The sequence below is a fragment of the Actinospica sp. genome (assembly GCF_035552695.1).
GTDB lineage: Bacteria > Actinomycetota > Actinomycetes > Streptomycetales > Catenulisporaceae > Actinospica.
In genome coordinates this window covers 1-112,855 of record NZ_DASZKT010000258.1, presented here as the reverse complement: position 1 = coordinate 112,855, position 112,855 = coordinate 1, and the positions used below count along the sequence as shown (strand labels likewise).

Annotated in this window: 112 protein-coding genes (1 of these 112 cut by a window edge); 67 read left to right on the top strand and 45 right to left on the bottom strand. The window is 70.3% G+C overall.

What is annotated here, in order from left to right; translation table 11 throughout:
- The 9 genes from rapZ to VG296_RS29310 form a co-directional block, all read left to right on the top strand.
- Positions 1–823, top strand: the 3' portion of a protein-coding gene (rapZ, locus tag VG296_RS29350; protein WP_325571667.1) for an RNase adapter RapZ. The gene continues 68 nt to the left of window position 1, outside the view; the window shows 823 of its 891 coding nt (coding positions 69–891); its start codon lies beyond the left edge, outside the window; its stop codon occupies positions 821–823.
- Complete coding sequence (locus VG296_RS29345; RefSeq protein ID WP_325571665.1) at positions 820–1,842, top strand: uridine diphosphate-N-acetylglucosamine-binding protein YvcK; 1,023 nt, start codon at positions 820–822, stop codon at positions 1,840–1,842. The genes rapZ and VG296_RS29345 overlap by 4 nt, the downstream gene beginning before the upstream one ends.
- A 157-nt stretch (positions 1,843–1,999) precedes the next feature.
- On the top strand, positions 2,000–2,998 hold the full coding sequence (gene whiA / locus VG296_RS29340) for a DNA-binding protein WhiA (RefSeq protein WP_325571663.1): 999 nt from the start codon (positions 2,000–2,002) through the stop codon (positions 2,996–2,998).
- Between the two features lie 226 nt (positions 2,999–3,224).
- A complete protein-coding gene (gap, locus tag VG296_RS29335; RefSeq protein ID WP_325571660.1) occupies positions 3,225–4,250 on the top strand; it encodes a type I glyceraldehyde-3-phosphate dehydrogenase in 1,026 nt (341 codons plus the stop codon).
- Between the two features lie 99 nt (positions 4,251–4,349).
- On the top strand, positions 4,350–5,546 hold the full coding sequence (locus VG296_RS29330) for a phosphoglycerate kinase (protein WP_349259738.1): 1,197 nt from the start codon (positions 4,350–4,352) through the stop codon (positions 5,544–5,546).
- 66 nt (positions 5,547–5,612) lie between these two features.
- Positions 5,613–6,404: a triose-phosphate isomerase gene (gene tpiA, locus VG296_RS29325; protein WP_325571656.1), complete on the top strand. Its 792-nt coding sequence runs from the start codon at positions 5,613–5,615 to the stop codon at positions 6,402–6,404.
- Between the two features lie 104 nt (positions 6,405–6,508).
- Positions 6,509–6,736, top strand: a complete 228-nt coding sequence (secG, locus tag VG296_RS29320) for a preprotein translocase subunit SecG (protein WP_325571654.1) — start codon at positions 6,509–6,511, stop codon at positions 6,734–6,736.
- 148 nt (positions 6,737–6,884) lie between these two features.
- Entirely contained in the window at positions 6,885–7,220 is a 336-nt protein-coding gene (locus VG296_RS29315) for an RNA polymerase-binding protein RbpA (protein ID WP_325571652.1), read from the top strand.
- Positions 7,221–7,275: 55 nt separating this feature from the next.
- Complete coding sequence (locus VG296_RS29310) at positions 7,276–8,418, top strand: DUF2332 domain-containing protein (RefSeq protein WP_325571650.1); 1,143 nt, start codon at positions 7,276–7,278, stop codon at positions 8,416–8,418.
- Between the two features lie 16 nt (positions 8,419–8,434).
- Here the strand turns inward: VG296_RS29310 and VG296_RS29305 are convergent, their stop codons facing one another.
- From VG296_RS29305 to tkt, 8 genes are all read right to left on the bottom strand, one after another.
- Positions 8,435–9,529 (bottom strand): HoxN/HupN/NixA family nickel/cobalt transporter, encoded by a 1,095-nt coding sequence (locus VG296_RS29305; protein WP_325571648.1) that lies wholly within the window; start codon positions 9,527–9,529, stop codon positions 8,435–8,437.
- Positions 9,530–9,740: 211 nt separating this feature from the next.
- Positions 9,741–10,043: a hypothetical protein gene (locus VG296_RS29300; RefSeq protein ID WP_325571646.1), complete on the bottom strand. Its 303-nt coding sequence runs from the start codon at positions 10,041–10,043 to the stop codon at positions 9,741–9,743.
- Positions 10,044–10,307, bottom strand: a complete 264-nt coding sequence (locus VG296_RS29295) for a type II toxin-antitoxin system Phd/YefM family antitoxin (RefSeq protein ID WP_325571644.1) — start codon at positions 10,305–10,307, stop codon at positions 10,044–10,046.
- Between the two features lie 87 nt (positions 10,308–10,394).
- Positions 10,395–11,162 carry a 6-phosphogluconolactonase gene (gene pgl / locus VG296_RS29290; protein ID WP_325571642.1) on the bottom strand — a complete coding sequence of 256 codons (768 nt, stop codon included), beginning with the start codon at positions 11,160–11,162 and terminating at the stop codon, positions 10,395–10,397.
- A complete protein-coding gene (gene opcA, locus VG296_RS29285; RefSeq protein ID WP_325571640.1) occupies positions 11,159–12,184 on the bottom strand; it encodes a glucose-6-phosphate dehydrogenase assembly protein OpcA in 1,026 nt (341 codons plus the stop codon). The genes pgl and opcA overlap by 4 nt, the downstream gene beginning before the upstream one ends.
- A complete protein-coding gene (zwf, locus tag VG296_RS29280) occupies positions 12,181–13,740 on the bottom strand; it encodes a glucose-6-phosphate dehydrogenase (RefSeq protein WP_349259745.1) in 1,560 nt (519 codons plus the stop codon). Before zwf ends, opcA begins: the two co-directional genes overlap by 4 nt.
- A gap of 41 nt (positions 13,741–13,781) precedes the next feature.
- Positions 13,782–14,897 carry a transaldolase gene (gene tal / locus VG296_RS29275; protein WP_325571636.1) on the bottom strand — a complete coding sequence of 372 codons (1,116 nt, stop codon included), beginning with the start codon at positions 14,895–14,897 and terminating at the stop codon, positions 13,782–13,784.
- A gap of 26 nt (positions 14,898–14,923) precedes the next feature.
- Positions 14,924–17,050 carry a transketolase gene (gene tkt / locus VG296_RS29270; RefSeq protein ID WP_325571634.1) on the bottom strand — a complete coding sequence of 709 codons (2,127 nt, stop codon included), beginning with the start codon at positions 17,048–17,050 and terminating at the stop codon, positions 14,924–14,926.
- A gap of 346 nt (positions 17,051–17,396) precedes the next feature.
- Between tkt and VG296_RS29265 the strand changes: the two genes are divergently transcribed.
- Positions 17,397–18,383: a heme o synthase gene (locus tag VG296_RS29265; RefSeq protein WP_414641148.1), complete on the top strand. Its 987-nt coding sequence runs from the start codon at positions 17,397–17,399 to the stop codon at positions 18,381–18,383.
- Positions 18,384–18,528: 145 nt separating this feature from the next.
- On the top strand, positions 18,529–19,737 hold the full coding sequence (gene manA / locus VG296_RS29260) for a mannose-6-phosphate isomerase, class I (RefSeq protein ID WP_325571630.1): 1,209 nt from the start codon (positions 18,529–18,531) through the stop codon (positions 19,735–19,737).
- A gap of 13 nt (positions 19,738–19,750) precedes the next feature.
- Here manA and VG296_RS29255 read toward each other — a convergent pair whose 3' ends face one another.
- The 5 genes from VG296_RS29255 to VG296_RS29235 form a co-directional block, all read right to left on the bottom strand.
- Positions 19,751–20,326 carry a Uma2 family endonuclease gene (locus VG296_RS29255; RefSeq protein WP_325571627.1) on the bottom strand — a complete coding sequence of 192 codons (576 nt, stop codon included), beginning with the start codon at positions 20,324–20,326 and terminating at the stop codon, positions 19,751–19,753.
- Between the two features lie 134 nt (positions 20,327–20,460).
- A complete protein-coding gene (locus tag VG296_RS29250) occupies positions 20,461–21,231 on the bottom strand; it encodes an SDR family NAD(P)-dependent oxidoreductase (protein ID WP_325571625.1) in 771 nt (256 codons plus the stop codon).
- A 1-nt stretch (position 21,232) separates the two neighbouring features.
- Positions 21,233–22,192 carry a COX15/CtaA family protein gene (locus tag VG296_RS29245; RefSeq protein WP_325571623.1) on the bottom strand — a complete coding sequence of 320 codons (960 nt, stop codon included), beginning with the start codon at positions 22,190–22,192 and terminating at the stop codon, positions 21,233–21,235.
- 7 nt (positions 22,193–22,199) lie between these two features.
- Positions 22,200–23,015, bottom strand: a complete 816-nt coding sequence (locus VG296_RS29240) for an ABC transporter permease (protein ID WP_325571621.1) — start codon at positions 23,013–23,015, stop codon at positions 22,200–22,202.
- Positions 23,016–23,043: 28 nt separating this feature from the next.
- Positions 23,044–23,970 (bottom strand): ABC transporter ATP-binding protein, encoded by a 927-nt coding sequence (locus tag VG296_RS29235; RefSeq protein WP_325571619.1) that lies wholly within the window; start codon positions 23,968–23,970, stop codon positions 23,044–23,046.
- Positions 23,971–24,108: 138 nt separating this feature from the next.
- Between VG296_RS29235 and VG296_RS29230 the strand changes: the two genes are divergently transcribed.
- The 8 genes from VG296_RS29230 to VG296_RS29195 all read left to right on the top strand — a co-directional run bounded on the left by VG296_RS29230 (position 24,109) and on the right by VG296_RS29195 (position 30,767).
- Positions 24,109–24,828: a metalloregulator ArsR/SmtB family transcription factor gene (locus VG296_RS29230; RefSeq protein WP_349259742.1), complete on the top strand. Its 720-nt coding sequence runs from the start codon at positions 24,109–24,111 to the stop codon at positions 24,826–24,828.
- Positions 24,825–26,234 (top strand): Fe-S cluster assembly protein SufB, encoded by a 1,410-nt coding sequence (gene sufB, locus VG296_RS29225; RefSeq protein WP_325571615.1) that lies wholly within the window; start codon positions 24,825–24,827, stop codon positions 26,232–26,234. The genes VG296_RS29230 and sufB overlap by 4 nt, the downstream gene beginning before the upstream one ends.
- Before the next feature lie 52 nt (positions 26,235–26,286).
- Entirely contained in the window at positions 26,287–27,504 is a 1,218-nt protein-coding gene (gene sufD, locus VG296_RS29220; protein WP_325571613.1) for a Fe-S cluster assembly protein SufD, read from the top strand.
- A gap of 67 nt (positions 27,505–27,571) precedes the next feature.
- On the top strand, positions 27,572–27,913 hold the full coding sequence (locus tag VG296_RS29215; RefSeq protein ID WP_325571611.1) for a non-heme iron oxygenase ferredoxin subunit: 342 nt from the start codon (positions 27,572–27,574) through the stop codon (positions 27,911–27,913).
- Complete coding sequence (gene sufC, locus VG296_RS29210) at positions 27,913–28,677, top strand: Fe-S cluster assembly ATPase SufC (protein WP_325571609.1); 765 nt, start codon at positions 27,913–27,915, stop codon at positions 28,675–28,677. Before VG296_RS29215 ends, sufC begins: the two co-directional genes overlap by 1 nt.
- Positions 28,677–29,936 carry a cysteine desulfurase gene (locus VG296_RS29205; RefSeq protein WP_325571607.1) on the top strand — a complete coding sequence of 420 codons (1,260 nt, stop codon included), beginning with the start codon at positions 28,677–28,679 and terminating at the stop codon, positions 29,934–29,936. Before sufC ends, VG296_RS29205 begins: the two co-directional genes overlap by 1 nt.
- Positions 29,937–29,958: 22 nt before the next feature.
- On the top strand, positions 29,959–30,435 hold the full coding sequence (gene sufU / locus VG296_RS29200; RefSeq protein WP_325571605.1) for a Fe-S cluster assembly sulfur transfer protein SufU: 477 nt from the start codon (positions 29,959–29,961) through the stop codon (positions 30,433–30,435).
- Positions 30,432–30,767 carry a metal-sulfur cluster assembly factor gene (locus VG296_RS29195; RefSeq protein ID WP_325571603.1) on the top strand — a complete coding sequence of 112 codons (336 nt, stop codon included), beginning with the start codon at positions 30,432–30,434 and terminating at the stop codon, positions 30,765–30,767. Before sufU ends, VG296_RS29195 begins: the two co-directional genes overlap by 4 nt.
- 58 nt (positions 30,768–30,825) lie before the next feature.
- On the opposite strand, the gene VG296_RS29190 is transcribed toward VG296_RS29195, so the two are convergent.
- On the bottom strand, positions 30,826–31,911 hold the full coding sequence (locus VG296_RS29190) for a questin oxidase family protein (protein WP_325571601.1): 1,086 nt from the start codon (positions 31,909–31,911) through the stop codon (positions 30,826–30,828).
- 321 nt (positions 31,912–32,232) lie between these two features.
- Here VG296_RS29190 and VG296_RS29185 point away from each other — a divergent pair, with 321 nt between their 5' ends.
- Complete coding sequence (locus VG296_RS29185; protein WP_325571599.1) at positions 32,233–32,754, top strand: MarR family transcriptional regulator; 522 nt, start codon at positions 32,233–32,235, stop codon at positions 32,752–32,754.
- Between the two features lie 77 nt (positions 32,755–32,831).
- Positions 32,832–33,083 carry a hypothetical protein gene (locus tag VG296_RS29180; RefSeq protein WP_325571598.1) on the top strand — a complete coding sequence of 84 codons (252 nt, stop codon included), beginning with the start codon at positions 32,832–32,834 and terminating at the stop codon, positions 33,081–33,083.
- 29 nt (positions 33,084–33,112) lie between these two features.
- Here VG296_RS29180 and VG296_RS29175 read toward each other — a convergent pair whose 3' ends face one another.
- Positions 33,113–34,084, bottom strand: a complete 972-nt coding sequence (locus VG296_RS29175) for a helix-turn-helix domain-containing protein (protein WP_325571596.1) — start codon at positions 34,082–34,084, stop codon at positions 33,113–33,115.
- Positions 34,085–34,155: 71 nt separating this feature from the next.
- Between VG296_RS29175 and VG296_RS29170 the strand changes: the two genes are divergently transcribed.
- Positions 34,156–34,509 (top strand): rhodanese-like domain-containing protein, encoded by a 354-nt coding sequence (locus VG296_RS29170; protein ID WP_325571594.1) that lies wholly within the window; start codon positions 34,156–34,158, stop codon positions 34,507–34,509.
- Here VG296_RS29170 and VG296_RS29165 read toward each other — a convergent pair.
- The 3 genes from VG296_RS29165 to VG296_RS29155 all read right to left on the bottom strand — a co-directional run bounded on the left by VG296_RS29165 (position 34,506) and on the right by VG296_RS29155 (position 37,713).
- Positions 34,506–35,093: a pyridoxamine 5'-phosphate oxidase family protein gene (locus VG296_RS29165; RefSeq protein WP_325571592.1), complete on the bottom strand. Its 588-nt coding sequence runs from the start codon at positions 35,091–35,093 to the stop codon at positions 34,506–34,508. The genes VG296_RS29170 and VG296_RS29165 overlap by 4 nt on opposite strands.
- Positions 35,094–35,107: 14 nt before the next feature.
- The gene (locus tag VG296_RS29160) at positions 35,108–35,869 is read right to left on the bottom strand and encodes an SDR family oxidoreductase (RefSeq protein ID WP_325571590.1); all 762 of its coding nucleotides are present in this window, start codon (positions 35,867–35,869) and stop codon (positions 35,108–35,110) included.
- Positions 35,870–35,952: 83 nt separating this feature from the next.
- Entirely contained in the window at positions 35,953–37,713 is a 1,761-nt protein-coding gene (locus VG296_RS29155) for a SpoIIE family protein phosphatase (RefSeq protein ID WP_325571588.1), read from the bottom strand.
- Between the two features lie 179 nt (positions 37,714–37,892).
- Here VG296_RS29155 and VG296_RS29150 point away from each other — a divergent pair, with 179 nt between their 5' ends.
- On the top strand, positions 37,893–39,320 hold the full coding sequence (locus VG296_RS29150; RefSeq protein ID WP_325571586.1) for a cytochrome P450: 1,428 nt from the start codon (positions 37,893–37,895) through the stop codon (positions 39,318–39,320).
- Between the two features lie 22 nt (positions 39,321–39,342).
- On the opposite strand, the gene VG296_RS29145 is transcribed toward VG296_RS29150, so the two are convergent.
- Complete coding sequence (locus VG296_RS29145; RefSeq protein ID WP_325571584.1) at positions 39,343–40,287, bottom strand: terpene synthase family protein; 945 nt, start codon at positions 40,285–40,287, stop codon at positions 39,343–39,345.
- A gap of 125 nt (positions 40,288–40,412) precedes the next feature.
- Between VG296_RS29145 and VG296_RS29140 the strand changes: the two genes are divergently transcribed.
- From VG296_RS29140 to VG296_RS29130, 3 genes are all read left to right on the top strand, one after another.
- Positions 40,413–42,011: an ABC-F family ATP-binding cassette domain-containing protein gene (locus VG296_RS29140; RefSeq protein WP_325571582.1), complete on the top strand. Its 1,599-nt coding sequence runs from the start codon at positions 40,413–40,415 to the stop codon at positions 42,009–42,011.
- Positions 42,012–42,292: 281 nt separating this feature from the next.
- A complete protein-coding gene (locus tag VG296_RS29135; protein WP_325571580.1) occupies positions 42,293–42,511 on the top strand; it encodes a helix-turn-helix domain-containing protein in 219 nt (72 codons plus the stop codon).
- 264 nt (positions 42,512–42,775) lie between these two features.
- Positions 42,776–43,576, top strand: coding sequence for an enoyl-CoA hydratase/isomerase family protein (locus VG296_RS29130; RefSeq protein ID WP_349259741.1), 801 nt, complete (start codon positions 42,776–42,778; stop codon positions 43,574–43,576).
- A gap of 188 nt (positions 43,577–43,764) precedes the next feature.
- Here the strand turns inward: VG296_RS29130 and VG296_RS29125 are convergent, their stop codons facing one another.
- A complete protein-coding gene (locus VG296_RS29125) occupies positions 43,765–44,541 on the bottom strand; it encodes an SGNH/GDSL hydrolase family protein (RefSeq protein ID WP_325571576.1) in 777 nt (258 codons plus the stop codon).
- 37 nt (positions 44,542–44,578) lie between these two features.
- Positions 44,579–45,163 (bottom strand): transposase, encoded by a 585-nt coding sequence (locus VG296_RS33320; RefSeq protein ID WP_325571574.1) that lies wholly within the window; start codon positions 45,161–45,163, stop codon positions 44,579–44,581.
- A gap of 59 nt (positions 45,164–45,222) precedes the next feature.
- On the opposite strand from VG296_RS33320, the gene VG296_RS29115 reads away from it, so the two are divergent.
- On the top strand, positions 45,223–46,185 hold the full coding sequence (locus VG296_RS29115) for a hypothetical protein (protein WP_325571572.1): 963 nt from the start codon (positions 45,223–45,225) through the stop codon (positions 46,183–46,185).
- Here the strand turns inward: VG296_RS29115 and VG296_RS29110 are convergent.
- A complete protein-coding gene (locus tag VG296_RS29110) occupies positions 46,159–47,022 on the bottom strand; it encodes an SURF1 family protein (protein WP_325571570.1) in 864 nt (287 codons plus the stop codon). The two genes, VG296_RS29115 and VG296_RS29110, sit on opposite strands and share 27 nt — an antisense overlap.
- Before the next feature lie 133 nt (positions 47,023–47,155).
- Between VG296_RS29110 and mscL the strand changes: the two genes are divergently transcribed.
- Positions 47,156–47,581 (top strand): large conductance mechanosensitive channel protein MscL, encoded by a 426-nt coding sequence (gene mscL, locus VG296_RS29105; RefSeq protein ID WP_325571568.1) that lies wholly within the window; start codon positions 47,156–47,158, stop codon positions 47,579–47,581.
- 14 nt (positions 47,582–47,595) lie between these two features.
- Here the strand turns inward: mscL and VG296_RS29100 are convergent, their stop codons facing one another.
- Positions 47,596–48,651 (bottom strand): lysylphosphatidylglycerol synthase transmembrane domain-containing protein, encoded by a 1,056-nt coding sequence (locus tag VG296_RS29100; RefSeq protein ID WP_325571566.1) that lies wholly within the window; start codon positions 48,649–48,651, stop codon positions 47,596–47,598.
- A 96-nt stretch (positions 48,652–48,747) separates the two neighbouring features.
- Between VG296_RS29100 and VG296_RS29095 the strand changes: the two genes are divergently transcribed.
- Both VG296_RS29095 and VG296_RS29090 read left to right on the top strand, forming a co-directional pair.
- Positions 48,748–49,851 carry a glycosyltransferase gene (locus VG296_RS29095; protein WP_325571564.1) on the top strand — a complete coding sequence of 368 codons (1,104 nt, stop codon included), beginning with the start codon at positions 48,748–48,750 and terminating at the stop codon, positions 49,849–49,851.
- Positions 49,852–50,029: 178 nt separating this feature from the next.
- Positions 50,030–52,903: a YfhO family protein gene (locus VG296_RS29090; RefSeq protein WP_325571562.1), complete on the top strand. Its 2,874-nt coding sequence runs from the start codon at positions 50,030–50,032 to the stop codon at positions 52,901–52,903.
- A gap of 75 nt (positions 52,904–52,978) precedes the next feature.
- On the opposite strand, the gene VG296_RS29085 is transcribed toward VG296_RS29090, so the two are convergent.
- Entirely contained in the window at positions 52,979–53,932 is a 954-nt protein-coding gene (locus VG296_RS29085) for a glycosyltransferase family 2 protein (RefSeq protein ID WP_325571560.1), read from the bottom strand.
- Positions 53,933–54,072: 140 nt separating this feature from the next.
- On the opposite strand from VG296_RS29085, the gene VG296_RS29080 reads away from it, so the two are divergent.
- From VG296_RS29080 to VG296_RS29070, 3 genes are read left to right on the top strand one after another with little or no spacing between them, the layout of a single operon-like run.
- On the top strand, positions 54,073–55,032 hold the full coding sequence (locus VG296_RS29080) for an ABC transporter ATP-binding protein (protein ID WP_325571558.1): 960 nt from the start codon (positions 54,073–54,075) through the stop codon (positions 55,030–55,032).
- Between the two features lies 1 nt (position 55,033).
- Positions 55,034–55,873 carry an ABC transporter permease gene (locus VG296_RS29075; protein WP_325571556.1) on the top strand — a complete coding sequence of 280 codons (840 nt, stop codon included), beginning with the start codon at positions 55,034–55,036 and terminating at the stop codon, positions 55,871–55,873.
- Between the two features lie 20 nt (positions 55,874–55,893).
- On the top strand, positions 55,894–56,712 hold the full coding sequence (locus tag VG296_RS29070; protein WP_325571554.1) for an ABC transporter permease: 819 nt from the start codon (positions 55,894–55,896) through the stop codon (positions 56,710–56,712).
- Here VG296_RS29070 and VG296_RS29065 read toward each other — a convergent pair.
- Positions 56,709–57,617, bottom strand: a complete 909-nt coding sequence (locus VG296_RS29065; RefSeq protein ID WP_325571552.1) for an SURF1 family protein — start codon at positions 57,615–57,617, stop codon at positions 56,709–56,711. The genes VG296_RS29070 and VG296_RS29065 overlap by 4 nt on opposite strands.
- 44 nt (positions 57,618–57,661) lie before the next feature.
- On the bottom strand, positions 57,662–58,111 hold the full coding sequence (locus VG296_RS29060; RefSeq protein ID WP_325571550.1) for a DUF3817 domain-containing protein: 450 nt from the start codon (positions 58,109–58,111) through the stop codon (positions 57,662–57,664).
- A 244-nt stretch (positions 58,112–58,355) separates the two neighbouring features.
- Here VG296_RS29060 and VG296_RS29055 point away from each other — a divergent pair, with 244 nt between their 5' ends.
- Positions 58,356–59,042 carry a hypothetical protein gene (locus VG296_RS29055; RefSeq protein WP_325571548.1) on the top strand — a complete coding sequence of 229 codons (687 nt, stop codon included), beginning with the start codon at positions 58,356–58,358 and terminating at the stop codon, positions 59,040–59,042.
- A gap of 310 nt (positions 59,043–59,352) precedes the next feature.
- On the opposite strand, the gene mtnA is transcribed toward VG296_RS29055, so the two are convergent.
- The 3 genes from mtnA to VG296_RS29040 are packed head-to-tail and all read right to left on the bottom strand — an operon-like array spanning position 59,353 to position 63,725.
- Complete coding sequence (mtnA, locus tag VG296_RS29050; protein WP_325571546.1) at positions 59,353–60,375, bottom strand: S-methyl-5-thioribose-1-phosphate isomerase; 1,023 nt, start codon at positions 60,373–60,375, stop codon at positions 59,353–59,355.
- Positions 60,376–60,377: 2 nt separating this feature from the next.
- Positions 60,378–62,744, bottom strand: a complete 2,367-nt coding sequence (locus VG296_RS29045; protein ID WP_325571544.1) for a hypothetical protein — start codon at positions 62,742–62,744, stop codon at positions 60,378–60,380.
- 6 nt (positions 62,745–62,750) lie between these two features.
- Positions 62,751–63,725, bottom strand: coding sequence for an aldo/keto reductase (locus VG296_RS29040; RefSeq protein WP_325571542.1), 975 nt, complete (start codon positions 63,723–63,725; stop codon positions 62,751–62,753).
- A gap of 206 nt (positions 63,726–63,931) precedes the next feature.
- On the opposite strand from VG296_RS29040, the gene VG296_RS29035 reads away from it, so the two are divergent.
- The 5 genes from VG296_RS29035 to mshC all read left to right on the top strand — a co-directional run bounded on the left by VG296_RS29035 (position 63,932) and on the right by mshC (position 68,455).
- On the top strand, positions 63,932–64,972 hold the full coding sequence (locus VG296_RS29035) for an LLM class F420-dependent oxidoreductase (RefSeq protein ID WP_325571540.1): 1,041 nt from the start codon (positions 63,932–63,934) through the stop codon (positions 64,970–64,972).
- 11 nt (positions 64,973–64,983) lie between these two features.
- On the top strand, positions 64,984–65,673 hold the full coding sequence (locus VG296_RS29030; protein ID WP_325571538.1) for an MSMEG_4193 family putative phosphomutase: 690 nt from the start codon (positions 64,984–64,986) through the stop codon (positions 65,671–65,673).
- Between the two features lie 78 nt (positions 65,674–65,751).
- Entirely contained in the window at positions 65,752–66,324 is a 573-nt protein-coding gene (locus VG296_RS29025; RefSeq protein WP_325571536.1) for a DUF3090 family protein, read from the top strand.
- 8 nt (positions 66,325–66,332) lie between these two features.
- Positions 66,333–67,136: an SCO1664 family protein gene (locus tag VG296_RS29020; RefSeq protein ID WP_325571534.1), complete on the top strand. Its 804-nt coding sequence runs from the start codon at positions 66,333–66,335 to the stop codon at positions 67,134–67,136.
- A gap of 68 nt (positions 67,137–67,204) precedes the next feature.
- Entirely contained in the window at positions 67,205–68,455 is a 1,251-nt protein-coding gene (mshC, locus tag VG296_RS29015) for a cysteine--1-D-myo-inosityl 2-amino-2-deoxy-alpha-D-glucopyranoside ligase (protein ID WP_325571532.1), read from the top strand.
- An 85-nt stretch (positions 68,456–68,540) separates the two neighbouring features.
- On the opposite strand, the gene VG296_RS29010 is transcribed toward mshC, so the two are convergent.
- From VG296_RS29010 to VG296_RS28990, 5 genes are all read right to left on the bottom strand, one after another.
- On the bottom strand, positions 68,541–69,305 hold the full coding sequence (locus tag VG296_RS29010) for a DUF899 domain-containing protein (protein WP_325571530.1): 765 nt from the start codon (positions 69,303–69,305) through the stop codon (positions 68,541–68,543).
- 14 nt (positions 69,306–69,319) lie between these two features.
- Positions 69,320–69,976, bottom strand: coding sequence for a DUF2182 domain-containing protein (locus VG296_RS29005; RefSeq protein ID WP_325571528.1), 657 nt, complete (start codon positions 69,974–69,976; stop codon positions 69,320–69,322).
- Positions 69,976–70,323: a metalloregulator ArsR/SmtB family transcription factor gene (locus VG296_RS29000; RefSeq protein WP_325571526.1), complete on the bottom strand. Its 348-nt coding sequence runs from the start codon at positions 70,321–70,323 to the stop codon at positions 69,976–69,978. Before VG296_RS29000 ends, VG296_RS29005 begins: the two co-directional genes overlap by 1 nt.
- Positions 70,310–70,744, bottom strand: coding sequence for an SRPBCC domain-containing protein (locus VG296_RS28995; RefSeq protein WP_325571524.1), 435 nt, complete (start codon positions 70,742–70,744; stop codon positions 70,310–70,312). Before VG296_RS28995 ends, VG296_RS29000 begins: the two co-directional genes overlap by 14 nt.
- A 175-nt stretch (positions 70,745–70,919) precedes the next feature.
- Positions 70,920–71,852, bottom strand: coding sequence for a PAC2 family protein (locus tag VG296_RS28990; protein WP_325571522.1), 933 nt, complete (start codon positions 71,850–71,852; stop codon positions 70,920–70,922).
- Positions 71,853–72,034: 182 nt separating this feature from the next.
- Here VG296_RS28990 and metH point away from each other — a divergent pair, with 182 nt between their 5' ends.
- The 3 genes from metH to VG296_RS28975 all read left to right on the top strand — a co-directional run bounded on the left by metH (position 72,035) and on the right by VG296_RS28975 (position 77,088).
- Positions 72,035–75,517 carry a methionine synthase gene (gene metH, locus VG296_RS28985; protein WP_325571520.1) on the top strand — a complete coding sequence of 1,161 codons (3,483 nt, stop codon included), beginning with the start codon at positions 72,035–72,037 and terminating at the stop codon, positions 75,515–75,517.
- The gene (locus tag VG296_RS28980) at positions 75,510–76,160 is read left to right on the top strand and encodes an HAD family phosphatase (RefSeq protein WP_325571518.1); all 651 of its coding nucleotides are present in this window, start codon (positions 75,510–75,512) and stop codon (positions 76,158–76,160) included. Before metH ends, VG296_RS28980 begins: the two co-directional genes overlap by 8 nt.
- Before the next feature lie 88 nt (positions 76,161–76,248).
- The gene (locus VG296_RS28975; RefSeq protein ID WP_325571516.1) at positions 76,249–77,088 is read left to right on the top strand and encodes a DMT family transporter; all 840 of its coding nucleotides are present in this window, start codon (positions 76,249–76,251) and stop codon (positions 77,086–77,088) included.
- Between the two features lie 38 nt (positions 77,089–77,126).
- Here the strand turns inward: VG296_RS28975 and VG296_RS28970 are convergent, their stop codons facing one another.
- Positions 77,127–78,059, bottom strand: a complete 933-nt coding sequence (locus tag VG296_RS28970) for a PD-(D/E)XK nuclease family protein (RefSeq protein ID WP_325571514.1) — start codon at positions 78,057–78,059, stop codon at positions 77,127–77,129.
- Positions 78,060–78,182: 123 nt separating this feature from the next.
- On the opposite strand from VG296_RS28970, the gene VG296_RS28965 reads away from it, so the two are divergent.
- Complete coding sequence (locus VG296_RS28965) at positions 78,183–79,352, top strand: site-2 protease family protein (RefSeq protein WP_325571512.1); 1,170 nt, start codon at positions 78,183–78,185, stop codon at positions 79,350–79,352.
- Positions 79,353–79,361: 9 nt separating this feature from the next.
- Positions 79,362–80,327 (top strand): tRNA (adenine-N1)-methyltransferase, encoded by a 966-nt coding sequence (locus VG296_RS28960; RefSeq protein WP_325571510.1) that lies wholly within the window; start codon positions 79,362–79,364, stop codon positions 80,325–80,327.
- An 83-nt stretch (positions 80,328–80,410) separates the two neighbouring features.
- Here the strand turns inward: VG296_RS28960 and VG296_RS28955 are convergent, their stop codons facing one another.
- Positions 80,411–80,692, bottom strand: a complete 282-nt coding sequence (locus VG296_RS28955) for a ferredoxin (protein WP_325571508.1) — start codon at positions 80,690–80,692, stop codon at positions 80,411–80,413.
- A 349-nt stretch (positions 80,693–81,041) separates the two neighbouring features.
- Here VG296_RS28955 and arc point away from each other — a divergent pair, with 349 nt between their 5' ends.
- The 7 genes from arc to VG296_RS28920 all read left to right on the top strand — a co-directional run bounded on the left by arc (position 81,042) and on the right by VG296_RS28920 (position 89,367).
- Positions 81,042–82,841: a proteasome ATPase gene (arc, locus tag VG296_RS28950; protein ID WP_325571506.1), complete on the top strand. Its 1,800-nt coding sequence runs from the start codon at positions 81,042–81,044 to the stop codon at positions 82,839–82,841.
- Between the two features lie 111 nt (positions 82,842–82,952).
- Positions 82,953–84,467, top strand: a complete 1,515-nt coding sequence (dop, locus tag VG296_RS28945; protein ID WP_325571504.1) for a depupylase/deamidase Dop — start codon at positions 82,953–82,955, stop codon at positions 84,465–84,467.
- Between the two features lie 288 nt (positions 84,468–84,755).
- A complete protein-coding gene (locus VG296_RS28940; RefSeq protein ID WP_325571502.1) occupies positions 84,756–84,965 on the top strand; it encodes a ubiquitin-like protein Pup in 210 nt (69 codons plus the stop codon).
- Positions 84,966–85,179: 214 nt separating this feature from the next.
- Complete coding sequence (gene prcB / locus VG296_RS28935) at positions 85,180–86,004, top strand: proteasome subunit beta (protein ID WP_325571500.1); 825 nt, start codon at positions 85,180–85,182, stop codon at positions 86,002–86,004.
- Positions 86,005–86,051: 47 nt separating this feature from the next.
- Complete coding sequence (gene prcA / locus VG296_RS28930; protein WP_325571498.1) at positions 86,052–86,921, top strand: proteasome subunit alpha; 870 nt, start codon at positions 86,052–86,054, stop codon at positions 86,919–86,921.
- Between the two features lie 73 nt (positions 86,922–86,994).
- The gene (gene pafA, locus VG296_RS28925; protein WP_325571496.1) at positions 86,995–88,356 is read left to right on the top strand and encodes a Pup--protein ligase; all 1,362 of its coding nucleotides are present in this window, start codon (positions 86,995–86,997) and stop codon (positions 88,354–88,356) included.
- A 27-nt stretch (positions 88,357–88,383) separates the two neighbouring features.
- Positions 88,384–89,367 carry an FKBP-type peptidyl-prolyl cis-trans isomerase gene (locus tag VG296_RS28920; RefSeq protein WP_325571494.1) on the top strand — a complete coding sequence of 328 codons (984 nt, stop codon included), beginning with the start codon at positions 88,384–88,386 and terminating at the stop codon, positions 89,365–89,367.
- 142 nt (positions 89,368–89,509) lie between these two features.
- Here VG296_RS28920 and VG296_RS28915 read toward each other — a convergent pair whose 3' ends face one another.
- From VG296_RS28915 to VG296_RS28905, 3 genes are all read right to left on the bottom strand, one after another.
- On the bottom strand, positions 89,510–90,232 hold the full coding sequence (locus VG296_RS28915; protein WP_325571492.1) for a Clp protease N-terminal domain-containing protein: 723 nt from the start codon (positions 90,230–90,232) through the stop codon (positions 89,510–89,512).
- 267 nt (positions 90,233–90,499) lie between these two features.
- Positions 90,500–90,880: an FKBP-type peptidyl-prolyl cis-trans isomerase gene (locus VG296_RS28910; protein WP_325571491.1), complete on the bottom strand. Its 381-nt coding sequence runs from the start codon at positions 90,878–90,880 to the stop codon at positions 90,500–90,502.
- Between the two features lie 46 nt (positions 90,881–90,926).
- A complete protein-coding gene (locus VG296_RS28905; RefSeq protein ID WP_325571489.1) occupies positions 90,927–91,997 on the bottom strand; it encodes a DUF3866 family protein in 1,071 nt (356 codons plus the stop codon).
- A 92-nt stretch (positions 91,998–92,089) separates the two neighbouring features.
- On the opposite strand from VG296_RS28905, the gene VG296_RS28900 reads away from it, so the two are divergent.
- The 11 genes from VG296_RS28900 to VG296_RS28850 all read left to right on the top strand — a co-directional run bounded on the left by VG296_RS28900 (position 92,090) and on the right by VG296_RS28850 (position 103,902).
- Positions 92,090–93,121 carry a helix-turn-helix transcriptional regulator gene (locus VG296_RS28900; RefSeq protein WP_325571487.1) on the top strand — a complete coding sequence of 344 codons (1,032 nt, stop codon included), beginning with the start codon at positions 92,090–92,092 and terminating at the stop codon, positions 93,119–93,121.
- Entirely contained in the window at positions 93,118–94,083 is a 966-nt protein-coding gene (locus VG296_RS28895) for a helix-turn-helix transcriptional regulator (protein ID WP_325571485.1), read from the top strand. The genes VG296_RS28900 and VG296_RS28895 overlap by 4 nt, the downstream gene beginning before the upstream one ends.
- A 160-nt stretch (positions 94,084–94,243) precedes the next feature.
- Positions 94,244–95,215 (top strand): sugar ABC transporter permease, encoded by a 972-nt coding sequence (locus tag VG296_RS28890; RefSeq protein WP_325571483.1) that lies wholly within the window; start codon positions 94,244–94,246, stop codon positions 95,213–95,215.
- A 74-nt stretch (positions 95,216–95,289) separates the two neighbouring features.
- Positions 95,290–96,618: an ABC transporter substrate-binding protein gene (locus VG296_RS28885; protein ID WP_325571482.1), complete on the top strand. Its 1,329-nt coding sequence runs from the start codon at positions 95,290–95,292 to the stop codon at positions 96,616–96,618.
- A complete protein-coding gene (locus VG296_RS28880) occupies positions 96,615–97,535 on the top strand; it encodes a carbohydrate ABC transporter permease (protein ID WP_325571480.1) in 921 nt (306 codons plus the stop codon). Before VG296_RS28885 ends, VG296_RS28880 begins: the two co-directional genes overlap by 4 nt.
- Before the next feature lie 10 nt (positions 97,536–97,545).
- Positions 97,546–98,292, top strand: coding sequence for an HAD family hydrolase (locus VG296_RS28875; protein ID WP_325571478.1), 747 nt, complete (start codon positions 97,546–97,548; stop codon positions 98,290–98,292).
- A gap of 60 nt (positions 98,293–98,352) precedes the next feature.
- The gene (locus tag VG296_RS28870; RefSeq protein WP_325571477.1) at positions 98,353–99,633 is read left to right on the top strand and encodes an MBL fold metallo-hydrolase; all 1,281 of its coding nucleotides are present in this window, start codon (positions 98,353–98,355) and stop codon (positions 99,631–99,633) included.
- Between the two features lie 38 nt (positions 99,634–99,671).
- Entirely contained in the window at positions 99,672–99,884 is a 213-nt protein-coding gene (locus VG296_RS28865) for a hypothetical protein (protein ID WP_325571475.1), read from the top strand.
- A gap of 83 nt (positions 99,885–99,967) precedes the next feature.
- The gene (locus VG296_RS28860; protein ID WP_325571473.1) at positions 99,968–100,180 is read left to right on the top strand and encodes a twin-arginine translocase TatA/TatE family subunit; all 213 of its coding nucleotides are present in this window, start codon (positions 99,968–99,970) and stop codon (positions 100,178–100,180) included.
- Between the two features lie 37 nt (positions 100,181–100,217).
- Positions 100,218–101,111 (top strand): twin-arginine translocase subunit TatC, encoded by an 894-nt coding sequence (gene tatC, locus VG296_RS28855; RefSeq protein WP_325571471.1) that lies wholly within the window; start codon positions 100,218–100,220, stop codon positions 101,109–101,111.
- 97 nt (positions 101,112–101,208) lie between these two features.
- The gene (locus tag VG296_RS28850; protein ID WP_325571469.1) at positions 101,209–103,902 is read left to right on the top strand and encodes a DEAD/DEAH box helicase; all 2,694 of its coding nucleotides are present in this window, start codon (positions 101,209–101,211) and stop codon (positions 103,900–103,902) included.
- Positions 103,903–103,959: 57 nt separating this feature from the next.
- Here VG296_RS28850 and VG296_RS28845 read toward each other — a convergent pair whose 3' ends face one another.
- A complete protein-coding gene (locus tag VG296_RS28845) occupies positions 103,960–104,730 on the bottom strand; it encodes a VOC family protein (RefSeq protein ID WP_325571467.1) in 771 nt (256 codons plus the stop codon).
- A 118-nt stretch (positions 104,731–104,848) separates the two neighbouring features.
- On the opposite strand from VG296_RS28845, the gene VG296_RS28840 reads away from it, so the two are divergent.
- Entirely contained in the window at positions 104,849–105,397 is a 549-nt protein-coding gene (locus tag VG296_RS28840) for an NUDIX hydrolase (RefSeq protein WP_349259740.1), read from the top strand.
- Between the two features lie 310 nt (positions 105,398–105,707).
- On the opposite strand, the gene VG296_RS28835 is transcribed toward VG296_RS28840, so the two are convergent.
- Both VG296_RS28835 and VG296_RS28830 read right to left on the bottom strand, forming a co-directional pair.
- Positions 105,708–106,259 carry an NUDIX hydrolase gene (locus VG296_RS28835; RefSeq protein WP_325571463.1) on the bottom strand — a complete coding sequence of 184 codons (552 nt, stop codon included), beginning with the start codon at positions 106,257–106,259 and terminating at the stop codon, positions 105,708–105,710.
- Between the two features lie 11 nt (positions 106,260–106,270).
- The gene (locus tag VG296_RS28830; RefSeq protein WP_325571461.1) at positions 106,271–107,548 is read right to left on the bottom strand and encodes a helix-turn-helix domain-containing protein; all 1,278 of its coding nucleotides are present in this window, start codon (positions 107,546–107,548) and stop codon (positions 106,271–106,273) included.
- A gap of 665 nt (positions 107,549–108,213) precedes the next feature.
- Between VG296_RS28830 and VG296_RS28825 the strand changes: the two genes are divergently transcribed.
- The 3 genes from VG296_RS28825 (at position 108,214) to VG296_RS28815 (ending at position 109,511) form a co-directional block, all read left to right on the top strand.
- A complete protein-coding gene (locus tag VG296_RS28825; RefSeq protein ID WP_325571459.1) occupies positions 108,214–108,699 on the top strand; it encodes a hypothetical protein in 486 nt (161 codons plus the stop codon).
- Positions 108,696–109,043 (top strand): hypothetical protein, encoded by a 348-nt coding sequence (locus VG296_RS28820; RefSeq protein ID WP_325571457.1) that lies wholly within the window; start codon positions 108,696–108,698, stop codon positions 109,041–109,043. Before VG296_RS28825 ends, VG296_RS28820 begins: the two co-directional genes overlap by 4 nt.
- 303 nt (positions 109,044–109,346) lie before the next feature.
- Complete coding sequence (locus VG296_RS28815) at positions 109,347–109,511, top strand: hypothetical protein (RefSeq protein WP_325571455.1); 165 nt, start codon at positions 109,347–109,349, stop codon at positions 109,509–109,511.
- Between the two features lie 140 nt (positions 109,512–109,651).
- On the opposite strand, the gene VG296_RS28810 is transcribed toward VG296_RS28815, so the two are convergent.
- Positions 109,652–110,578 carry a helix-turn-helix domain-containing protein gene (locus VG296_RS28810; protein WP_325571453.1) on the bottom strand — a complete coding sequence of 309 codons (927 nt, stop codon included), beginning with the start codon at positions 110,576–110,578 and terminating at the stop codon, positions 109,652–109,654.
- Between the two features lie 118 nt (positions 110,579–110,696).
- Here VG296_RS28810 and VG296_RS28805 point away from each other — a divergent pair, with 118 nt between their 5' ends.
- Positions 110,697–111,077: a nuclear transport factor 2 family protein gene (locus tag VG296_RS28805; protein ID WP_325571452.1), complete on the top strand. Its 381-nt coding sequence runs from the start codon at positions 110,697–110,699 to the stop codon at positions 111,075–111,077.
- A 101-nt stretch (positions 111,078–111,178) separates the two neighbouring features.
- Here the strand turns inward: VG296_RS28805 and VG296_RS33055 are convergent, their stop codons facing one another.
- Positions 111,179–112,042 carry a hypothetical protein gene (locus VG296_RS33055; protein ID WP_349259739.1) on the bottom strand — a complete coding sequence of 288 codons (864 nt, stop codon included), beginning with the start codon at positions 112,040–112,042 and terminating at the stop codon, positions 111,179–111,181.
- Between the two features lie 194 nt (positions 112,043–112,236).
- Positions 112,237–112,662 carry a recombinase family protein gene (locus tag VG296_RS28800; protein WP_325571450.1) on the bottom strand — a complete coding sequence of 142 codons (426 nt, stop codon included), beginning with the start codon at positions 112,660–112,662 and terminating at the stop codon, positions 112,237–112,239.
- Positions 112,663–112,855 lie beyond the last annotated feature (193 nt).

The following is a 112,855-nucleotide window of genomic DNA, read 5'->3' as shown; positions in this document are numbered from 1 at the left end:
CGGCCGGTCCACGGCGGCCAAGGTCCTGGAGGACCTCGGCTGGTTCGTGGTCGACAACCTGCCGCCCAGCCTGATCGCCACGATGGTGGACCTCGCCGCGCGCACCCAGGGCTCGGTGCCGCGGATCGCCGTCGTGGTGGACGTGCGCGGGCGGTCCTTCTTCGAGCACCTGCACGAGGCGCTCTCGCACATAGAGGCCACCGGGCTGCGGCACCGCATCGTCTTCCTCGAGTCGGCCGACGACGTGCTGGTGCGCCGCTTCGAGAACGTGCGCAGGCCGCACCCGCTGCAGGGCGAGGGCCGGATCACCGACGGCATCGCGCGCGAGCGCGACCTGCTGCGCGAGCTGCGCGGCGAGGCGGACCTGGTGATCGACACCTCGAGCCGGAACGTGCACGAGCTGCGCGCCGCGCTGGAGGCCGCGTTCGGCCGGGACGGCGGCGAGAGCGGGCTGCGCGCGACCGTCATGTCCTTCGGCTTCAAGTACGGACTGCCGGTGGACGCAGACCTCGTACTCGACGTACGCTTTCTGCCCAACCCGCACTGGATTCCGGAACTGCGCCCGCGCACCGGCCTCGACCCGGAGGTCAGCGCATACGTGCTGGCCCAGCCCGGAGCCAAGGAGGTGCTTGAGTCCTACGGCGAGACCCTGCGGATCATCACCAACGGGTATCGCAAGGAGGGCAAGCGCTACGTCACCCTCGCGGTAGGGTGCACCGGCGGGAAGCACCGCAGCGTCGCGATGGCCGAGCAGTTCGCGGCGCGTCTCAGCAGCGACGGCGTGGACACGACCGTGGTCCACCGGGACGTAGGGCGTGAGTGAGCGAACAGCGAGACGGTAAGGCCCCGCTGCGGGGCGAGGGCGCGGTACGGGTGGTGGCCTTCGGCGGCGGGCACGGGATGCACGCCTGCCTCTCGGCGCTGCGCACCCTCACCGACCAACTCACCGCGATCGTCACCGTGGCGGACGACGGCGGCTCCAGCGGCCGGATCCGGCAGGAGCTCGGCGGACTGCCGCCCGGTGACCTGCGGATGGCGCTCGCGGCGCTGTGCGGGGACGACGAGTGGGGCCGGACCTGGGCCAAGGCGCTGCAGCACCGCTTCGGCGGCTCCGGCAACCTGTCCGGGCACGCCCTCGGGAACCTGCTGATCACCGCGCTGTGGGAGGAGCTCGGCGAGCCGGTCGCGGCACTGGACTGGGTCGGCCGGCTGCTGGGGGCGCGCGGCCGGGTGCTGCCGATGGCCGCCGTGCCGCTGGAGATCGAGGCCCAGGTGCGCGGCGTGGACCCGGCGCACCCGCTGCGGGTGAGCACGGTGCGCGGGCAGCATTCGCTGGCCAAGACGCCGGGCGAGGTGCTCAGCGTCCGGCTGCTGCCGCAGGATCCGCCCGCCGTGCCGGACGCGGTCGCGGCGATCGACGAGGCGGACTGGGCGGTGCTCGGCCCCGGAAGCTGGTTCACCAGCGTGCTGCCGCACCTGATGGTGCCGGAGCTGGCCCGGGCGCTGCTGCGCACCCAGGCCAAGCGGATGCTGGTGCTCAACCTCGTGCCGCAGATCGGCGAGACCGACGGGTTCACCCCGGCCGACCACGTCGAGGTGCTCGCGGCGCACGCGCCCGACCTGCGACTCGACGCGATCCTGGTGGACCCGTCCTCGCTGCGCGGGGCGCACGAGGAGCGCAAGCTCAAGGAGGTCGCGGCCTCCCTCGGCGCCGAGGTGCACACGGCCGCCGTGACGGCGAACGGACCGGAGCAGCCCGAATCGGTGCGGCACGACCCGGTACGGCTCGCCGCGGCGATCTCCGAGATCGTCGCCGGCGCGCGCACCGGTGCGGCCATCTGAGCGAGCGTGTTGCGCTGCGACAATCCGGCTAATGATCCGTTCGAGGGTCATCCCTGCCGGTGATCCGCCAGCGTAACGGGGGCCACGGGCGGTCACCGCCGGTTAACCTGGGTGGCAGCCCATCCCCCGTGCCGCACCGATAGGAGGCCGCGTAGCCATGGCGATGACCGCGGCGGTCAAAGACGAGCTGAGCCGGCTCACAGTGGTCAAGCCCTGCTGCCGGAAGGCGGAGACGGCGACCCTGCTGCGCCTGGCCGGTTCGATCCACCTGGTGCAGGGACGGATCGTGATCGAGGCCGAGCTGGACGCGGCCGCGGCGGCGCGCCGACTGCGCAAGAACATCGCCGAGGTCTACGGACACTCCTCGGAACTCGGCGTCATCGCGCCCGGCGGCCTGCGCCGGGGCAGCCGCTACCTGGTGCGGGTGGTGCGCGACGGCGAGGCGCTGGCCCGGCAGACCGGCCTGCTGGACGGCCGCGGGCACCCGGTGCGCGGGCTGCCGCCGCAGGTGGTCGCCGGATCCGTGTGCGACTCCGAGTCCGCGTGGCGCGGCGCGTTCCTGGCGCACGGCTCGCTGACCGAGCCGGGGCGCTCCAGCGCGCTGGAGATCACCTGCCCCGGGCAGGAGGCGGCGCTCGCCCTGGTCGGCGCGGCCCGCCGGCTCGGCGTGTCCGCGAAGAACCGCGAGGTGCGCGGCGTGGAGCGGGTCGTGGTTCGGGACGGCGACGCGATCGGCGCGCTGCTCACCCGGCTCGGCGCGCACGACTCCGTGCTCGCCTGGGAGGAGCGCCGGATGCGCCGCGAGGTGCGCGCCACGGCGAACCGGCTCGCCAACTTCGACGACGCCAACCTGCGCCGCTCCGCGCGGGCCGCGGTGGCCGCCGGCGCACGGGTCGGCCGGGCCCTGGAGATCCTCGGCGAGAACGCTCCCGAGCACCTGGCGCTCGCCGGACGGCTGCGGCTCGAGCACCGGCAGGCCTCGCTCGAGGAACTGGGCGCGCTGGCCGATCCGCCGCTCACCAAGGACGCGGTCGCCGGCCGGATCCGCCGGCTGCTCGCCCTCGCCGACCGCCGCGCGGCCGACCTGGGCATGCCCGGCACCGAGGCCTGCCTGACGCCCGAGCTGTTCGCGGCCGCCGGCGTGGCCGATGGCTGAACCGGCGTCGCGCTGAGGGTGTTGCGGCGTCGGACACGGCGCCGCAACGGAACGGAAACCGGCTTGCTACCGGCGGGTAATACCACATGCCGGGCCGGGTGGATTCGCCGCTCGGGCTGCCTGTAGGTTGAGTCTGCATTGTGTAGTCGGAAATCTTTATCGGATTCATGTGCACCACAGCGTTGGCGACGAGGCCCTCGTGAGGTGCTCGAGCGAGGAGACCTTCGTGACCGTTCGCGTTGGCATCAACGGCTTCGGCCGCATCGGGCGCAACTTCTTCCGGGCCACTGCGGCCTCGGGAGCCGACATCGAGATCGTCGGCATCAACGACCTCGCCAGCCCGAAGATCCTGGCCCACTTCCTCAAGTACGACTCCGTCCTGGGCCGTTTCCCGGGCTCCGTCGAGGCGACCGAGGACTCCCTGATCATCAACGGCAAGGCCATCAAGGTCATCGCCGAGCGCGACCCGGCGGCGCTGCCGTGGAAGGAGCTGGCGGTCGACGTCGTCGTCGAGTCCACCGGCCTGTTCACCAACGCCGATGACGCCGCCAAGCACCTCGAGGCGGGCGCGAAGAAGGTCATCGTCTCCGCGCCGGCCACCGGCGACGCCAAGACCATCGTCATGGGCGTGAACGAGAACGAGTACGACGCGGCCGCGCACCACGTCCTGTCGAACGCCTCCTGCACCACCAACTGCCTCGCCCCGCTGGTCAAGGTGCTGCTCGACGAGTTCGGCATCGAAAAGGGCCTGATGACCACGGTCCACGCCTACACCACCGAGCAGCAGCTGCAGGACCAGATCGCGCTGACCCGCAAGGGCACCATCGACCTGCGCCGCGCCCGGGCCGCCAACCTCTCGGTGATCCCGGCCTCCACCGGCGCCGCCCGCGCCATCGCGCTGGTCATCCCCGAGGTCAAGGGCAAGCTGGACGGCTTCGCCCTGCGCGTGCCGGTGCCCACCGGCTCGATCACCGACCTGACCGTGAACCTCTCCCGCGAGGTCACCAAGGACGAGGTCAACGCCGCGTTCAAGAAGGCCGCGTCGGAGGGCAGCCTCAAGGGCTTCCTGAAGTACAACGAGGACGAGATCGTCTCCTCGGACATCGTGACCGACCCGTCCTCCTGCATCTTCGACTCCACCCTGACCATCGCCCAGGGCAACCAGGTCAAGGTCGTCGGCTGGTACGACAACGAGTGGGGCTACTCCAACCGCCTCATCGACCTCATCACGCACGTCGGCGCCGGTCTCTGAACCGCCGCCCAAGCGGATGCACTGCGGGCCCGCACGACCTCGAAGGGTCGTGCGGGCCTTCGTCGGATTCAGCACTCTTCCTCACCCGAAGGCTTGGAAATGAAGACCATTGACGACCTCGATGTCGCCGGCAAGCGCGTGCTGGTGCGCGCCGACCTGAACGTCCCGCTCGACGGCACCCGGATCACCGACGACGGCCGGATCCGCGCCTCCGTGCCCACCCTCAAGGCGCTGCTCGAGCGCGGCGCCAAGGTGATCGTGACCGCGCACCTCGGCCGGCCCAAGGGCGCGGACCCGGAGGCCGATGCGAAGTACTCGCTCGCGCCGATCGCGGTGCGCCTCGGCGAACTGCTCGACAAGCCGGTCGCCTTCGCCACCGACACCGTCGGCGAGTCGGCTCAGGCCGCCGTCGCCGCGCTGAAGGACGGCGAGATCGCGCTGCTGGAGAACGTCCGGTTCAACCCGGCCGAGACGAGCAAGGACGCCGTCGAGCGCGGCAGGTTCGCCGACGAGCTCGCGAAGCTGGCCGACCTGTTCGTCTCGGACGGCTTCGGCGCCGTGCACCGCAGGCACGCCTCGGTCTACGACATCGCCGAGGACCTGCCGAGCGCCGCGGGCTACCTGATCTCCGCCGAGCTCGACGTGCTCAAGAAGCTCACCGAGGACGTCGAGCGGCCCTACGTGGTCGTGCTCGGCGGCTCGAAGGTCTCCGACAAGCTCGGCGTCATCGACAACCTGCTGGACAAGGCCGACCGGATCCTGATCGGCGGCGGCATGGTCTTCACCTTCCTCAAGGCGCAGGGCCACGAGGTCGGCAAGTCGCTGCTGGAGGCCGACCAGCTCGAGACCGTGCTCGGCTACCTGGAGCGGGCCAAGGACGCCGGCGTGGAGATCGTACTGCCGGTGGACATCGTCGCCGCGACCGCCTTCGCCGCGGACGCCGAGCACGCGGTGGTGGCCGCCGACGCGATCCCGGCGGACCGGCTCGGCCTGGACATCGGCCCGGAGTCCGGCAAGCTCTTCGCGGCCAAGCTGGCCGACGCGCGCACCGTGTTCTGGAACGGCCCGATGGGAGTTTTCGAGATGGAGGCCTTCGCCGCCGGCACCCGGGCCGTGGCCCAGGGCCTGATCGACTCCAAGGCCTTCACCGTGGTCGGCGGCGGGGACTCGGCCGCGGCCGTGCGCGCGCTCGGCTTCGACGAGGCCGCGTTCGGCCACATCTCCACCGGCGGCGGCGCGTCGCTGGAGTACCTCGAGGGCAAGGATCTGCCCGGCATCTCCGTTCTGGAAGGCTGAATCACGTGAGCACGACGCGTACTCCGCTGGATTGCAGCCGGGGAACTGGTGCTTGGAAAGGAATTCATGTCTAACGGCCGCACCCCGCTCATGGCGGGCAACTGGAAGATGAACCTCAACCACTTCGAGGCCATCGCCCACGTTCAGAAGATCGCCTACGCCCTCAACGACAAGGACCACGCGGCGGTGGAGGTGGCGGTACTCGCGCCGTTCACCGACCTGCGCTCGATCCAGACCCTCGTCGACGGCGACAAGTTCAAGATCAAGTACGGCGCGCAGGACGTGTCCACGCACGAGTCCGGCGCGTACACCGGCGAGATCTCGGCCGCCATGCTCGCCAAGCTGAAGTGCGCCTACGTGGCCGTCGGGCACTCCGAGCGGCGCGAGTACCACGGCGAGACCGATGCCATGGTCGCGGCGAAGGCGGCGATCGCGCTCAAGCACGAGATCAGCCCGATCGTCTGCATCGGCGAGAAGCTCGAGGTCCGGCACGCTCAGAACCACGTCGAGCACGTGCTGGAGCAGGTCGGCGGCTCGCTCGCGGGGCTGACCGGCGAGCAGGTGCGCAAGTCCGTGCTGGCCTACGAGCCGGTCTGGGCGATCGGCACCGGCGAGGTCGCCACCCCGGCCGACGCGCAGGAGGTCATCGGCGCGATCCGCACCCGGCTCGGCTCGCTCTACGACGCCGAGACGGCCGCGGCCACCCGCATCCTGTACGGCGGCTCGGTGAAGGGCTCCAACGCGGCCGGGATCATGGCCGAGAAGGACGTGGACGGCGCGCTGATCGGCGGCGCCTCGCTGGACCCGGACGACTTCGTCCGGATCGTGCGCTACCGGGACACCGCGGTCGCCGGCTGACGCCGAGCCGGTGCTACTGGTCCCGCACCCGCTGGAGCAGGTAATCTGGGGCGGCTGCTGCACACGCGGCAGCCGCCATCCGTCCATCGAGAGAGAAGAACCCCGTGATCCTCGGCCTTGAGATCATCCTGGGTATCACCAGCCTGCTGCTGATCCTGTTCGTCCTCATGCACAAGGGCAAGGGCGGCGGCCTGTCCGACATGTTCGGCGGCGGTTTCACCTCGCAGCACGGCGGTTCCTCGGTGGTTGAGAAGAACCTGGACCGCATCACGATCGTCCTCTCGGTGATCTGGCTCGCCTGCATCATCGGCATCGGGATCGGCTACAAGTAGGACAGATCGGCTCAAATCCGTCGCGATGCAGGGCGGAACCAGGGGACGCGCACCCGCGTCTGACCTATCGCTCGTACACTGGTGCATCGCGCCTTTTGTACGGCGCGGGTGGAGCACTACGCGGTCTGCGGCAGGGAGACGGATAAAAGTGGCTAGTGGCAACGCGATTCGCGGCAGCCGGGTCGGCGCCGGTCCGATGGGCGAGGCCGAGCGGGGCGACACCGCGCCGCGCGTCTGGATCACCTTCTACTGCTGCAACGGGCACGAGACGCGGCCGAGTTTCGCCAGCGACGCGGCGATCCCGGAGACCTGGGACTGCCCGCGCTGCGGTTTCCCGGCCGGTCCGGACCGGGACAATCCGCCGGCCCCCCCGCGCACCGAGCCGTACAAGACGCACCTGGCGTACGTGCGCGAGCGGCGCAGCAACGAGGACGGCGAGGCGATCCTGGCCGAGGCGCTCGCCAAGCTGCGCGGCGAGATCTGACCCGCGCGGGCCCTGGGCCTCGGCTCCGTCCGGGGCTGATCGCTAAGATCGGCCCATGACGGACTGGGATGAGACGACGCGCAGATTCGAGATCTTCATCGATCGCGAGGTGCGGCAAAGCTCCCCGCTCTACACCGCGCTGTGCCAGTACGTCTCCGACGACCTCGCCGCCGGCGGGTACTTCGTCGAGGTGCTGGGGCGGGCACCGCTCCGGCAGCGGATTCCGAACCTGTTCTTCGCGGCCGTGCACCGCGTGCTCTTCGACCACCCGGACGAGCCGCTGGCGGAGTACTACCCCTCGCTCGGCGGCACCAGGCTGCCTGACGAGAATCTGACGAAGGCCTTCGTCGAGTTCGTCACCGCTCATCGCGCGGAGATCGATCCGCTGCTGGCGACGGGGGAGACGCAGACGAACGAGGTGCTGCGCGGCGCGCAGCTGCTGCCCGCGTTCGGCTGGGTGCAGGCCACGACGCGTCGTCCGCTGGGGCTGATCGAGATCGGTCCCAGCGCGGGCCTGCTGTTGCACACCGATCGCTATGACTACCGCTACGAGTTCTCCGACGGCACGGTCCTCGAGGGCGGGGAGGCCTCGGCGGAGGGCGTGCCGCCGCTGCATTGCCCGATCCACGGCGCGTGCACGCCGGAACAGCTCGCCCCCTTCGTCACCAAGCCGCTCCGCGTCTCCTCGCGTGTCGGTCTTGATCTGAATCCGTTGAGCCCGACCGACCCCGACGCCTGTGCGTGGCTGCGTGCGCTGGTCTGGCCCGAGCATCACGAGCGCCGTGCGCGGCTGGAGGCGGCCCTGGAGCACGCGGCGCGCCGGCCGGTGAAGCTGCGCAGGGGCGACGCCGTGCGCATTCTCGCCGACGCGGTGGATTCGGTGGCGGACAACGCGATCCCGTGCGTCTTCGTGTCGAACAGCCTGCCGCACTGGAGCGTCGAGGGCCGCGAGGAACTCGTGCGGCTGGTGCGCGAACTCGGCGCGCGACGCGACCTGGTGCTGATCCTCAAGGAGGCCTACCGGATCGGGCTCGGCCTGTTCAGCGGCAAGCCCGATCCCGGTGCGCCCGAAGGCAGGGACGTGCACGAGGTGCTGGGCGCGGTCGTCTACCTCGGCGGCCGGGAGCGGCTGTTCCGCCTCGGCTCGGCCGGGATGCACGGCATGTGGCTCGACTGGGCGCCGCGGCCGCTCGCCTGAGAACTCACTCGGCGGGTCACTCGGCGATCTCCGCGGCAGGCGTTTCGCGCATCGTCCAGCGGTGCTCCACCTTGCCGATGCGCCACACCAGCAGCGCCGCGATCCACGTCACGGCGAACAGTCCGGCGATGATGAACCCGGCCCTGTTGATGTCGAAGTTCGCCATGAAGTCCCAGAAGCCGCCGCTCAGGTGCAGTTCGCTGGTCAGCACGCCGAGCACCTCGACCGTGCCGATGATGAACGCCGCCGCGATCGAGAGACCGGTGATCACCAGGTTGTAGTAGACCTTGCGGACCGGCCTCGCGAAGGCCCAGCCGTATGCGAAGTTCATGAAGCACCCGTCGAGCGTGTCGAACAGCGTCATGCCGCCGGAGAACAGCAGCGGAAGCGCGAGCACGGCGTAAAAAGGCAGGCCGCTGGTCGCCGCGTACGCGGTGGCCGCGAGCAGCACGACCTCCGTCGCGGTGTCGAATCCGATGCCGAAGACGCAGCCCACGAAGTAGAGCTGCCAGGGCTTGGTGATCGACCTCATGAAGCGGCCGAAGAAGCGCCACATCAGGCCACGTGCCTGAAGCTGGCGTTCGAGTTCTTCCTCGTTCAGCTCGCCGCGGCGCAATCCCTTGAACACCTTGGCGATCCCGACCAGCACGATCAGATTCAGCGCGGCGATCAGGTAGAGGAAGCTCGCCGAGGTCAGCGTGCCGAGCATGCCGCCGAGCGTCTCATAGGTCGAATCCGGATTCACCACGGCGCCGAAGACGGCCCGCGCGGCGAACGAGATGCCGACGCCGACCGCCATCACGATGCTGGAATGCCCGAGGGCGAAGAAGAACCCCGTCGTCAGCGGGCGCCGGCCGTCGGCCATGAACTTGCGGGTGGTGTTGTCGATCGCTGAGATGTGGTCGGCGTCGAAGGCGTGCCGGGCGCCGAGCGTCCAGGCGGTCACGGCCACGCCGAGGCCCACGCCGAGTTTCGCGTAGGCGAAGTGATGCGGCATCACCGTGAAAATGTAGATGCCCCAGCCGAAGCCGTTGATCGCGAGCACGATCAGCGCTATCAGGCCGAGGCGAGCCCATTCCGAGGGGTTCAGGGCATGCAGGAACCCGCGCATACGGACCAATCCTTCCATCGAGGCTGGCGAACCGTTCGCGCGCCGAGAGGCGACCGGACTTCCCCTGAGCCTGAGCAGGACTCAGTCGGGGTAACCGTTGCGGGACAGTGCCGGACTCACACCGGCTTCGCTCTCCGCGCGCGGCCCCGGCAGGAGCCGGGGCAAGGGGTATCGTACTGCGTCATCGCAGGTCTGGTAATCGCAGACCCGGTTACTGCGGATGCGGGGCCTTGGCCACCATGATGACCGTGACCGTGGCGTTCTTCTCCGAGACCTTGTAGAGCACTCGGTAGTAGCCGAGCAGCAGCCGGCGAAGCCCGCCCCGGCCGAGGTTCGTGCTGTTGCCCGGCCGGGGGTTGTCGCCGAGTTCGTAGACGGCCGTCAGCACCAGCTGTGCCCCGAGCTTGTCCTCGCGGTACAGCAGACTGGCGGCGTCGATGGCGGCCGGCTTCCAGTCGATCCAGTAGGTCCTGCGCTGTTCCTCGTCGGTTTCCCTGTCCTTGTGACGTGGCACTTACTGGTCCTCGTCCAATCCCAGGAGCTTCCTTACCTGGTCGTGCGGCACGACGTCGTCGTCCTCCGCCAGGATCCGCTCGGCCAGCGCGATGTCGGCCTCGTCCTCGCGGCGCCGGAAGTACTCCAGCACCTCGTAGGGCACGATCGCCGCCACCGGCGTGCCGTGCTGCGTGATGGTGATGATCTCGCCGCCGTGGTGCGATTTGGCGACGAGATTGCCGAGGCGCGTACGCGCGTCGGTCAACGTTACTGTCTCTGCCATGTACAAAACGTACACTTTGCAGATTGTGTTGTAAAGAGCAGGGCCCCGCGGTCTTCGCGACCGCGAGGCCCTGCTCCCGTACTCGGGTTACTGCTGGAGCAGGCTCGCCGCGGCCTCGTCGACCAGCCACAGCGTCGCCTCGGTGCCATGCGCGCCCACGGCCGGCGTGTGCACCTGGTCCGCGCTGGACAGCGCCCGCGCCACGGCCTCGGCCTTCTCCGCTCCGGAGGCCACCACCCACACCTCGCGCGCCGCCTGGATCACCCGGAAGGTCAGCGAGATCCGGTTGGGCGGCGGCTTGGGAGAGTTGTGCACCGCGATCGCGGACGGCGCCACCTCGTGCGTGCCCGGGTGGTCCGGGAACAGCGAGGCGATGTGGCCGTCCGGACCCATGCCGAGCAGCAGCACGTCGAACGCCGGGGCGTCCGTGCCCGAGGACCCGGCGTACTTCGCCAGCTCCGCCGCGTACCGCTCGGCGGCCGCCTCCGCGTTCTCGCCGTCCGGGCCGTCGCTCGCGGCCATGGCGTGCACGAACCGCGGGTCGAGCGGCAGCGAGTCCAGCAGGGCGTCCCTGGCCTGGGTCTCGTTGCGCTCCTTGTCCCCGGAGGGCACGAAGCGCTCGTCGCCCCACCACAGGTGCACCCGGCCCCAGTCCACGGCCTCGCGCGCCGGCAGCTGCGCGAGCGCGGCCAGGGTGCCGATGCCGATCGTGCCGCCGGTCAGCACCAGGTGCGCGACCTCCCGCTCGGCCAGCACGTCGACCAGCCTGGTCGCTAGCCGCGCCGCCGCAGCCGAAGCCAGGACCGGCCCGTCCGGGTGGCGGATGACGCGGGCTCCGGCGCGCGTGGCAGTCAAGCCGACTCCCCGGTCTCGGTCTGGGCCTCGTCGACCGCGACCGGCGCGGGCTCGCCGAGCCTCCTGGCCTCCTTGGCCGCCTTCTCGACCGTCGGACCGGCCACCTTCAGCGGCTCGCTGAACGGCACGTTCACCTCGGCGAGCAGTCGCGCGTAGACGTCGTCCGAGTCGAGCCTGCGCAGCTCCTCGGCGATCAGCTCGGCGGTCTCCCGGCGCTTGAGCGCGACCGGGCGGTCCGGCTGGCCGGGGACGGACAGCGTGGCCAGCTCGCCGTCCGGGCGGCTGAGCCGGATCGGGCCGTCCTCGGTCATCAGCTCGACCGAGGTGATGCCCGGGCCCTCGTCCGCGGTCCGGGTGACCGGCACGCCGAGCCGCTGCCGCAGCCACACGGCCAGTACCCGCACCGAGGGGTTGCCCTCCTCGCCGGAGACGGCGACCGAGACGACCCGGTGCGGGAACTGGTCCAGCGCGGCGGCCAGCATCGAACGCCACGGGGTCAGCCGGGTCCAGGCCAGGTCGGTGTCGCCCGGCTGGTAGCCCGCGGCCCGCGCCACCAGCTTGGTCATCGGCTTGTAGTACTCGGCGGCGTCGGTGATCCGGCGCTGCGCGAAGGCGCCGAGCGGCTCCTTCGACGGCACGTCCGGGCCCTCGTCCGGCCACCAGGTGACCACCGGCACGTCCGGCAGCAGCAGCGGCAGCACGACGGAGTCGGCGTGCGTGGCCAGCTCGCCGTACAGCCGCAGCACCACGACCTCGCCGGGGCCGTTCTCGTCGCCGGTGCGCACCTCCGCGTCCAGCCGGGTCCGCGTGGTGTCCGGGCGGCCGATGGCGATGATGATCCGCGCCGGGTGCTCCCGGGCGGCCCGGCTCGCGGCCTTCATCGCGTCGTAGTGGTGCCGCTCCTCGGTGGAGACCACCAGCGTCAGCACGGCGCCCGTCGTCGGGGTGCCGCTCTTGTGCCGGGCCGCCACCAGCGTCGAGGCGATCTTGCCCGACGTCGTGTCCGTCAAGTCGATGATCACGGCCGCCTCCAGGTACGGTCGTCGCGCGCGAGCATCTCGTCGGCCTCGGCCGGACCCCAGGTGCCCGCGGCGTACTGGGCGGGCTTGTCGGTCTGCGCCCAGTGCTCCTCGATCGGGTCGAGGATCTCCCAGCCGATCTCGACCTCCTCCTTGCGCGGGAACAGCGGCGCGTCGCCGAGCAGCACGTCCAGGATGAGCCGCTCGTAGGCCTCGGGGGAGGACTCGGTGAACGCCTCGCCGTACTGGAAGTCCATCGACACGTCGCGCACCTCCATCGAGGTGCCCGGCACCTTCGAGCCGAAGCGCACGGTGATGCCCTCGTCCGGCTGCACCCGGATGACCAGGGCGTTCTGGCCGAGTTCCTCGGTCATGGTGTCGGTGAACGGCAGGTGCGGGGCGCGCTGGAAGACCACCGCGATCTCCGTCACGCGCCGCCCGAGCCGCTTGCCGGTGCGCAGGTAGAACGGCACGCCGGCCCAGCGGCGGGTGTCGATCTCCAGCTTGATCGCGGCGTAGGTGTCGGTGATGGAGTCCTTGGCTATGCCGTCCTCCTCCAGGAAGCCGAGCACCTTCTCGCCGCCCTGCCAGCCGCCGGAGTACTGGCCGCGCACGGTGTGCTTGCCCAGGTCCTCGGGCAGCTGCACGGCCGAGAGCACCTTGACCTTCTCCGCGAACACCGCGTCCGCCTCGAAGGAGCCGGGCTCCTCCATCGCCGTCAGCGCGAGCAACTGCAGCAGGTGGTTCTGGATGACGTCGCGGGCCGCGCCGATGCCGTCGTAGTAGCCCGCGCGACCGCCGATGCCGATGTCCTCGGCCATGGTGATCTGCACGTGGTCCACGTAGTTGCGGTTCCAGATCGGCTCGAACATCGTGTTGGCGAAGCGCAGCGCCAGGATGTTCTGCACCGTCTCCTTGCCCAGGTAGTGGTCGATCCGGAAGACCGACTTGGGCGCGAAGACCTCGCCGACGACCCGGTTGAGCTCCTTGGCGCTGGCCAGGTCGTGGCCGAAGGGCTTCTCGATGACCACCCGGCGCCAGGAGTCCTCGCCGCCGTCCGACAGGCCGGACTCCTTGAGCTGCTTGACCACGTTCGGGAAGAACTTCGGCGGCACCGAGAGGTAGAACGCGTGGTTGCCGTTCGTCCCGCGCAGCCGGTCCAGCTCGTCGATCGTCTGCTTGAGCTGGTCGAAGGCCGCCGGGTCGCCGAACTCGCCGGGCACGAAGCGGAAGCCCTGGGCCAGCTGGTTCCAGACCTCCTCGCGGAACGGGGTCCGCGCGTGCTCCTTGACCGACTCGTAGACGACCTGCGAGAAGTCCTGGTCCGCCCAGTCCCGCCGGGCGAAGCCGACCAGGGCGAAGCCCGGGGGCAGCAGCCCACGGTTCGCCAGGTCGTAGATCGCCGGCATCAGCTTCTTGCGGCTCAGGTCGCCGGTCACGCCGAAGATCACCAGGCCGCAGGGGCCCGCGATCCGCGGCAGCCGCCGGTCCTGCGCGTCCCGCAGCGGGTTGGCCAGGTCGGTGGCCGAGTGTTCGATCTCATCGAGATGCCGATGCATTATCGACGGCCCGAAGGCATCGCCGTCCCGTCCTACAGGACTCACGCCTCACTCCCGAGCTTCGTCAGCTCGGCCTGAACCGTGTCGAGCAGCTCCGTCCAGGAGGCCTCGAACTTCTGCACGCCCTCGTCCTCGAGCACCTGCACGACGTCGGCATAGGAGATGCCGAGCGCCTCGACGTCCTCGATGACCTTCTTCGCGTCCGCGTAGTTGTCGCGCACCGCGTCGCCGTTCGGGGCGCCGTGGTCGGCCTCGGCGTTCAGCGTGGCCTCGGGCATCGTGTTGACGGTGCCGGCCACGATCAGGTCGTCCACGTACAGGGTGTCCTTGTACGCCGGGTCCTTCACGCCGGTCGAGGCCCACAGCGGGCGCTGCGCGGTGGCGCCGGCGGCCTTCAGCGGAGCCCAGCGCTCGCTCGAGAAGACCTTCTCGAAGGCCTCGTAGGCCAGCCGCGCGTTGGCCACGGCCGCCTTGCCGAGCAGCGCGTTCGCCGCGTCGCTGCCGATCGCCTTGAGCCGCTTGTCGATCTCGGTGTCCACCCGCGAGACGAAGAACGAGGCGACCGACTGGATCTTGCTCACGTCGTGCCCGTTCGCCTTCGCCTGCTCGATGCCGGCGACGAACGCGTCCATGACGCCGCGGTAGCGCTCGAGCGAGAAGATCAGGGTGACGTTGACGCTGATGCCCTCGGCCAGCACCGCGGTGATCGCCGGCAGGCCCTCGCGGGTCGCCGGGATCTTGATCAGGATGTTCTCCCGGTCGACCAGCCACCACAGCTGCTTGGCCTCGGCGATCGTCGCCGCGGTGTTGTGCGCGAGCCGCGGGTCCACCTCGATCGAGACCCGGCCGTCCACGCTCTTCGTCGCGTCGTAGACCGGGCGGAGCACGTCGGCCCCGTCGCGCACGTCGCGGGTGGTGATCATCCGGAGCGCCTCGTCCACGGTCACGTGGCGCACGGCCAGGTCCTTGACCTGCTCGTCGTACGTGGCGGAGCCGGAGATGGCCTTCTGGAAGATCGTCGGGTTCGTGGTCACGCCGGTGACGTGCTTGTCCCGGACCAGCTCGGCGAGGTTGCCGGTGCGGATCCGGTCCCTGGACAGGTCGTCGAGCCAGATGGAGACGCCGTCGTCCGACAGTTTCTTGAGGTTCTCGTACATCGTGTGCCTTCTCTCCCCTTGATTCCTCAGGCCTCGACCGCGTTGAGGGACTCGCGTGCGGCGGCTTCGACGGCCTCGGCGGTGACTCCGAACTCCGTGTACAGCTTCTTGTAATCGGCGGAGGCGCCGAAGTGTTCCAGCGAGACGATGCGACCCGCGTCACCGACGAAGCGGTACCACGGCTGGGCCACGCCGACCTCGACCGCCACCCGCGCCTTGACCGCGGCCGGCAGCACCGACTCCCGGTACCCGGCGTCCTGCGCGTCGAACCACTCCACGCAGGGCATCGAGACGACCCGGGTCGGCACGCCGTCGGCCTCGAGCCGCTCGCGCGCCGCGACCGCGAGCTGCACCTCGGAGCCGGTGCCGATGAGGATCACCTTCGGCGCGCCGCCGGTGGCCTCGGCCAGCACGTAGCCGCCGCGCTTGACGCCCTCGGCCGCGGAGACGGCGGCGCCGAGCGCGTCGCGGTCGAAGACCGGGAGGTTCTGCCGGGTCAGCGCGAGGCCGACCGGGCCGTCCTGCTCCAGCGTCGCCTGCCAGGCCGCGACGGTCTCGTTCGCGTCGCCGGGGCGCACGAAGTTGAAGCCGGGGATCGCGCGCAGCGCGGCGTAGTGCTCGACCGGCTGGTGCGTCGGGCCGTCCTCGCCGAGGCCGATCGAGTCGTGCGTCCACACGTAGGTGACCGGCACGTGGATCAGCGAGGCGAGGCGCACGGCCGGGCGCATGTAGTCGGAGAACACCAGGAAGGTGCCGCCGAACGGTCGCGTGTTGCCGTGCAGCACGATGCCGTTGAGGATCGAGCCCATCGCGTGCTCGCGGATGCCGAAGTGCAGGATCCGGCCGTACGGCGAGGAGCCGCCGAACTCGCCGCCTTCCTCGTCGTACGGCAGGAAGGACAGGCCGCCCTTGATGGTCGTGTTGTTCGAGCCGGCCAGGTCCGCGCTGCCGCCCCAGAACTCGGGCAGCTGCTCGGCGATCGCCTGGATCGCGGCCTCGGAGGCCTTGCGGGTGGCGACGTCCTTGCCCGCCGGGAAGACCGGCAGCTTCTCGTCCCAGCCGGTCGGCAGCTCGCGCTTCTGGATCCGGTCGAAGTCCGCGGCGCGCTGCGGGTTGGCCGCGCGCCACTCGTCGTAGCCCTTGCTCCACTCGGCGCGGACCGCGGCACTTCGCGCGATGACCTCGCGGGCGTGGCCCAGCACCTCGTCGGTGATCTCGAAGGTCTTCTCCGGGTCGAAGCCCAGGATGACCTTGGTGGCCGCGACCTCGTCGGCGCCGAGGGCCGAGCCGTGCGCCTTCTCGGTGTTCTGCAGGTGCGGCGCGGGCCAGCCGATGATGGTGCGCAGCCGGATGATCGACGGACGGCCGGTCTCCGCCTCGGCCGCCAGGATCGCCTTGTGCAGCGCCTCGACGTCCTCGACGTAGCCCTCGACGTCGGTCTCCGACTTGGTCCACTCGACCGACTGGGTGTGCCAGCCGTACGCCTCGTAGCGCTTGAGCACGTCCTCGGTGAACGCGACCTTGGTGTCGCCCTCGATCGAGATGTGGTTGTCGTCGTAGATCACGACGAGGTTGCCCAGCTTCTGCGTGCCCGCGATGGACGAGGCCTCGGAGGTGACGCCCTCCTCGAGGTCCCCGTCGGAGGCGATCGCGTAGATCGTGTGGTCGAACGGCGAGCTGCCGGGGGCCGCCTCCGGGTCGAACAGGCCGCGCTCGTAGCGGGCGGCCATCGCCATGCCCACCGCGTTGGACAGGCCCTGGCCGAGCGGCCCGGTGGTGGTCTCCACGCCGACGGTGTGCCCGTGCTCCGGGTGGCCCGGCGTGAGCGAACCCCAGGTACGGAAGGCCTGCAGGTCGGAGAGCTCGAGGCCGTAGCCGGAGAGGTAGAGCTGGATGTACAGCGTCAGGCTGGAGTGCCCGGGGGAGAGCACGAAGCGGTCCCGGCCGACCCACTGGGCGTCGGTCGGATCATGCCGCAGGTGCCGCTGGAAGAGCAGGGTGGCGACCGGAGCCAGCGACATCGCGGTGCCTGGGTGGCCGTTGCCGACCTTCTGCACCGCGTCGGCGGCCAGCACGCGGACCGTGTCCACGGTCCTGCGGTCCAGATCGGTCCACGAGAACGGGGTGTTCGAAACAGCGGGCAGCTCGCTCAACGCGCGCGTCCTTCCTTGGGTGCGGAGCCGTCGTCCCCGGGGTGGAGGCGACGCTGCCCACCGGGCGGCGCTCGGGTCCGAACGGGTCCGCACGGCCCGTCCAAGCGGCCAGAGCACACAGCCCATTCCCCGCGCGGCGGAGGCTGTGAAATCTGTTATGTCGGCTCCACCCTACCCCGCTCGGGCCCGTCGACTCATGTGCTGTCCGCCGAACGGGAGTGAGCCGTCCGAAACGGGTCGGGACGCGTCCGTCTTCGGCGTTTCACCCGACCCGGGCGCAGGCGCGTGCGGGGCACGGTCTAGAGTTTCGCTGTCTTCGGAAAACTCCGGGCGACGGGCAAACTAGATGCAAGGGTGTGCGCTGGTGACTGCGGTGGAATCCCTTCCGGCGGCTCCGGTCCTGGCCGCTCCGGCTGCGGAGCAGGCCCCGGCGCGGCGCGCGTCGGCCGCCGACACCGTGCGCGCGTACGTCGCGCTCACCAAGCCGCGGATCATCGAGCTGCTGATCATCACGACCATTCCGGTGATGTTCCTGGCCAAGGACGGCGTGCCGAACCTGTGGACGGTCATCGCGGTGACCGTCGGCGGCTACCTCTCGGCGGGCAGCGCCAACGCGCTCAACTGCTGGGTGGACCGGGACATCGACACCGAGATGCGCCGCACCCGCCGCCGTCCGCTCGCGATGCACACGGTCACGCCGAACGCCGCGGTGGTCTTCGGCCTCGCGCTCGGCGTGCTGTCCACCCTGTGGCTCGGCTTCGCCGTCAACTGGCTCTCCTCGATGCTGGCGCTGGCCGCGAACGTGTTCTACGTGGTCGTCTACTCGATGATCCTCAAGCGGCGCACCTCGCAGAACATCGTCTGGGGCGGGGCCGCCGGCTGCTTCCCGACCCTGATCGGCTGGACCGCCGTCACCGACCACCTGGCCTGGCCGCCCGCGATCCTGTTCCTGGTGGTGTTCATGTGGACGCCGCCGCACTTCTGGTCGCTGGCGATGCGCTACCGCGAGGACTACGCCGCGGCGAACGTGCCGATGCTGCCGTGCGTCGCCACCGAGCGGCACGTGGCCTGGCAGATGACGCTCTACACCTGGGCCACGGTCGCCTGCTCGCTGGCCGTCTGGCCGGTCGCGCACACCGGCTGGGTCTACGGGATCGGCGCCTCGGTGCTGGGAGTGGCCTTCCTGATCGTGGCGCACCAGCTGCACTGGCAGGCGCGCAAGGGCGTGACCGGCGTGGCCCTGAAGCCCATGCGGATGTTCCACTTCTCCAACAGCTACCTCGCTCTGCTGTTCGTTCTTCTTGCGATCGACCCTCTGGTGCGTCGATTCTGAAACGATGAACGCCATACCGCCGTTAAGTTGAGCGTTCGTTCAGTTCGTATCGGTAAGGTCTGCGAAGCACTTCACGGGCGCGGTGCCGAAAGGGCGCCGCGTGCGACGCCGAACGAGCCGGAATCGTCCTCATGGAGGCCCACGCGTGGATCTGTTGGGTAACACCGTCCAGCCCTATGCCTGGGGATCGCGCACCGCGATCGCCGAGCTGCTCGGCGAGCCCTCGCCGAGCAGCGGACCGCAGGCGGAGCTGTGGATGGGCGCACATCCGAGCGCCCCGTCGGTGCTGACCCGGGACGGCGTGACCGGCACGCTGACCGCCGCGATCGCGGCCAATCCCGCCCTCGAGCTCGGCGTGCGGGTGGCCTCCCGCTTCGGCGGACGCCTGCCGTTCCTGCTCAAGGTGCTGGCCGCGGAGAAGGCGCTGTCCGTGCAGCTGCACCCGACCCGCGAGCAGGCCGAGGCCGGCTTCGCCCGCGAGGAGGAGCGCGGCGTGCCACGGGACGCGCGCGAGCGGGTGTACGTGGACGACTGGCCCAAGCCGGAGATCCTGTGCGCGCTGACGCCCTTCGAGGTGCTGGCCGGGCTGCGTCCGGCCGATCAGGCCGGCGAGGCGATCGAGGGACTCGGCCTGCCGGAGCTGAAGGAGCTCGTCGCGGGCCTGCGCACCAACCCCACCCCGCGCGGCGTCGCCGACGCGCTGACCCAGCTGCTCACCTGGTCCGAGTCGAGCCGGGAGTCGCTGGCCGCCAAGGCGGTCGAGGCCGCGGCCGTCGAGGCGGGCAGGGGCGGCCCGTACGCGGCGTCGTACGACGCGGTCGTGCGGATGAGCGCGGACCACCCGCGGGACATCGGCCTGGTCTGCTCGCTGCTGATGAACCACCGCGTCGTCGAGCCCGGACAGGCGCTGTTCATGGCCGCGGGCGGCGTGCACGCGTACATCAAGGGCGTCGGCATCGAGCTGATGGCCAACTCCGACAACGTGATCCGCGCCGGGCTCACGCCGAAGCACATCGACATCCCCGAGCTGACCCGGGTGCTCGACCCCGAGGTCGAGGTGCCCGTCCTCACGGCCCGCCGGGTCGCGCCCGGCGTCGAGGTCTTCGACACCCCGGTGCCCGAGTTCCGGCTCAGCCGCCTCAGCCTGGCCGACGGCGCCACCCTCACCGTCCCCGGCGACGGCGGCCCCCGCGTGCTGCTCTGCCTCGAGGGCGACACCTCCGTCAGCTGCGGCACCGAGCCCGACGGCCACTTCGTCCTCGGCCGCGGCCAGTCCTGCTTCCTCTCCGCCGCCGACGCCAACGTCCTACTCACCGGCGCCGGGAAGTTCTACCTGGCCGAGGCGGGGATCTAGCGGGGCTGCGGCCCTATCGCGCGAGCTCGCTGAAGTCGATCTCGATCGGGTAAGGGACGCTGAGCTGTGCGCTGCCGACGTAGCGCCCGGTCTCCTTGTACGCACGCTTCGAGGAGTCGAGCCGATATGCGTACAGCACCCGCTCGCCTTGCTCTCGCTCGATTCGCCAGAAGTGCTCGATGCCCGCTTCGGCATAAAGCACGGGCTTGCGCTTGCGATCCCGCGAGCGCGACTCGGGTGAGACGACCTCAACGGCCAGGACCACGTCACCGCGCACGAAGGTCGTCTGGTCCTCGTCACGCAGGGCGGTGGCGTGGATCACGACGATGTCCGGTTCGGGCCGCTGATCCCAGTCGAGCGTGACGGTCATCTCACGGCTGACGAGCAGGTCGCTCGGGACCGTCCGGCGCAGAGCAGCGACGAGCATGTCGATGGCGAGTGAGTGGAAATAGGCTTGCGGGCTCACGAGGACGAGGCTCGCGTCGATCAGTTCCGTGTGCGGCGGCAGATCGGGGAGGCGGTCGAGGTCTTCCGCGGTGAATCCGCCCTCGGGCGGAAACATCCATTCGGGAACCGGAGCAAGGCTCATGACGCTCATGGTAACTCCGGTGATAGTTCCTGTCTGCCGGGTGTAAGCCTGACCTGGCCGAAGACCAGCTGACAAGCTTTCAGCTTCATATCAGTACATCGGGTGATAAGACGATCGCTCGAATGAGCGAACAGCTAATGCACCGAGAAGCCGCCGTCCACGAAGAGCATCTGGCCGGTGACGAAGCGGGCGGCTTCCGACGCGAGGAAGAGTGCGGCGCCCTGGAAGTCGTCCGGGACGCCGTTGCGGCCGACCATGTGCTGCTTGGCGAGGACGGCGACGCGGTCGGCGTCCTTGGCGGTCTCGGCGGTGAGCGGCGTGAGTACGAAGCCGGGGATGATCGTGTTGACCGAGACGCCGTGTGCGGACCACGCCTCGGCCTGGGAGCGGGTCAGGCCCGCGACGGCAGCCTTGGCGGCGCCGTAGCCGCCGCTGTTGCCGAAGGCGGAGATCGACTGCTGCGAGCCGACGTTGATGATCCGGCCCCAGCCGCGCTCGGCCATGCGCGGGCCGAAGCGCTGGCCGAGCAGGAACGGCGCGTCGACGTTCGCGGCGAACTGGGCGTCCCACTGATCCGTCGTCAGTTCGGCGAGCGGCGGGCGGTACATGTTGGCCGCGCAGTTCACCAGGATGTCGATCTCGCCGACGAGTTCGACCGCCTCCTCGGCGGCCTGCGTGAGCCGCTCCCGGTCGGTGATGTCCGCCACGACGGCGTACGCCTCGCCGCCCTTGGACGCGATCCGCTCGACCGATTCCTTGAGCGGTCCTTCCCGCCGCGCCAGCAGCACGGTTCGCGCTCCGGCGCAGGCGATCGCCTCGGCCATCGCGTAGCCGATACCCGAACTGCCTCCCGTGACCAGGGCGGTTCGGCCCTGCAGCGAGAAGAGGTCCTCGAGCAGGCCCACGTCAGTGCCGCACGCGCAGGGACATCAGCACGCGCAGGGCCGCGATCCAGGTCAGGCAGGCGCCGGTCATGTGCAGCAGCACCATCCAGGCGGGCAGGCCGGTGAAGTACTGCGTGTAGCCGATCGCGGCCTGCAGCACCAGGACCAGGAACATGTCCCGCACGGCGCGCACGCTCTCCGGCCGCGCGTCCGTCGCCTTGAAGGCGAACCAGAGCGCCACCGTCAGGCCGACGACGATGAAGACCAGGTCGGCGTGCGCCTGCGTGATGTCGAGGGCCTTGAACGGCAGCCGCTTGCTCGCGTCGGACGCGCCCGCGTGCGGGTCGGTGCCGGTGACCAGCGTGCCGGCGGCGATCACGGCGGCGGTCGCGATGACGAGTACCCGGCCGAGCCAGATCAGTTCGCGCCTGGTCAGCAGTTCGACCGGTCCGTCGCCCTCGCGGGAGCGCTGCCAGAGCACGTACGAGACCGCGATCATGCCCATCGACAGGCACATGTGCGCCGCGACCCACTCCGGCGCCAGCTTCGTCAGCACGGTGATGCCGCCGACGACGGCCTGCAGCACGACGCCGAAGAACAGCATCCAGGACAGCTTCACCAGGATCGGGCGACGCGGCCGCTGGAACATCGCGGCCAGGATCGCCGCGCCGACCGCCGCGGTGACCGCGTAGGTGAGCATCCGGTTCGTGAACTCGATGATCGAGTGGTAGCCGAGCGTGTTGACCGGAACCAACGACCCGCCGGTGCACTCCGGCCACGTCGGGCAGCCGAGGCCCGAGTTCGTCAGCCGCACCGCGCCGCCGGTGATCACGATCAGCGTGTTCGCGAGCAGCGCGGCGAAGCACGCCCACTCGACCTGCTTGGGCGTCGGCCGCCAGCGGCGGATCGCGGTCAGCCTGCCGCCGGTCGTCGCATCCTCCGACACGCGTGCCGACGGGATGCTGATCTCCTGCTGGGTCACGTCGCGCCTACTCCCACCTGAAGAACCGGGCCGCGCCCGCGATCGCCACGATCGACCAGGCGGCCAGAATACCGAGCGGCCCCCAGGGCATCGCCGAGCCGCCCTGCAGCACGTCGCGCAGGCCGTTCGTCAGGGCGCTGATCGGCAGGAACTGAAGCACTGACTGCGCTCCGTGCCCGAACTTGGTCAGCGGTACCACGACGCCGCCGAGGCCGATGAAGACGAGGAACAGAAAGTTCGCCGCGGCCAGCGTCGCCTCGGCGCGCAGCGAACCGGCGAGCCACAGCGCCAGGCCGCTGAACGCAGCGGTCCCAAGAGCGAGCAGTACCAGCACCGCGAGCGGATCGCCGTGCGGGGACCAGCCCATCACCAGCGCGATCCCGATCAGCAGCACCAACTGCACGCACTCGACCATCAGGATGCTGAGCGCCTTGCCCGCGAGCAGCCCCCAGCGCGGCAGCGGCGTGGCGCCGAGCCGCTTGAGCACGTTGTAGCGGCGCTCGAAGCCGGTCGCGATCGCCTGGCTGGTGAAGGCCGTGGAGAGCACGGCCATGCCGATGATGCCGGGAGCGTAGTAGTCGATCCGGCTCGTGCCGCCGGTGATCGTGCCGATCGGCTCGGCGGCGAACGCGATCAGCATCATCGCCGGAATGACGATCGCCAGCAGCAGCTGCTCGCCGTTGCGCAGCAGCAGCTTGGTCTCGAACCGGGCCTGCGCCCGGATCATCCGCGCGACGGGCGCGGGCCGCGGGTCCGCCCGGAAGGAACCCGGACGGCCCAGCGGACGCGCGTCCGCCGCGGAATTCGTTCGCTTCTCTGGCATTTTCTGGGCCAAGGTCTCGGCGCTCATCTCAGCGCAGCTCCCGTCCGGTCAGGTCCAGGAAGACGTCTTCCAGGCTGCGCTGCTCGATCTGCAGGTTGCGCGGCATGATGCCGAGGCTCGCGCACCACGCCGTGGTCGCCGCCAGGATGTCCGGGGTGATCTCGCCGGTGACGTGGTAGCCGCCCGCGACCGGCTCGGCGGCCTGCGCGGGCGCCACCGCGATCGAGAGCGCCGTCAGGTCGAGGCCGGCGGGCGCCTCGAAGCGGATCGAGTCCCGCTCGCGCGTCGTGTCGGCCAGCCGCTGCGGCGTGTCGCACGCGATGACCCGGCCGCTGTCGATGATCGCGACCTTGTCCGCCAGCCGCTCCGCCTCGTCCAGCAGGTGCGTGGTCAGCACGATGGTCACGCCGTCCGCGCGCAGCTGCTCGATCAGCTCCCACGTCGCGTGCCGCGCCTGCACGTCCAGGCCGGCGGTCGGCTCGTCCAGGAACACCAGCTCGGGCCGCCCGACCACGGCGAGCGCGAGCGAGAGCCGCTGCTGCTGGCCGCCGGACAGCCGCCGGAACGAGGTCTTGCCGCAGGAGTCCAGGCCGAGCCGCTCCGCCAGCTCGTCCACGCTCAGCGGATTCGCGTAGAGGCTCGCGACGTGCCGCAGCATCTCCATCGCGCGCACGGACTGGTAGATGCCGCCCGATTGGAGCATCACGCCGATCCGGGGCCGCAGCTTCGGCGCGTCCGCGATCGGATCCAGACCCAGCACGCGCACGCGGCCGCCGTCGGGTCTGCGATATCCCTCACAGCACTCGATCGTGGAGGTCTTGCCCGCGCCGTTCGGCCCGAGTACCGCAGTGAGCCCGCCGCGCTCGACCACGAGGTCAAGGCCCTGGACAGCGGCCTTGTCTCCATACCGCTTGACCAGGCCGGAGATCTCCACGGCGGCTTCGGTCTGCTGCATGGCGCCGAGTTTACGTGGACTGTCTGCGCACACCGGCACCCGGGCCACCCGTAGGCCGTGGCGGGTCACCGGTTAGGTCACCCTTAGTTGCGGGCCGGAAATGAATAAGCGCACACTGGTGTTGTGAAAAACGTGGGCATGCTCGACGAGCAGGAGGAGAGGCAGGCGACCCGGAACCGGGTGGCCCGCGCCATCCTGTCCGAAGGCCCGCGTACCGCCGCCGAACTGGCCTCCAGTCTAGGCCTGACGCCCGCGGGTGTCCGCAGGCACCTCGACGCTCTCCTCGCCGAGGGACTCGTGGAGGCCCGCGAGCAGCGGGTATACGGCCAGCGGCACCGCGGCCGCCCCGCGAAGGTCTTCTCGCTCACCGACTCGGGCCGCGCGGTCTTCCACCACGACTACGACGCGCTCGCCGTGGACGCGCTGCGGTTCATCGAGGAGTCGGGCGGGGAGCAGGCGGTCGCCGCCTTCGCCCGCCGCCGCTTCGCCGACCTGGCCGCCCGCTACCAGAGCGTGCTCGCCGAGGCCGACCCGGCCGACCGCCCGCGGCTGCTGGCCGAGGCGCTGACCGACGACGGGTACGCCGCGTCCACCCGGGAGGCCGAGAAGCTCCCCGGCGAGCAGCTGTGCCAGCACCACTGCCCCGTCCAGCACGTCGCCGAGCAGTTCCCGCAGCTGTGCGAGGTGGAGACGCAGGTCTTCGCCGAACTGCTCGGCACCCATGTCCAACGCCTCGCCACGATCGCGCACGGCGACGGCGTCTGCACCACGTTCATCCCGACGGTCGCCGTGGCACGCCAGCGTGCCGGGGCCGCGGAGCCGATCCAGCACCACGGATCCGAAGGAGACGCTTCATGACCACCACTCACGACGAGCTTGCCGGCCTCGGCAACTACGAGTTCGGCTGGGCCGACCCGGACGTCGCCGGAGCCACTGCGAAGCGCGGCCTGAGCGAGGACGTGGTCCGCGAGATCTCCGCGCTCAAGAACGAGCCGAAGTGGATGCTGGACTTCCGGCTCAAGGCGCTGCGCCTGTTCGAGCGCAAGCCGATGCCGAACTGGGGTGCCGACCTGAGCGGCATCGACTTCGACAACATCAAGTACTTCGTGCGCGCCACCGACCAGCAGGTCACCTCCTGGGACGACCTGCCGGTGGACATCAAGGACACCTACGACAAGCTCGGCATCCCCGAGGCCGAGAAGCAGCGGCTGCTCTCCGGCGTCTCCGCGCAGTACGAGTCGGAGACCGTCTACCACTCGATCAACGAGGACCTCGAGCGCCAGGGTGTCATCTTCATGGACACCGACACCGCGCTGAAGGAGCACGAGGACCTGTTCCGCGAGCACTTCTCCACGGTCATCCCGTCCGGCGACAACAAGTTCGCCGCGCTCAACTCGGCGGTGTGGTCCGGCGGCTCGTTCATCTACGTGCCGAAGGGCGTGCACGTGGAGATCCCGCTGCAGGCCTACTTCCGGATCAACACCGAGAACATGGGCCAGTTCGAGCGGACGCTGATCATCGCGGACGAGGGCTCCCACGTGCACTACCTCGAGGGCTGCACCGCGCCGATCTACAGCTCGGACTCGCTGCACTCCGCGGTCGTCGAGATCATCGTGAAGAAGGGCGCCCGGGCCCGCTACACGACCATCCAGAACTGGTCGAACAACGTCTACAACCTGGTCACCAAGCGCGCCGCGGCCCAGGAGGGCGCGACCATGGAGTGGATCGACGGCAACCTCGGCTCCAAGGTCACCATGAAGTACCCGGCCGTCTGGCTGCTCGGCGAGCACGCGAAGGGCGAGACCCTCTCGATCGCCTTCGCCGGGCCCGGCCAGCACCAGGACGCCGGCTCCAAGATGGTGCACTGCGCGCCGAACACCTCCTCGACGATCATCTCCAAGTCGGTGGCCCGCGGCGGCGGCCGCACCTCCTACCGCGGCCTGGTGCAGATCCAGGAGGGCGCGCACAAGTCGAAGTCGAACGTGAAGTGCGACGCGCTGCTGGTGGACACGATCTCCCGGTCCGACACGTACCCGTACGTGGACGTGCGCGAGGACGACGTGACCATGGCCCACGAGGCGACCGTCTCGAAGGTCTCGGAGAACCAGCTGTTCTACCTGATGAGCCGCGGTCTGACCGAGGACGAGGCGATGGCGATGATCGTGCGCGGCTTCGTCGAGCCGATCGCCAAGGAACTGCCGATGGAGTACGCCCTCGAGCTCAACCGGCTGATCGAGCTGCAGATGGAAGGCGCGGTCGGCTGACCCGCGTTCCCGTACACCACCCGCCTCGCCTTCCCCGTCAGAAAGAACACTGATGTCGTCACAGCCTGAGCAGACCAAGGGCTCGAGCACCGCCGCGGCCGTGTCCGTCGCGCGGCCCGGCGCCGGCGCGCCGCTGGCCGGTCCCGGCACCGGGCGCAGCCACTCGGAGGTGCTCGCCTCCCGCGGCGAGCGGCCGACCTCGTACGACCCGGCCGACTTCGCGCCGCTCACCGGCCGCGAAGAGGACTGGCGCTTCACCCCGCTCAAACGGCTGGCGAAACTGCACGAAGGCGCGACGGCGGACGGCACGGACAAGATCGAGCTGCATCTGCCGGAGGGCGCGACGGCCGAGCAGGTGGGCGGGGACGACCCCCGCGCGCGCAAAGCAGGCGCCCCTATCGATCGCACCGCCGCTCTGGCGTTCGCGAACGCCGAGCAGGTCACCGTCATCACCGTGGCGAAGGAGGCCGTGCTCAGCGAGCCGCTCCGGCTGGAGGTGCACGGCGAGGGCGGCACCGCGTACGCGCACATGGTGTTCGACGTGAAGCCGTTCGCCGAAGCCGTGATCGTGCTCGACCACAAGGGCACCGGCGCGCGCTCGGCCAACGTCGACCTGATCGTCGGCGACGGCGCGAAGGTCACGTTCGTCTCGGTGCAGGACTGGGACCGCGACGCGGTGCACCTGTCACAGCAGAACACGCTCGTCGGCCGGGACGCCACAGTGAAGTCGGTGAACGTCACCTTCGGCGGCGACCTCGTCCGGATCACCCCGAACGTGCGCTACACGGCCCCTGGCGGCGACGCCGAACTGCTGGGCCTGTACTTCGCCGACGACGGCCAGCACCTCGAGCACCGGCTGTTCGTGGACCACTCGGTGGCCAACTGCCGCTCGCGCGCGACGTACAAGGGCGCGCTGCAGGGCGCCCAGGCGCACACGGTCTGGGTCGGCGACGTGCTGATCCGCGCGGCCGCCGAGGGCACCGACACGTACGAGCTGAACCGCAACCTGCTGCTGACCGACGGCGCCCGCGCCGACTCGGTGCCGAACCTGGAGATCGAGACCGGCGAGATCGTCGGTGCCGGACACGCCTCCGCGACCGGCCGCTTCGACGACGAGCAGCTGTTCTACCTGCAGGCCCGCGGAATCCCCGAGGCGGAGGCGCGCCGGCTGGTGGTGCGCGGCTTCTTCGCCGACGTGGTGCGGCAGATCGGCGTCCCCGAGCTCGAGGAGCAGCTGATGGCCAAGGTGGAGCAGGAGCTCGCCCGATGAGCGAGCTTGCGAGCGGATCCATGTGCACCGTGGCGAACGGCCTGCCGAGCGCCGGCGAGGTGGCCGCGTGAGCCGTCACGACGCGGCGCCCGAGTGGGAGGCCGTCGGGAGTGTTTCCGACTTCGAGGAAGACCGACCGGAGCGCTGCGAGGTCGGCGAGGTGGCCGTGATGGTCGTGCGCACCTCCGAAGGCAAGATCCACGCGCTGTACGACACCTGCTCGCACGCCGAGGTGCCGCTGTCCGAGGGCGAGATCATCGACGGCGAGATCGAATGCTGGCTGCACGGCTCGACGTTCAATCTCGCCACCGGCAAGCCCTCCTGCCTGCCGGCCGTCGACCCCGTCCCCGTATACCCGACCAAGATCGAAGGCGATGTCATCTACGTCGCCACGAATGTGGAGCTGTGATGGCAACTCTCGAAATCCGCGACCTGCACGTCTCCGTGGACGCCGAAGGCGCCCAGAAGGAAATCCTCAAGGGCGTCGACCTGACGGTCAAACAGGGTGAGACGCACGCCATCATGGGCCCGAACGGCTCCGGCAAGTCCACGCTCGCCTACTCGATCGCCGGGCACCCGAAGTACACCGTGACGAGCGGTCAGGTGCTGCTCGACGGCGAGGACGTCCTTTCGATGACCGTCGACGAGCGCGCCCGCGCCGGCCTGTTCCTGGCGATGCAGTACCCGGTCGAGGTGCCCGGCGTGTCCGTGGCCAACTTCCTGCGGACCAGCGCCACCGCGATCCGCGGCGAGGCCCCCAAGCTGCGCACCTGGGTCAAGGAGGTCAACGCCGCCATGTCCCAGCTGCAGATGGACCCGGCGTTCGCCGAGCGCTCGGTGAACGAGGGCTTCTCCGGCGGCGAGAAGAAGCGGCACGAGATCCTGCAGCTCGAGCTGCTCAAGCCGAAGATCGCGCTGCTCGACGAGACCGACTCCGGCCTCGACGTGGACGCGCTGCGCGTCGTCTCCGAGGGCGTCAACCGGGTCCGCGAGACCGGCGACGTCGGCGTCCTGCTCATCACGCACTACACCCGGATCCTGAAGTACATCCAGCCCGACTACGTGCACGTGTTCTCCGCCGGGCGGATCGTCGAGTCCGGCGGCGCCGAGCTCGCCCAGGTGCTGGAGGACGAGGGCTACGAGAAGTACACGGGCATCGAGGAAGTGGCCTGATGACCCTCGACGTGGATCTGATCCGCAAGGACTTCCCGATCCTTGAGCGTAAGGTCGGCGACGGTCGTCAGCTGGTCTACCTGGACTCCGCGGCCTCCTCGCAGAAGCCGCGCCAGGTCATCGACGCGATGTCCGACTACTACGCCCTGCATCACTCGAACGTGCACCGCGGCGTGCACGCGCTGGCCGAGGAGGCCACCGCGCTCTACGAGGGTGCCCGGGACAAGGTCGCGGCCTTCATCAACGCGCCGGACCGCAACGAGGTCATCTTCACCAAGAACTCCTCGGAGGCGCTGAACCTGGTCGCCAGCGTGCTCGGCTGGGCGGGCGAGCCGTACGGCCTGGGCCCCGGGGACCGCGTGGTGATCACTCAGATGGAGCACCACTCCAACATCGTGCCCTGGCAGCTGACCACCCAGCGCACCGGCGCCGAGCTGGCCTGGCTGAACCTCACGGACGACGGCCGCCTGGACCTGTCCAACCTGGACGAGGTCATCGACGAGCGCACGAAGGTCGTCTCGGTCGTGCACGTCTCCAACATCCTCGGCACGGTCAACCCGCTGGACGTGATCGTGCGCCGCGCGCACGACGTCGGCGCGATCGTCGTCGTGGACGCCTCCCAGTCCGCCCCGCACATCCCGCTGGACGTGCAGGCTCTCGGTGCCGACTTCGTCGCCTTCACCGGCCACAAGATGCTCGGACCGACCGGCATCGGCGTCCTGTGGGGCCGGGCCGAACTGCTCAACGAACTGCCGCCCTTCCTCGGCGGCGGCGAGATGGTCGGCACGGTCACCATGGAGGGCTCGACCTACGCGCCGATCCCGCACAAGTACGAGGCCGGCACCATGCCGATCGCCGAGGCCGTGGGCCTGGGCGCGGCCGTGGACTACCTGACCGCGCTCGGCATGGAGAACGTCGCCGCGCACGAGCACGAGATCGTCAGCTACGCGCTGGAGCGGCTCAAGACGATCGAGGGCCTGCGCCTGATCGGCCCGCAGACCGCCGATGCGCACGGCGCCGCGATCTCCTTCACGCTTGAAGTGGCGGGTCTCGGCGAGATCCACCCGCACGACGTCGGCCAGGTGCTCGACGAGCAGGGCATCGCCGTGCGCGTCGGCCAGCACTGCGCGCGGCCGGTCTGCGTGCGCTATGGAATTCCGGCGACCACGCGAGCGTCTTTCTCGGTGTACACGACGAAGGCGGAGATCGACGCGCTCGTCGAGGGTCTCGACTACGTCAAGCGCTTCTTCGGGGCCTGAGCGAGCAGAGGGGAGAGCCATCATGAAGTTGGACTCCATGTACCAGGAGATCATCCTGGACCATTACCGCAACCCGCATCACAAGGGGCTGCGCGACGCGTACGGCGCCGAGGTGCATCACATCAACCCGACCTGCGGCGACGAGGTGACCCTCCGGGTGCACCTGACCGACCCGCAGCGCGGCGCGGATGCCCTGGTCCGCGACGTGTCCTACGAGTCGGCGGGCTGCTCGATCTCCCAGGCCTCGGCCTCGGTGATGTCGGACCTGGTGATCGGCAAGAGTGTCGCCGAGGCGCTGAAGGTCGGCGACGCCTTCCTCGAGTTGATGCAGTCCAAGGGCGGGGAAGAGGGCGACGAGGACGTGCTGGAGGACGCCGTCGCGTTCGCCGGCGTCTCGAAGTTCCCGGCCCGGGTCAAGTGCGCGCTGCTGTCCTGGATGGCGTTCAAGGACGCTGCCGCCCAGGCCCTCGCGACCACCACGAAGGAGACGGAACAGTGAGCGAGCAGGCAACAACGGGCGGCGTGGCCGCCGTGGACGATGTCGAGGAGGCGCTGCGCGATGTCGTGGACCCCGAGCTCGGCATCAATGTGGTGGACCTGGGCCTGGTCTACGGACTGACCGTGGACGAGTCGAACGTGGCGATCATCGACATGACGCTGACCTCGGCCGCCTGTCCGCTGCAGGACGTGATCGAGGATCAGATCCGGACCTCGACCTCGAGCCTGGTCGCCGACTTCCGGGTGAACTGGGTCTGGATGCCGCCGTGGGGCCCGGACAAGATCACCGACGACGGCCGCGAGCAGCTCCGCGCCCTCGGCTTCAACGTCTGAGGCGGCGAAAAAGACCGGCAAGAAGGGAGCCCCCTTTAAGGGGGCTCCCTTCTTGCCATCACCCCTGCTTGATCATCAGGGTCGCGCGGGTGACGGCGGCGAGCGCGTACCTGCTCCCCGTGCGCTCGAACACGTCGAGCGCGGCGTCGGCGAACTTCACCGCGTGCTCGTCCTTGTGCCGCACCGCGCGGTCGAAGCTCTCCTGAGCCTCCCCGGTCTGCGCGACGGCGGCGGACACCTCTTCGGCCGGTGCCTCGGTGTTGCGGTACGCCGCGGTCACAGCGGCGGTGGCGAGCCACGCGGCGTCGAGCGACGGGATCCACAACTCGGTCGGCAGCGCGGGAAGGGTGCGCAGGACAGCGGTCGGCGCGGTCGAGGCGTGCACGAGCATGATCGGATTCGCGTGACCGTGCGTCAGGTAGTCGTGCACCGCCGCGTCCGTGACATCGGCGAGCAGGCAGGCCGCCTGCTGCGGGGTTTCGGGCGCGCGGAGAGCCTCCAGTGCGGTCGACAAGCCGGGCGTGTAGGAGAGCTGGCTGAGTCGGTGCGTGACGCTGATCTTCTGCTCGGCCACGCTCGGCACCTTGGCCAGTGCGCCCGCCGCGTCGATGCCGCCGGAATGCGGGGGAGTGGCGACCTCGAGCGGCTTCCACTTCGCTGCCCAGTAGCCGAGGGCATGCGCGAACTCTTCGATCCGAGGACCCTGAAGGGCCTGCTCGCCGAGCGCCTCTTCGGCGAGCAGCGCGCGGACGGAGTGGCCGACGCGGATGACGCCGTGCGTGGTCCCGGCGATGATGCCGGGGAGCAGCCGCGGCCACCACTCGGCGAGCAGTTCGCGCCAGGGACGCAGCTGCACCTCGCGGAGCATGAACGCGGTCCAGTCACCGACGCGGGCCTGGTCGCCGAGGGCCTCCTGCCAGGTCTCGTGCGTGACCGGCGTCAGGCCGCGTGGCACGTCCTCGAGACGCTGCTGATACCAGTCGATCCAGGCGTGCACCTCGCGGTCGTGGCCGTGGCGCACCATCGCCTCGACGGCCATCGGACCGTGGTTGCTCAGGCTGTCGTCGAACTCGGGACCGGTCGTGTGGAAGCGCTCGTAGGCCTCGTCGAGAATTCCGGAGTCGATTGCGTTGTTGGCGGACATGATGGCGACACTGCCTTTCCGGAAGTGGTGGGACGGAGCTGGCCGAGGACCGTGCCGCTGAGGGCGAGGGCCAGTCCGAGGAGTTGCAGGGGACGGCGAGCGGCAGCAGCCCGGCGGGCAGCGCACGCGCGGTCGCAGTGATCAGCGGCTCGCCGGACGGCAGCCACTGGGTGGTGACCGCGTACGTGCTGCCCCAGGTCAGCGGGGCGACGGCGGTGGCGAGCGTGAGCCGCGTCCGGGAAGCTTGCATGAAAGTAGCTTAGTGCTAAGCAACTTAGCTGGCAACTACTTAGCACTTGGGGTATCTGGCATACTGGTGGCATGGCCTCCGAACTGGACTCCGCAGCCCGCCCCGGGACGGCCGACGCGGTCGACCGGATCACCGCGCAGTGGCACCGGGAGCGCCCCGAGCTGGATACCGAGCCGATGGCCGTGTTCGGCCGGATCTACCGGCTCGCGCGGGCGATGGGCGACCGCATCGAGCAGGTCTACGCCCGCTTCGGGATCGGCCGCGGCGAGTTCGACGTGCTCGCCACGCTGCGCCGCTCCGGCGAGCCCTTCTCGCTCTCGCCCACCGCGCTGGCCGAGTCGCTGATGCTGACCACCGGCGGGATGACCGGCCGGCTGGACAAGCTGCAGAAGGCCGGGCTCGTCGACCGCTGCCCCGATCCCGGCGACCGCCGGGCGCTGAAGGCCTGCCTGACCGACAAGGGCCGCGCGGTGGTCGACGAGGCTCTTGCCGCGGGCCTGGTCGTGCAGAGCGAGGCGCTCGGGCAGCTGCCGCCGGAGAATCGCTCCGCGCTCGCGGACCATCTCCGGGCCCTGCTCTCAACCCTCGAATAAGAGACGCGCCGTGTGATGTCACTCCTTCGAGTGGAAGCGCGGAATGTCACCTTGGACCGGGCGCGGAGCTCAGCACCATGGACGGCATGGAATCCATGCTCGAGGTGTCGGTCGGCATCCCCCGGCAGTTGTGGGACCGCGTCGAACTGGCCGCGCAGGACGAGAGCGTGACGGCGGCCGCGATCGTCGCCGAGGCGCTCGAACAGCACCTGTCCTGCCGCGCCAGGCTGCGCTCGGTCGAGGCGTGGGCCCGCCGGCACGCGTCCGGCGCCGACTACGAGGAGTTGGTCGAGGTGGATCCCAACTTCGACGTCGCGGGCTGCTGCTGAGCGACGGCCGGCCGCGGTCGGTCCGGCCGTCAGCCGCGGAACGTCCTGCGGTAGGCGGAGGGCGGCGTGCCGACGGCGCGGGTGAAGTGGTGCCGGAAGGTGGCCGGGTCGGCGAATCCGACGGCGGCGCCGACCTGCTCGATCGAGGCGTCGCCGGTCTCCAGCAACTCCCGTGCCGCGGCGAGGCGCTGCCGGACGAGCCAGCGCAGCGGCGAGGTGCCGGTCGCGCGCGCGAAGTGCCGCAGATAGCTGCGCGCCGAGACGTTCGCGACCTGCGCCAGGTCGGCGACCGAGATCGGCCTGGACAGGTTCTCCAGCGCCCAGTCGAGCGACCTGGCCACGCCGTCATCCCCGGCCCGCCTGCTCACCGCGGTCTCGATGAACTGCGCCTGGCCGCCGTCCCGGTGCGGCGGCAGCACCAGCCGCCGGGCCACGGCGTTGGCCACCGCCGAGCCGTGGTCCAGGCGGATCAGGTGCAGGCACAGGTCAAGACCGGCCGCGCTGCCCGCGCCTGTCAGCACCCTGCCCTCGTCCACGTACAGCACGTCCGGATCCAGCCGCACAGCCGGAAAGCGCTGCCGGAACACGTCCGCGTACCGCCAGTGCGTCGTCGCGCCGAGGCCGTCCAGCAGGCCGGCCTCGGCCAGCGCGAAGGCCCCCGAGCAGATGGAGACGATCCGCGCGCCGCGTTCGTTCGCCGCTCTCAGTGCGGCGATCAGACCGGCGGGAATCTCGCCGCGCACGTCCGGCACCGCGGTCACGATCAGCGTGTCCGCGGCCGTGAAATCCTCCATGCCGTACTCGGCCGCGAGACTGAATCCGCCCAGCGCACGCAGCGGCCTCCGGGTCTCCGCGCACGCCCTGAACTCGTACCACGGCACGCCCAACTCCGGCCTCGGCAGCGCGAAGACCTCGGTGACGCAGCCGAGCTCGAAGGCTGACATCCCCTCGAACAGGTACGCGGCCACTGTTGGTCCCGCGGCACGTTCGATACGCAGCATGGCGTGATCTTAGCGAACCATGGCGTTCACGCCACTTCTGGCGAGAGAGCCGGACCGCGATCCTGAACACCATGACAGCCATCGAACATTTCGCGGCCAAGCTCACGTTCGAGACAGACGTCGCCGACGTGCACGTCGCCATGGAGACCGAGGCGCCGGGCTTCGTCCTCGTCGACTCCCGTTCGCGTGATGCCTGGGACAAGGGCCATGTGCCGGGCGCCATCCACCTGCCCACGCGCGAGATCGAAAGCCGCGCCGCCGAGCTGATTCCGCCGGGGACCTCCGTCGTCACCTACTGCTGGGGTCCCGGCTGCAACGGCGCGACGAAGGCCGCGCTGGAGTTCGCCAAGCTCGGCTACCCCGTCCGCGAGATGATCGGCGGCTTCGAATACTGGGTGCGCGAAGGACACGCCTACGACGTCTAGGCGTACGTGCGCGGCACGTCCGTGGGCAGCGGGTGGTCGGGTTCGAGGCCGGGTAGGCCGTCGATGCTCTTGTTGTTGACCTCGGCCACGCGCTGCGCCCACTCCTCCGGCTGCCTGCGGCCGTGCACGGTGTCCAGCACCGGCCGCTCGTCCTTGATCTCCATATACGGGACCGAGTAGCCGCACGACGCCTGCGTGCTCTGGACATCCACCACGATCAGGCCGCGCAGCCCGGGATGTTCCAGGTTGAAGTGCGGCGCGAACTCGCGGAACTCGCCGTCGTCCGGGCGCACGTAGCGGCCGGTGCCATAGAGCCGGACGATGTTGGACTCGCGGTCGAACGAGCAGAACATGATCGTGATCCGCGAGTTGTCCCGCAGGTGCGCCTTGGTCTCGATGCCGCTGCCGAACAGCTCCAGGTACGCGAAGGTGTGCGCGTCGAGGGCCTTGAAGGTGTCCTTGTAGCCCTTCGGCGAGACGTTGACGCGCCCGTCGCCGAGCGGAGCGGTCGCCACGAAGAACATGTTCTGCTTGTCGATGAACTTCAGCAGCTTCGGGGTGATCTCGTCGTAGTACGTAGCCATCGCGGGTGCCCCCTTCAGGCGACTTCGGTCGGACGGACCATGATCTCGTTCACGTTGACGTGCCGGGGCCGGGTGACCATGTAGCCGATCGCGTCCGCGAGATCCCGCGGGTTCAGCAGTTCGAGACCGTCCTGACGGCTGCGGATCTGCGCGAGGATCTCCGGGCGGTTGGCCTCCTGCAGTTCGGTGTGCGTCGGTCCGGGCTCGATCACCGAGACGCGCACGTGCTTCGAGGCGAGTTCCTGCCGCATCGATTCGCTGAGCGCGCCCACGCCCCACTTGGTGAGGTTGTAGACCTGGCTGCCGGGACGCACCGTGCGACCGCCGATCGAGCTCACGTTGACCAGGTCGGAGACCCGGCGCGGGCCGTTCTCGGCCGCCTCGAGCAGGTGCGGCAGCGCGGCGTGCGTGCAGTAGAGCAGGCCGAGGACGTTGAGGTCGACCATCCGCTTCCAGTCCTCGACGCTGGCCTCCGCGGTCGGGCCGAGCAGCATCACGCCGGCGTTGTTGACCAGGATGTCCAGCCGGCCGTGCCGCTCGACGGTCTGCGCCACGACGTCCTGCGCGGCGGCCTCCTCGGTGATGTCGGCGACGATCGCACTCGCGGAGCCGCCGTCGGTCTCGATCCGCGCCACGAGCTCGTCGAGACGGTCCTTGCGCCGCGCCACGGCCACCACGTGCGCACCCAGCGAGGCCAGCTCGGCCGCCGTGGCCTGGCCGATTCCGCTGGACGCCCCCGTCACCAGCGCCGCGCAGCCGGAAAGTCTGTCAGTCATCGTACGTCCCCTCGGTAGGATCCGACTCGGCACTTCGGATCCTACCCAGTGGGTGTCGTGCGGCCCTACGTATTTCGTCGCGATCAGCCAAGTCGGGCGACCAGCAGGGCGACGTCGTCCTTCCAGGGCCCGTCCGGACGGTTGGCGGCCAGCAGTTCGTCGGCCACCGTGTCCAGCTTCTCCTCGCGCTGCCCGTCGAGCACCGCGCGGCAGCGGCCGAGGCCCTTGTCCAGGTTGTTGTCCATGCTCTCGAGCAGCCCGTCGGTGCACAGCATCAGCATCGAGCCCGGGTGGTAGGGCACCGTCCAGACCGGGAAGTCGTAGTCCTCCAGCACGCCCAGCGGCACGCCCGGCTCGTTGTGGTGCACCGAGCACTTCTCCGCGCCGATCGCGAGCACCGGCGGGATGTGCCCGGCCCGGCTGACCGCGAGGGTCCGCCGCTCCGGGTCGATCAGCGCGATCAGGCAGGTGGCGAACAGCGGATTCTCCGCGTCCTCGTTGACCTCGCAGACGAAGGCGTTCGCCCGCTGCATCAGAGCGCTGACGTCAGAGCTCTGCCCGGCGTAGGCCAGCAGCGTGGTTCGCAGCCGGTACATCATGCCCGCGGCCTGCACGTTGTGGCCCTCGACGTCGCCGATGATGAGCAGCGTCGTGCCGTCCACGCAGTGCACCGAGTCGAACCAGTCGCCGCCGACCTGGATCCCGGTGGTGGCCGCCTCGTAGCGGTGCGCGAGCTCCACGCCGGGACCGGGGCGCAGCGCCCGCGGCAGCATTCCGCCCTGCAGCGCCATCGCCAGGGCGAGCTCGATGTCATGGATCCTGGCCCGGTGCACGGCCTGGCCGATCGCGCTGGCCGCCAGCACCAGGAAGGCCCGCTCCGGCGCGTCGAAGGCACGCGGCGAGTCGAAGCCGATCATGCACACTCCGCGCATCCGCGGCACGCCCCCTATCGGGATCACCGCCGAGGCGACCGCGCCGGTCGCGCGCATCGCCTCCACCGACTGCGGGAAACGGCGCCGCAGCTCGGACGCCTCCGTGAAGAACAGCGGATCCCCGGTGGAGGCGGCCGTGCGCACCGGGCCGTCCGGGCCGATCCGCACCCGTCCCGCGGCCATCCCCAGGTTCCCGGCCTCCAGGATCACCTCGGCCGGCTGGCCGGCGTCCGTCACCAGCAGCCCGGTCGCGCCGAGGGCGGGCAGCGCGGCGGTGACCGCGGTGCGCAGCTCGGCCAGCGAACCCGCGCTGGCCAGGCCCGCGGTGACCTCCTGCATCCGCGCCGCCACCGCGGCCCGGCGCAGCGCCTCGATCTCGGCGGCGCGCCGCTCGGTGACGTCGATGATGATGCCCATCATCCGGCTCGGCCCGCCGGTCGTCGGATCGGCGATGACCCGGCCCCGGGTCTCCAGCGTGCGTATCCGGCCGTCCGGCAGCTGCACGCGGTATTCGAAGACGTAGTCGCCCACCCGCGCGAGCAGCGGGTCGAGCATCTCCAGCAGGTCCGCCACGTCCTCCGGCGGCACCTGGCCGAGGAAGGCCTCGAAGCGCAGCACCGGGTCCGGCTCGAGACCGTGCAGCTGGTAGGTCTGGTCGTCGCAGATCACCTCGCCGGTGCCGAGCACCCAGTTGTAGAAGCCCGCGGCGGCGTCGAAACCGCTCGGGGTGAAGCCGAGTTCTTCCCAACCTCCGTTGCTTCCCGGCCGGTATCCCACGTTTCCGGACTGTTCGCGCTTGCCGCGCCCGGAATCGCGTGGACCGCCGGCCGGTCGGTTGCCGCCGTTCGGGGGCAGCGTGGCCACCCCGCCCGGGCCCTTGGCCGTGCGGGGATCGCTCGCGGATGGCGTCATCGACCGCCTCCTCGTTTTCCGCTGACAGCCATACGGTAGCCGCATCGTCGCCCTCCGGCGTCGTTTTTCGGGAAGAATCAGGTCTCGGGAGTGGAAAATCGGGCGCCGTACGGCGCCCCCCGACACGCTTCGTCCGCTCCTTCCGGGCCCGCATCGAACGCGCTAGCGTGGAATTTCTCATGAACCGTCAGATGCCGGCGCCCGACGCCGTCCCCTTCGCCTCGACCGACTCCGTCGACGCCGCCGCGGCGCCGCTGCCCGGTGCCTGGCCGGTGCTCGGCCACGCGCCGGCGCTGCTGCGCGATCCCCTGTCGCTGCTCGCATCCGCGGGCCGCCTCGGTCCGGTGACGATCGCCCGGCTCGGTCCGGTGCGCGCGTACCTGGTGACCGATCCGACCCTGATCCGCTCGATCCTGGTGCAGGACGCGGCGGACTACGACAAGGGCTTCCAGTTCGACACCCTCAGGTCCCTGATCGGCGACGGCGTGGGCACCTCGAGCGGGTCCGCGCACCGCAGGAACAAGAAGCTGGTGCGCTCCGCGTTCGACCACTCCGCGGTGGACCGCTACGCGCTCGAGATGGCCGGTCAGACGGCGGGATTCCTGGACACGCGCTGGGCCGGGGCCGCGGCCGCCGGAAACGTCCTGGACGCGGCCGCGGAGATGCGGATGCTGGCCATGCGGCTGGTCACCCACTCCATGTCCGGCTCCGAGGTGGACGCCGACGAGGTCATGGCCGCCCTCCCCGAGCTGCTCTCCGGCGCCGGTCGCAGGGCCCTGCTACCGATCAGGACCCTGGAACGGCTGCCCACGCCCGGCAACCGCCGCTTCGAGCAGTCCCTCGCCGCGGTGCACGCCGTGGCCGACGGCATGGTGGCGCGGCACCGCGAACGCGCCGCGGCCGCCGATGCGGACGGGGCGGACGGAGTGGGCGCGGCGGAGCAGCCGACGCTGCTGTCCATCCTGCTCGCCGCCGTGGACGAGGACGGCACCGGCCTGACCGACGCGCAGGCGCACGACGAGATAATGACTCTGCTGCTCGCCGGGACCGAGACCGTCGCCGGGGTCCTGGCCTGGGCGCTGCACCTGCTCGCCGCCGATCCCGAGCTGCAGCGACGGATTCGCGACGAAGTGCTCGAAGTCACCGAGGGCCGCGCGCCGACCGTCGCCGAGATGCGCGGCCTCGCGCTGACCGAACGGTTCGTGAAGGAGATCCTGCGGCTCTACCCGCCGGGCTGGATCCTCGGCCGCCGCCCGCTGCACGACGTGCGGATGAACGACACGCTCGTGCCCGCGCGCAGCCAGGTGCTGCTCAATTTCTACGGCCTGCACCGCGATCCGGCCGCGTTCCCGGACCCGGAGCGCTTCGACCCGGACCGTTGGATCGACCCCGACCCGGACCTCGTCGCGGCCTACTACCTGCCCTTCGGCATGGGGCCGCGCGGCTGCCTCGGCGAGGGGTATGCGTGGACGGAGATCTACGGCGTGCTCTGCGCCGTGCTGAGCCGCTACCGGCTCGAATCCGTACCCGGCACCCGGGTGCGCGCCGTCGCCCGCACGACGCTGCACCCGGACACCGTGCCGCTGCGGCCGGCGCCGATCGATTGACCGGAGTCGAGGGGAACGGCCGCTACGGGGCGGAGACCTTGTAGCGGCCCGTTTCGTAGGACCACTCGAGATTTCCGGCGATCCAGTGCCGCAGATCGGCGGCGAAGCGGATCAGCCCCGGATTGCCCGAGGCCAGCAGCGGACGCTCGGCCGCGTAGTAGTCGGCTATGCGCTGCTCGAGCATCACCGCGCAGCGGTCCAGCGCCTGCTGCTCGGTCATCCCGTGCTGGCGCGCGAGCACGGTCGGCAGGCTCAGCACGTCGGCGGACGACTGAGTCTCCTCCTTGCGGTAGGAGACGATGTCGTTCGACCAGCAGATGATGTCCGCCACGGCATCGGATGCGGCCCGTACGGAAGGGTCGTACCATGCCCGGTCGTCGAGCTCGAAGCCGTTGATCGTCTCGATCAGGGCCAGGCAGGTGGCCACCGCGCCGCTGTGCCTGCGCATCCGGATGTACTCGTCGAGCGGCGCGAGCGTGCCGTGCTGCCGGCAGGTCGCCTCCCAGACCAGCGCGTAGAAGTACGAGATCACCGCCTGGGTGAACCTGCCCCACTGCACCGGTCCGGTCAGCCTGCGCAGCCGCCTGCTCAGGTCGGCCAGCGCGCCGCCGAACACGTCGCCGGGACCGGCGGTCCCGGTCTCCAGCGCGCTCAGCAGCCACACCGTGACCTCGGTCATCGCCGCCGGGTCGGATCCTATGTCCGACTCGTCGCAGTACTCGTCGTCGAACAGGAACAGCCAAGCCGCCCACGCGGCGCTCAGCAGCAGGCCGTCGAGGGTCGCATGCGGCGCGACCCGCCCGGCCAGGCGCGCGGGGGCGGTCGCGTGCAGGCGTGCGCGCAGCTCTGGACGGGCCGTCAGTCCGGAGTCACGAGCCCACCGCTCGGTCGCCACCCGCGCCGTATCGGTAGCCGGGTGCAGATCCGTCCCGAACGGGACGGCCAACCTCGGCACGACGACGGGCATGGAGCCCTCCTCCATGTGCAGGGTGAATCAATATTCTAGTAACCCCCGGAGCACCCGCACACGTCCGCCGCCGTCCGGTGGAAACTCTGCGGAGAGCGTGCGCCCCCGTCCCGTACGATGGTGCGGTGATCACTGCCTCCCATGTCGAAGTGCGCGTCGGCGCCCGAGTCCTGCTGGAGGACGCCTCCTTCCGGGTGGGTCCCGGAGACCGGATCGGCCTGGTCGGACGCAACGGCGCGGGCAAGACCACGCTGACCAGGATGCTGGCCGGCGAGGGCCAGCCCGCCGCCGGCAGCATCCACAGCTCCGGCCAGGTCGGCTACCTGCCGCAGGACCCGCGCACCGGGGACCTGGACGTCATCGCGCGCGACCGGATCCTGTCCGCGCGCGGTCTTGACGACGCAGTGCGCCGGATGCGCGTCGCGGAGAGGTCCATGGGCAGCGCGAACGCCGCGGAACACGACAAGGCCATGCGCCGGTACGCCAACGCGGAGACCGCGTTCCTCGCCGCCGGGGGCTATGCCGCCGAGTCCGAGGCCGCCGTGATCGCCTCCAGCCTCGGCCTGCCCGACCGGGTGCTCGAGCAGCCCATCGGCACGCTCTCCGGCGGTCAGCGGCGCCGGATCGAGCTGGCCAGGATCCTGTTCGGCGACAGCGAGGTGCTGCTGCTCGACGAGCCGACCAACCACCTGGACGCGGACTCGATCATCTGGCTGCGCGACTACCTGAAGAACTACAAGGGCGGTTTCGTCGTCATCTCGCACGACGTGAAGCTCGTCGAGTCCTGCGTGAACAAGGTCTTCCACCTGGACGCCAACCGCGGCGTCATCGACATCTACAACGTCGGCTGGAAGGCCTACCTGGAGCAGCGCGAGGCCGACGAGCGGCGGCGCAAGCGGGAGCGGGCCAACGCGGAGAAGAAGGCCGACGCGCTGTTCGCGCAGGCCGACAAGATGCGCGCGAAGGCGACCAAGACCATCGCTGCGCAGAACATGGCGCGCCGGGCCGAGCGGCTGCTCAGCGGCCTGGAGGCGGAGCGGGCCTCGGACAAGGTGGCCAAGCTGCGCTTCCCCAGGCCCGCGCCCTGCGGCAAGACTCCGCTGATGGCCAGCGGGCTTTCGAAGTCGTACGGCTCGCTGGAGATCTTCACGGACGTGGACCTGGCCGTGGACCGCGGCTCCAGGGTCGTCATCCTCGGCCTGAACGGCGCGGGCAAGACCACGCTGCTGCGGCTGCTCGGCGGCGTCGAGAAGCCGGACACCGGCAGCGTCGAGCCGGGCCACGGGCTCAAGCTCGGCTACTACGCGCAGGAGCACGAGACGCTGGACCCGCAGCGCACCGTGCTGGAGAACATGCGCAGCTCGGCGCCGGACCTGGACCTGGTCGAGGTGCGCAAGACGCTCGGCTCCTTCCTGTTCTCCGGGGACGACGTGGACAAGCCGGTCAGCGTGCTCTCCGGCGGCGAGAAGACTCGGCTCGCGCTGGCCACGCTCGTGGTTTCCAGCGCGAACGTGCTGCTGCTCGACGAGCCGACCAACAACCTGGATCCGGCGAGCCGCGCGGAGATCCTCGGTGCGCTGAGTACGTACGAGGGCGCCGTGGTACTCGTCACACACGACGAGGGCGCGGTGGACGCACTCGGCCCGGAGCGGCTGATCCTGCTGCCCGACGGGGTCGAGGACCTGTGGAACGACGGGTACCGGGACCTGGTCGCGCTCGCGTAGCCCGCGCGGGCGCGTGTGCGTGTGCCGCTGAGCGGACGCCGATTCCCGGTATCCGACAGAACGTCGATTGCCCTCCGTAACAGTCTCATAACGGGGAGGGCGTTTTGTCCTGAAATTCAGCGCTATTCCCGCAGGAAACCGGCAGGTACACGGGGAATACCATTGGAGTTTTCCGCGCGAACCAGTGGTCAACTTGCCCGCGAGGGGTGATCATGGGAGGCCAGAGCGCACATTCCCTGTGCAAGGTGGGACGTACCCCACACCCCCTCTAGGAGGCGCAAGTGGCCGAGACCCTGAAGAAGGGCAGCCGGGTCACCGGCACCGCGAGAGAGCAGCTCGCGACCGATCTGAAGAGCAAGTACGAGGCCGGAGAGTCGATCCGCGCCCTGGCCCAGGAGACCGGACGCTCGTACGGGTTCGTACACCGGATGCTCAGCGAGTCCGGTGTCACGCTGCGCGGACGCGGCGGTGCCACCCGCGGCAAGGCGCGTGCCGCCTAGCCCTGCCCTGTCACGGTATCACTGGTGGTCGCACCGGCGGCGACCGAGTCCCGGCATCGGCACAGCCAGCACGGAGCCACCCGGCGCGAGGACGGCGCCGGGTGGCTCGTTTGTCTTTTCGGTCTCGTTCCTTTCGGGCGGCGCGGAACTGCGACCGCGGTTGAGGTATCGTCCTGAGCGGGATCATCGAGAGCATGCAAGGCCCTTGTCGGCCGAGCGCAAGTGAAGGACGGGACCGAGGCCGTGACCGGTTCGAGCACTGCGATACAGGACGAGGCGTGGCCCGAGGCCAAGGCAGCGGCGGCGGCGCGCGCCGGGGTCCGGCTGCGGCTGGACGGCGAACTGGCCACCGTGGTGCTGGACAAGCCGGAGCGCCGCAACGCGATGACCCCGAGCACCTGGTGGCATCTGGCCGAGATCGGCCGCGCCCTGCCCGGCAATGTGCGCGCGGTGCTGCTGCGCGCCGAGGGCCCGTCGTTCTGCGCGGGCCTGGACCGCTCGGTGCTGATCGGCGGCCAGAACGGCGCGAAGACGCTGCTGGACCTGGCGACCGCCGACCAGGCCGACGCCGAGATGACCATCGAGGCCTTCCAGGAGGCGTTCACCTGGTGGCGCCGCCCCGACCTGATCACCGTGGCCGCGGTGCAGGGCCACGCCGTCGGTGCCGGCTTCCAGCTCGCCCTCGCCTGTGATCTGCGCCTCGTTTCCGAGGACGCCCGCTTCGCCATGCGCGAGATCACCCTCGGCCTGGTCCCCGACCTCGGCGGCACCAAGCCGTTGGTGGAACTGGTCGGCCCGGCCCGTGCCCTGGAGATCTGCGCCACCGGACGGTGGGTGGATGCCGAGGAGGCGCAGCGCATCGGCCTGGCCAACAAGGTCATCCCGAATGAAGAGCTCGCGATGGACGCCGAGGTCTTCGTCCGCGAACTGCTCGCCGCCGACCGCGACGCCCTCATCGAGACCAAGGCCCTGGTCCAGAGCGCGACCCGCCGCGACTACGACTCCCAGCGCGCCGCCGAGCGCGCCGCCCAGGTCCGCCGAATCCGCGCCCTCGCCGGACGGTAGCGGCCGCCGAACCTCTGGCCCGCCCCGCGCAAGGAAAATCGCCGCTCCGCGACTGGGACGACAGAGCGCCGCCCGATCCGCGTTCGGGGCGGGCCGCCCTCGTCGCAGCGCTCCTCGGGAGGCTTGGTGCCTCGGCTTCGCCTCGGTGAGACGGGTGTTCGACCGCCTCGCGACTGCCCTCGGGTCCCTCAGAGCACCCGGGTCAGTTCCGGGCGCTTCGGGAGTACGCCGTCGCCGGAGGAGGTGCCGGTCAGCCGGCGCCTGATCCAGGGCAGCAGGAAGGTGAGGAGCCAGCGCAGGTCGGACCACGTCCTGGCGCCGGGCCACGGCTTGCGGGCCGGGGGGAGGAGGGCGCGCCAGCCGAAGGCCGGCTCGTGGCCGAGGGCTTCGAGCACCGCCTCGGCGACGCGGCGGTGGCCCTCGTCGTTCAGGTGGATCCGGTCGACGGCCCACAGGCGGGGGTCGTCGAAGACCCGCGCGGAGTGCAGGTCGACGACGGCGGCGCCGTACTTCTCAGCCGTCTGATCCACGAACGCGTTGATCAGGTCCGCCTTGGCCTGGAAGCGTCTGGCGGACGGCATCCGCTTGGTGAAGTCGATCGCGCGGAACATCACGAGCCTGCCGCTGGACTCCGACAGCACCTGCGCGCATTTTTCGATCAGCGCGCAGACCGCCTCGACGTCGCAGCCGGGGCGCATTGCGTCGTTGAGGCCGCCCGCGATGCTGGCGAGATCCGGGCGCATCGCGGCGGCGAGGTCCAACTGGTCCGCGACGATCTGGCCGATCAGCTTGCCGCGTACGGCCAGGTTCGCGTACGTCAGATCCGGTTCGAGCGCCGCAAGGCGCCGTGCCACGAGGTCCGCCCAGCCGCGGTACACGCCGTCGCCCGGGTCGTCCGCGAGGCCCTCGGTGAACGAGTCCCCCACGGCCACGAACGTGCGCACCGCGCCCATCTCATCCGTCACCCGCACATTCAACCAGTTCGGCCGGACGGCCCGCCGCTCAGCGCAGCAGCGTCATGCCGAACTCGGCCGCGACGGCGGAGGGCTGCTTGGCGCGCGGCGGGGTGGGGCGGCGGGTGACGGGGGTGTCCGGGCCCGCGGCCGTGGCCACGCGGCGGAAGTCGATGCGCTTGCCGTCCGGCAGCTCGTCCTCCAGCAGCTGGGCCAGTGCGGGCCACACGTCGGCCTGCTGCCAGTCGCGCAGCCGGCGCCAGCAGGTCATGCCGGAGCCGTAGCCGAGCGCCTTCGGCAGCCGCTCGAAGCCGATGCCGCGGGCGAGCACGACCAGGATCCCGGTCAGCACGGCGCGGTCGTCCAGCGGCATCCGTCCGGGGTAGCGGCGCCGCCGGACGCGCACCGGGAGCAGCGGCTCGATCCGCGCCCACAGCTCGTCGGTGATCTCCGGGTCGCGCAGCGGCTGGCTGCGCCGCGGCCGGGGCACCTTGGGCAGCCCGGCGCCGAGCGCGGTCGCGCCGATCCCGCTCGGGGAGCCCGGGGCCAGGCCGGCGGGGCCGCGCGGGGCGCGGGGACGCGGCGGCATGACGGTCGACGCCGCCGCGGACGGGATTTGGATCGCCTCTGCCACGCCCCTACAACGCTTCATGCGCCGTTCCGGTCACGCTCCGAACGGTTACACTGCGCCACATGTCGTTCACCTCCGCCGGGCCGCCCGCGTCGCCCTGGCCCTTCGGCGATCCCGTCGCCACCGCGCTGCTCGGTCTGCTCGAGGTGGAACTGCGCGGCCACGGCCTGCGCTGGCGGGTCGTCGCGCCGGAACGGCTCGAGATCTTCCGCTCGGCCGCGGCGCGCCCCGAACGGACCATCGGAGTCGCCGCGCTGCGCGAGCGGATGGGCCGTGAGCCGAAGGCGGACTGGCCGGATCTGGTCGAGCAGGCCGTGGCCGACTGGCTCGCCGAGCCGAACGGCGGGCAGGACCACGAGGGCCGGCTGAACGGCGCCGCGAGCGCGACCGGCGACGCCGTACCCGCCTGGGCCGCGCCGCTGCGCTCCCGGCTGCTGCCCGCCCAACTCGCCGCGGCGACGGTCGGTGCGCTGGCCCGGCCCGCGCTGCCCGGGCTGAGCGAGGTAGTGCTCTGCGAAACCGGTCCGCGCGGCGGCGGCCGGCTGCTGGCGGCCGAACAGGTCGGAAGCTGGCCGGCCCGGCCCGCCGAGATCTTCGCCGCGGCCCGGGCGAACGTGCGTCGCCAGGGTGCGCTGCCGACCGAGCGGCGTGCCGTCGAGGGGGCGAATCTGACGCTGCTGAGCGGTCCCGGGCCGTACTGCCCGACGCACGTGTTCTGGCTCGGCGAGTACCTGCGCCGGGACGGGGTCGAGGTCAACGGGAACGGCGCGCTGGTCGTGCTGCCGCACCGGCATCTGGTGGCTTACCACGCGATCGAGACCCGGGAGGCCGTCACCGCGGCCGGAGCGCTGCTGCGGTTGGCGTCCCGGCAGTTCGAGACCGCGCCCGGCGCGCTCACCGACCAGATCTACTGGTGGCGCGACGACCAGGTCAGCGCGCTGCCGGTGGACAGCGTGGGGGAGACGATGACGATTCTGCCGACGCCCGAATTCGAGGACTTACTCGACCGGCTGCCCGCGATCTGAGGACGAGACCGCGGCCACCGGCTCCGCCTCGTCGAAATCCTCGTCGTCGTCCCAGTCCTCGTCCTCGTCGTCATCCCAGTCGTCCTCGTTGCCGACGCGCGCCTTGCGCTCCAACTCCTGCGCCTCGCGGTGCAGCAGCTTGAGCCAGGTGATCGGCATGATGATGGCGAACACCCACCACTGGATCATGTACGCGATGTACATGGTGTTGTCGTAGCTGGGCGACGGTACCGGCTGCGCCGCCGAGGACGAGGTGTTCGCCGGGGTGGACGTGTTGAGCTGGATCGAGCCGTCGTGCAGCGGATTCGCCACGCGGCTCTGCAGGTCCGACTTCGTGATCAGCGCGATCTCGCCGGCCGGCAGCTTGGCCGTGTCGTCGGTGATCCGGGTGTTCGAGGTGGTCTCGTCCGGCTGCAGCCAGCCGCTCACCGTCACGGTCCCGCCCGGCACCGGGGGCAGCGCGGGCATCGCGGTGGTCGGCGCGGTGCTGTCCGAGGTCGGGATCCAGCCCTGGTTCACCAGAATCGCCGTACCGTCGGGGAGCACCAGCGGGGTGACGATGTACCAGCCCGCGTTCTCGTTCTGCGAGCGGTTGCGCACCGCGAACTGGTGCGCGGTGTCGTAGTGACCGGTCGCCGTGACGGCGACCCATTGCTGATCCTGAGCGACGTCGTGTCCGATAGGGTCTACCGCATCGATGCCCGCGGGCTTGGCGTCCAGCTTCGCGTACACCAGGCCCTGGGAATCCGCCCGGTCCTTCCAGAGCGTCCGCTGCCAGTAACCCAATGCGATGAAGGCCGGGATCAGCAACAGCCACACCAGCGCGTGGAAGGCCATCCAGCGAGGCGAGAGAGCGAACCGGTACGAACGATGCACGGTCCCGACCGTACATCGTGTGCCCAGGTGACCTTTCAGCGGCCCCGTCGTTGGCAGCGCGAACCGAATCCGCCAAGGTTGACAAGGGGAAATCATGCTCAGGGGCTTCAAGGAGTTCATCGCCCGCGGGAACGTCGTGGAACTGGCCGTCGCGGTGGTCATGGGCGCCGCGTTCGGCGCCATCGTCAATGCCTTGGTGGGCGACATCATCACGCCGCTGATCGCCGCGATCTTCGGCAAGCCGGACTACAGCAGGCTCGTCTGGACCGTGCACAACTCGAAGATCCTCTACGGCTCGTTCATCAATGCCGTGATCTCGTTCCTGCTGATCGCGATCGGGGTGTACTTCTTCATCGTGCTGCCGATCAACAAGCTCAACGAGCGCGCCCGGGTCCGCCGCGGCCTGCCCGCGAAGCTGGACACCCCGGCCGGGCCGACCGAGGTGGAGCTGCTCACCGAGATCCGCGACGCGCTGGTCGACCGCGGCCGCGGCGCGGGCCCGAACTACCCCGCGAACTAGGACTGCAACGAGGACTACGCGGCGTCTTCGGACGGCGCCGGGGACGGGTCGGCCGTGCCGCGACCGAGCAGCGCGGCCACCCCGGCTCCGGCCAGGTCGGCGAGCATCGTCAGGCCGCGGGAGACCAGCGCGATCGCGGTCGCGGCGCCGCTGCCCACCATCGGCGAGAGCTCGGCGATCAGGATCAGCTCCCTGATTCCGGCGCCGGCCGGGGCGAGCACGATCAGGAAGCCCACGCACCAGGCGAGCGCGTACGCGCCGACCGCGGAGAGCAGCGCGGAGCCGCCGCCGTGGCCGAGCCGCGCCGTCATCACCCAGATCTGCAGGCCGTAGCAGAACCACGAGGCCACGTTGACCGCGATAGCGGTGCCGATCACGCGGCCGGTGAGCGGCGTCTCCGGCGCGGGCTTGCGCAGCAGCCTGAGGCCGTACGCGATCACCGGGTTGAGCACCTTCGGGTGCAGGCAGACCAGCAGCGGCGGGATGAACAGGAACGCCCACCAGTACGTGTGCGCCGAGCCGCCCGCCATGAACGGCAGGCCGATGAGCGTGGCCAGCAGCCCGGACGTGAGCCCGATCATCATCGCGAGCATCGCGGTGGTCGCCGAGCGCTGCCGCGGCACCTTGTACGTGCGGCCGAGCTCCATCTGCGCGAGCACCGGCCAGACCGAGCCCGGAATGTACTTGCCGAGCTGCCCGATGAAGAAGATCCGTGCGGACGCGCGGATCGGCAGCCTCGAACCCGCCGCGGACAGCAGCGAGCGCCACACCTCGAGGGTCAGCAGCAGGCTGAGCACGACGAAGGCCAGCGCCTCGATCGCCGCGACCACGCCGAGCCGGTCGATGCCCCGGCTGAAATCGGTCCACTGGCTGGTCACGGAGTAGATCCCGAGCCCGACCATCGCCAGCACGAACAGCAGCTTGAACGTGCGGCTCTCCACCGTTCGCAGCACGGTACCGACTGCGTGACGCCACGCAGGCGCGGGGCCCTGCTCGGGCTCGTCGGCGCGCGCGGCGGCGTCGGGGACGGCGGCGGACCGCACCGTCTCCGTGGTGCGAGGTTCAGGCATGCCCGAGAGCATACGCGCAGATCCTGAGCGACCAGCAAATACACACGCGTGGGCCTATTCCCAGGATGCACAGTGAATGGCCTACTGTGTGGTGCCATGCGGATCCTGTTCTTCGGCACGTACGACGTGAAGTCCCACCCGCGGGTGGGTGTGCTCGCCGAGGGGCTTCGGGCGCACGGCCACGACGTGGCCGAATGCAACGCGCCGCTCGGCCTGGACACGGCCTCCCGGGTGGCGATCCTGGCCCAGCCCTGGCGGCTGCCGGTGCTCGGCTGGCGGCTCGCCTCCTGCTGGTTCCGGCTGGCCGTCGGCTCGCGGCGCGGACCGACCCCGGACGCGATCGTCGTCGGGTACATGGGCCACTTCGACGTGCGCCTCGCGCGCATCCTGTTCCGCCGCAAGACGATCGTCCTCGACCATCTGATCGGCGCCGGCGACACCGCGCGGGACCGCAACCTGTCCGGCGGCGGGCTCAAGCCCAAGCTGCTGACCGCGATCGACGCCGGCGCCCTGAAGTCGGCGGACGTCATCGTCGTGGACACCGACGAGCACCTCGCCAACCTGCCCGAGGAGCACCGCGGCCGCGGCGTGGTCGTCCCGGTCGGCGCGCCGGAGGACTGGTTCGCGGCCGCCCCGGCGCAGGACGCGCCGAGTCACGGGAGCGAGGACGGGCCGCTGCGCGTCGCGTTCTTCGGCCTCTATACGCCGCTGCAGGGCGCACCCGTGATCGGCGAGGCGCTCAGCAAGCTCGCGGGCGCGCCGATCGAGGCCACGATGGTCGGCCACGGGCAGGAGTTCGAGGCCACCCGCAAGGCGGCCGAGGGCGGCTGCCCGACGAAGTGGATCGAGTGGGTCGACTCCACCGAACTGCCCGCGCTGGTCGCCGCGCACGACGTGTGCCTCGGCATCTTCGGCACCGGCCCCAAGGCGCTGCGCGTGGTCCCGAACAAGGTCTTCCAGGGCGCGGCGGCCGGATGCGCGATCGTCACCTCGGACACCGCGCCGCAGCGCCGCGCGCTCGGTGACGGCGCCGTGTACGTCCCGCCCGGCGACGCCACCGCCCTCGCCGACGCGCTGAACCGGCTGGCCGAGGACCGCGACGAACTGGCCGCGGCCCGCAAGCGCGCGCACGACGCCGTGCTCGAGCGCTTCGGCTGCTCCGCTGTAGTCGAAACGTTGGTGGAGCGGCTCGCTCCCTGAAGCGGCGCCATCATCCGCGAGCGCTACTATGTCCGCCCCGAATCCCCGCGATCTCTCCCTTGGACACGACTTGAGCAGTGAGACCCGAGACCACGATGCGCACGGTACGGGGGTAGGAGTGGCCAACGATCCCGGGGAGCCGTCGCCGGACAGCACGCCGGGCGCGCGACGCCGGCGCTTGCGGCGACCGCGTCTGGCCACCGCGCTCGCCGTCTTCGCCATCGCGCTGTTCGCGGCCTGGGGCATCGGCAGCCCGCTGATCGGCGGCGCGACCACGGCGGCGACCGGCAACATGGTCCAGGCGAGCCCGTACGCGCAGGCGGGATACAACGAGACCGTCGCCAGCAACGCGCTGCAGTACGACACGTACACCTCGGCGATCCCCGGCACGATCGTGTTCAAGAAGGCCCTGGAGAACGGCCAGTTCGCGGGCTGGGACCCGAACAACGACGCCGGCGGCACGCTCGGCTCGGTCCCCAACGACGCGCTGTTCTCCCCGCTCACCGTGCCGTACTACGTGCTGCCGACGTGGATGGGCCCGGCGTACACCGAACTGCTGATCATCATCTGCGCCGCGGGCGGCTCGTTCCTGTTCCTCAGGCGCCTGGGACTGTCCCGCGTCGCCGGGCTGATCGGCGGACTCGCGTTCGTCGGCAGCGGATTCATGGTCATGTGGGTCGACTTCCCGCAGAGCCGCACGGCCGCGTTCATCCCCGCGCTGTTCTGGACCGCCGAACGCTTCCTGCAGACCCGGCGGGTGCGGGACGCCGTGCTGATCTCGATTCCGATCGCCTCCATGCTGCTCGGCGGATTCCCCGCGGTCACGGGCTACGCGGGAATCACGGCGAGCCTGTACGTGCTGGCCCGGCTGGTCGCGATGCACCGCCACAAGCTGGACAGCCTGCGCCGGCTGCTGCTGACCGCGCTCGGCTACGTCGGCGGGATCGTGGGCGGCGTGGGCCTGGTCGCGTTCCAGTTGCTGCCGTTCCTCGGGTTCATGAAGACCTGGGTCATCATCGGCCGCAGCCAGACGTCCGACCAGCACCTCGATGCGACGACGCTGCTGACGCTCGTCGCACCCTGGGCGGTCGGCACCGGCAACACGGAATCGAACTACTTCTATCTGTCGCCGAACGCCATCGAGAGCATCGACTACATCGGTGCTGTGGCGCTCGTCCTGGCTCTCGTCGCGGTGGCCCTGCCCTGGCGTGCGCGACCGCTGCTGCCGCGCACGGTGTGGACCTTCGTCGCCTCCGCGACCGCCATCTGGCTGCTGCTGATCTACGTCGGCGGCGCTCCGCTCGCGGTGCTGCAGGACACGCCCGTCATTCGCACGGTCTTCGGGCAGAACTTCATCGGCCGCTCCCGCAGCATTCTCGGCTTCCTGCTCGCCGTGCTCGTCGCGATCGGGTACGACGTGCTGACGCGTCGCCGCGAGGCCGCTGCCGAATCCGGCGAGTCCGGCGAATCGGTGACCCCGCACCGCCTGCGCCTGCTCTGGCCCGCCTTCATCGGCCTGGCCACGTTCGGCGTGTTCATCGGCGTCCTGGTCACCGGCTACTCGGACGCCAAGCACGCGGGTGCGGCGGCGATCGGCCGTAGCGCCGCGCTGAGCCTGTTCAAGCACCAGATGGCGTACGCCGGGGCCTTCACATTGGCCGCGATCGTGTGCGTCGTCGTGCTCTGGTACACCGGCCGCGGAAGTCGCGACCCGCACCATACGCTCGACCTCGGCAACCTCACCCGCGGCGTCCGCTTCACCGCCGCCGCGGCCCTTCCGCTGCTGCTGGCCTGGCAGAGCTCTGTCTTCGCCTCGGAGTTCTTCCCGCGCTCGCCGGTGAGCACCTTCTACCCGGTCACCGACACGCACTCGTACCTCACCGCCAACCTCGGCGAGAATCGCTACGCGTCGACCTCGACCGGCATGGTCTTCGGCACCAACAGCGCCTATCCGCTGCGCGCCGTCAACGGCCACAACTTCATCAACCAGAGCTTCGGCGCGATGATCAACGCCATCCCGGACGGCGTGATCCAGTACGAGACCTACGTCGACTTCCCGGAGAACCAGGACACCGCGACCAGCCCGATCCTGGACCAGCTCGCCGCGAAGTACTGGGTCACCTCGCTCGCGGACTCGGTACTGGGCAAGCAGGTCAGCGCCAAGACCGACGGCAGCACGTACCAACTGAAGCCCGGTCAGTCGGTCACCGTCGCAGTCCCGGTCACCGGTCGCCTGCGCGGGGTCGGGGTCACGCCGGTCGGCACCGTCACGACGACGAAGAGCGACTCACTGGACGTCGTGGTGCGCAACGCATCCGGCGCCACCGTCGCGCAGACCAGTCGGCTCGCGGACACCCTCCAGGCGACGATGAGCGCGGGCTCGCTCTTCGAGGTCCCGGTCGCGGCCGACACACAGGCGGCGGGCACGACGTACACCGCGACGCTCACCTGGCACGGCGGCAAGCCGATCGACGTCCAGGCGGACGCGGGTTCGCCCGCACTCAGCGCGGTGGCCGGACAGAGCGACGGCCTCGAACTCGTGCACGTCGGCGACTCGGCGATCTACCAGCGGCTCAACGCCCAGCAGCGGATCCGCTGGGCCTCGACGGCCACGGTCGTCACCGACCAGAGCCAGCGTGTCAGCCTGCTGGCTTCGGGCGGCGTCGGCGCGAACGAGGTCGTGCTGTCGAAGTCCGGGCCGGCCGCGAGCGGCGCCCCGGCGAGCGTGAGCGTGGACCAGGACGGCAACGACGTGGTCAGCACCACCGTGGACGCGCAGGGCGCCGGCTACCTCGTCGTCGCAGACGCGGACCAGGTCGGCTGGAAGGCGACCGTGGACGGCCGGAGCGCCGTGCTGCGGGCCGCGGACCAGGGCGTCGTGGCCGTGCAGGTGCCCGCGGGAAAGCACGTCGTCACGCTGACCTACTCGGCCCCGCACGCCCGCCTCGGACTCGCCCTGACCGGGGCCACGTTCGTCATCCTGATCGGCGCCGTGGTCGCCGAAGCGTGGTGGTGGCCGCGGCGCAAGCGGCGCCGGGAAGCCGAGGTCTAGAGGTCTACGAACAAAAGGAGCCGGCCCCGGGATTGAAATCCCGGGGCCGGCTCCTTTGTGCCGCTTAAAGCCGTGTCACTCCCCGCGGGAGCGGACGATCAGGTCCGCGAGCAGGGCCAGCGACGCGATGATCAGACCGGTGAGGAACAGCAGGATCGTGTTCTCGGCGATCTTGAACGGGTGCGCGATCAGGTCGTAGACGGCCTTGACCACGCCGATCCCGATCAGCCACAGTGCCGGCGGCAGCAGAACCTTGATCGGGTTGAAGTACATCACCATCCGCAGCACCTGGAGGATGTAGCGGTAGGCGTCCTTGACGAACTTGAACTTCGACTTACCGGCCCGCTTCGAGTAATCGATGGGCACGTAGAAGATGTCGTGCTGGTTCGCCAGGAAGGCCATGGTGATCGTGGTGACGCAGGAGAACCCGGGGGGCAGCAGCCGCAGGTACGGCAGCGCCACCTCCCGGCGCATCGCGCGCATACCCGAGTTCAGGTCCGGGATCTTCTGGTTGATCAGCCGCTCGGCGATCTTCCGGATCACGAACTTGGCGGGCACGCGCAGGAACTTGTGCGAACCCTCCTCGGAGGTCCGCGCGCCGACGACCTGGTCGATCCGCGGGTTCTCCTTGAGGTGGCGCACCAACTCCGGGATGCGCTCGTTCGGGTAGCTCATGTCGGCGTCGGTCCAGACGACGATCTCGCCGTGCGCGATCTGCGTGCCGATGCGTCGCGCGGTGCCGGTGCCGCCATTGCGCTGGAACGGCTCGAGCCGCATGTGCGGGTAGTTCTCCTGCGCCTTCTGCAGCACCTCGAGGGTGTTGTCGGTCGACGCGTCGTCGATCACGAGCAGCTCATAGCTGAACTCGCTCGTGTCGAGGGCCTCGGTGATCCGCGCTATTTCCAGCAGGACGTGATCCTGCTCGTTGAAGCAGGGAAGCACGACGGTGACGTCGACCCGGTTGGTGGGTTGATCGTCCTCCGTCGCGGGAACGGGATCTGAGGTGGGAATCCGCTCGGTAAGGAGCATGAGCCTCTAGTCCATCTCTCTTGCGGGGAGCTGGCAAGATAACAGCGGCACGTGAAGCCAACCTGAGGAAGCCGGGCTAAACCGCAGCTCAAAGAATAACGTGTCGAGAAGTGTCGGACCTCCCCGGTAACGTCGGAAGGGTGTCCGAACCCATCCCCGCAGCGGAAGTTCTCATCAGGGCCCAGGGCCTGGTCAAGACGTTCCCCAAGAAGCATGGCGAAGCCTTTACCGCGGTCGCCGGCATCGACTTCGAGGTCCGGCGCGGCGAGGTGTTCGGCTTCCTCGGCCCGAACGGCGCCGGCAAGTCCACGACCATGCGCATGATCGGCTGCGTATCACCCGTGGGCGGCGGTCATCTGAGCCTGTTCGGCCTCGACCCGAACACCGCGGGGCCGCAGATCCGCGCCCGGCTCGGCGTCGTCCCGCAGGAGGACACGCTGGACGTGGAGATGCGGGTGCGCGACAACATGCAGGTCTACGGCCGGTATTTCGGCCTGCCGCGCGCCGTCATCCGCGAACGCGCCGCGCGGCTGCTCGATTTCGTGCAGCTCACCGACCGGGCCGAGGACAAGGTGGAGCCGCTGTCCGGCGGCATGAAGCGGCGGCTGACCATCGCCCGCGCGCTGATCAACGATCCGGAGATCCTGATTCTGGACGAGCCGACCACCGGGCTCGATCCGCAGGCGCGGCACGTGGTCTGGGACCGGCTCTACCGGCTCAAGCAGCAGGGCACGACCCTGATTCTCACCACGCACTACATGGACGAGGCGGAGCAGCTGTGCGACCGCCTCGTGGTGATGGACAAGGGCCGGATCGCCGCCGAGGGCGCGCCGCGCGAGCTGATCGAGCGCTACGCCACCCGCGAGGTGCTTGAGCTGCGCTTCCCGCTCGGCGAGCAGGAGCAGGCCGCGGAGAAGCTCGCCGGCATCGGCGAGCGGCTCGAACCCCTGCCGGATCGCGTCCTGGTGTACGCCGACGACGGCGAGGCGGCGCTGACCGAGGCGTACCGCCGCGGCCTGGAACCGCTCACCGCGCTGGTGCGGCGCTCCACGCTGGAGGACGTCTTCCTGCACCTGACCGGCCGGACGCTGGTGGACTGACGTGAGCACCGAGACCATCAGCGCCGCGGCGTCGGCGGCGGCCACCGAGCGCTCTCGAACGGTGCCCGGCGGCCTCGCGCTGAGCTGGCGTCAGTTCCTGTACTGGTACACGTTCTTCTACCGCACCTGGCGCGGCACCGTGATGTCCGCGATCCTCGGCCCGGTCATGTACCTGACCGCGATGGGCGTCGGCATCGGCACGCTGATCACGCACGGGCTGCCCGGCGGCGTGAGCTACCTGTCGTTCATCGCGCCCGGAGTGCTGGCCGCGACCGCGATGCAGAACGGCATCTTCGAGGGCTCCTTCACCGTGCTCGGCAGCGTCAAGTGGGCCGGGAACTACTGGGCCGCAGTCAACACCCCGCAGCGCCCGCAGGACATCATGTTCGGCACGGCCATGCAGGGACTCGCGCGCACCGCGGGCATGTCCGTGGTCTTCTTCGCAGCCATGGTCGGTTTCGGCACCACGCACTCGCTCTGGGCCGTGTTCGCCCTGCCGGTGGCGCTGCTGACGGGCGCGGCCTTCCTGTTCCCGATGATGGCGTACTCGATCACGCTGGAGAACGACCAGCCGCTGATGGTGGTCTTCCGCTTCGTCATGACGCCGCTGTTCCTGTTCTCCGGCACCTTCTTCCCCTGGCAGCAGCTGCCCGCGTGGATGCACCCGATCGCCTTCGCCACCCCGCTGTGGCACGGCGTCGAACTGTGCCGCGAACTGACCCTCGGCACGGTGACGGCGGCCTCCGCCGCGATCCACCTCGGCTACCTGCTCGTCGCACTTGCCGTGGGCATCGCGCTGGCCCGCCGCAGCTTCACCCGCCGCCTCTACCTCGAACGCTGACCGGAGAGACAAACCAAGCCATGACCTCGTACGCGCTGCAACCTCGGGTGGCGCCCCGGCTGCCCGGCGCCTTCGGCACCCGCCGATCGCTGCGCCTGGTGGAGCGCAACATCGTCTCCTACCGGCGCATGTGGCTGCTGTTCCTCACCGGCGCCCTGGAGCCGATCTTCTATCTGCTCTCCCTCGGCGTCGGCCTGGGCCAGCTGATCCCGAACGTGACCGGGCCGGGCGGCGGGCCGATCACCTACGTGCACTTCGTGGCCCCAGCGCTGCTCGCCACCGCCGCGATGAACGGCGCCATGTACGACGCCACCTTCGGCATCTTCTTCCGGCTCAAGTACGGCAAGGTCTACGAGGCCGTACTCGCCACGCCGCTGACCCCGCCGGACATCGCGCTCGGCGAGCTGGCCTGGTGCCTGATGCGCGGCGGCTTCTACGCGGTGGCCTTCACCATCGTGGCCGCGTTCTTCGGCGTGCTCGCCTCGCCCTGGGCGGTGCTCGCGATCCCGGCCGCGCTGCTCATCGGCCTCGGCTTCGCCGGGCTCGGCATGGCGATCGCGACGTTCATGAAGTCCTGGCAGGACTTCGAGGTCGTCAACCTATTGATGATGCCGATGTTCCTGTTCTCCACCACGTTCTTCCCGCTCGGCGTCTACCCGCGCGGGCTGCAGCTGTTCGTGGAGATCACGCCGCTGTACCAGGGCATCGAGATCGTCCGGGGCCTGATGCTCGGCGTGGTCGGGCCGAGTCTGCTGCTGCGCTGCCTCTACCTGGCGGTGATGGCCCTGGGCGGCCTCGCGATCGCGGCCCGCCGCTTCGGCAAGCTGCTCACGGCCTAGTCCTCGTCGTCGTCCTCTTCGTCGCCGTCGTCATCCACCGCGCCGACGGGCACGCCCCGCAGTTCCCGCCGGAGATGGACCACGTACCAAGACCCGAGAATCCCGATGAACAGCCACCACTGGAACGCGTAGCAGACGTTCAGCGCGTCCCATGTGGTGCCGTGCGGGGGCAGCGGGGCCGCGACGAGTTGCAGACCACCGGCGAGCGAAGCCGGGTCGGTCGCTGTCACGTAGCCGTCGTTGAGGTGGTAAGGCCACTGGTTCACCAGTTCGGCGGGGGAGATGTACTGGATCTCGTCCGCCGCCGTGACCTTCCCCGACGCCTGCGTCTCGGAGATGCCGTTGGCGTTGACCTCGCCGGTGGTGGACTCCGGCTCGGCGGCCCAGCCCGTGATCGAGATCCGCCCCTTCGGCGCCGCGGGAATCGCGGGCACCGTCCCGCCGGACGCCGACAGGAAGCCCCGGTTCACGAGCACTGCCTCGCCCGAGCCGGTGACCAGCGGCGTGAGCACGTAGTAGCCGGTGTGCCCGTTCAGTACGCGCCCCGGCACGAGCAACTGCCGGGCCGAGTCGTACGTGCCCGTCGCCGCGATCGCCTGCCCGACCTGGGTGCCGTTCAGCCCGCTCGCCGCCGTGATCACGGAGCCCACCGGCTCTGGCGTGCGCCAGGCCTGGAGTTCGGCCGTCGTGAGCGGCGCCACCTTGTGCCCGACGTCCCACTGCCAGCGGCCGAGCAGCGCGAAGGCGATCATCAGCACCAGGATCCCGACGTGCGCCGCCAGCCAGCGCGGCCGGCGCAGGTCCTCGGGCGTGAGCCGGGGGACCAGCACCAGCACGTCCTCGGTCCCGTCCTCGGCTGAGTCAGCTGGGGACGACGCGACCGTCGGTGCTTCGGTACTCGACACGACTGCCAGTATCCGTCCTGTCCGAATCGCCTATCCCACCGGGGTCAGGCGGAGGGCAGCGCTTCGGATTCCGCGGTGGCCGCGGCCTGCTTGGCCGCCTTCTTCTGCGCGACCCGCTCGGCCCGCGCGGCGTCCTTCGCGGCCATCTCGGCGTCGCGCCGGTCGATGTGCCGCAGCGTCCAGTGCGCGACCAGCGGCGAGGCGACGGGCAGCAGGCCGGCCAGCGCCATCACCGCCATGTGCGGGATGGACACCCGGTAGCGGAAGGCGACTACCAGGCAGATGATCACGTACAGCGGGTAGAGGCCCATGCCGTGCACGATGCCGAGCCCGTTGCCGAGCCCAGGCGAGTTCGCCCACCACTTCAGCGGAAGCGCGACGAGCTCCAGGATCGTGATCGCGGTTCCGGTGATCCAGGCGAGCACGACGTAGGCCTTGAGCAGCGGCGGACGGGTGCTGAAGGCGACGGGCGGGACCGCGGTCGTCTCGGTCATGGCGGGCATCCTCGGGGCGTGGTGAGCGGAGTCCTTCCGGATGGCAGCGTAATCGCCCTTTTCCGCGGCCCCGCGACCGGGGGTCCGCCGGGCGCCGAGGCCCAGGTCTCGGCCTCGGTCCCGCCGCGGCAGCGTCCGGAACCTGGCACAGCCGCGCGTTCGGTTCCGGACGCCGGAGTCACGGCCCGTCACTCGCCCGCCATTCAAGGTGCCAACAGGCACGCCGTTCGGATACCGTCGTGCCATGCCTGAGACGTCGTCGTCCGTCACACAGCCGTCGATCCCGACTCCGCTCGCCGGGGTCCCGACCACCGCCACGCCCGCCGAGGTCCGGCAGGCCGCGGAGGCCCTGAAGTCCGCCATCGACGCGCACCTGCGGGCGGTGGAGTCCCGGGTGGACGAGCTCGACCCGGCCGTGCTCGAGGCCTTCGACGCCCTCGCGGCGGCGGCCGAGGAGTACGACGAGCTGCTCTACGCCGTGCACGACGAGGTCACTCCCTTCGAGGTGATGACCGATTCGGAACCGGAGTACGCCGGCCCCGACGAGGTCGAGGCCCTGTCGGTCTTCATCCGCCGCGACTACCTCGTCGCCGACCCCGACGCCCTCACGGCCGCCGCGCGCACCGCGGCCGAGGGCGTGGACCCGGAGACCGCGACGACCCGCACCGCCCTGCTCGACATCTTCGACTCCTACGACGCCGACGAGATCGCCTACCGCGCCGACGAGCTCGGCCTGCAGCCCGCCGACTCCACGATGTGGGTCGTCGCCGCCGACCCCGAGGGCGTCGTCGGCTGGCACGACGACCCCTTCTCGGAGGTCGACGCCGAACTCGTGCTGTACCGCGACGACGTCATCGACGAGGACTCCGACGATGAGGACGACGAGGACGAGGACGAACTCGAAGAAGCCGAGGACATGCTCCCCGGCTAGGAAGTCGCTGCTTCGCGACTGTGATGATCAAGCGGCGCCCGGCTCGGGCGGTTCTCGGCTCGCGTGGGCGGCAGTGGCTCGCGGGGGTGGGTGCTGGGTTGGGCGGTTCCAGGTTCGGTGGCCGGAACTGTGCTGGCGACGACGTCGAGCTTGGCGGCCCGTGCGTTGTCGCTTTGCGTTCGGATAGTCGCCGCTTCGCGACTGTGATGATCAAGCGGCGCCCGGCTGACGCTGTTCTCGGCTCGCGTGGGCGGCAGTGGCTTTCGAGTCGGGCCGCCCGAGGAGCTTCGCTCCTCGGGCGGCCCTCAGCTCAGGGTTTCCAGAGCGAGCCGGGCAGTTCGCCGCTGGCGATCTCGGCGACTCCGCGCTCCGTTGTCAGGGCGCTGACCAGGGCGGCGGGGGTGACGTCGAAGGCGGGGTTGTGGGCGCGGGACTCGCGGGGGGCGGCGCGGCCGAGGACCTCGGCCTCGTCGCGTAGCTCGACGTGGATGTCGGCGCCCGAGGCGGTGCGAAGGTCGACGGTGCTGGTGGGGGCGGCGACGAGGAAGGGGACTCCGGCGTGGGCGCAGGCGAGCGCCACGCCGAGAGTGCCGATCTTGTTGGCCGTGTCGCCGTTGGCGGCTACTCGATCGGCGCCGACGATGGCAGCGTCGACGTGTCCTGTGACGATGGTGCTCGCGGCGGCGGAGTCGGCTTGGACGAGGTGCGGGATGCCGAGGCGGGCGAGCTCCCAAGCGGTGAGCCGTGAGCCTTGCAGCAGCGGGCGGGTCTCGTCCACGTAGACGACCTCGACCAGGCCGCGCGCGTGCAGTTCGCGGACGACGCCGAGCGCCGTGCCGCAACCGGCGGTCGCGAGCGCGCCCGCGTTGCAGTGCGTCAGCAGGCGCAGCGGGCGGCGGGTGCTCGCTCCGGAGTCTTCGAGCCGCGCCAGCAGCCAGTCGGCGCCGAGCGCGGAGAGCGTGCGGTTGGCCGCGAGGTCCTCGTCGAGGACCGCATGCGCCTCTTCGAGCACGGCGTCGAAGCCCTCGTCGATACGAGCGGCCGCCCGATCGACGCCTGCCGCCAGGTTGACGGCGGTCGGCCGGGCGGCGCGCAGAGCCGCGATCCGGTCACGGATCTGGTCATGATCGTCGCGCAACAGTGCCAGGGCGACGCCGTATGCCCCGGCCACGCCGAGCGCCGGGGCTCCGCGCACCGCGAGCCGCCGGATCGCGGCGATCAGCTCGTCGACGCTCGTGAGATCGACATACGTCAGCCGCGCAGGCAGCGCGGTCTGGTCGATGATCCGGACCGCGCCGTCGTGCCAGGTGACGGGACGTATGTCGTCGATCATCCTCAGCCCCGCAGCGCTTGGGCGAGGCGCGTGCGGCACGGCGTGTGCGGACGCTGTTCCACTGCCTCGGCGAGCGCCTGGCCCGCGCCGTGCACCACGGACAGGTGCTGCGTCGCGGGCGCGAAGGCTCCCACGACCGCGGACCGCGTCAGGGCCGAGGCCGAGCCGCCGTCCAACACGGCGACGACCGCGGGCCAGCTTCCGCCCTGCGCCTCACGCAGCGTCAGCGCCCAGGCGTGCCGCAGCGCCCGCGCGGCCGCCGGATCGAGCCGCACGGTCCCGCTGCCCGCCGCCTCCGCGTCGCCTTCCTCGTCCTCCGGCCCGACCCACGGCTCATCGAGCCGCAGGATGAGCCCGCCGGCTTCCGCTTCCGCCACCGTCCCGGTCTCGCCGCCGAGCAGCCCGAACTCCACGAGCCGGCCGCCCTCGCGCACGACGACGCGGTCTCCGGCGTCGAAGCCGCCGCACGCGCCCGGCCCGGGGTTCAGCCGCTCCTTCAGTGCCGCGTTCAGGTCGTCGGCTCCGGCCGGACCCTGTTCGCGCACCGCGATCGCCTGCACCTGAGCTCCGGAGAGGCCGAGCGCGCGCGGGATGGAGTCGGCCACGAGCTGCACGGTCCGCAGCCGGGTCTCGGCCGGGTCGCGCACCGGGATGATCTTCACCTCGTTCGACTGGCCCTCGCCGAGGATCTCCATCGGCGGCAGACCGCCGTAGCGCACCGCGTCGACCAGCGCCGTCAGCGGACCGGTCGGCCGTTTCTTGAGCTCGATCCGCGGCACGCTGCCGCCGAACTCCGGATCGTCGATCTCCATCAGGTCGCGGAACAGCCGCCCGGGACCGCTCGCGGGCAGCGCGATCGGGTCGCCGCACAGCACGAGGTGGGTTCCGTCCGACAGCAGCTCCAGCAGGTCGACGCCGAGCTCCAGCGGCACGAGCTGCGCGTCCGCGATCACGACGACCGCGGCGGGCGCGTACCGGTCCTCGTCGTCGTTCAGGGTCCTGAGATCGACGGCGTCGAATCCGGCCGCGGCCAACGCGCGCAGCCCGGCCGGGCTCGGGCTCGCCAGCACCGCGCCGGGGAACGCCGCGGCCACCCGGCCGGACAGCTCGGCCGCGCCGCCGGTGACCAGGGTCAGGCCGCTGCCGGCCACCGCCTCGATCACTCGGCCGACCCGCTCGATCTCCGCGGCGTCCGAGCCGGCCGCGTCCGCGAGGTCGAAACCAGCACCCTGCTCGACGGGGGTCGCCGTGGCCAGTAGCCGCTGCACCGCCTCGGCCGCCGACTGCTCGAGGAACGCCCACTGGTCGAGCGCCAGCAGCGTGTACGGGCTGGTCAGCATGCTCGCGGGATCATCGTCGTCCGCGGTGTCCACGGCCTCGAACTCCGCGTCGCCGTCCGCCGCCTGCCCCTGCCCCTGTCCTTGCGCCTGCTCCGCGGCCGCGGCCAGGGCGAGCCGGTCCGCGAAGACGAGCGCGGTTCCCGCCTCGACGGCGTCGGCGATCGCCCCCGCCGGATCCGGCACGCCGAGACCGCCGAGGTCCCGGGCCACCGCGTCGGCGGTCACGGCCGTGTGCCCGAGCCGAGCCGCCCGGCGAAGCAGGGCACTGACGAGCGCCCGGCTGCGCCGCGCGTCCGCCGTCAGCTTGTCCCGCGCGTCGATGCCGAGCAGCAGCCGCGCGAGATTGTCGGCGGCGGCGGGCTGCACGCCCGGGACTTCGAGCACCAGCCAGGGATTCTCGACCAGTCGGCCCGACGCCTCCTCGCCCTCGCCGAACTCCGCTCGCAACTGCCGCGCGAAGGACGCGGGCGCCCCTTCGGCGGACAGCCAGCGCGTGATCGCCTCATCGAAGACCGGCGGCGCACCGTTGGCCGGCGCGGCGTACGCGGGCTTCTGCCGCCGCCGCGGCACCCGCGCGGCAGGCTCCCCGGGCGCCGCGATCACAGCGGGGGCTTCGGTTTCCGGCGCGGGCGCGGGCTCAATCTCAGCCTCGACCTCAGGCACGGACTCCGGCTCCGGCTCGTACTCATCCGCGACCGCCGCGACGGCCGACTGGACGACTTCCGCAGCCTCCTGAGCGGCAGCACCCTCCTGAGTGGCCACCGCCTCGTCCTGCTCCACGTCCTCGGCCGCCAGCGCCTCGCGTTCCGCGATCCGCTTGGTCTCGACCATCCTGGCCGCCTTCGCCGCCGCGGCCGATGCCGAGGTCATCGCGGTCAGTGCCTGGCGCCCGCCGGCCACCGCCGAGATCGCCGCGTCGGCCGCCGCGCGCTGGGCCGCGATCTTCGCCGCCCGCTGCCGCGCGGCGGCGTCGCTCTCGCCCGCGGCCTCGCGCGACTTCTCGCCGGCCCCGCCCTCGTCCCGCTCCATGCGTTCCTAACCCCTGTTCCAGCCGTGATCCGGGTAGTCCATCGCGGGCGCCGACACGTCGTCGAGCGCCGACCGGATCTCCCGGGGCAACGTCAGTTCCTCCGCGGCGAGCGCGCCGCGCAGTTGCGCCGGAGTGCGCGCGCCGACGATCGGCGCCACCACCCCGGTCCGGTCGCGCACCCAGGCCAGCGCGACCTCCAGCGGAGCCACGCCGAGACCGTCCGAGGCCGTCGCGACCGCGTCCACGATCCGCCGCGACTCCTCGTTCAGGTACGGCTCCACGAAGCCCGAGAAGCGGTCCGAGGCCGCCCGCGAGTCCGAGGGCATGCCCATCCGGTACTTGCCGGTCAGCACGCCGCGGCCGAGCGGGGACCAGGGCAGCAGCCCGACGCCCAGCGCCTCGGCCGCCGGACCCACCTCGCGCTCGATCCCGCGCTGCAGCAGCGAATACTCCATCTGCACCGAGGCGATCGGCGCGCGTCCCGGCACGGCCTTCTGCCAGGACGCGGCGGCGGCCAGCTGCCAGCCAGAGTAGTTCGCCACGCCGACGTACCGCGCCTTGCCCGAGTGCACCGCGGTGTCCAGGGCCGCGAGGGTCTCCTCCATCGGCGTCCGGTCGTCGTACGCGTGCAGCTGCCAGACGTCCACGTAGTCGGTGCCGAGCCGCTCCAGCGAGGCGTCCAGCGCCGCCAGCAGATGCCGCCGCGAGGCGTCGAACCGCCGGTCGCTGAGCGGCACCGAGACGGCCTTGGTGGCGATCACGATCTCGTCCCTGATGCCCTCGACCAGCCGCCCGAGCAGGGTCTCGGCCTCGCCCTCGCCGTACACGTCCGCGGTGTCCACCAGGTTGCCGCCCGCGTCGAGGTACGCCTTGAGCAGGTCGGCCGCCTCGCCCTCGTCCGTGTCCCGGCCCCAGCCCATCGTGCCCAGACCGAGTCGGGACACGCGCAGGCCGGTGTGCCCCAGATGCCGTTGCTCCATGCCAGGAAATCTACCGGGCTCGGCCGACAGGTGAAGGGGCTGTCACTCGTCCGGCGGCGGCGTCGTAACGCGCACACCCGTTCGGCCTACAAGGGAAGGCCGCCTGACGAGGGCCGCGCCGCCTTCCCCCCGATGTTACCTACGAGTAGGGTGATCCGCGGGACGCTGCACGGGCCGACCACGAGCCGACACGGTAAGGACCATCGATGAAGCTGGGTGTGAACCTCGGGTACTGGGGCGCGGGCAACGACGGCGACAACCTCGCGCTGGCCCGCGAGGCCGACCGCCTCGGATACGCGGTCTGCTGGGCCGCCGAGGCGTACGGCTCGGACGCGGCCACCGTGCTGTCCTGGGTCGCCGCGCAGACCGAGCGGATCGACATCGGCTCGGCCGTCTTCCAGATCCCGGCGCGCACCCCGGCGATGACCGCGATGACCGCCGCCACCCTCGACTCGCTGTCCGGCGGCCGCTTCCGGCTCGGCCTCGGCGTATCCGGACCGCAGGTCTCCGAGGGCTGGCACGGCGTGCGCTTCGCCGCCCCGCTCGGCCGCACCCGCGAGTACGTGGACATCATCAACCTCGCCTTCACCCGGAAGAAGCTCGAGTACCAGGGCAAGCACTTCCAGCTCCCGCTGCCGGACGGCCCGGGCAAGCGGATCCAGCTGACGGTGCACCCGGTCCGCGAGCACATCCCGGTCTACCTCGCCGCCGTCGGCCCGAAGAACCTCGAGCTCGCCGGCGAGATCGCGGACGGCTGGCTCGCCGTCTTCTTCAGCCCGCGGCACGCCGCCGAGCAGCTCGCCGCGATCCGGGCCGGCCGGGAGAAGATCGGCAAGACCATGGAAGGGTTCGACGTCGTGCCCACCGTCCCGATCGTCGTGGACGAGGACGTGGAGCGCGCCGCCGAGCAGGTGCGCTGGTACGCCGCGCTCTACATCGGCGGCATGGGCAGCCGCGAGCAGAACTTCTACAACCAGCTCGCCTGCCGCATGGGCTTCGAGAAGGAGGCCGCCCGGGTCCAGGAGCTCTACCTGGCCCGCGAGCACCGCAACGCCGCCGCCGCGGTCCCGCTGGAGTTCATCGACGCCACCTCGCTGCTCGGCTCGCCGGAGCGGATCGCCCGGCGGATGGCCGACTTCGAGGCCGCGGGCGTGACCACCCTCTCGCTCACCCCGTTCGCCGCGACCCAGGACGAGCGCCTCGCCGCGCTCGGCACGGCTGCGAGGCTGCGCGGCGCCGCGGCGTAGGCTTGGCTCCGATGACCACAGTTCTGCTTGTCCGACACGGCCGCAGCACCGCGAACACCGCCGGAGTGCTGGCCGGGCGCACACCCGGGGTGAACCTCGACGAGCACGGCGAGACGCAGGCCGTCGAGCTCGCCGCCCGGCTCATGCCCGTGCACCTCGACGCCGTCGTCTCCAGCCCGCTAGAACGCACCAGGCAGACCGCGGAACGCCTGGTCGCCGCGCGCGAGGGCACCCTGTTCGAGGTGGACGAGCGGTTCACCGAGTGCGACTACGGCACCTGGTCGGGACGGCCGCTGAAGTCGCTGGCCGAGGAGCCGCTGTGGCGCGTCGTGCAGGCGCACCCCGCCGCCGCCGCGTTCCCGGACGGCGAGTCGCTGGCCGCGCTCTCCGCCCGCGCGGTCGCCGCCGTGCGCGCCTGGAACGCCAAGCTCGGCGAGCAGGCCACCTACGCCGTCGTCTCGCACGGCGACGTGATCAAGGCGATCGCGGCCGACGCCCTCGGACTGCACCTGGATCTGTTCCAGCGCATCCACGTCGACCCCTGCTCGCTGACCGTGATCCGCTACCACGGAACCCGGCCGAGCGTGCTGCGGCTCAACGACGTCGGCGGCGACGTGAGTGCCCTGATCCGTGCGATGGAACCGGCGTCCGAGGCAGGTGAGGCGGGTGACGCGCCCGTGGGCGGAGGGGCGGGCTCGTGACAAGAGATCCGTTGTACGGTAAGCCTACGAAGCCGTCCGCCGAATGCGCTTCGAGCACTCTTGGGAGGCCCGGTACCTGTGCCTAGGCAGCTGTTCGTGTACGACCCGCCTGAGCGGTTCGTCGCCGGCACCGTCGGCGAACCGGGCAACCGCACGTTCTACCTGCAGGCGCGCTCCGGGTCCCGGGTCACCTCCGTGGCGATGGAGAAGGAGCAGGTATCGCTGCTGGCCACGCGCCTCGGCGAGCTGCTGGACGAGATCGTGCGGCGGACCGGGGCCGTCTCCGGGATCCCGGAGACCGTGCCGGCCGGCCTGTCCGACACCGCCCCGCTCGAGCAGCCGATCCTGGAGGATTTCCGGGTCGGCTCGCTCGCCCTCGCGTGGGACGAGTCGCACTCCCGGATCGTGATCGAGGCCGGCGCGGTGACCGAGGTGGAGGACGCCGCCGAGCCGCTGTCCGACGATCTGTTCGCCGAGGCGCCGGACGCGCTGCGGGTCTACATCACCGGCGGCCAGGCCCGCGCCTTCGCCGCCCGGGCCGACGCCGTGGTCGCCGCCGGACGCCCGCCGTGCCCGCTCTGCGGCCTCCCGCTCGATCCCGACGGCCACGTCTGCCCGCGGCAGAACGGCTACCGCCGCCGGACCGGGTGAGCACAGCGATGGACGGGGGACCTGACGCGATGAACGGGATCGAGCGGCTGCTGCGGGGGGGCGAGCTCACCGTCGAGGGCAGGCTCACCGAGGCCTCCAACGCGACGCTCTACTGCCGCGTCGAGCTCGACGGCGCGAGCGTGGCCTGCGTCTACAAGCCGGTCGCGGGCGAGCGGCCGCTGCACGACTTCCCGGACGGCACCCTCGCGGCCCGCGAACTTGCGGCGTACGCGGTGAGCGAGGCCGCGGGCTGGCGCATCGTGCCGTGCACGATCGAGCGCGACGGTCCGTTCGGCCGCGGCATGGTGCAGCAGTGGATCGAGGACACGGACCTGTCCGGCGCGGTGACCGTTCTCAAGGATCTGCGTTCCCAGGACGCCGAGGACTGGTGCCCGGTGCTGGCCGTGCAGCTCTCCGACGGCTCGGACGCGGTCCTGGCACACCGCGACGGACCGGCGCTGCGCCGGATCGCGCTGTTCGACGTCGTGGTCAACAACGCCGACCGCAAGGGCGGCCACCTGCTGCCGCTCGCCGACGGCACGGTGCTCGGCATCGACCACGGCCTGACCTTCCACGCCGAGGACAAACTCCGCACCCTGCTGTGGGGCTTCGCCGACCGCGAGCTCGAGCCGGTCGAGCGCGCCGAGTTGGAGAAGCTGCGCGACGACGAGCAGCTCGCCGGGCGGCTGGCCGAGCTGCTGACCCGCGCGGAGCTCGCGGCCTTCCGGGAGCGGATCGAGGAGCTGCTCGCGGTCGGCGCGCTGCCGGGACCGGACGGCCGGATGCGCCCGGTGCCCTGGCCGCCGGTGTGAATTCGCGGTGAGTTCCGTCACCGCCTGGACGGAAATGGCGCCGATCAACGCAGGGTAAGTTAGTCGGTATGGATGCCTGGCCTACCACCCACCTGCCCAAACTGCCCGGACTCGGGCAGCCGCCGCGGCTCTACGACTCCTCGGCCGGCGGCCTCGTCGACACCCCCGCCCGCCCCGCCGCGGACGGTCCGGCCAGGATCTACGTCTGCGGTATCACTCCGTACGATGCCACCCACCTCGGGCACGCGGCCACCTACCTGGCCTTCGATCTGGTACAGCGGGCCTGGCTGGATGCCGGATACGACGTGCGCTACGTGCAGAACGTGACAGACGTCGACGACCCGCTGCTGGAGCGGGCCGAGCGCGACCAGGACGACTGGCAGGTGCTCGCCATGCGCGAGACCGCGCTGTTCCGCGAGGACATGACCGCGCTGCGGATCCTGCCGCCGTACCGGTACATCGGCGCCGTCGAGTCGATCGGCCTGGTCGTCACGCTGGTGCAGCGGCTGCTCGAGCAGGGCGCGGCGTACCACGTCGATCAGGACATTTACTTCGACGTGCACGCGGACCCGGACTTCGGCAGCGTCTCGCGGCTCGACCCGGGCCTGCGCGAGAAGATCTTCGCGGAGCGGGGCGGCGATCCGGATCGGCCGGGCAAGCGGCATCCGCTGGACTGCCTGCTGTGGCTGGCCGAGCGTCCCGGCGAGCCGTCCTGGGGGACTGCGCTCGGCAAGGGCCGGCCGGGCTGGCATATCGAGTGTGCCGCGATCGCGCTTGAGTATCTGGGCGCGGGCATCGACGTGCAGGGCGGCGGTAGCGATCTGGCGTTCCCGCACCACGAGATGGGTGCGGCCGAGGCCCAGGTCGTCACCGGTGAGCGGCCCTTCGCGCACGCCTACGTGCACGCCGGCATGGTCGGCCTGGACGGCGAGAAGATGTCGAAGTCGCGCGGCAACCTCGTCTTCGTCTCCAAGTTGCGCGCCGAGGGCCACGACCCGATCGCGATCCGGCTGGCGCTGCTGGCCCACCACCACCGGACGGACTGGGAGTGGCACGCCGCGGACCTGGAGCGCGCCGAGGCGCGGCTCGCCCGCTGGCGCGAGGCCGTCAGCCGTCCCGACGCCCCGTCCGCCGACGCGCTGCTCGCCGAGTTGCGCGAGCGCCTGGCCGACGACCTCGACGCCCCCGGCGCCCTCAAGGCCATGGACGAGTGGGCCGAATCAGTGCTCGTGGGCCCCGCTTCGGGCGCCACCGCCGATCCCGGAGCCCCCGGCCTCGCCGCCCGCGCCCTCGACGCCCTGCTCGGCGTGGCGCTCTGACGAATGATCAGGATCGGACTCATGCGCAGAGCACGAGTCCGATCCTGATCCGCGTTGCTCTTCTTCGTATCGCTCTTTCTCCGTATTACTTGTCGTACTCGTCGTGGCGACGCCACCACACGCCGTCCTCGTTGCGGCCGCGCGGCGCCCTGTCGAGCCACTGGTACATGCCCCACAGGCCGTCCAGTCCGCGCGAATACGCCGAGTAGGTGTGGAAGACAGTGCCGTCCTGCACGGCGAAGGCGCTCATGCCGGGGCCCTCGGAGCGGTAGGTCCGCCAGTCCGTGTCGACGATCGACTGGGCGAAGTCGTCGAGGGAACTCTGCTGCTCCGCCGTGGTCGGCCGGATGTCCTGTTCGGCGAAGTTGTACCTCGCCAGGCCGGAGTCCCACTCCTCCTTCGTGTGCGCCGCCCCGAAGTCGAAGTTGAAGTCGCTGCCGTGGGACGAGGCCCACGGGAAGCTCCAGCCCATCCGCTTCCGGTACTCGTCGAGCTTGGCGAACGGGGCCCGCGAGACCGCGGAGAACGCGACGTCGTGGTTGGCCAGGTGCACCTCGAAGCCGTTGAAGCCGTCCGCGATCGCCGAGCAGGACGGGCACCCGGCCGTGTAGTCGGGGCCGAACATGAAGTGATAGATGATGAGCTGCGAGCGCCCCCGGAACAGGTCGGCGAGCGATGCCGGCCCCTCCTCGGACTCGAAGCGGTAGTCCTTGTCCACCCTGACCCAGGGCAGTTCCTGCCGCTGCCGCGCCAACTCGTCGGCGCGCCGGGTGTGCTCCTTCTCCGCGTCGAGCAGCTCCAGCCGCGCGGCCAGCCACTCCTCGCGTGTCCCCGTCTTGTGAGCGGTCATCGCCTTTCTCCTTCCTAGCTTGTCCCCGGGACCGTTCCCGGAGCGATCACGATCAGGATTCCGAGCCCGATGAGCGCCAGTGCCAGCGGCACGTCGATCGCGAGCTTCGGGGTCAGCAGCTTCTGGGCGGTTGCCAGGAGCGTGATGAGCGCCATCCAGAACAGGCTCATCACGTCGAGCGCGACCAGCATCGCCATCAGCCCGACGGTCGACCCGACGCAGCACAGCCCGTAGCCCAGCCCGTCGCCGACATCCTCACGACAGCGCCGACGGAAGTGCCGCTTGACCGGCGTGAGTTCGTAGCAGCCCGCCGCGATCACCGTCGCGCCGGCGACGGTCGCGCCGTGCGGCCGGTCCAGTGCGAACGCCACGACGCCCGCGAACGTCCAGACGGCCAGGTAGGGCACGGCGAACAGCGTCGCGGCGGACAGGGTGCCGCGCGTTCCCGCGTATCTGGCGATCGCCGGGGCGGCACCCGGCAGCATCATCGCCGCCGTCATCGCCACCCAGGCCGCCGCGAAGAACCCGAACGTTCCGGGCGTCGTCGCGATGCCCATGTCCATTCCGTCCATCAGCCGGGCCGCGGCCACCCAGCACGCGGCGGCCAGTGCGAACGTCGCCGTCAGCACCAGCGCCGACGTTGGCGTGCGCCGCGAAGCCAAGTTCACCATCAGTCCTCCTCAATGAGGTGATCGAGGTGGTCCTTCAGCCGATCGAGCGAGCCGTCCCAGTCGTGCGCCAACGCGGCCAGGAACTGCTGTGCCACCTGCATCGGCGCCGAGCGGAGCCGGTAGCGCACGCGGCGCCGTTCACCGGGTTCCGCCGTCACCAGCCCGGCTTCGGACAGCAGGGTGAGATGCTTGGCGATCGCCTGACGGGTGATCGGGAGCCGGCCGGCCAGATCCGTGACCGTGGCCGGCCCGCCCGAGGCCAGCGACGCCAGGATGGCGCGCCGGGTGGGGTCGCCGAGGGCCACGAAGACCTGCTCGGCGACCGCCTCGGTGTCAGACGTCGGCATCGAGGTATTCGACGAGCTCGCCCAGTTCGCTGGCCCAGCCCTGGGTGTTGCCGTTGAACGCCGTGTCGTGCGCCTCCGCGGACAGCTGCGCGAAGCCGGACTCGACGACGGTCAGCCTCGTGCCGACGGCGGTCGGCTCCAGGGTGAACTCCACGTACGTGCGGCGCGGGTCGTCCTCCGGAAGCCCGTAGATGTGCCAGGTGTAGCCGAAGACGGTCTGCACCTCCACGCGCTCCACCCGCATCTGCGCGGTGTGGCCGTTGCCGAACTTCATCTGGCCCGCCCCGCCCGGCCGCAGGTCGATCGTGGCCTGCTGGCCGAACCAGGCGCCGAGGCCGTCGGCCGTGGTCAGCGCCGTCCAGACCTTGGCCGGCCGATGGGCCAGGTCGACTGTTCTCTCGATGCGATCGGGGAATCCCATGACTGCCTCCTCGGTGTGGCAACCTAACAGTTGCCACTGTATGGCAGCCGAAAGGTTGCGTCAAGGCGCCCCCTGAACGCCAAAAAGTCCGCCTCCCCGTGTCGATCATGCCGACATGAGAAAGCGGACGAAAGTGGTGAATCAGGAAAGACTGAAAGGACTACTCAGCCCGAGCTCAGAGCCCGACGGGGCCGTCCTCGCCGCCGCGCCTCCGGCGCTCGTGCCGGCGCAGGTAGCGCTCGAACTCCAGGGCGATCGCCTCGCCGCTGGCCTCGGGCAGGTCCGCGGTGTCCTTGGCCTCCTCGAGGCTGCGCACGTACTCCGCGACCTCCGAGTCCTCGCCGGCCAGCTCGTCCACGCCGGACTCCCAGTCCTGCGCCTCCTGCGGCAGGTCGCCCGCGGGGATGGCCAGGTCGAGCACGTCCTCCAGCCGGCGGATCAGCGCGAGCGTGGCCTTCGGGCAGGGCGCCTGGGCCACGTAGTGCGGAACCGCGGCCCAGAAGGAGATCAGCGGGATCTCCTCCTGCCTGGCCAGCTCCTGCAGCACGCCGTTGATGCCGGTCGGACCCTGGTACGTCGGGGACTCCAGGCCGTGCGCCGTGGCCAGCTCCTGGTCGCCGGACGAGCCGCTGACCGGCACCGGGCGGGTGTGCGGCACGTCCGCGAGCAGCGCGCCGAGCACCACCACCGTGCTCACGCCGAGATCCCTGGCCAGGTCGAACAGCTCCTCGGAGAAGGACTGCCAGCGCATGTTGGGCTCGATGCCGTGCACCAGCACGACGTCGCGCACCCGCGGCTCGCCCTCCGCGGTGCCTTCCGCGCCGGGCACGGCGCCGTCGTGCGCCGCGACCGGGACCCGGGCCACCGAGAAGCGCGTGGTCGGCCACACCAGCTCGCGCTCGCCGTCCTCCGCGAGGGCGAGCATCGGCCGGTTGACCTGAAAGTCGTAGTAATCCTCGGCGTCCATCGCACCGAACAGGTCCGCGTCGAGGACCTCGGCCAGATGACGCACGGCGTTCGAGGCCGCGTCCGCGGCGTCGTTCCAGCCCTCGAAGGCCGCGATCATCACCGGGTCGACCAGCTCGGGCAGTTCCTCGAGCTCGATCAACCGTGCCTCCTCGTCGTCGTCGGTCGTGCGCGGCCGAGCAGCTGTCCGCCGCGCAACTAAGCGCATGCCCAGACTACGCCCTGTGGACACAAGACCGGCGTGTCGCGGCCGATCGGTACGCTTAGAGCGTAAGCGGGTTTCCCCCGCGTCTCGTGGTTCCCGATCTAGCCGAAGGGTCAGTGATGAGCAGCAGCCGCGCCGCATCGCTCCGCCAGGCGCTCACCGAGCGCGTCGTGATCGCAGACGGGGCCATGGGCTCCATGCTCCAGGGCGTCGACCTGACCCTTGAGGACTTCCAGGGACACGAGGGCTGCAACGAGATCCTCAGCGTCTCGCGGCCCGACGTCGTGCGCGGGATCCACGACGCCTACTTCGCGGCCGGCATCGACTGCGTGGAGACGAACACCTTCGGCACCAACCGGACCGCGCTCGGCGAGTACGGGCTCGAGGACCGGATCTTCGAGCTCGCCGAGGCCGCGGTTCGGATCGCCCGCGAGTCCGCCGACTCCTTCGCGACCCCGGAGCGCCCGCGCTGGGTGCTCGGCTCGGCCGGCGGCGGCACGAAGCTGCCCTCGCTGCGCCACATCCCCTTCGCCACCGTGCGCGACGGCTACCAGACGCAGGTCGAGGGCATGATCTCCGGCGGCGTCGACGGCGTGATCATCGAGACCAGCCAGGACCTGCTGCAGGCCAAGGCCGCCGTGGTCGGCGCCAAGCGGGCGATGGCCGCCGCCGGGACGGACCTGCCGCTGATCGTCTCGGTGACGGTCGAGACGACCGGCGTGATGCTGCTCGGCACCGAGATCGGCGCGGCCCTCACCGCCCTCGAGCCGCTCGGCATCGACGTCATCGGACTGAACTGCGCGACCGGCCCGGAGGAGTACCCCGAGTACCTGCGCCACCTGACCAAGTACGCGCAGATCGGCCTGTCCTGCATGCCGAACGCGGGCCTGCCGATCCTGACGAAGGACGGCTCCTACTACCCGCTGACCCCGGAGCAGTTCACCTCCTGGCACGAGCGGTTCATCGCGGACTACGGCGTGAACCTGATCGGCGGATGCTGCGGCACCACGCCCGAGCACCTGCGCCAGCTCGTCGAGCGCGTGCACGGCACGGTGCCCCCCGCGCGCAACCCGCAGCCCGAGCCCTCGGCCGCCTCGCTCTACCAGTCGGTGGCCTTCCGGCAGGACTCCTCCTACCTGGCGATCGGCGAGCGCACCAACGCGAACGGCTCGAAGGCCTTCCGCGAGGCGATGATCGTCGAGGACTGGGACGCCTGCGTGGAGATCGCCCGCGCCCAGATCCGGGACGGCGCGCACCTGCTCGACCTGTGCGTGGACTATGTCGGCCGGGACGGCGTGGCCGACATGCGCGAGCTCGCCGGGCGCTTCGCCACCGCCTCCACACTGCCGATCGTGCTCGACTCCACCGAGCCCGCGGTGCTCCGGGCCGGTCTCGAATGCCTGGGCGGCCGGGCCGTGCTCAACTCGGTGAACTACGAGGACGGCGACGGACCGGAATCCCGCTTCGCCCAGATCATGACGCTGGCCGCCGAGCACGGCGCCGGAGTGGTCGCGCTGACCATCGACGAGCTGGGCCAGGCGCGCACCGCCGCGAAGAAGGTGGAGATCGCCGAGCGGCTGATCGAGGACATCACGACCAACTGGGGCGTGCCCGAGTCGGCGATCCTGGTGGACTGCCTCACCTTCACCATCGGCAGCGGCCTGGAGGAGTCCCGGCGCGACGGCCTGGAGACGATCGAGGCGATCCGCGAACTCAAGCGCGTCCACCCGGACGTGCAGACCACGCTCGGCCTGTCGAACATCTCCTTCGGCCTGAACCCGGCGGCCCGCCAGGTGCTCAACTCCGTCTTCCTGCACGAGTGCAGCGAGGCCGGCCTGGACTCGGCGATCGTGCACGCCTCGAAGATCCTGCCGATCAACCGGATCCCGGAGGAGCGGCGCGAGGCCGCGCTCGACCTCATCTACGACCGGCGCACCGCGGACTACGACCCGCTGTCCCGGCTGCTCGAACTGTTCCAGGGCGTGTCGGCCGCCTCGTCCAAGGAGACCCGCGCCCAGGAGCTCGCCGCGATGCCGCTGGACGAGCGGCTGCAGGCGCGCATCGTGGACGGCGAACGGCTCGGCCTGGAGGCGGACCTCGACGAGGCGCTGCGGGAGCGCCCGGCGCTGGAGATCGTCAACGAGGTGCTGCTCTCGGGCATGAAGACGGTCGGCGAGCTGTTCGGCTCCGGCCAGATGCAGCTGCCCTTCGTGCTCCAGTCGGCCGAGGTGATGAAGGCCGCCGTCGCGCACCTCGAGCCGCACATGGAGAAGACCGACTCCTCCGGCAAGGCCACGATCGTGCTGGCCACGGTCAAGGGCGACGTGCACGACATCGGCAAGAACCTCGTCGACATCATCCTGACGAACAACGGCTACTCCGTCGTCAACATCGGCATCAAGCAGCCGATCGCGGCGATCCTCGAGGCCGCGGAGGAGCACAAGGCGGACGTCATCGGCATGTCCGGCCTGCTGGTGAAGTCCACGGTCGTGATGAAGGAGAACCTCCAGGAGATGAACGCCCGCGGCGTGGCCGCGCGCTGGCCCGTGCTGCTCGGCGGCGCGGCGCTGACCCGGGCGTATGTCGAGCAGGACCTGGCCGAGGTGTACGAGGGCGAGGTCCGCTACGCGCGCGACGCCTTCGAGGGCCTGCGGCTGATGGACGCCGTCGCCGCGATCAAGACCGGTGCCCCGGGCGCCGCGCTGCCGGCGCGCCGCGAGCGCCGGGTGCACGCGACCGGCAACCGGCTCGAGGTCACCGAGCCCGAGCAGATGCCCGCGCGCTCCGACGTGGCGGTCGACAACCCGATCCCGACCCCGCCGTTCTGGGGCACCCGGGTGATCAAGGGCATCCAGCTCGGCGACTACGCCTCCTGGCTCGACGAGCGGGCGACATTCCTCGGGCAGTGGGGGCTGCGTGCCTCGCGTGGTGGAGACGGGCCGTCGTACGACGAGCTGGTCGAGACCGAGGGCCGGCCGCGGCTGCGCATGTGGCTGGACCGGCTGCACACCGACAACCTGCTCGAGGCCGCCGTCGTGTACGGCTACTTCCCGGCCGTGTCCAAGGGCGACGACCTGATCGTGCTGGACGAGAACGGCGCCGAGCGCACCCGCTTCACCTTCCCGCGCCAGCGCCGCGACCGGCACCTGTGCCTGGCCGACTTCTTCCGCCCCGCCGAGAGCCCGGACGGCCCGGACGTCGTCGGCTTCCAGCTGGTCACCGTCGGCTCGCGGATCGCCGGGGAGACCGCGAAGCTGTTCGAGGCGAACGCCTACCGCGACTACCTGGAGCTGCACGGCCTGTCTGTCCAGCTCACCGAGGCGCTCGCGGAGTACTGGCACGCGCGGGTGCGCGCCGAGCTCGGCTTCGGGTCGCAGGACCCGGCGACGATCGACGGCATGCTCAAGCTCGAATACCGCGGCGCGCGCTTCTCGCTCGGCTACGGCGCCTGCCCGAACCTCGAGGACCGAACCAAGATCGTCGATCTGCTCGAACCCCACCGGATCGGCGTCGAGCTGTCCGAGGAGTACCAGCTGCACCCCGAGCAGTCCACCGACGCGATCGTCATCCACCATCCGGAAGCGAAGTACTTCAATGCCTGAGCCGACCGCCGTACTGTTCGACATGGACGGTACCTTGATCGACTCCGAACCGGTCTGGTTCGACACCGAGGTCAGGCTGCTGGCCGAATTCGACTTCGAGCTCGGCCGGGAGCACTGGGAGCACGTCCTCGGCCAGCCGAACGAGGTCTCCTGCAAGTACCTGGTCGGCGTCAGCGGCATCCCGCTGACCTGGGAGCAGCTGAACGTGAAGATCGAGGCCGCGATGGTCGAGCAGCTTTCGCAGGGCCTGGAGATGCTGCCCGGCGCGAAGGAGCTGCTGGTCGAGCTGCAGGTCGCGGGCGTGCCCACCGCGCTCGTGTCCGCCTCTTCCCGGCAGATCGTCGACGCCTGCCTCGGCGCGATCGGCACGGACTTCTTCCGGCACACGGTCTCCGGCGACGACGTGGACCGCGGCAAGCCGGACCCGCAGCCCTACCTGCTCGCGGCCGAACTGCTCGGCGTGGATCCGGCCGACTGCGTGGTCATCGAGGACTCGCCGATCGGCATCGCGGCGGGCGCGGCGGCGGGCTGCCGGGTGCTGGCCGTGCCGCACGCCGCGGTCACGGTGCCGGGCCGGCCGCGGGTGACCAGGGCGGCCTCGCTGGACGGCGTGGACCTGGCGTATCTCGCCGCCCTCAGCTGATTCGGCGGCCGATCGCAACGACGCCTGGTCGACAACTTGTACATACAAGTTGTCGACCAGGCGTAATTTCTGGTGCTAGCTTTCACCCATGACGCCGATGGTTGTGGCCGTGGTCCTCGGATCCGCGCTCCTGCACGCCGTGTGGAACGCCCTCGCCCACACCTCCAAGGACCGGCTCACCGCCATCACGCTGATCGCCGCGGCCGCGGGCCTGTGCTGCGCGGTGGCGCTGCCGTTCCTGCCGATGCCGAACCGCGTCGTGTGGCCCTACATCGCGCTGTCCACGGCACTCGAGGTGCTCTACTCCTTCGGCCTCGTGCTCGCCTACAAGCTCGGCGAGTTCGGCCGCATGTACCCGATCGCCCGCGGCACCTCGCCGGTGCTCGTCGCGCTCGTGGCCACGTTCGTCGTCGGGCAGCGGATGTCCGGCCTCGAAGCGCTCGGCATCGCCGTCGTCTCGGCCGGCCTGCTCGCGCTGGCCCTGTCCAACGGCCTGCCGACCAGGGCGGACCTGCCGGCCGTGCTCGCCGCGGTCGGCACCGGCTGCGCGATCGCGAGCTACACGGTCGTGGACGGCGTGGCCGTGCGCAAGGCGGGCACGGTCCTCGGCTACTCCTGCTGGGTCTTCCTGACCGAGGCGATCGTCATCCTCGGCGTCACGGCCGCGCTCCGCCGCCGTGCGTTCCTCTCCTCGCTCCGCGTCGACACCGCGCGCGGACTCGGCGGCGGCGTGATCTCGCTGACCGCCTACACCCTCGTCCTGTGGGCGCAGACCAGAGGCACCCTCGCCGGAGTGGCCACGCTGCGCGAAACCAGCATCCTGATCGGCGCCGCCATCGGCGCCCTGGTCCTCAAGGAGGGCTTCGGCCGGCTGCGCCTCGCCGCCTCGGCGGGCGTCGTCCTCGGCATCCTGCTCATCGCGCACTGAGCGATCGCGCACCGGCGGACGAATGCGGAGTCACGAGGTCACGCCGTCGTCGGCACGATCCGCACCTCAGGCACCGGAGGCGTCTCGCCGCCCTGCGCGGGACACAGCGCGCGGAAACTGCACCAGCCGCACAGTTTCGAGGGCTTCGGCTCCCACCGCTTCGCCTCGGCCGCCGCGCGGATCGCCGACCAGATCCGGGCGATGCGCTGCTCGACGGCGAGCAGGTCGGCCTCGGTCGGGTCGTACGTCAGCACCTCGCCGTTGCCGAGGAACAGCAACTGCAGCCGCTTCGGCACGACGCCGCGCACCTTCCACAGCACGAGGGCGTAGAACTTCATCTGAAAGAGCGTCTTCTCCTCATATCCCGGCGGCGGAGCCTTGCCGGTCTTGTAGTCGACGACGCGCAGCATCCCGTTCGGCGCCACGTCCAGCCTGTCGACGAACCCGCGCAGCAGCAGGCGATCCTCGCCCTCGCCCATCGGGGCGCGGACGAACAGCTCGCGCTTGGCCGGCTCGAGACGGGTCGGGTTCTCCAGGGTGAAGTACGTGCCGAGCAGCTTCTCGGCCTCCGCGAGCCAGCCGGCCCGCTCCTCGTCCGTCGCGAACAGGCCGCCGAGCTCGGGCTTCTCCGCCAGCAGCCGCTCCCACTGCGGCCGCAGCAGCTCCACTGCCTCGCCCGGCGTGCGCTGCGTCGCGGGCAGGTCGAAGAGCCGCTCGAGGACGGCGTGCACCAGAGTCCCCTTCGTCGCGGCGGCGTTCGGCGGCTCGGGGACCTTGTCCACCACGCGGAACCGGAACAGCAGCGGGCACTGCTGGAAGTCCCCGGCGCGCGAGGGCGAGAGCGCGGCGGGCAGCTTGACGATGCCGGGACCGGCGTCGAACAGCGCGCCGTCCGCGGCGAATTCAGCCTCGGCCTCCGACTGCGCGGCGAACTCCGTCTCCGGCTGCGCGCCGACCTCGATCTCACCCATGTCCGCCAACCTTAGTGCGCTCCTCCGACAGAACCCGACGATGCTGATCGCCGCTGCTCCGGAACCCGGCCGCGGCCGGGGCAGGTGACACGTGGGAGCTGAGTAACCCGTAGCATCGCCTGTGTGAGCGATGACAACCAGAACAACGGCGGGCGGCCGGATCCCCACCGCTCAGCGGGCGGCGGCATCCAGATGGGTGCGCCGTTCGGGATCCCCATCGTCGTCTCCCCGACCTGGTTCCTGATCGCCGCGTTCATCACGTACTACTTCGGGCAGGACATCAGCGACGACGCGTTCGGCAACTGGCGCTACGCGATCGCCTTCGGCTTCGCGGTGCTGCTCTACCTCTCGGTGCTGCTGCACGAACTGGCCCACTCCGTCGTCGCGAAGAGCTTCGGGCTGCCGGTCCGGCGCATCGTGATCTACTTCCTCGGCGGCGTCTCGGAGATCGAGAAGGAGCCGGACACCCCCGGCCGCGAGTTCGCCGTCGCGGTGGCCGGTCCCGCGCTCTCCTTCGCGCTCGGCGGGATCTTCTTCGGGGTCTGGAAACTGATGGACCATCCGACCTCGTCCGTCGCCTTCGCCGCCTGCCAGTACCTGGTCACCGCGCTGTGGGTGTCGAACCTGGTGGTCGGGGTGTTCAACATGCTTCCCGGCCTGCCGCTGGACGGCGGACGCGTGCTGCGCTCGGCGGTCTGGGCGATCACCCGCAAGCCGCTCGCGGGCACCGCGGCCGCCGCGTGGGCCGGGCGCGCGCTGGCCGTCGGCGTGCTGATCTACGCGATGCTCACCACCCGAAACGCGACCAGCGGCTCCGGCCTGTACACGCTCGTGTGGGCCGCCTTCATCGCCTCGTTCATCTGGATCGGCGCCAGCCAGTCGCTGACCGTCGCCAAGCTGCGCGAGCGGATCCCCACCCTGCACGCGCGCACCCTGACCCGCCGCGCGATCCCGGTGTCCTCGGACGTGCCGCTGTCCGAGGCGCTGCGCCGCGCGGCCTCCGTCGGTGCGCGCAGCCTGCTCATCGTGAACCACGACGGCGCCCCGACCGCGATCGTGCACGAGGCGGCCGTCGCCGCGACCCCGCTCGAGCGGCACCCCTGGGTGCAGGTCGGCACGCTCTCCCGGGCGCTGCGCCCCGGCATGACGCTCACCTCGGACCTGTCCGGCGAGTCGCTGCTGCAGGCCCTGCGCGCCACCCCGGCCCCCGAGTACCTCGTCACCGAGCCCGACGGAGCGATCTTCGGAGTGCTGTCCGCCGCGGACGTCGAGCACGCCTTCCTGGGCAGATAGAATTCGCCGGTGAGCGAAACGTACGAAGAAACCGGCAAGGCCCACCGGCAGGGACCGTTCCGGCCGGGGGACCTGGTCCAGCTGACCGACACCAAGGGCAGGCACCACACCTTCCCGCTCACGCCCGGCAAGCAGTTCCACACGCACAAGGGCTACTTCGACCACGACGCGCTGATCGGCGAGCCGGAGGGCACCGTCGTGCACTCCACCGGGGGCATGGACTACCTCGCGCTGCGCCCGCTGCTGGCCGACTACGTGCTCTCGATGCCGCGCGGCGCCGCCGTGGTCTACCCGAAGGACGCCGCGCAGATCGTGGCGATGGCGGACGTCTACCCGGGCGCCCGGGTGCTGGAGGCGGGCGTCGGCTCCGGCGCGCTGACCTGCTCGCTTCTGCGCGCGGTGGGCGACGGCGGCCGGGTCTACTCCTACGAGCGGCGCGAGGACTTCGCCAAGATCGCCGCGAAGAACGTCGAGACCTTCTTCGGCGCCGAGCACCCGGCCTGGACGCTGACCGTCGGCGACCTGGTCGCCGCGCTGCGGCCGGACGAGGTGGACCGGGTCGTGCTGGACATGCTGGCGCCCTGGGAGTGCGTGGACGCCGTCTCCAAGGTGCTGGTGCCCGGCGGCGTGCTGATCTGCTACGTGGCGACCACCACCCAGCTCTCGCGCACCGTCGAGGCCATCCGCGAGCACGGCCGCTTCGCCGAGCCGGCGCCCTTCGAGACGATGTTCCGCTCCTGGCACGTCGAGGGCCTCGCGGTACGGCCGGACCACCGGATGGTCGGGCACACCGGCTTCCTGGTCACCGCCCGCCGCATCGCCGACGGCGTCGAGCTGCCGGTCCGCCGCCGCCGCCCGGCCAAGGCCGCGGCCGAACTCGGCGACGCCTGGGACGGCGCGGCGCCGGACGAGCTGCCGGCGGACGACGCTGAGGCGCGCCAGGCCCGAATCGCCCGCCGCGGCGACCTGCCGTAGCCGCTTGATCGCAGCCCGTCAATCCGCGGCGACCCAAGCCCCGGCCTGAGCTTGTGTCAGATTACTCACGCCGCGGGCGGGTTTCAGTCCTCCGCGAGCGGCCCGGCGACGGGCGCGCCGTCCGAGCGCCGGTGCACGTGGATGCACTCGCCCGGACACTCCTTGGCCGAGTCGATCACGTTCAGCACCAGGTCCGCGGGCACCGGGACGCGCTGCCCGGCCGCCAGCCGCAGCTCGCCGTCCCCGTCCTTCACGTACGCCAGGCCGTCGATGTCGAGTTCGAACACGTCCGCCGCGTACTGCACGCACAGGCCGTCCCCGGTGCACAGGTCCTGGTCGATCCAGACCTCTAGGTCCTCGCTCATTCGGGCCGTCATCCCCAATCCGCGTTCGCTCTACCGTGAACCCTAACAACTCGACCCGAGATGGTGACATCCGGGCCGCGTCGCGTGGAATGCTCTCGACAACGAGGGGAACGGCGGGTAATGATCGTGCTCCGGTACGGATCCGACAACGGCGTTGATCCGAACGGGTTGCCCGACCGTCTACATGAACGAGCGGCGAAGGGGAATCCACATGATGGCAGTGTTGGCGACACCGGAAGCCCGAGCAGCGGCTCCGCGGACGCCGGCCGAGATCCCGGTTTGGACGGGGTCCGAGCCTGGTAGTCACGTTCTAACGTCGCAGCAGCACTCCGCGAGGAGGTGAAGGACCGTGCCAGCCCACGAAGACGACAAGCCCCTGCGCCCCGGCTCCCGAGCGGGTCGAGGCGGACCGCTCGGCAACGAGCCGGGTTCCGCCCAGGACGCGCTCAGCCAGGTGGCCTTCCTGGAACAGGAGGTCGCCCTGCTCCGCCGCCGCCTGGCGGAGACACCGCGCGGCAACCGCGCCCTGGAGGATCGCATCAGCGAGCTCCAGGTCACGGTCTCCGGACTGACCGCCAAGAACGAGCGCCTCGTCGCCACCCTCCGGGACGCGCGGGACCAGATCCTCGCGCTCAAGGAGGAGATCGACCGGCTCGCCCAGCCGCCGAGCGGCTTCGGGGTGTACCTCGAGGCCCAGGAGGACGGCACCGTCGACATCTTCACCGGCGGACGCAAGCTCCGCGTCGCGGTGGCCCCTGGTGTCGAGCTCGGCGACCTGCAGCCCGGCCGCGAGGTCATGCTGAACGAGGCGCTGAACATCATCGCCGTGCACGGCTACGAGAAGGTCGGCGAGATCGTCTCCTTCAAGGAGCTGCTCGAGGACGGCGAGCGCGCGCTCGTGGTCGGGCACACCGACGAGGAGCGGGTGGTCCGGCTCGCCGAACCGCTGCTCGACTCGGTGATCCGGGCCGGCGACGCGCTGCTGCTCGAGCCGCGCTCCGGCTACGTCTACGAGCGGGTGCCGAAGTCCGAGGTCGAGGACCTGGTCCTCGAAGAGGTCCCGGACATCGACTACCACGACATCGGCGGCCTGTCCGGGCAGATCGAGCAGATCCGCGACGCGGTGGAGCTGCCCTACCTGCACAAGGAGCTCTTCCTCGAGCACGAGCTGCGTCCGCCGAAGGGCGTGCTGCTCTACGGCCCGCCCGGCTGCGGCAAGACGCTCATCGCCAAGGCGGTGGCGAACTCGCTGGCCAAGAAGGTGGCGGAGCTGTCCGGCAAGGAGGCCGGCAAGAGCTACTTCCTCAACATCAAGGGCCCCGAGCTGCTCAACAAGTACGTCGGCGAGACCGAGCGGCACATCCGCCTGGTCTTCCAGCGCGCTCGTGAGAAGGCCAGCGAGGGCACCCCGGTCATCGTGTTCTTCGACGAGATGGACTCGCTCTTCCGCACCCGCGGCTCCGGCGTGTCCTCCGACGTGGAGAACACGATCGTGCCCCAGCTGCTGTCGGAGATCGACGGCGTCGAGGGCCTGGAGAACGTCATCGTCATCGGCGCCTCCAACCGCGAGGACATGATCGACCCGGCGATCCTGCGGCCGGGACGGCTGGACGTCAAGATCAAGATCGAGCGGCCGGACGCCGAGGCGGCCAAGGACATCTTCTCGAAGTACATCACCAGCACCCTCCCGCTGCACGAGGACGACCTGCGGGAGAACGGCGGCGACCGTACCGCCGCGGTGGGCGCGATGATCCAGTCCACCGTCGAGCGGATGTACTCGGAGACCGACGAGAACCGCTTCCTGGAGGTCACGTACGCCAACGGGGACAAAGAGGTCCTCTACTTCAAGGACTTCAACTCCGGCGCGATGATCCAGAACATCGTCGACCGGGCGAAGAAGGCCGCGATCAAGGACTTCCTCGACCACGCCGCGAAGGGCCTGCGCATCTCGCACCTGCTCGGGGCCTGCCTCGACGAGTTCAAGGAGAACGAGGACCTGCCCAACACCACCAACCCGGACGACTGGGCCCGGATCTCCGGAAAGAAGGGCGAGCGGATCGTGTTCATCCGCACCCTGGTGTCCGGCAAGAAGGGTGCCGAGACGGGTCGCTCGATCGACACCGTCACCAACACCGGGCAGTACCTCTAGTCACACCCGTCCACGAGGCGCGACACGGTCGTCGCGCCTCGTGCAGACTCGGGGAGAAACCGTGGTCGAAGCTGGTCCCCTCCGCTGCCGCGCACGCCTAAGCTGGTCGCCATGAGCGTACGACGGGTCATGGGCAGCGAAACCGAATACGGCATCTCGGTGCCGGGGCATCCGAACGCCAACGCGATGCTCACCTCCTCGCAGATCGTCAACGCCTACGCCACCGCCATGCAGCGGGCCCGGCGGGCTCGCTGGGACTTCGAGGAGGAGAACCCGCTGCGCGACGCGCGCGGCTTCGATCTGGCCCGCGAACTGGCCGACTCCAGCCAGCTCACGGACGAGGACTCGGGCCTGGCCAACGTCATCCTCACCAACGGCGCGCGGCTCTACGTGGACCACGCGCACCCGGAGTACTCGACCCCCGAGGTCACCAACCCCCGGGACGCGGTGATCTGGGACAAGGCCGGCGAGCTGATCATGGCCGAGGCGGCGCGCTACGCGGCGCTGGTGCCGGGTTCGCTGCCGATCAACCTGTACAAGAACAACACCGACAACAAGGGCGCCTCGTACGGCTCCCACGAGAACTACCTGGTCTCCCGCTCCACCCCGTTCGCCGACATCGTCCGCCACCTCACCCCCTTCTTCGTCACCCGGCAGGTGTTCGCCGGGTCCGGGCGGGTCGGCATCGGGCAGGACGGGCGCGGGAACGGCTTCCAGCTCTCCCAGCGCGCCGACTACTTCGAGGTGGAGGTCGGCCTCGAGACGACGCTCAAGCGGCCGATCATCAACACCCGCGACGAGCCGCACGCCGACCCGGAGAAGCACCGCAGGCTGCACGTGATCATCGGGGACGCGAACCTCGCCGAGGTCTCCATCTTCCTCAAGATGGGCACCACCTCGCTGGTGCTCGCGATGATCGAGGACCGGTTCATCGGCGCCGACTTCACGGTGGATCAGCCGGTGCGCACGCTGCACGAGGTCTCGCACGACGCGACGCTCAAGCACCTCGTGAAGCTGCGCTCCGGGCGGAAGCTGACGGCGGTTCAGCTGCAGATGGAGTACTTCGAGCAGGCCCGCAAGTACGTCGAGGACCGCTACGGGACTGACGTGGACCCGGTCACCCAGGAGGTGCTGGACCGCTGGGAGTCGGTGCTCACCCGGCTGGAGGCCGACCCGATGCTGCTGCGCCGGGAGCTGGACTGGGTGGCCAAGCTGGAGCTGCTCGAGGGCTACCGGCAGCGCGACAGCCTGGACTGGGAGGAGGCCCGGCTGCACCTGGTGGACCTGCAGTACTCCGACGTGCGCCCGGCCAAGGGGCTCTACCAGCGGCTGGCGGCGCGCGGGCGGTTCGAGCGGATCGTCACCGACGAGGAGATCCTGGCGGCGGTGGACCTGCCGCCTGAGGACACCCGGGCGTACTTCCGCGGCCGCTGCCTGGACAAGTACGCGGACTCGGTGGCCGCAGCGTCCTGGGACTCGGTGATCTTCGACCTGCCGGAGCGCGAGTCGCTGCAGCGGATCCCGACCCTCGACCCGCTGCGCGGCACGAAGCAGCACGTCCAGGGGCTGATCGAACGCTGCAGAACGGCCAGCGACCTGGTCCGCGAGCTGACCTCGGGGAGCTAGCAGACGTTGATCGAGGGCCCCGGCCCGGCGCGCGAGCCGGGCCGGGGCCCTCGACGCCGGGACGGAACGAAACCCGGCGGTTCGCCGTTATGCCGGGAGAGTCACGATTGCGCCAGGGGACGATCCCGGTCGCAGGGCCGAACGTGTGAACGCCCCGCAGGAGGGGCAGGGATGATCCAAGAGCGGTGCGGGAAATCCGCTCCCGCTGTCGGTGGACCGGCGTAGGGTCGGTGCCAAGACCAGTGTGTGCGGAACTGAGCCGTGGTGCGAGAGAGGTGGGTGGTCCGGATGGCAGCCAAGGACACGGGCGGGCAGGAGCGCGCCTCCCGGCAGAGCGAGGAGGTCGACGAGGAGGTCGTCGACCAGACCAGCGAGCTGAAGGAGCGTCAGGCCCGGCTCTCCGAGGATGTCGAGGACGTGCTGGACGAGATCGACGAGGTCCTCGAGTCGGACGCCGAGAGCTTTGTCAGGTCTTTTGTGCAAAAGGGTGGACAGTAGAATCCGCACCCGCCCGCGACGGGCGCGCTGGAATCGTGCGGGCGCGGCGTGAGGACGGGGGCATCGGGCGCTTCGGCGGTAACGTTGGGGCTGAATCAGACCAGTAGTACGTGTGCCGACCGAGGGTCACGGCGGCGGCCTACCTGAAGAGAGGGAGCTCGTGGGAACACAAAGCACTGGTTGGTCGGGCGGGGCGGCCGGCGACTATGGGCTGATGCGCGCGGCCTTCGCGGGCACCGGCACCTCCTTCACCGAGTTCCTGGCCGGATACAACTCCGAGTACCTGCCCGGCCGGCGCGCCGCCTCGCTCGGCGTGCCGAACGGCCCGCTGCCCTTCGACGCGCCGCACGGCACCACGATCGTCGCGCTCACCTTCCCCGGCGGCGTCGTGATGGCGGGCGACCGGCGGGCCACGGCGGGCAACGTGATCGCCTCCCGGGAGATCGAGAAGGTCTTCCCTGCGGACGAGTACTCCTGCGTCGGCATCGCGGGCGTCGCCGGCCTCGCGGTGGAGATGGTGCGGCTGTTCCAGGTCGAACTCGAGCACTACGAGAAGATCGAGGGCACCACGCTCTCCCTGGACGGCAAGGCGAACCGGCTCGCCACGATGATCCGCGGCAACCTGAGCCTGGCCATGCAGGGCCTGGCCGTGGTCCCGCTGTTCGCCGGCTACGACCTGGAGACCGCCGAGGGCCGGATCTTCAGCTACGACCCGATCGGCGGCCAGTACGAGGAGCACAACTTCCACACCGTCGGCTCCGGCTCGGTCTACGCGCGCGGCGCGCTGAAGAAGCTCTACCGCGCCGACTTCGACGCCACCGGCGCGGTCACCGCGGCCATCCAGGCGCTCTACGACGCGGCCGACGACGACTCGGCCACCGGCGGGCCCGACCTGACCCGGCGCATCTACCCGGTCATCGGCGTGGTCAGCGAGGACGGCTACCACCGGCTTCCCGAGTCCGAGATCGCCGAACTCGTCCAGGAGGTCGTGGACGCCCGGCACCGCCGCCCCGACGGCCCCAACGCACCGCTCCGTTAGCCCGCCGAGCCTCCACTGACGCCTAAGAAGACTGACGAGGAACCCACGTGAGCACGCCGTTCTACGTCTCGCCCGAACAGCTGATGAAGGACCGGGCCGACTTCGTGCGCAAGAACATCGCGCGCGGGGGGTCGGTCGTGGTGCTCAACTACGACGGCGGCATCCTTTTCGTCGCGGAGAACCGCTCCCGGGTGCTGCACAAGATGTCCGAGATCTACGACCGGATCGGCTTCGCCGCCGCCGGGCGCTACAACGAGTTCGAGAACCTGCGGCAGGCCGGCGTCCGGCTCGCCGACACCCGCGGCTACCTCTACGACCGCCGCGACGTGACCGCGCTCGGCCTGGCCAACGCGTACGCCCAGCTGCTCGGCAACATCTTCTCCGAGGCCGGCGGCAAGCCCTACGAGGCCGAGCTGGTGATCGCCGAGGTGGGCGACCGGGCCGAGCAGGACCAGATCTACCGGGTCACCTACGACGGCTCGGTCACCGACGCGCACGGCTTCGTCGTCATCGGCGGCGCGGCGGACGCGGTCTCCGGCGTCCTGGAGGGGACGTACACGGAGAACCCGAGCCTCGGCGCCGCGCTGCGCACCGCGGTCTCCGCGCTCGCCGAGCACGGCAACGGCGAGCCGCGCGAACTGAGCCCGGCTCAGCTCGAGGTCGCGGTGCTGGACCGGGACCGCAAGCAGCCGCGCAAGTTCCGCCGGCTGCTCGGCGCGCATCTGACCGCGCTGCTCGAGGACGAGCCCGGCGCGGACGAGGCGGCGCTCGAGGAGAACGGCGAGGCCGAGGAGAACGCCGAGGCCGCGCAGGGCGACGAGGAGCTCGACGCCAACTCGCTGATCGACGAGGCCATCGACGGCGGCGCCGAGCACACGGACAGCGAAGACGAACCCACCGGCGACGACGACAACTGACGGATGCCCGTGCCGGCACCGCGTGCGCGGCACGGCTCCCGCACCATTGCAGCCCTACCCCAGGAGGGGCCTGATGGACCGTAGGATCTTCGGACTAGAGAACGAATACGGCGTCACCTGCACCTTTCGCGGCCAGCGTCGGCTGAGCCCGGACGAGGTGGCGCGCTACCTGTTCCGCCGGGTCGTCTCCTGGGGGCGCTCCTCGAACGTCTTCCTGCGCAACGGCGCCCGCCTCTACCTCGACGTCGGCTCGCACCCGGAGTACGCCACCCCGGAGTGCGACTCGATCGAGGAACTCGTCGTGCACGACAAGGCCGGCGAGCGGATCCTCGAGGGCCTGCTGCACGACGCCGAGCGGCGGCTGCACGAGGAGGGCATCGCCGGGGACGTGTACCTGTTCAAGAACAACACGGACTCGGCCGGCAACTCCTACGGCTGCCACGAGAACTACCTCGTCACCCGGCACGGCGAGTTCTCCCGGCTGGCGGACGTGCTGATCCCCTTCCTGGTGACCCGTCAGCTGATCTGCGGCGCGGGCAAGGTGCTGCCGACCCCGCGCGGCGCGGTCTACTGCGTGAGCCAGCGGGCCGAGCACATCTGGGAGGGCGTCTCCTCGGCGACCACCCGCTCCCGCCCGATCATCAACACCCGGGACGAGCCGCACGCCGACGCCGAGCGCTACCGGCGGCTGCACGTGATCGTGGGCGACTCCAACATGAGCGAGACCACGATGCTGCTCAAGGTCGGCGCGACCGACCTGGTGCTGCGCATGGTCGAGGTCGGCCTGGTGATGCGGGACCTGACGCTGGAGAACCCGATCCGGGCCATCCGCGAGGTCAGCCACGACCTGACCGGCCGTAAGAAGCTGCGGCTGGCCAACGGCCGGGAGGCGACCGCGCTGGAGATCCAGCGCGAGTACCTGGCCAAGGCGGCGGACTTCGCGGATCGCAGGGACCTGCGTACCGGCACCGTGGCCCGGGTGCTTGACCTCTGGGAGCGCACCCTGGACGCGATCGAGCAGCAGGACCTGTCCAAGATGGAGCGCGAGATCGACTGGGCGATCAAGTACCGGCTGATCCAGCGCTACCAGGAGAAGTACGACCTGCCGATCGCGCACCCGCGCATCGCGCAGCTGGACCTCGCGTACCACGACATCAGCCGCAGGCGCGGGCTCTACTACCTGCTCGAGCGCAAGGGACTGGTCGAGCGCACCGCGCGGGACCTGGACATCTTCACGGCCAAGTCGGTACCGCCGCAGAACACCCGCGCCCGGCTGCGCGGCGAATTCATCAAGCGCGCACAGGAGCAGCGCCGCGACTTCACGGTCGACTGGGTGCATCTGAAGCTGAACGACCAGGCGCAGCGGACCGTGCTGTGCAAGGACCCGTTCCGCTCGGTGGACGAAAGGGTGGATAAGCTCATCGCGTCCATGTAGCCGCGTGGCTCCCGGTAGTCTGTGCGCGTGCAGCTACCCGGAGTGAGTCCACGACGCCGTCTCGCCCGCCTGCTCGCCGCGTTCCTCGCGGTCGCGGGCGTGGGCGGGTTGCTGGCAGGCTGCGGTGGCGGCTCGACCCCGCAGGACCTGCCGACGGTCTCGGGCGCGGTGGGGGAGCAGGCCGCGATAACGATCCCGCACGGCGTGACCGCTCCGACGAGCGTGGTCTCCAGCGTCCTGATGCAGGGCAACGGTGCCCAGCTCGCGAACGGCGACGCCGTGGTCGTCAACTACACGCTGATGGACTGGACCGGCGCGAAGCTGATCGGCAGCACGTACAGCACCGACAAGACCCCGAACAAGACGCAGGAGTTCGTCCTCGGCTCCTCCACCTCGCTCACGTCCTGGAACCAGGTGCTCCCGCACGTGACGATCGGCAGCCGCGTCGAGATCGTCACGCCGCCCTCCGGCGCCTTCGGTGCCAACGGCGCCACCGCCTACGGCATCACCGGCAAGGACGACCTCATCTACGTCCTCGACGTCGTCGGCGCCTACCCCGGCACCGCCGACATCACCGGCACCATGGCGGCCCAGACCGACGCCGGCCTGCCCAAGGTCTCCGGCAACCCCGGCGCCGCCGCCCCCACCGTCACCATCCCCACCGGCACCGCCGCCCCGACCACCGCCACCTCGAAGGTGCTCATCCCCGGCAGCGGCGCCCGGATCGCGACCGACCAGCGCCTGATGGTCCAGTACGTCGGCGTCGACTGGAACACCGGCAAGCAGTTCGACTCGTCCTTCGCCCAGAAGCAGATCACCAGCTTCGTCTTCGGCAGCACCACGGTGATCTCCGGCTGGAACACCGGCCTCGCCGGCCGGCACGTCGGCGACAGAGTCCTGCTGGTCATCCCCGCCGCCGCGGCCTACGGCAGCAAGGGCGTCCCCGCGGCAGGCATTCGCGGCGGCGACACGCTGGTGTTCGTGGTCGACATCGTGGACGCGCTGAGCTGAGGCTGAGGCCTGATTCGCGTGAGGGGAATCGCCGCTTCGCGACTGTGGCGATGAGGCGCCGCCTGGTTCGTGCTGGGTTCGGTTGGTGTTGGCGGCGTGCGACGGCTTACTGCCGCCGCACGGTTGGAGTCGGGCCGGCGCTTCAGGCGCTGAGCAGCCGGACGATCTCCGCTTGGGCGCGTTCCGCGGTGACCCCCGTCTCGGCGAGCACCTGGGCGGCCAGACCCGTGCCCTCCTCGATCAGTCCCAGCAGCAGATGCCCGGTTCCGATCTGGTCGTGCCCCAGAAGCAGGCTCGCACGAGCCGCCAGCTCAAGGGTCTTCTTCCCTTCCTGGGCGAAGGGGATGTGTCCTTGGAGGTGGCTGGAAGCGGGCGCGAGCCGGGTGGTGATGGCGGCTTGGAGGTCGGTGACGCGCACGCCGCATGCCTTGATGGCCGCCGCGCCGATGTCTCGGTCTTCCTGGCAGATTCCCAGCAGGATGTGCTCGGTGCTGATGAAGGGGTGCCCGTGCTGCCGGGCGTTCTCCTGGGCGAGTACGACGACGTGTCTGGCGCGGTCCGTGTAGCGGCCGAAGACGTCGCCCCTGGCGGCGGCGGTGTCGGAGATCTTGTCCGGGACGTCTCGGGGGGCGAACCGCTTCCGGGCGGCTTGCTTGGTGACGCCGATGTGCTCACCGATCTGCGTCCAGGTGAAGCCGGCGCCGCGGGCTTCGTCGACGAAGTGGCCGACCAGGTGGTCGGCGACCTCGTCGAGGTCGGCGGCGGCCTGACAGGCGGCCTCCACGCGGGCGAGCGGATCGGCGCCCGGGTGTGCGTCGAGGACTTGGGCGATGAGAGCGTTCAAGGGGCTCGGCGAGTTCTCCATGAGACAACCTTAGGTTGTCTGGCGGATCCAGACAACCCCAGGTTGTCTGCTGCGGGGTTCCGGGCATCAGTCCCCGGAGGGGCTGGACGCGGGCGACCGCGGGCGTGCCCGGAGCCGCCTGATCCGCAGCCGTTTACAGGGCGAGGATGGGGTCGCATCGAGGCTGATCCGCAAGCGCGTTCTCGGCGCGCCGAAATCGTAGGGCCCCGGACACACGTGTCGGGGCCCTACGGTGCGAGCGTTGCGTCGCCCGGTCCTGCTATCGCCCTACTTCACACCCAGCAGGTCGACCACGAAGATCAGGGTCTCGCCCGGCTTGATGGCCGGGGTGGGGCTCTGGTTGCCGTAGGCGAGGTGGGCGGGGATGGTCAGCCGGCGACGGCCGCCGACCTTCATGCCGGCCACGCCGAGGTCCCAGCCCTTGATGACCCGGCCGCCGCCGAGCGGGAACTGGAAGGCCTGGCCGCGGTTCCAGGAGGCGTCGAACTCCTCGCCGGTCGAGAACGCGACGCCGACGTAGTGGACGGAGACCTGCTGGCCCGCCTTGGCCTCCTCGCCCTGGCCCTCCCAGATCTCGACGATCTCCAGGTCGGCCGGCGGGTTGCCCTCGGGGAAGTCCACTTCGGGCTTCTCAAGCTGAAAAGACATGCTGCCGTGATCCTCTCGTAAGCGTTGCGGCCAGCCTATCTCGTGGCTACGCCGCTGTGGTCACAGCGAGCCGACCGGCGCAGGCGGCGGCGAGGAAGCCGGCGCGGTCCTCCTTGAGGCCGCGGCCCATGGTGGACAGCGCGACGGGGCTCGCGGCGAGTGCTTCGTCCAGGCCGGTGCAGGGCACGGTGCGCAGCGTGTGCCGCCCGTCAAGGGTCGCGGCTTGGGCGCGTACACCGTCCCAGAATGCTCCGGGTTCATCCGGGAGGGCGAGTTCGGCCGGCGCGAGGGCCACCCGGCCGTACGCCGTCAGGCTGTGGTGGCTCAGGCCTCGATGACGGTCGCGGGCGTCCGCCTCGGAGACCCGCAGCACGCCGATCGCCCGTCCGCCGAGCACTCCGGCGGCGTTCACCGCCTCGCCGCAGGCGACTCCGGAGAAGCCCCACTTCGTGCCCGTGCCCAGGTTTCCGGGGCCCTGGCTCACGATCGCGACCTCGGCGCCGAGGATCAGCTTCGCAGCGAGCAGGCCGGTGTGCACGGTGACGGCCTCGAGGTCGCCGCCGAACGCTTGGCCGACGGTCACCGAGCCGCACAGCCACTCGGCCTCCCGCAGTCCCGCGACGGTGCGGGAGAACCAGAGGGGGAGTGCGCCGCCGTCGCTCATCACGTAGGCGATGCGCGTCGCGGGGCGGTCGTGCCGGATCGCCGCGCAGATCGCGGGGACGGCGGAGTGCAGGTCGGCGGAGACGACGGGCATGCCGTCGAGGGAGTCGGCATCTTTCATCAGATCGTGGTGCGCCGAGTCCTGCTCGTCGGCGCCGAGGACGATCGGTTGCAGCGGGGTGTAGCGCGCCTTCACGAGGTGGCCGGGGCCCGGCGGCGGGTCCTGCGGCAGCCGGTCCGGGAGGGCGACGGCCAGCGCGTAGCCGCCGGTGCCGAGGCCCATGGCCTGCGCGTTCACGTTGAGTAGGATCCGGTCGCCGACGCGGGGCTCCCCGACGAGCTGTGGGTACGCGAGAACCCGCAGGTCAGCGTCGTCGACCCGGGCGGTCAGCTCGCGCGCTCCCGGCCACGAGCGTCCGAGCGCCGTCACGTGTCCCTCGCGCCAAGCGATCACGCGGCCCACGGTAGCGCAAGTCCGTGCGAAACCGGCCGGAAAACAGGTAGCGTCGGACGAACAGAAACGGGACGCGGAGGGAAGGCGGCATCATGGCGGCGAGTAAGTCCGAACGCCTGGTCAACCTCGTGATCTGCCTGCTGGCTTCGCGGACCTTCGTGACCAAGGACAGGCTGCGGCGAGTACTCGAGCCATATCGGAACTGTCCCTCGAACGAGGCCTTCGAGCGGATGTTCGAGCGGGACAAGGAGGAGTTGCGCGAGCTCGGCATCCCGCTGGAGGTGGGTTCGGCCGACGCGTACTTCGACGACGAGGTGGGCTACCGGATCGCGCCGGGGGAGTACGCGCTGCCCGAATTGAGCCTGCAGCAGGACGAGGCGCAGGCGCTCGGCCAGGCCGCGCGGTTCTGGCAGCAGGCGACGATGGCGCAGGCCGCCTCGTCCGCGCTGCTCAAGCTGAAGGCGGCGGGCGTGGAGATCGGCCCGGCCTCGCCGGTCGGCATCGAGCCGCGGGTGCGCGCCGAGGCCCCGGCGTTCGAGCCGCTGCTCGAGGCGGTGTACGAGCGGCAGGTGGTGCGTTTCTCGTACCGGCGCGGCGACGGCGAGGTGCGCTCGCGCGAGGTGGAGCCGTGGACGATCGACTCCTGGCGCGGCCGCTGGTACATGGCCGGTTTCGACCTCGGCCGCGACGATGAGCGGATCTTCCGGCTCGACCGGATCGCCGGCCCGGTGATGCTCACCGGCCGCGCTCCGGTGCACCCGATGCCCGATCAGCTGGACGTGCGCTCCCGGGTGGCGGCCTTCGCGCTGCGGCCGGAGGGCGACCTCGGCACGGCCACGATCCGGGTGCGCAAGGGCACCTGCTTCCCGCTGCGGCGCAGCGCGAGCGCGATCGAGGAGGGCGACGACGGCTGGGACGTGCTCGTCCTGTCCTACCGGGACGGCGTCGAGGGCTATGTCGCCGAGTTCGGCGCTGACGTGATCGTGCTGGAGCCGCCGAAGCTGCGGGAGGCGGTGATCCGCAACCTCCGCTCGCTCGCCCAGGTCGAGCCGGACGGCGCGGGCGCCGCGGTGGCGGACCAGGACCTGGAGGAACTGCGGGCGGAATGGGAGGCGGCGTCATGAGCACGGCGGTCGAACAAGTGGAGCGGCTGCTCAACCTCGTCCCCTACCTGCGCAGCCATCCCGGGGTCACGGTGGCGCAGGTCGCCGACGAGTTCGGGGTGAGCCAGAAGCAGATCGCCAAGGATCTCAATGTCCTGTGGTTCTGCGGCACGCCCGGCGGCTTCGCGGACGACCTGATGGAACCGCACGTCGGCGAGGGCGGCGCGATCCACCTGGACAACGTCGTCGAGCAGATCACCCGGCCGCTGCGGCTGTCCACGCGCGAGGCGGTGGCGCTGCTGGTGGCGCTGCGGGGCCTCGCGCAGGTGCCGGGGCTGACCGCCGACCGGGACGCGCTGGAGCGCGCGCTGGGCAAGCTGGAGGCGGCGGTCGGCGTCGCGGCGGCGGGCACGGCCGAGCGCCTTTCGGTGGCCTTCGAGGCGCGCGACGTCGTGCTCGACGTGGTCTCGCGCGCGCAGGCCGAGGGCAGGGCCCTGCGGTTGCGCTACTACGTGCCCTCACGCGACGAGGTGACCGAGCGGACCGTGGACCCGATAAGGATCTCGATGCTCACCGGGCGCGCGTACCTCGACGCGTGGTGCCGCTCCTCGCAGGGGCGGCGGATGTTCCGGCTCGACCGCGTCGTGCGCATCGACGTGCTCGACGAGCCGGCGAACGTGCCGGAGAACGTGCTGAACGCCCCCGAGGCCGAGAACACGGCGCTGCGCGTGGACTCGCATGACCCGCTCATCGAACTCGAACTCGCCCCGAACACCCGCTGGGTCCCGGAGTACTACCCCTGCGAATCCGTGCAGGAGCTGCCGAACGGCGGCCTGCGCGTCGCGCTGCGCGCGCCGGACCAGGACCGGATCCGCCGGCTGGTGCTGCGCCTCGGCGAGAACGTGAGGGTGGTCGGTCCGACCGGCTTCGCGGCCGCGGTCCAGGGCACGGCCGCCGCGGCGCTGGCCGGATACGGGTGCTGAGCGGGCGGCGGAAGATCGTCAGGCTCCTGAAACGGCCGCTGTGCTGTACGACTGCCAAACATTACAGGCTTTCAGATCCCGCCGAATTTCTCAAGACCGTTGCCCGATTGTTCTTCAGCTGTTAGCCGTCTTGTAACGTGGCCCAGATTCACTGCATGGCGTGGCAGAGACAGTAGCCCCGCCCGCCGGGGTATCGCAGAGCACGGCCCCGCCGCCGCGCCGCCCCCGGCCGGGCCGCAGCACGCGGGACTTCCGGAACACCCCGATGGGCTGGCTGTACTCCGCCCCCGCGGTCCTGATCTTCGCGGGATTCGTGATCGTCCCGACCTTCTACACGTTCTACGTCTCGCTCTGGCACTGGAACGTGCTCAACCCTGCGCTGTCCACGTACAAGGGCCTGGGCAACTACCGGGACCTGTTCACCAACGTGGACCCGACCTTCGCGCAGACCCTGTTCAACTCGCTCTACTTCACCCTCGGCATGATCGTCCTCGGCACCGCGATCTCCCTCGGCCTGGCGCTGCTGCTGATGCGCGGCGGCAAGGCGATGGGCGCGGCCCGGGTCATGGTCTACCTCCCGCACGCCACGCCGCTGATCGCCACCTCGATCATCTGGAACTGGATCTTCGAGCCGCAGTTCGGCCTCGCCAACTACGTGCTGCACCTGCTGCACCTGCCCACCTCGCAGTGGACCCAGGCGCAGAGCACGGCGATGCCCTCGGTGATCCTGTTCAGCGTCTGGCACGAGGTCGGCTTCACGACCCTGGTCTTCCTCGGCGGCCTGGCCGTCATCTCCGAGGAGACCGGCGAGGCGGCCCGGGTCGACGGCTGCGGGCCCTGGCGCGAGTTCTGGTACGTCACCTGGCCGCAGCTGCGTCCGGTGACCACGTTCATCGTGGTGATCACGTCGATCACCTCGCTCCAGGCCTTCACCCAGTTCTACCAGCTGACCAGCGGCGGCGGCCCGAACAACGCCACCACGACGCTGAGCTTCCTGGTCTACAAGGAGGGGATCGTGCTCGGCGACACCGGCTACGGCGCCGCCCTCGCCGTGGTGCTGTTCCTGATCACGATCCTGTTCACACTCGTCCGGCGGCGCACCGCCGTCGGGGGCGGCGGGCTCACCTCGTGACCCGGCGCCGAGCCCACCGCGCACCCAGCAGCATGCCAATACCCGCATCCATGCAGAAGGAGAATTCGCGCATCATGCGAATCCGTGCCAACGTTCCCGGGACCCGGTCGCGCCGGGCCGCCGGGGCAGCCCTGATAGCGGCGCTCGGCCTCGCCGCGTCCGCGTGTGCCGGCGGCGGAACCACCGGAGCTGCCAGCACCACGAGCAGTTCGCCGCTGCCGACGGTCACCGGGCCGGTCACCATCACGATCGCCGACGCGTACACCGCGACCAGTTCGCTGGGCAAGACGTTCAGCAAGGAGATCTCGGCGTTCGAGGCGAAGAACCCGAACATCACCGTGAAGTCGGTGCCCGAGGCCAACTACGGCACGCTGGAGACCAAGCTCAAGGCAGAGGTGGCGGCGGGCCGGCAGCCGACCGTCGGCCAGGGCTACGAGAGCTTCGTGGACCAGCTGGAGCTGAGCGGCAAGCTCGTGCCGATCAGCACACTGGCCGGCACCAAGAGCCCGGCCGAGCTTTCCACCTTCTACACCGGCGTGCAGAAGGACCTCTACCTGCCGGACGGCACCCTCGCGATGTGGCCGATCGGCAAGAGCCTGCAGGTCGTCTTCTACAACTCGAGCATGCTCTCGGCGGGCGGGCTGACCGCGGCCACCGACTGGAACACCTTCGCCACCGACCTCGAGGCCGCGTCCAAGAACGGCGTCACCGGCATCACCATCGACCCGAGCGCGCAGACCTCGGGCGAGGAGTGGCTCGAGGAGCTCGCCGCGTCCGACGGCACCGCGGCGTACGGCTCCGACGGCTCGCCGCAGTTCACCTCGTCCGCGATGGTCAAGGCCCTGCAGTACCTGCAGAACCTGAAGTCCAAGGGCGCGCTGGCCACCGGCACCAACTACCCGGGCGAGACCGCGCTCGGCGGGCAGAAGGGCCTGGCCGACATCTCGTCCTCGGCCGGCTACTACTACGAGAACCAGGCCGTCGGCGGCAAGTTCAAGCTGACCACGACCGCGGTCCCGCAGACCGACATGATGGCCGGCGGCAACTTCTTCGTGTTCAGCTCGGCCACCGCGCAGCAGCAGGCCGCCGCCTGGGAGTTCCTGCAGTTCGTGGCCAGCCCGGCCGAGCAGGCCGTGTGGTCCGCCGGCACCGGCTACCTGCCGGTCACCGCGCAGGCGCTGACCCAGTCGGCGATGAGCTCGTACCTGACCGAGAACCCGTGGGTGTCGCAGGTCGTCTCCGGCCTGAACACCGCGATCACCGACCCGCCGCAGCAGTGGGTCGACGACTGCGGCACCATGCTGGCCACCGCCCTGCAGGCCGGCCTCTCCGGAACCAACGCCACCAGCGCTCTCAACACCGCTCAGACGGCCTGCCTCCAGAAGAAGCAGGCTGATTCGTGAGTAGCAGCACCCTGCAGGACGCTCCGCGCCCGGGTCACGAGCCCGGGCGCGGAGCTCCACGCCGCGCCGCCCGACCCGCCGCCCGCCGCGTCCTCGGCGCGTGGCGCGGCTGGTCGGCGCTGCGCAAGGCCTTCGCGATCCTGCTCGGGCTCGCGTTCGTCTTCCCGTTCTACTGGACCTTCGTCATCTCCACCTCGCGGCCCGGCGGCTTCTACCGCTTCCCGCCGGAGCTGATCCCGGAATGGGACTGGTCCAACTGGTCGCGGGCGTGGAACGAGGCGCCGTGGATCCGGTTCTTCCTCAATACCCTGTTCATCGCGTCGGCCACGGTGCTGCTGTGCCTGGTCACGTCGGTGCTGGCCGGATTCGCCTTCGGCGTGCTGCGGTTCCGCGGCAAGAAGTCCCTCATGGTGCTGGTGCTCTCGGTGCTGATGATGCCCGGCACGGTGCTGATCATCCCGGACTACGTGCTGGCCACGGACATCCACTGGGTCGACACCTACTGGATCCAGATCGTGCCGTGGGGCGCGAGCGTGTTCGGCATCTTCCTGGTGCGCCAGTTCTTCGTGACGATGCCGCAGGAGATCCTGGACGCCGCGTCCGTGGACGGGGCCGGGCGGCTGCGCGTGCTGTGGCACATCGGCGTCCCCGCCGTGCGCCCGGCGCTGCTGCTGATCGCCATCAACGTCTTCATGGCCTCGTGGAACTCCTTCCTGTGGCCGGAGATCATGACCAACTCGACGAACGTGCAGCCGGTCGAGGTGGGCCTGTCCACCTTCAGCAGCGACGTGGGCACCGACATCCCGGGCCTGGCCGCCGCCGCGACCTTCACCACGCTGCCGCTGATCGTCTTCTTCCTGCTGCTGCAGCGCCACTTCATCCGCGGCGCGCTGTCCGCGGCGGGGTCCGTCAAATAGAAATGGTCCATTGAGCGAGCTCGTCCTCGTCGTCGACTTCGACGGCACCGTCTACCGCGGCGACGAACCCGTCCGCCGCTACGCCCGGCGGATCGCCGAGGCCCTGCCCGCCGGGCAGGCCGAGCACTACCTGGGTGTCTTCGAGCGCTACCTCGCCGAGGGCGTCGCCGCCGCGAAGCAGAGCACGGACACCGTCGAGGCCGCCGCGCTGCGCGAGGCCGTGGACGGCTGGGGCGCGGCGCACAGCCTGGCCCAGCGCTGCCACGGCGTCCCGCCGGACGTCACCGAGGCCGCGTTCCGCCTCTCCCGGCAGGACATGCTCGACCCCGGCTGCGAGCTCGAGGTCGTCACCCCGCTGGTGGCCGCGCTCAGCGCCCTGCGCGGCTCCGTACGCGTCCTGCTGGCCACGAACAGCCCGCGCCCCGGCCTCGACGAGCTGCTGGACCGGATGGGTGTCGCAGCGGCCTTCGACGGCCTGGTGCCCGGCGCGGCGAAGCCGGACGGCCTGCGCCGCCTGCTGCGAAGCGAGCTCGGCGACGATCTGCGCGACCGCCCCTGGCGGCTGTTCTCACTCGGCGACCACTACTTCAACGACCTCGCGCCCGCGGTTGAGATCGGCGGCGCCGCGGGGTACATTGACCGGTTCGGTCGAGCCGACGGCCCGGCGACGGCGCAAGCCCCCGTCGTCGAGCGGTTGCTGCCCGCGATCCACGCCTGGGTCGCCGACCCGCGCTCCGCCGCCGTGCCGGCGGCCTGACGCGGCGTCCGGCGTCGCACGTGCCCGCGCAGGTGACGAAAAGAGTGAGGAAGTAACGCGGTGTCGGCCAGTGTGGAGTTCTGGGGCGGGGTCGGGGTCATCGGCTCGAGCAAGGTCCTGATCAAGGACGGCGGTCATCGAGTCCTGCTGGACCTGGGCCTGGACATCCCGAAGGACGGGGACCTGTTCCGGGTCCCCGCGGCCCCGCGGCCCGGCCGCGAGCTGGCCGACCGGCTGCGGGTCGGCGCCGCCCCGGCGATCCCAGGCCTGTTCGACCCGACCGCGCTGGCCGCGGGCGACCGGCTCGGCGAGCAGGTCGAGCCCACCGCGCTGTTCGTCACCCACCCGCACATCGACCACGTGGGCCTGGCCGGCTTCGTCCGCCCGGAGATCCCGGTGCACGCCGCGCCGGACACCATCGCGATGATGAACGCGCTGGAGAAGGGCCGGGAGGCGCTGCCCGGACCGCGGGCGTTCGCCGGGGCCACCGACTGGCGGCCGATCGGGCTGGGCGAGGCCGTGCGGGTCGGGCCGATGACGGTCGAGCGCTTCGACGTGGACCACGACGTGCCAGGCGCCAGCGGATACCGGGTCACCACCGGCGACGGCGTGCTCGCCTTCACCGGCGACTTCCGCTTCCACGGCCACCGGCCCGAGCTGTCCTGGGGCTTCGCCGAGGCCGTCGCGGGCGTGGACGTGCTGGTCACCGAGGGCACGACGCTCAGCTGGGAGGAGATCCACCCGCTGCGCACCGAGGTCGACGTGAACTCCATGTTCGAGGCCGAACTCGCCGGTAATCCGGACCTGGTGATGCTGGCGGTGTACCCGCGCGACTTCGACCGGGTGCGCGACTTCACCGCGATCGCCGAGGCGGCCGGCCGGCGTATCCTGTGGCCGGACCGGACCGCGGCGTTCCTGCGCGCCGCGGGCTTCGAGGCGACGCTGTCCGCGGACGAGGTCGGCCTGGACGCGGTGCGCGAGGCGCCCGCGAGCTACCTGCTCCAGTTCGACGCCGACGACATCCCCAGCCTGCTCGACCTGCCCTTCGGCCCGCACAGCGTGTTCGTGCACGCCAACGGCGAGCCGCTCGGCCCCTTCGAGCCGCGCTGGCAGCTGTTCGTCGACTGGCTGGCCAAGCTCGGCGTGCCGCTGCGCCGCATCGGCTGCTCGGGCCACGCGTACCAGGACGACCTGCACGAGTTCGTCCGGATGATCAACCCGAGGGTGCTCATCCCGATCCACACCTTCAGCCCGTACCGCGTGCACCCGACCGGCGGCACCGCGCGGCTGGTGGTGGACTACGCGCGGGCCTACGACTTCGCCGGCCGGCCGCTCGGGTAGCCGCCGCGCCCGGGGGCGGACCGGGTAGGCTCGTGTCCGTGACCGTCATGACCTGGGTGATCGTGTTCGTCGCGCTCGCGGTGCTGGCGCTGATCGCGATCGCGGCGTGCGCGTGGCCGGTGTGGAAGGCGGCCAAGGCGCTGCTCAAGCAGTTCGGTGACGCGTCGGGGGCGTTCGGCGAGGCGATGGAGTCGCTCTCCGAGGCCCTTGACCAGCCCGCGATCCGAGAAGCTTCATCGCGGCGGCGTTGACAAAGTTTCACGGCCGCTGAGACCGTGGATGGACGCATGGCCGCCTCCCGGCGGCCGTTCCCCCTGTCCTGGAGCCGCAACCGATGCTGCTGCGCACCGAGTCCCTCTTCCTGATCGTGGTCGTCGGGCTGCTGCTGTTCGGCTGGAGGCGGCTGCCCGGGTCGATGCGCGACCTCGGCAAGGCGCGCCGTATCCTCAAGGCCGAGAGCCAGGCGCTGCGCGACGACGTGCCGCTCCCGAGGCGGCGCGTGGTCGAGGCGAGTCCCGAGGACGTCGTCACCAGGCACGACGGCTAGCGGACTCGAAGAAGACGGATAAGGCAGGCGACCACACGTGGCAGGCAAGGCTGGGCGCTCGGCGGATGACGCGGAACGGATGCCGCTCGGCGAGCACATCCGGGAGTTGCGCAACCGGCTGATGAAGGCCGCTCTGGCGATCCTCATCGGCGGCATCCTCGGCTTCGTGTTCCGCACGCACGTGCTGCACGCGCTGGAGACCCCGGTCTGCTCGATCAAGGGCCTGCACGGAGTCGCCCAGGCGTCGAAGCAGTGCCCAAACGGCGCGATCGTCTTCAGCGGCCCGACCGCGCAGGTGAGCCTGTCCTTCAAGATCGCCATGTACGTCGGCATCGTGCTGGCCAGCCCGGTCTGGCTGTACCAGGTGTGGGCGTTCCTCGCGCCGGGCCTGTACAAGAAGGAGAAGAAGTACAGCCTCGCCTTCATCGGTGCCGCGGTCCCGCTGTTCGTCGCCGGTGTGACGGTCTGCTACTTCCTGTTCCCGCTGATCATGCAGGTGCTGCTCAGCTTCCTGAGCGGCGCGGGCGGTGCCACGCTGCTCGACGCGAGCCAGTACATGACCTTCATCCTGCAGATGATGACGGTCTTCGGCGTGTCCTTCGTGCTGCCGCTGGTGCTCGTGTTGTTCAACTTCATCGGCATCATGAGCTCGAAGGCGATGCGCAAGTGGTGGCGCGGCATCGTCCTGGCGATCTTCATCTTCGCCGCCATCGCAGTCCCCACCGGCGACCCGATCGGCATGAGCGTGCTCGCCATCCCGATCTGCCTGCTCTACTTCGCCGCGGTCGGAATCGCCGAGCTCAACGACAGACGCCGCACCCGCCGCAAGGCCGCCATGCCCGGGGCGAATCTCTCGCCGGACGAGGCCACCGACCTGGACCTGAGCCCGGCGCCGATCGAGGATTCGCAGTCGCTGGAGGACATCCTCTAGCCGTTCGGCGCGCGTCGTCGACCTCGAAGACGGCGTCGGCTCGGAGCGGCGTGAAATCGATCTCCCGGTGTCGGACCCTTGCCCTAGGATGAAGAGCATGGCTTCGCCGTTCCCGCAGTTCTCCGCTCTGTATCCGTTCGGGCTCGACGAGTTCCAGGTCCAAGGCTGTGCCGCTCTCGACGAGGGGCACGGAGTCTTGGTCGCGGCGCCGACCGGGGCCGGGAAGACGGTGGTGGGGGAGTACGCCGTGTTCCTGGCGCTGACCCGGGGGCGCAAGTGCTTCTACACCACCCCCATCAAGGCCCTGTCGAACCAGAAGTTCGCCGACCTGGTGAAGCGGCACGGAGCCGCGAACGTCGGCCTGCTGACCGGTGACAACTCGATCAACGGGGACGCGCCGGTGGTGGTGATGACCACCGAGGTGCTGCGCAACATGCTGTATGCGGGCTCGACCGCGCTGGACGGGCTCGGGTTCGTGGTCATGGACGAGGTGCACTACCTCGCCGACCGCTTCCGCGGCGCGGTGTGGGAGGAGGTGATCATCCACCTGCCCGAGTCCGTGCAGCTGGTGTCCCTCTCGGCCACCGTGTCCAACGCGGAGGAGTTCGGCGAGTGGCTGGAGACCGTGCGCGGCTCGACCACGATCATCGTCTCGGAGCACCGTCCGGTCCCGCTCTGGCAGCACGTGCTGGCGGGCGGCAAGATCTTCGACCTCTACAACGGCGTGGACCCGGAGACCCCGGACGCCGCGCAGGTGAATCCCGAGCTGGTGCGCTACTGCCGGCAGGAGGAGCGGCTCGCGCCGTCGGGGCGCCGCGGGCGCTCGGCCGGGGTGGGGCGCGGCGGTCGTTCCGGGCCGCCGAGCCGGGTGGAGGTCGTCGACCGGCTCGACTCCGAGGGGCTGCTGCCCGCGATCACCTTCATCTTCTCGCGCGCCGGGTGCGAGGGGGCCGTGCAGCAGTTCCTGCGCTCCAACGTGCGGCTGCTCAGCCAGGAGGACCGGCTCAAGGTGCGCGCGCACGTGAGCGCGCGCACGGCCGACATCCCGCGCGAGGATCTCAACGTTCTCGGATACCACGACTTCCTGGACGCGCTGGAGCGGGGCGTCGCCGCGCACCACGCGGGGATGCTGCCGACCTTCAAGGAGATCGTCGAGGAGCTGTTCGTCCAGGGCCTCGTCAAGGCGGTCTTCGCGACCGAGACCCTGGCCCTCGGCATCAACATGCCGGCGCGTTCGGTCGTGCTCGAATCCCTGGTCAAGTGGAACGGCGAGGCGCACGTCGATGTCACGCCGGGCGAGTACACGCAGCTGACCGGCCGCGCCGGGCGGCGCGGGATCGACATCGAGGGGCACGCGGTCGTGCTCTACCGGCCCGGCCTGGATCCGCGGGCCCTGGCCGGCCTCGCCTCGACGCGTACGTATCCGCTGCGCTCGTCCTTCAAGCCCTCGTACAACATGGCCGTCAACCTCGTCGGCCAGGTCGGCACGGCGCGGGCCAGGGCGCTGCTGGAGAGCTCCTTCGCGCAGTTCCAGGCGGACCGCGCGGTGGTCGGGCTGACCCGGCAGCTCAAGCGGAACAACGAGGCGCTGGCCGGGTATAAGGAGTCGATGACCTGCCACCTCGGCGACTTCGAGGAGTACGCCGCGCTGCGCCGGGCCCTGTCGGACCGCGAGGCGGAGCTGTCCAGGCAGAACTCGGCCTCGCGCCGGGCGTCGGCCGCGTCGGCGGTGGAGAAGCTCAAGGTGGGCGACGTGATCACCGTGCCGTCGGGGCGGCGCGCGGGCCTGGCCGTGGTGCTCGACCCGGGCCTGGACACCGGCAAGGAGGGCCCGCGCCCGGTGGTGCTGACCGCCGAGCGGCAGGTGGTCCGGCTGTCCATGCTGGACTTCCCGGTGCCGGTCGAGCCGCAGTTCTGGATGCGCATCCCGAAGAGCTTCAACCCGAAGTCCCCGCAGTCCCGCCGGGATCTCGCCTCGGCCCTGCGGACGAAGGCGGGGACCGAGGGCGTCAAGGCGGTCCGGCCGCGCCGGCAGCGGGCCGATCCGGCGGAGGACGCGGAGATCGTCCGGCTGCGCGCGGCCATCCGTCGGCACACGTGCCACGGCTGCGACGACCGGGAGAACCACGCGCGCTGGGCCGAGCGCTACTGGCGGCTGCAGCGCGACACCGAGCAGCTCGAGCGCCGGGTACGCGGCCGCACCAACTCGATCGCGCGCACCTTCGACCGGGTGTGCTCGGTGCTGACGGTCCTCGGCTACCTCGACGGCGAGCGGGTGACGGATGCGGGCCGCCGGCTCGCGCGCCTGTACTCGGAACTCGACCTCGTCGCCGCCGAGTGCCTGCGCGAGGGCGTGTGGGACGGCCTGAACGCGGCCGAACTCGCCTGCGCCGCCTCGCTGCTCGTGTACGAGGCCAGGAGCAGCGACGACGCGCCGCCGCCGCGGGTGCCCAAGGGCCCGGCCCGGGAGGCGATCGAGCGCACGATGCGGATCTGGCTGGAGACGCACAACCTGGAGGGCGACTACGACCTCGACTTCCAGCGCGAGCCGGACACCGGCTTCGCCTGGGCCGCGTTCCGCTGGGCCTCCGGGCACCGGCTCGAGGCGGTGCTCGAGGAGGTGGCCCTGCCCGCGGGCGACTTCGTGCGCTGGTGCAAGCAGCTGATCGACCTGCTCGGCCAGATCGCCGACGCCGCGGCCGCGGATCAGGGTTCCGGCGTCCGCGAGGCGGCGCGCGAGGCGGTGGGCCTGATCCGCCGCGGCGTGGTCGCCTACAGCTCGGTGACCTGAGCGCGAACACGGGTGAGCGGGCCCGACGCCGTGCCGGGCCCGCTCACTGATGCGGCCTCAGCTCATCCGCGCGGGCTTGAAGACACCGAAGACCCCGCCCTGCGGGTCACGCAGCACGGCGATCCGCGGCCCGTTCTCCATCTGCACGTCCTCGGCCGCGTGCACCACCTCGCCGCCGAGCTCGCGCGCCTTCGCCACCGTCGCGTCCACGTCCGCGGCCACGAAGTACGGGTTCCAGTGCGCGGGCATCTCGGGCGGGAACATCTCGCCCATGTTCATCAGGCCGCCGAACATGTTGCCGCCGAGCCCCACCATCGGGTAGTCGTCCGAGGGCCAGACCTGCCAGCCGAACGTGTCCTTGTAGAACTTCACCGCGCCCGGCACGTCGCGGGTGCTGCCGTCGATCCAACCGAACGCGCCCGGCTCGTCGACTACGGCGAAGCCGTTGAACTCCTTGGCCTGCCAGAGCCCGAACGCGGCCCCGGTCGGGTCGCTCAGCATGGCCCAGCGCCCGGCGCCCATGACGTCCATCGGGCCCATCCACAGCCGCGCGCCGGCCTTCTGCGCGACGGCCGCGGCCTCGTCCGCGTCGGGCGTCGCGAAGGAGATCAGCCAGGCCACCGGCTGCTGCGGGTTCATCAGCGGGGCGACGGCGGCGCACGGGCTGCCGTTCAGCGAGAAGATCGTGTAGCCGCCGGCCTCCGGGTTCGGGTCGGTCTCGGCCGTCCAGCCGAACAGGCCGCCGTAGAAGCGTTGCGCGGCCTCCGGGTCCGTGGTGCCCAGCTGCGTCCAGCACGGCGAGCCGGGAACGATATCGGTCACTTTCATGACACTGCCTCTCCATTGAGGGTGATTGCGCCGACTCCCACCTAACTCCGCCGTGACCCGGCACGCCAGTGGAACGCGCGGGCAACCCGGAGCCGATAACGTGTGCCGCGTGACGGAGATCAAGGACATAAAGACCGTGTCCAGCCGGGTGGTGTACGAGAACGCCTGGCTGAGTGTGCGCGAGGACGCCATCGAGCGCGCGGACGGCTCGCCGGGCATCTACAGCGTCGTGGACAAGGGCAACTACGCCGTCGTGGTGCCGTACGAGAACGACGGCTTCTGGCTGGTCGAGCAGTACCGCTACCCGATGGGCGAGCGCTCCTGGGAGTTCCCGATGGGCACCTACCCGGACCGCCGGACGGGTGACCCGCTGGAGCTGGCCCGACGCGAACTGCTCGAGGAGACCGGCCTGAGCGGCGGCCGCTGGGAACTGCTCGGCGAGCTGTGGTGCGTGCCCGGCTTCTCCTCGCAGTCGGGCCACGTCTACCTGGCCACCGAGCTCGCGCCCGGCGAGCACGACCGCGAGCCCGAGGAACAGGACATGCGGCACCAGTGGTTCAGCCGCCAGGACGTGGAGAAGATGCTGCGCGACGGCACGATCAAGGACGCGCAGACCATCGCCTGCTACGGTTTCTTCCTGCTGCACGGGAGCCGTCTCCATAAATAGTAGACGCTCGGCGACGGCGTATCAATGCTCGTTGCCGCATCGTTGCAGATCAGAGCGGCTTTACGGGGTGCTTGGCCAGGGCGTGAGCCCTGGCATCCACCCACAAAGGGGGCCGGTTTCGGGTGCGGTTCCTCCTCGTCGGCGGGCGCAGCCCGGATCAGGATTCTGACCTTTTCGCGCGACCATCCACTGAACGAGCGGACGGGGCGGCATGGAGAGGGACGCGAACTTGTTCGCGGCGCTCGCCGTCACGGCACGGGAGCGGCAATAGATCAGCAGATCAGCGTTGGTGAGCCATCGAGACGTGCGGCTAGGACACTGCTGTGTCCGAATTCCGGTAGATGCCCAGGTAGTAGGACAGGGCTGTGAGGGATGGACCATCGCTGATCTGCCCTTTTGATGCCAGGCCGGGAATATCCTTAGCTGGAACCCATTCGATCTTGGAGGATTCGGTGATGTCGGTTGGCGCGCCGATGTGGGTGCAGTCTGTGACGTGGTATGAGGTGAACCGCATTGTTGAGATGCCGCTCAGAGCGTTGTACGCGGTCATGAGGGTGACGCGCCCGGCCCGGTAGCCGGATTCCTCTTCGACTTCACGGCGAATGGCATGTTCCGGATCTTCGTCGGGATCGGCCCAGCCTGCGGGGACTTCCCATCCCCAGGTGTCCGTGATGAAGCGGTGTCTCCAGAGGAGCAGCACGCGGTCTTGATCGTCGGTGACGACGGAGGTCAAGGAGGCACGTGGCATGGTGAGCACGTGGTGTTCGATGCGGCCGATCGTGGGGATATCGACGTCTTCGAGCCAGACGTTCACCCAGTCACTTTCGTAGACCAGGCGGCGCCCGTGACTGGTCCAGCGCATATCTCAGCCTTTCAGTCCGGGAGCGCGGCAGTCTCGTCGCGCAGCCTTTCGGAGAGCGCGGTCACCGGTGCCAGTGCCGGCCACCTTCCTAAGTCGTGTTGGATGCTACCGGCTCGGTCAGCGATCGGTCGGACGAGGGACCCGGCAGCGAGGTTCAGGGCCGAGTGGGTCAGTTGGCAGGCTTCTTCCACCTCGCCTTCCACTATCTTGCACTGGGCCAGGTCAAGTGTGAGGAGCGCGCGGCCCTTGATGTCGGATCTCTCGCGGCGGTCAAGGGCGTTGACGAGCAGCGGTTCTGCTTCTGCGGTGTTGCCGGCGCGGAGGTGGCAGGTCCCCGCGATGCCCTGTAGGCGCGCCGGGTCGAAGAAGTCGATGCCGCTCGGCGCGTCCGCGATGGCGAGAGCCCTGGCTGCTTGGTCGAGAAGGTCCAGCGTTCGCCTGCTGTCGCCGAGAGCCGCGTGTGCACGGGCGGCGAGTGCGAGAACCCATGCCTCTCTGCGGTGGTTACCATGCCCGCCGACGAGACTGGCGGCTTGATCGAGCATCTCCGCCGCGCGGGCGTGCTGTCCCGCGAAAGTCGGCCCGATACTCTGCGTGGCAAGTACCCACGCGGTTAGCGGATCGTCCTCGGCTTCTCGACCAGCAGCGTAGCCGACTTCGAAGTAACTATGAGCGCGAGCCTGGTCGTCAAGGTCGAGGAAGAGGTTTCCGGCGAGTCCGGCCAGGATGCCGACAAGTCGCGTGCACTGTCGAGCGCTGCGGGCGGACTGGGGTTGGGAAAGCGCCGAGTGGAGTCGGCTCAGCATGTTGAGGACGCTTGGCAGCAGCGCTTGCGGTGCGGTTGAGGGGTACCGGATTGCGCTGGTGAGTACGGCGCGCTCCATCTGCGCGAGAGTATCAGAGCTTATATTCGCCTTTGTGATGGCGTCGAGCAGTTCCCAGGCCTGCGGAGTCTGGGTACCCCTATCCGGCGACGCCTCGCCCGGTTCGCCTGATCCCCGGTCGAGCCCGAATCGGTCCATCGGGATTCCCAGTCCGTCCGCTACGCGCGCGATAACAGCGACCGACGAAGCTTGACGCTTTCCGGCCATGTACTCGGCGACTCGGCTCGGGGTAAGTGCACAGCGTCTAGCCAGATGGGACGCCGTGAACTGCCCGGGACCGTCTGTCAGGTTGTTGATGGTTCGGAAGAGCTGTCCGATGTCGCGGCGGCGGCAGGCCGCGACAACGGCGGGATGATCGCGCACGTGCGAAGGCATGTGGTCGGGCGAGCGGGATCCCACGGCCATCGTGGCGGCTCCTCACACTGGGCTTTCGAGGTCCGGCGGGCTCAGGGTGCTACTGGTCAGTTTACCCATCATGGCCTGCTCACCGTGTCTCTCCCGGGACGGCGCGTAGTGCGTGATGATCCGTTACATGGCGATGTCTGACGAAGTGGCGGCGGGTGGCTCGACCGCTGGGGAGCCCGACACGTATCCGCTGTGGACGATTCGGTATACGTGGACGGTCCTCAATTCCCAGGATCAGCCGACGTATACGCATGATGTCGCGCTGAGTGAGACAGAGGCGATAGATCGTGCTGTGTTCGCTCTTGATCACCACGCCAATTCCGGGCAACGCCTTCTCGTTGCTGTGCACATCAAGCGTCCTGATGGGTGGTCGGATGTGCCGAAGTCGAGTACAAACCTCGCTCGGCACGGATACCTCTACGCATTCCAGCAGTCGCCCCGCCGCCCGAGGTGATGTGCCACCAGGTGCACCTATCCATGTTGGACGGGGTCTACTGCTGCCATCCATGGCCGCTCGTGGCTGCTCCGAGGTTCGAGGGGCCGTGGCGTCCGCCGCCTGAACCGCCGCTGAACTTCACGGCTGTACAGCGCTGGTTGGAAAGGCGACGTGCCCTTGAGGTCCAGCGCATCACGGGAATCACCGACTCCCTGACGAATGGACAGACATGAAGTTAGGCAAGTGTTCTCCGCTCATATCGCTCGTCGCGGCCTGGTCGCTGCTGCTGGTGCCGGTCGCGCTCGGTGTCTCCGCGTGTGCTTGCGGAGCTGCTACTGCTTCAACGGTCACTTCCAAGGGGTCGGGTAGCGGCTGTTCCGGAGGTGGCGGGGGCGGCGGCATCCAGCCGTGTTCGCCGGGCGCGAGCGAGGCTGATGAGCATGGCCGCATAGCGGCTCAGCAGGCCGGACCGCAGAAGCCGGTTGCGTGGGGGGTCTACCCGGCCGATCCGGTTGGCGCCTACAACGTGACCATCTATGTAGACGATCAGCTCTACGACACCAAGAAGCAGGCATATCCGCCACACGGCTCAATCATCTACGACCCCAACAACAAGAGGTACCTTCAGAGTGGCGGGATCTTCCTGATCTCCGGCACCCTCATCCACCCCGACGGTTCTGAGGAAGGCTTCTACTTCCAATGCACACTCGCGTGAGCTTCATTCTCGACCGTCTGAACGCTGACTTCGAGGCGGCTGGCCTCGGTCCGATCACGTTGGTACTCAATCCCGGCGCGGAGTGGGACAAGCCGGTATGGGCGTTCGACGGTACGCAGGTTGGCGTCGGTTTTGACGATGTTGAGTCGTGTATCGCAACGCTGGCATCCGCTTTTCAAGACCTGGTGATCGACCAGGAACACCAGGCGTGGCCGCAAGTCGATGGGCGCCCCATGTGGCCTTCGGCGCAGTCCGGAGTGGCGTGCTGGCATCTGGACGGTAAGGCGTGGTGTGCCATCGGTCTTCTCACGCGCGCGCTCGCGGCGCACAGCGCTTCGAGCTGAGGAACGCCAGCGAGCCCATGATCGCCCTTGTCCTGTTACAGGCGCGCACCCGTGGCGGGACAGGGGTAGCCAAACACCCATCACTAGAAAGGTGATCATGCAGCCTACCGCTGACCTCGACCTCGACCAGCTCACCGAGGCGTCGCCCGCGCGTTGCGGCTTGCGCAAGAGGATCATGGCGGCCCTCGCGGCACTCGTCATACTCGCCCTCTGATACACCCCACGATGGCCCGCCGGGGATTCGTCTCTGTCCCCGGCGGGCTGGGCAACCCACCCAACCCGTGATGTAGAGGGAGGCGAGCTATGTCTTCTGATCGGCAGAAGAGGATCGAGGTGCTGTTGCAGGACGGCGCCGACCAGGCGAGAGCGCAGGGCTATGAGTCCACCGCGCAGAACCTGGGGGGGCAGTTGGGCAGGTATCGCGGGCGGAATGCCCGGGAAGAGAGCGCGCAGCAGGGCAACGGCTGAGTTTCGGCAGTTATTTCGCTGTTTCGTGTCCAGCCATCAATACCTTCAAGCCGTACTGCCTGGATCCGGTCACGCTTCACGACTGAATGCCCGGGTTGGGCGGCCGCCGGCTCTGCCTCGACGTCGGCGCCCCGGCGTGGTCACGCGTCCGGTGGCTCGAGCCGCGCCGTGTTCTCCCGCGTCCGGAACGCTCCGGGCGTCGTGCCCGTCTCCCGGGCGAAGAACTTCCCGAAATTGGTCGGCTCGCTGAACCCGATGGCGCGGCCGATCGCGGCGACAGTCATGTCGGTGTGGACCAGGAGGCGCTTGGCTTCAAGCGCGACGCGCGCGTCGAGGAACTGCTTGGCCGTCTGCCCGGTCGCGGCGAGACAGGCGCGCGTCAGCGTTCTCGGCGCGTACCCGAGCAGAGCGGCGAAATCCTGCACGTCTCGGGTGGCCGCGAAGTTGCGCTCGACCTCACGCCGGAACGTGCGGAAGACTTCGCCGACCTCGGCTGAGCCGGGCCCGGGTGCGCGCGGCAGCCGCGCGATGCGAAGCAGTAGCGCCGCGAGCAACTGGCGAAGCAGTTCTGCCGAGACTCTCGCTGCGGTCTCCCCGTGCGTCGTCCCGAGGAGTCGGTATTCGGCCTCGATTTCCACGGCCGCGCGGTGCACCCCGTTGGGTTCGCCGTTCGGCGTCCGAAGTGCCGACGGCCCGAATTCGAGATCGAGGAAGGGGAACATGCGGGGTATGCGGGGCGGGAAGTCGGCGGTGAACAGCAGAACGACCGCGTCCAGATCGGCCAGGCGTCCGTCCGTCCGGGCGGGCAGCCGCTGGACCTGGCCCGGCCGCACGTGCAGCACGGTTCCGGGTCGGCAGTCCTGGGGGACGAAGTCGACGACGGCCCGGCCGTGGCCGGAACGGACCACGGTGAGCTGGTGGAAGCCGGCCCGAATCGGTGACGCCGCGACCCGCTGCTTGGTGCGCGAGCGCAACTGTGCGAAGGACATCGCCTCCAGCCCCAGATACGGCCGATCGGGGTTCGCGTACCCGAGGTCGACGACGTCAGACTGTCCGAAATCAACCATGAGGAGCCCTGAACCTACCTCGTGCCGGGGACGGTCGGCAACCGATGCTGGAGGCAGCGGCGCTGATCGACTGTCAAGGCCGCCCACCGGGAACCACATCGAGGAAATGAGTCCAACCATGACCGCACGAGTGCTCGACCCCGCTCGCCTCCCGTTCGCGTTCGAGGACGCGCTCAACGCCGGGAACGTCGACGCCGTCCTGGAGCTGTTCAGCCCGCAGGCGACGATGCGCACCCTCGGCCACGAGGTCCTGACCGGCACGGAGGAACTGCGCGAGGAGATCGTCCGCACTGTCGAGGCGAAAGCCCGCCTGACCAACACGGCCAGGCTCTGCCTGACCGGCGACGGCACCGCCCTCATCGTCGTCGACTGGACCCTTGAGGCGACCACGCCAGACGGCACCCGCGTCACGCCTTCCGGGACGACGGCGAACCTCGCCCGCCGCTTCGGCGACGGATCGTGGCGATTCACCGTTCTCAACCCGCTGGGCACCGCCTGAGGCCCCGTCACGCCCGAGCTCCCGTTCTTGAATCGTGAAGTGCTGGTCGCACAGCTGATCGTCTTGTGGAGGTACGCCGCGACCCCGCCGCGAACGGCGCCCTAGCGCCGCATGCGCAAGGCGCGAGCGCTTGTCGCCGCACGTGCGCGCCGGCGCGGTGAGCGTCGGCGCGCGCGGTCTTCTCCACAACAGCCGAACTGGTCAGCCTCGCTAACCACACGCCCCGGCTGGAGCCTGATGGCAGCGGGCTGGGGCCATGTTCGTGAATCCGCAGCCTGACAGCTCGGGCGCGAAGCGCCCGGACGGTCCGGCGAGCGCGGGCGCCGGAGGCGCCCGCGTCTTGAGTGAGTAGAGAGAATATTCGACGCCTGCCCGCTGCGTGTGCTCGTGGCGGGCGGGCGGCGTGGCCCGTGCCCGCGTGGGGCACTCGACGCCAAAGCTGCTGCCCTTCGCCTTCCTCGAGGAACTTGGTCTCCACCAGCTTGTTCAGCTTGGCGACTGTCATCGTCGGGGCTGGCTTGCAGTGGGCCGCCGAAGGGATGCCCTTCATGCGCGCGAGACACGCGTAGTTCGTACCGTTGGACGTGCTGTTGGTCCGCGAAAGTGAGGTACAGCCGGTGCCCGCATTGACCGCAGAATGCGATGCCGAGCAGCATGGCCGTGCTCTTGGGCGCGCGCGGCTTGCCCCCGCGCTTCGGAGCCGTCTTGGCGATCAGTGCTGCGCGGGTGGTCTGATCCCAGAGCGGATCCGCGATGCGGATCGGGCGGCCATCGGCACCGAGCACGGGCCTGTCGTCGTGCATGAGGTAGCCCAACGCTGCCTCGCTCGTCAAGATCCCCTTGAGTGTGGCGGGCCTCCATATGCTGCCCTTGGGCTCGCGGCCGTACAGCATCGCGCGGTGATCGGCGGGGCTCGGAATGCCCTCGCGCGTCAGCCGGACTGCCTCCGTGCTGTATGTGATCATGCCGGACTCGTCACCCAAGATCCGCTCAGCCACCTTGCGAATGATCTCTGCTGCGACCGCATCAATCTCGGTGTGGTCAACGCGTCCGTTGGGCACAGCCCGCACGTAGCGGTAACCGTATGCTGCCTTGCCGCGTGGGCGACCGGCGTCGCGCATTTGCTGGGCCGTCTGCCTGTTTCGCCGCTGGATCGCCCTCAGCTCCATCTGTGCTCCCAGGGACTCCATCGAGAACCGCAGCTCGTCAGCGTCGTCGCTGAGGTCCCACGGCCATCGTGCCCGTAGGTCACGAGCAAGCGGCCCGACACCTTCATCATCTGGCCGGTGGCCAAGACGTCGAGCTGGTTGCGTCCGATCCGGTCGACTGCCGCGCCCGCGATGCCGTCGTAGGGACCCATCTCGCCGCGCAGCCACGGGCCGAGCTTCGGCCGGTCGAGCGGGTTCATGGCGCCCGAGACTTCCCAGTCGTCGGCCCATGCGATGATGTGACCGCCTACGGCCTCGACGGCACTGATCACTTGGTCTTGTTGCTTTTCCGGGGAGCTAGTCTTGTCAGTCGTTCGGGACAGTCGGCGGACGCCAACCAAGCACTTGCCGCATCCGTCGTAGTCTGTCACCAGCACGCGATCTATCATTCCCCGGTCTCCGTCTCGCCACCATGCATTTAGAGACGGCTCCTGCAGGGGAAGCAGAAGGGACTACCGTGTCTCAGGGCACTGCACTCGCATCAGCACGTCCGCTCCGCCGCCCCGCGCGGGTGGTGCTGGCGGCGTTGACGCTGCCGGCCGTACTCGCGCTGGCCGGATGCGGCGATAC

What these genes read in the sequence shown, in the direction of transcription:
- mscL (WP_325571568.1), top strand. Translation starts at nt 47,156, where the DNA reads ATGCTCAGGGGCTTCAAGGAGTTCATCGCCCGCGGGAACGTCGTGGAA.
- whiA (WP_325571663.1), top strand. Translation starts at nt 2,000, where the DNA reads ATGGCGATGACCGCGGCGGTCAAAGACGAGCTGAGCCGGCTCACAGTG.
- pafA (WP_325571496.1), top strand. Translation starts at nt 86,995, where the DNA reads ATGGACCGTAGGATCTTCGGACTAGAGAACGAATACGGCGTCACCTGC.
- VG296_RS29185 (WP_325571599.1), top strand. Translation starts at nt 32,233, where the DNA reads ATGGCCTCCGAACTGGACTCCGCAGCCCGCCCCGGGACGGCCGACGCG.
- VG296_RS28805 (WP_325571452.1), top strand. Translation starts at nt 110,697, where the DNA reads ATGACCGCACGAGTGCTCGACCCCGCTCGCCTCCCGTTCGCGTTCGAG.
- sufU (WP_325571605.1), top strand. Translation starts at nt 29,959, where the DNA reads ATGAAGTTGGACTCCATGTACCAGGAGATCATCCTGGACCATTACCGC.
- VG296_RS29005 (WP_325571528.1), bottom strand. Translation starts at nt 69,976, where the DNA reads ATGGTGAACTTGGCTTCGCGGCGCACGCCAACGTCGGCGCTGGTGCTG.
- VG296_RS29235 (WP_325571619.1), bottom strand. Translation starts at nt 23,970, where the DNA reads ATGCAGCAGACCGAAGCCGCCGTGGAGATCTCCGGCCTGGTCAAGCGG.
- VG296_RS28910 (WP_325571491.1), bottom strand. Translation starts at nt 90,880, where the DNA reads ATGTCTTTTCAGCTTGAGAAGCCCGAAGTGGACTTCCCCGAGGGCAAC.
- VG296_RS29055 (WP_325571548.1), top strand. Translation starts at nt 58,356, where the DNA reads ATGCCTGAGACGTCGTCGTCCGTCACACAGCCGTCGATCCCGACTCCG.
- metH (WP_325571520.1), top strand. Translation starts at nt 72,035, where the DNA reads ATGAGCAGCAGCCGCGCCGCATCGCTCCGCCAGGCGCTCACCGAGCGC.
- VG296_RS28850 (WP_325571469.1), top strand. Translation starts at nt 101,209, where the DNA reads ATGGCTTCGCCGTTCCCGCAGTTCTCCGCTCTGTATCCGTTCGGGCTC.
- VG296_RS28975 (WP_325571516.1), top strand. Translation starts at nt 76,249, where the DNA reads ATGACGCCGATGGTTGTGGCCGTGGTCCTCGGATCCGCGCTCCTGCAC.
- VG296_RS29060 (WP_325571550.1), bottom strand. Translation starts at nt 58,111, where the DNA reads ATGACCGAGACGACCGCGGTCCCGCCCGTCGCCTTCAGCACCCGTCCG.
- VG296_RS29030 (WP_325571538.1), top strand. Translation starts at nt 64,984, where the DNA reads ATGACCACAGTTCTGCTTGTCCGACACGGCCGCAGCACCGCGAACACC.
- VG296_RS29205 (WP_325571607.1), top strand. Translation starts at nt 28,677, where the DNA reads ATGACCCTCGACGTGGATCTGATCCGCAAGGACTTCCCGATCCTTGAG.
- VG296_RS28995 (WP_325571524.1), bottom strand. Translation starts at nt 70,744, where the DNA reads ATGGGATTCCCCGATCGCATCGAGAGAACAGTCGACCTGGCCCATCGG.
- VG296_RS29150 (WP_325571586.1), top strand. Translation starts at nt 37,893, where the DNA reads ATGAACCGTCAGATGCCGGCGCCCGACGCCGTCCCCTTCGCCTCGACC.
- VG296_RS28825 (WP_325571459.1), top strand. Translation starts at nt 108,214, where the DNA reads ATGAAGTTAGGCAAGTGTTCTCCGCTCATATCGCTCGTCGCGGCCTGG.
- mshC (WP_325571532.1), top strand. Translation starts at nt 67,205, where the DNA reads ATGGATGCCTGGCCTACCACCCACCTGCCCAAACTGCCCGGACTCGGG.
- VG296_RS28955 (WP_325571508.1), bottom strand. Translation starts at nt 80,692, where the DNA reads ATGAGCGAGGACCTAGAGGTCTGGATCGACCAGGACCTGTGCACCGGG.
- VG296_RS28940 (WP_325571502.1), top strand. Translation starts at nt 84,756, where the DNA reads ATGGCAGCCAAGGACACGGGCGGGCAGGAGCGCGCCTCCCGGCAGAGC.
- sufC (WP_325571609.1), top strand. Translation starts at nt 27,913, where the DNA reads ATGGCAACTCTCGAAATCCGCGACCTGCACGTCTCCGTGGACGCCGAA.
- VG296_RS28815 (WP_325571455.1), top strand. Translation starts at nt 109,347, where the DNA reads ATGTCTTCTGATCGGCAGAAGAGGATCGAGGTGCTGTTGCAGGACGGC.
- VG296_RS29305 (WP_325571648.1), bottom strand. Translation starts at nt 9,529, where the DNA reads ATGCGCGGGTTCCTGCATGCCCTGAACCCCTCGGAATGGGCTCGCCTC.
- tal (WP_325571636.1), bottom strand. Translation starts at nt 14,897, where the DNA reads ATGTACGAGAACCTCAAGAAACTGTCGGACGACGGCGTCTCCATCTGG.
- VG296_RS29165 (WP_325571592.1), bottom strand. Translation starts at nt 35,093, where the DNA reads ATGGCTACGTACTACGACGAGATCACCCCGAAGCTGCTGAAGTTCATC.
- VG296_RS29160 (WP_325571590.1), bottom strand. Translation starts at nt 35,869, where the DNA reads ATGACTGACAGACTTTCCGGCTGCGCGGCGCTGGTGACGGGGGCGTCC.
- VG296_RS29145 (WP_325571584.1), bottom strand. Translation starts at nt 40,287, where the DNA reads ATGCCCGTCGTCGTGCCGAGGTTGGCCGTCCCGTTCGGGACGGATCTG.
- VG296_RS29010 (WP_325571530.1), bottom strand. Translation starts at nt 69,305, where the DNA reads ATGACCGCTCACAAGACGGGGACACGCGAGGAGTGGCTGGCCGCGCGG.
- VG296_RS29095 (WP_325571564.1), top strand. Translation starts at nt 48,748, where the DNA reads ATGCGGATCCTGTTCTTCGGCACGTACGACGTGAAGTCCCACCCGCGG.
- VG296_RS29035 (WP_325571540.1), top strand. Translation starts at nt 63,932, where the DNA reads ATGAAGCTGGGTGTGAACCTCGGGTACTGGGGCGCGGGCAACGACGGC.
- VG296_RS29085 (WP_325571560.1), bottom strand. Translation starts at nt 53,932, where the DNA reads ATGCTCCTTACCGAGCGGATTCCCACCTCAGATCCCGTTCCCGCGACG.
- VG296_RS29155 (WP_325571588.1), bottom strand. Translation starts at nt 37,713, where the DNA reads ATGACGCCATCCGCGAGCGATCCCCGCACGGCCAAGGGCCCGGGCGGG.
- VG296_RS28810 (WP_325571453.1), bottom strand. Translation starts at nt 110,578, where the DNA reads ATGGTTGATTTCGGACAGTCTGACGTCGTCGACCTCGGGTACGCGAAC.
- dop (WP_325571504.1), top strand. Translation starts at nt 82,953, where the DNA reads ATGAGCGTACGACGGGTCATGGGCAGCGAAACCGAATACGGCATCTCG.
- VG296_RS28885 (WP_325571482.1), top strand. Translation starts at nt 95,290, where the DNA reads ATGCGAATCCGTGCCAACGTTCCCGGGACCCGGTCGCGCCGGGCCGCC.
- VG296_RS29180 (WP_325571598.1), top strand. Translation starts at nt 32,832, where the DNA reads ATGGACGGCATGGAATCCATGCTCGAGGTGTCGGTCGGCATCCCCCGG.
- VG296_RS29265 (WP_414641148.1), top strand. Translation starts at nt 17,397, where the DNA reads ATGCAAGGGTGTGCGCTGGTGACTGCGGTGGAATCCCTTCCGGCGGCT.
- VG296_RS29040 (WP_325571542.1), bottom strand. Translation starts at nt 63,725, where the DNA reads ATGGAGCAACGGCATCTGGGGCACACCGGCCTGCGCGTGTCCCGACTC.
- VG296_RS29020 (WP_325571534.1), top strand. Translation starts at nt 66,333, where the DNA reads ATGGACGGGGGACCTGACGCGATGAACGGGATCGAGCGGCTGCTGCGG.
- VG296_RS29100 (WP_325571566.1), bottom strand. Translation starts at nt 48,651, where the DNA reads ATGCCTGAACCTCGCACCACGGAGACGGTGCGGTCCGCCGCCGTCCCC.
- VG296_RS28915 (WP_325571492.1), bottom strand. Translation starts at nt 90,232, where the DNA reads ATGGAGAACTCGCCGAGCCCCTTGAACGCTCTCATCGCCCAAGTCCTC.
- zwf (WP_349259745.1), bottom strand. Translation starts at nt 13,740, where the DNA reads ATGCATCGGCATCTCGATGAGATCGAACACTCGGCCACCGACCTGGCC.
- VG296_RS28845 (WP_325571467.1), bottom strand. Translation starts at nt 104,730, where the DNA reads ATGAAAGTGACCGATATCGTTCCCGGCTCGCCGTGCTGGACGCAGCTG.
- VG296_RS28895 (WP_325571485.1), top strand. Translation starts at nt 93,118, where the DNA reads ATGAGCACGGCGGTCGAACAAGTGGAGCGGCTGCTCAACCTCGTCCCC.
- VG296_RS28900 (WP_325571487.1), top strand. Translation starts at nt 92,090, where the DNA reads ATGGCGGCGAGTAAGTCCGAACGCCTGGTCAACCTCGTGATCTGCCTG.
- VG296_RS29115 (WP_325571572.1), top strand. Translation starts at nt 45,223, where the DNA reads ATGTCGTTCACCTCCGCCGGGCCGCCCGCGTCGCCCTGGCCCTTCGGC.
- VG296_RS29230 (WP_349259742.1), top strand. Translation starts at nt 24,109, where the DNA reads ATGCTCGACGAGCAGGAGGAGAGGCAGGCGACCCGGAACCGGGTGGCC.
- VG296_RS29310 (WP_325571650.1), top strand. Translation starts at nt 7,276, where the DNA reads ATGACGGACTGGGATGAGACGACGCGCAGATTCGAGATCTTCATCGAT.
- tpiA (WP_325571656.1), top strand. Translation starts at nt 5,613, where the DNA reads ATGTCTAACGGCCGCACCCCGCTCATGGCGGGCAACTGGAAGATGAAC.
- VG296_RS29000 (WP_325571526.1), bottom strand. Translation starts at nt 70,323, where the DNA reads ATGCCGACGTCTGACACCGAGGCGGTCGCCGAGCAGGTCTTCGTGGCC.
- VG296_RS29170 (WP_325571594.1), top strand. Translation starts at nt 34,156, where the DNA reads ATGACAGCCATCGAACATTTCGCGGCCAAGCTCACGTTCGAGACAGAC.
- mtnA (WP_325571546.1), bottom strand. Translation starts at nt 60,375, where the DNA reads ATGATCGACGACATACGTCCCGTCACCTGGCACGACGGCGCGGTCCGG.
- VG296_RS29190 (WP_325571601.1), bottom strand. Translation starts at nt 31,911, where the DNA reads ATGTCCGCCAACAACGCAATCGACTCCGGAATTCTCGACGAGGCCTAC.
- VG296_RS29070 (WP_325571554.1), top strand. Translation starts at nt 55,894, where the DNA reads ATGACCTCGTACGCGCTGCAACCTCGGGTGGCGCCCCGGCTGCCCGGC.
- VG296_RS28980 (WP_325571518.1), top strand. Translation starts at nt 75,510, where the DNA reads ATGCCTGAGCCGACCGCCGTACTGTTCGACATGGACGGTACCTTGATC.
- VG296_RS29240 (WP_325571621.1), bottom strand. Translation starts at nt 23,015, where the DNA reads ATGCCAGAGAAGCGAACGAATTCCGCGGCGGACGCGCGTCCGCTGGGC.
- sufD (WP_325571613.1), top strand. Translation starts at nt 26,287, where the DNA reads ATGTCGTCACAGCCTGAGCAGACCAAGGGCTCGAGCACCGCCGCGGCC.
- VG296_RS28860 (WP_325571473.1), top strand. Translation starts at nt 99,968, where the DNA reads ATGCTGCTGCGCACCGAGTCCCTCTTCCTGATCGTGGTCGTCGGGCTG.
- VG296_RS29255 (WP_325571627.1), bottom strand. Translation starts at nt 20,326, where the DNA reads ATGAGCCTTGCTCCGGTTCCCGAATGGATGTTTCCGCCCGAGGGCGGA.
- VG296_RS28830 (WP_325571461.1), bottom strand. Translation starts at nt 107,548, where the DNA reads ATGGCCGTGGGATCCCGCTCGCCCGACCACATGCCTTCGCACGTGCGC.
- VG296_RS28970 (WP_325571514.1), bottom strand. Translation starts at nt 78,059, where the DNA reads ATGGGTGAGATCGAGGTCGGCGCGCAGCCGGAGACGGAGTTCGCCGCG.
- VG296_RS29045 (WP_325571544.1), bottom strand. Translation starts at nt 62,744, where the DNA reads ATGGAGCGGGACGAGGGCGGGGCCGGCGAGAAGTCGCGCGAGGCCGCG.
- VG296_RS29110 (WP_325571570.1), bottom strand. Translation starts at nt 47,022, where the DNA reads ATGGCCTTCCACGCGCTGGTGTGGCTGTTGCTGATCCCGGCCTTCATC.
- prcB (WP_325571500.1), top strand. Translation starts at nt 85,180, where the DNA reads ATGCGCGCGGCCTTCGCGGGCACCGGCACCTCCTTCACCGAGTTCCTG.
- sufB (WP_325571615.1), top strand. Translation starts at nt 24,825, where the DNA reads ATGACCACCACTCACGACGAGCTTGCCGGCCTCGGCAACTACGAGTTC.
- VG296_RS33055 (WP_349259739.1), bottom strand. Translation starts at nt 112,042, where the DNA reads ATGATCACATACAGCACGGAGGCAGTCCGGCTGACGCGCGAGGGCATT.
- VG296_RS29295 (WP_325571644.1), bottom strand. Translation starts at nt 10,307, where the DNA reads ATGGCAGAGACAGTAACGTTGACCGACGCGCGTACGCGCCTCGGCAAT.
- VG296_RS28835 (WP_325571463.1), bottom strand. Translation starts at nt 106,259, where the DNA reads ATGCGCTGGACCAGTCACGGGCGCCGCCTGGTCTACGAAAGTGACTGG.
- VG296_RS29330 (WP_349259738.1), top strand. Translation starts at nt 4,350, where the DNA reads ATGAAGACCATTGACGACCTCGATGTCGCCGGCAAGCGCGTGCTGGTG.
- VG296_RS29175 (WP_325571596.1), bottom strand. Translation starts at nt 34,084, where the DNA reads ATGCTGCGTATCGAACGTGCCGCGGGACCAACAGTGGCCGCGTACCTG.